Genomic DNA, 112,001 nt, shown 5'->3' on the forward strand with positions numbered 1-112,001 from the left:
TGATGATGGGCATAGAAGGCCGGCCCGAGAGCATTGACGGCAAAAACATGGAGCCCATGGAAAACTACGGCATCCAGGTCATGTCCATAGGCTTTCTGGTGGCCCAGGACGAGGCCATGATCTGGCGCGGCCCCATGGCCACCCAGGCGCTGGAGCAGCTGCTGCGCCAGACCAACTGGAAAGACCTGGACTACCTGATTGTTGACATGCCGCCGGGCACCGGCGACATCCAGCTCACATTGAGCCAGCGCGTGCCCATGACGGGTGCCGTCATTGTCACCACGCCGCAGGACATCGCGCTGCTGGACGCCAAAAAAGGCATCAAGATGTTCGAGAAGGTCGGTGTGCCGATTCTGGGCATCGTCGAAAACATGGCGGTGCATATCTGCAGCAATTGCGGCCACGCCGAGCATATTTTTGGCGAAGGCGGCGGCAAAAAAATGGCCGCCGACTACAAGATGGACTACCTGGGCGCGCTGCCGCTGGACATGCAGATCCGCCTGCAGGCCGACAACGGCCGACCCACGGTGGTGGCCGATCCCGACGGCGATGTGGCAGCCATTTACAAGGCGGTAGCACGCAAGATGGCGATCACGGTGGCGGCCAAGGCGAAAGACTTTTCGGCCAAGTTCCCGACCATCACGATTTCGAAAAACACCTGACACAGGGCCCAGCCTTTAGGCCACGCGGATGAATCTGCTGACATCACTGCGCTACCTGGTCGCCCTGAGTGAGCACAGACATTTCGCGCGGGCGGCGCAGGCCTGCCACATCACCCAGCCGGCGCTGTCCAACGCCTTGCGGGCGCTGGAAAAGGAATTCGGCACGCCCATCGTCAAGCGCGCCCGCAGCTACGCCGGCCTGACGCCCGAAGGCGAACGCGTGCTGGCCAGCGCCCGGCGCATGCTGCATGAGCATGTGCTGCTGCAGCAGGAGCTCGCCAGCAGCGCCGACCAGCCGCGCGGCCGCTTGCAACTGGGGGTGGTGCCGACGGCGGTGCCGGTGGCTGCGCGCTTTGCCGCCATGCTGCAGGCCGCGCATCCGGGCATCGCGCCGGTGGTGCGCTCCCTGAGCTCGCAGGAGATTGAAGAGGGTCTGGACAATCTTTCGCTGGATCTGGCGCTGGGGTTCACCGACCGGCTGGCCCAGGCCGGCCACTTCGCCGTGCTGCCGCAATACGCCGAGCATTATTTTCTGGTGCGCCGCCGGAAAAATGCCGCCCATGCCAAGGGTGCAAAACTGCACATTGGCGCGGCCATGCGCTGGCTGGACGCCGCGCAAAAGCCTCTGTGCCTGCTGACACCCGAGATGCACAACCGCAGCCTGGTGGACCGCGCTTTTGCCGCCGTGGGCGCCACCGTCCAGCCGGTCATGGAAACCAATTCGGTGCTGACCCTGGCCCTGAGCGTGCTGGCCAGCGATGTCTGCAGCGTGCTGCCCGGCGCGCTGGTCGGCGCGGTGCGCAGCCAGGGCGAGCTCGAAGCCTTGCCGCTGGTGGCTCCGGAAATGGTGACGCCCGTGGGCTTTATCCACCTGGCCAACTCCCGCGCTTCGCGGGCGCTGGAGGCGGCGCTGGCGCTGGCCCAAGAGGCACGCTGGCTGCAGCATGCGGCGCAGCACAGCGGCTCACTCAAGCCCTGAGTCACCCGCCTGTCACCGGTCAGGACGACAGATCGGATGAAGCAAAGAGGAGTAATTCCCCCGCTGCCCGATGAGTTGACATTTGGATGGGCATGGGCTCTGATGAATACCGATCCTGATTCCTTATCGTTTGGACGCAACTTCGCTGACTAATTGAAGGTCACCTACTCGGGATGACGTCGATGCCCAGTCTCAAGTGTCTTTTCTGCCAGCATCTCAACCCGGCCGGTGCAATTTTCTGTAACGATTGTGGCGGGCAGTTGAACCTGCAACCTTGCGAACGATGCGGAGCGATTGACAGCCGATCCGCGAGGAAGTGCTACAAGTGCGGCGCCGAATTCCCTCTGCCTGCGGCAGCGGGGCTTAACCCCTTGCTCGCGCCAACGATCCCTGAAAAAGCGTTCGCTTATTCAACATTGGACGAGGCCGGAGCCGCGGGCCAGGAGGTTGCGCACCCGCACCCTGGGCTGAGCTACTCGCCGCCTGAACCGCAGCCTGTGGATGACATGCTCGCATCCGAAACGGCTGCGACCGCGACCGTGACCAAGCCGCGACGCAGGCTACCTCTTGCCGTCATTTTGGCCTTGTTGCTCGTGTTGGCGGCAGCGCTGGTGTCCGTCTATTTATATCAAGGGAAGCCTGTGCAGCTCGCGCGCACGCAGGGCCAGAAACAGGACCAGCAACAGGGCGAAAGGCAGGCGGTCACCGACCTGTCCAGCGCGCCCAAGTTGCAAGCCCAGGGCACCGTGCAACAACCCGCGACCGCTACGCTTGAACTTGAAAAAACGCCATCGCTTGCGCCACCCAGCGCTGATGCCGCAGCGGCTGCGCGCCCATTGCCGGTGACCGATGCCGAGGTGAAGGCCCGCCACGACCGGCCTATCGATGAAAAATGTCCGCCAGCCGTCGCAACGCTCGGGCTCTGCAATCCGGATACACAACAGGAGAGGCACTAGTATGAAAAACCTCATATTGAGCACGCTGCTGATGGCGGGGATGCTCTGCCACGCCCCGGCAGCGGTCGCTGCGGTGGAATACAAAATCGTCACCGCTTCCGCGCGGGGAACCTATATCAAGATCGGGCAGGATCTTGCTCAGTTTGTGGCGCCGTCGGCGGACATCAAGCTCGACGCTCAGCCGTCGGCCGGATCGGCGGAAAATGTCAGGCGCCTGCGCTACGAGCCGGGCGTCAAACTGGCCTTGGTGCAGTCAGACGTCTACCAGTCCTTTCTCGACATCGCCGCTGGCGGCAACGCGGAGGCCAGAGCCATGATCCGGCCGCTGCGGGTGATCATGCCGCTCTATAACGAGGAGATCTACTTCATCGTGCGGGCCGATTCGGAGCGTAACTTTATCCACGAGATCAAGAATGCAAGGATCAATGCGGGCGAGTCAGGAAGCGGCACGGCGCTGACGTCGGCAACGCTTTACCGCCTGATGTTTGGCGAGCCCATGCCGGACGCCAAGGCGAGCTTTCTTTCCAACGAAGAGGCGCTGGCCAAACTGGTGACGGACAAGACGATTGACGTGGTCGCCGTCGTCGCCGGTCAACCCGCCAAACTGCTGGTTGACATGAAGCCCGAGTCGCGCAAATTGATCAAGCTGCTCAAGTTTGACCCCAACCATGCCTCCAGCGAAGCGGCGCTCAAGACCTATTTTGCAGCCACTGTGCGTGCCAGCAATTACCCCAACCTGCTGACGGCGGATCTCCCGGGGCTGGCCGTCAAGGCCTTTCTCGTCACCTACGATTTCCAGCTGAAGGACACCGAGAGCCACCTGCGGAATTTGGCGCGTTCGCTGTGCCAGAACTTCCAGTCTCTGCAGGAAAAAGGACACCCGAAGTGGCGTGAGGTTGAGCTGGCGCTGCCCGATCTCGGTCGCGGATGGTTCTACTATGCCCCGACGGCGCGTGAGATCCGCGCCTGCATCGCAGGAGAAACCAAGCCGGGAACACCGGTGAAGTCACCAGCGGTGAAGGCCTGTCCGCAGCAGGAACGGATTCTTGGTCTGTGCAAATAGGCTGGCGCAGGATTGTCGGCTGACGCCACTCGCCGGCAAGCGGGGCGGATTCAATCGGTTTATGCCCAGCCAGAATCCGACAAAGCCACAATCTACGGCCATGGTCAACCCGCAGCAAAGGAATTCAATGAACATCGAGATTCGAAAAGAGGTGGCTAATGACGTGGAAGCCATAGACGCCGTGACGACCGCAGCATTCTTGGCCGTGCCCCATACAGACCATACCGAGCAATTCATCGTCAAGGCACTGCGCAAGGCCGGAAAATTGACGATCTCTCTGGTCGCAGAGGTTGGTGAGGTGGTTGTTGGCCATGTGGCCGTATCGCCGGTCTCCATCTCGGACGGGACTTCGGGCTGGTACGGTCTCGGCCCCATTTCAGTGACGCCGGCTTATCAAGGCCAAGGGGTCGGTTCACGCCTCATGGGCGAAGCCCTGCGCGCGCTGCGCGAAAGCGGAGCCTCGGGTTGCGTCGTTCTCGGCGAGCCTGGCTATTACGGCCGTTTCGGCTTTCGGGCTGAGTCCGGCCTTGTCCTCCCGAACGTTCCACCCGAGTACTTCCAGGCCCTGTCTTTCGGCGCCGCCATGCCATGCGGCACGGTCTCCTACGACGAGTCGTTCAGCGCGCAGGCCTGACGAGGGTCAGAATATGGCGATGTGCGTGTGCGGGTACTCGTCAGCGGTGGCTTTCTGGATGTTGAATATTCATGGTTGACTCGCCAGTCAACGGTCGGTCGGGACGGCCAATAATGGTCCCGAAGTCGCCTTTGGTTCATCTCTCGAACCATCCAAGCGTTACCGTCAGTGATTCGGATTGCAAAAAATCCATCATCGGCGCGGCTTCTGAATGCACTGCGCGAGGTGCCTAAAAACTACATCGGGATGCGCGGAGATAAACACCCAAGTCTCCTCAAAATTGATTCCCTCCTCAAAGCAGAGCTTTCGAAATTCTTCTTTGTTCCAGCTTCTGCGTCTGGGGCTGTAGTCCCGCCGACGAGGTAATGGGTAACTTGGCCTACGGTATTGAGAGTTCGCCCATGGTTGCTCGCGTCCTGCGTCGATCCCGACCTGAGGAGCATCGGCGAATCCTTACAACAGCATCAGTCCCATCCCACAAACCGAGGCCCCGCGATGCGTACGATTGGAGTTGTTTGGACAATGGCGAATGCCGGGTGCTCAACTCTGTAGGAGATACGAAATGACGAGCAAGAACACAATCTGTCTGTGGTACGAGCGCGACGCCTTTGACGCCGCCAACTTTTATGCCGAAACCTTCCCCGACAGCGCTGTCGGCGCCATCCTCCGCGCACCGGGCGACTATCCCGATGGCAAGCAGGGCGATGTCCTGACGGTCGAGTTCACCGTCGCCGGCATCCCCTGCATCGGGCTGAACGGTGGCCCCCACTTCAAGCACAGCGAAGCCTTTTCTTTTCAAATCGCGACCGACGACCAGGCCGAAACCGACCGCTTGTGGAACGCCATCGTCAGCAATGGCGGGCAGGAAAGCGAGTGCGGCTGGTGCAAGGACCGGTGGGGATTGTCATGGCAGATTACCCCGCGCGTCCTCACCGCGGCGATAGCCGGCCCCGATCATGCGGCGGCCAAGCGCGCTTTCGACGCAATGATGACCATGAAAAAGATCGACATCGCCGCGATAGAGGCGGCACGCCTGGGGTGACCGGTCTGGAGCCGGCAGTTTCGCTATTCGACAGCCAAGAGTCAGTCTTAAGCGCTCCTCCTGAACCCGCCCTCCACATTCACAGCTTGAATCTGCCCATACAGCGATTCAATTTGACGCCGACCGCGCGGACGGCGACAGTGCGTTGATGATGCATCCCAGCCAGGCGCCTGAAATCAGGCCTATAGCCATTGCCACCCTCGATGAAATGCGCGAGCGTATCCGCCGCAAAAGCCGGCTCAAGGGCCGCCAGGCCGATGACGCCTCGATAACCGAAGTCCGCGCGCTGATAGGCTTGAAGCCTGAAGCCGGTCACCGGCGCGACCTGCTGATAGAGCACCTGCACAAGCTCAACGACGCTTACCGCTGCCTGCACGACCGCCACCTGGTGGCGCTGGCCAAGGAGATGAACATCCCCATGGCCGAGGTCTATGAGGTCGCCACCTTCTATCACCACTTTGAAGTCGTCAAGGGTGATGAGGCCGTGCCCGGCCTGACGGTGCGCGTCTGTGACGGGCTGAGCTGTGAGCTGGCCGGTGCACAGGATTTGCTGGCGCGCTTGCCGGCCTTGCTGGGCAACGCGGATGTGCGCGTCATCGCCTCCCCCTGCATAGGCCGCTGCGAGCAGGCACCGGCGGCGCTGGTGCAGCAGCGCGCCGTGCCCTTTGCCACGCTTGAAACCCTTGTTTATGAAGCAAATAGGCCTCTAGCCCAGGTGGGTAATGCGCAGGAAGCTATTAATTTCGTAGCGTCAGAGTGGGCGGAGAAAAGCCTGCCGGACGCGGCCGGGCAGGGCGCGCCAGCCTACACCGATTACGACAGCTACCGCGCCCACGGCGGCTACGCCCTGGCGGCCGCCGTCGTCAATGGCGAGGAAGAGGCCGAGACCATCCTCAAGGCCATGGAAGATTCCGGCCTGCGCGGACTCGGTGGTGCAGGATTTCCCGCCGGGCGCAAATGGCGCATCGTGCGCGATCAGCCTGCGCCGCGCCTGATGGCGGTGAACATCGACGAGGGCGAGCCCGGCACCTTCAAGGACCGCGTTTACCTGGAGCGCGATCCGCACCGCTTTCTGGAGGGCCTGCTGGTGGCCGCGCAGGTGGTGGGCGTGCAGGCCTGCTACATCTATCTGCGCGATGAATACCACGACTGCCGCGCCATGCTGCAAGCCGAAATCGCCAAGCTGCAGGCCAACCCGCCCTGTCATTTGCCGCTGATAGAGCTGCGCCGCGGCGCCGGCGCCTACATTTGCGGCGAAGAGTCCGCCATGATTGAAAGCATTGAGGGAAAACGCGGCGAGCCGCGCATGCGCCCGCCCTACATCGCCCAGGTGGGGCTGTTTGGCCGTCCTACGCTGGAGCACAATTTCGAGACCCTGTACTGGGTGCGCGACATCGTCGAAAAAGGCCCGCAGTGGTTTAGCGGCTTTGGCCGCAACGGCCGCAAGGGGCTGCGCAGTTTTAGCGTCAGCGGCCGCGTGAAAAACCCGGGCGTGAAACTGGCGCCGGCCGGTATCACCCTGCTGGAACTGGTCGACGAATACTGCGGCGGCATGCAGGACGGCCACACGCTGTATGCCTACCTGCCTGGCGGCGCATCGGGCGGCATCTTTCCTGCGAGCCACGCCAACGTGCCCTTGGACTTCGACACCTTGCAGCCGCATGGCGGCTTCATAGGCTCGGCCGCTGTGATCGTGCTGGGCCAGCAGGACAAGGCGCGCGACGCGGCCTTGAACATGATGCGCTTCTTCGCGCACGAAAGCTGCGGCCAGTGCACGCCCTGCCGCGTCGGCACGGCCAAGGCCGCCGGCCTCATGGAAACCGCTGTGTGGGACAACGACACGCTGGAAGACCTCAACATCGTAATGACAGACGCCTCCATCTGCGGCCTGGGACAGGCCGCGCCGAATCCGGTGCGTTGCGTCCAAAAATATTTCGCGCATGAGATTGGAGCTGCCGCATGAACGCGCCCGCCAAACTGATTGAGGTCTTGCCCCAAACCATTGAGTTCACGCTCGACGGCAAAACCATTGACGCCTACGAAGGCGAAACCATTTTCAAGGCCGCCCAGCGCCACGGCGTGGACATTCCCCACCTTTGCTACAAGGACGGCTTGCGCCCCGACGGTAATTGCCGCGCCTGCGTGGTGGAGATCAAGGGTGAGCGCACGCTGGCGCCCAGCTGCTGCCGCAGCGTCAGCGCCGGCATGGAGGTGCAGGCCGGCAGCGAGCGCGCTCTCAAGAGCCAGAAGATGGTGCTGGAGCTATTGCTCTCCGACATGCCCGACACCGGCTACAAGTGGAACGAGCAAGACGAATCGTTGCAGCATGGCGAATTGAGCGAATGGGCGGACCGCATGGACGTGGCCGTGCGGCCCGAACTCAAGGCCTTGCGGCGCGAGCAGCCGAAAGCCGATGTCTCGCATCCGGCCATGGCCGTCAACCTGGACGCCTGCATACAGTGCAATCGCTGCGTGCGCGCTTGTCGCGAGGAACAGGTCAACGATGTGATCGGTTTCGCCCTGCGCGGCGCGCACAGCGAGATCGTGTTTGACCTGAACGACCCCATGGGCGACAGCACTTGCGTGGCCTGCGGCGAATGCGTGCAGGCCTGCCCCACCGGCGCGCTGATGCCCAAAACGCAAATTGGCTCGCAGGTTGTCGACAAGAAGGTTGATTCGGTCTGCCCCTTCTGCGGCGTCGGTTGCCTGCTCACTTACAACGTGAAGGACAACAAAATAGTCAGCGTCGATGGTCGCGATGGCCCGGCCAACCACAGCCGCCTATGCGTCAAGGGCCGCTTCGGTTTTGACTACGCCCACAGCCCGCAGCGTCTGACCAAGCCTTTGATACGCAGGGCCGGCGTGGCCAAAGACCCCGAGGCCTTGCAGCATCTCAATCGTGACACGGCCGACTGGTCGGACGTGTTCCGCGAAGCGACCTGGGAAGAGGCGCTGGCGTTGAGCGGCGATACGCTCAAAGGCCTGCGCGACACGCACGGCAAAAAAACGCTGGCCGGCTTTGGTTCGGCCAAGGGCAGCAACGAAGAGGCTTATTTGTTCCAGAAGCTGGTGCGCACCGGCTTTGGCAGCAACAACGTCGACCATTGCACCCGGCTGTGTCACGCCTCCAGCGTGGCGGCCTTGCTGGAGGGCGTGGGCTCGGGCGCGGTCAGCAACCAGGTCAACGACGTGGCGCATGCGGGATTGATTTTTGTCATAGGTTCGAACCCGACGGCCAACCATCCGGTAGCCGCCACCTGGATGAAAAACGCCGCCAAGAACGGCGCCAAGATCGTGCTAGCCGACCCGCGCATCACCGACATCGGCAAACATGCCTGGCGCACCTTGCAGTTCAAGGCCGACACGGATGTGGCCATGCTTAACGCGCTGATTTACACGGTGATTGACGAAGGCCTGGTGGACCAGGACTTCATCGCCAAACGCGCCAGCAACTTCGAAGCCTTGAAGGAGAACGTTAAGGGCTATAGCCCCGAGGCCATGGCGCCGATTTGCGGCATTCCGGCAGCAACGCTGCGCGAGGTGGCGCGTGAATTCGCCAAGGCCAAGGGCGCGATGATTCTGTGGGGCATGGGCGTGAGCCAGCATGTGCACGGCACCGACAATGCGCGCTGCCTGATTGCCCTGAGCACGGTGACCGGGCAGATCGGCAAGCCCGGCTCCGGCCTGCACCCGCTGCGCGGCCAGAACAATGTGCAGGGCGCCAGCGACGCTGGCCTGATCCCCATGATGTTCCCCAACTACCAGCGCGTGGACAACCAGGGCGTGCATGCCTGGTTCGAGGACTTTTGGCAAACCCCTTTGGATGATCAGCCCGGCTACACCGTGGTGGAAATCATGCACAAGATACTGGCGCCAGAAAGCGACCCGCACAAGATTCGCGGCATGTACATCATGGGCGAGAACCCGGCCATGAGCGACCCGGATCTGAACCATGCGCGCCATGCGCTGGCCAGTCTGGAGCATCTGGTGGTGCAGGACATTTTCATGACCGAAACCGCCTGGCTCGCCGATGTGGTGCTGCCGGCCACGGCCTGGCCGGAGAAGACCGGCACGGTCAGCAACACCGACCGCATGGTGCAACTAGGCCAGCAGGCCGTGACGCCGCCGGGCGACGCCAAGCCTGACTTGTGGATCATCCAGCAGCTCGCACAACGGATGGGCTTGAACTGGAACTACGCCGGCGAACACAGCGGCGTGGCGGCGGTGTATGAGGAAATGCGCCAGGCCATGCATGCCGTGATTTCGGGCATCAGCTGGGAGCGGCTGCAGCGTGAATCCAGCGTGACCTACCCCTGCCTGAGTGCCGATGATCCGGGCGCGCCAACGGTGTTCATGGAGCGCTTTGACACCGCCGACGGGCGTGTCAAGCTGGTGCCGGCCGACATCATTCCAGCTAATGAGCGGCCCGATGCCGACTTCCCCTTTGTGCTCATCACCGGGCGCCAGCTGGAGCATTGGCACACCGGCAGCATGACGCGGCGTTCCGAGGTGCTCGATGCCATCGAGCCCATGGCCACCGCCTCCATGTGTGGGGCCGATCTGCTCAGGCTGGGCCTGGCTGCGGGTGACGTGATCACGGTGCAATCGCGCCGGGGCGAGGTGGCGCTTCATATTCGGCGCGATGACGGCACGCCTCAGGGCGCGGTCTTCATTCCTTTTGCTTACTACGAGGCGGCGGCCAATCTGATGACCAATGCGGCGCTGGATCCCTTCGGCAAGATTCCGGAATTCAAGTACTGCGCGGTGGCCGTGCGGCCCGGCGGCCAGCCTGCCGTGGTGGCTGGCTATGGCGCAGGTGGGGCGAGAAGCTAGTTTTTCACTGAGGTTTCCCCAGTGGAAAACGGGGTCAAGAATGAGCCGGACTCTGAGCCTGATGCCCGGCTGCTACCATTCACGCCGTTGACAAGCCTTTCATTTCTACCAATGCACTCCCTTTACCCTCCACTTTGCACAGGCGCCAAGCGCAGCCTGGCTGTGGAGCGGCGCGTCGTTGCGGGTGAGATTTGGCCGTACAAGCCGGTCGCACATTCCTCAGCCCGGCGATAACCTTTCTTCTTTTTTGCGCAAACCATTGATCGCCGGGCACCCGCTCAGCGCGATGGCGGCCGTCTGTTGACATCAGATGGGGCCGCTCCCAATGGAGATGCGTGATGTATCCAAATAAACAGGGCGAGCGCGTGCTTGCCGGACTGGACTCGATCAGACTGTCCACACTCGACGGCGCTCAACCCGCCCAGGCCCTAGTCGCCAACTTGAACTCGGCCGACATTGCGCTGGGTTGAAGACGATGGAATTCACAACGAAATTTCTCCGGGCCAAGAGCCCTTGCACCAACGGCTTTCGCTGGTTTGTCCGCAACGTCGAAGACGGCAGCGGCTATCAGCAGGCCCTGGATACGCTGGTCGCTGCCGGGCGTGTCGATGATGCCTGCTGGCTTTTGACGCAGTTTGGTCCCACCAATGAGGTGCTCAGCCTTGACTCGGTGGATGCCGAGGCTCTTGTCTTTGCGGGCACCCTGGAGGTTCGCGGCGGCATCGATGTCGACACCGTCATACACGCCGGGCGATCGATTCGGGCCGGTGGCGGCATACGCGCCGGGCGTGCCATCGTGGCCGGCGAGGATATCCGGGTGGCAGGCAGCATCCACAGCAGCGGAACGCTCAAATCTGGCGGCGGCATCCGGGCCGATTGGGGCATAGAGATTCAGGAGGCCATTCTTTGCGGCGGCGACCTGCGCGCCGCCTGGGATGTGATCTGCCACGGCAAGCTGTCGCTGACGGGCAGCGCCTTTATCGGGCAGGACTTGATCGTCCATGGCCTGGTCGAGTGCGGCAAGGGCCTGAACGCGGGCGGCGCCATCGTCGTCGCTGACAGCCTACGGGTTGGACAGGGCATGCTGGCCGGCGGAGCCATCAGCGGTGGCATGCACCTGGAAGCGGGCTGGGGCATCCGGGCCGGCGAATCCATACACGCCAATGGTTCCATCAAGGCTGGCGAGAGTTTGTCTGCGGGCGACGATATCCGCGCAGGCGATGGCTATGGCGTGTATGCCGGTCTGAACGTGCAGGTCGACTCCTGGGAGTCCAGCGCGCCTGTGATGGCGCAGACAAAGCCGGCCGGCCTGATGAGCGGCTGCTGGGCCGGGCCACGCCTTTTGTAAGGCGGGGCTCTCGATGACTGCAAGCGCTTGGCTGGCCTCACACCGTCAATTGGGTGCTCGGCCGGCTAGCAGATTCACTGCCGGTGGATTGCCGCGAAGCTGAGCACCGCTTCCAGCATGGCGCGCAGATGCGGCTGCAGCGCGGCCGCCCGTTCGGGCAGGTAGTCAAAGGGCATTTGCTCCTGCATATAGCTGCACTGGGTAATTTCGAGCTGGATGGCGTGCACGTTTTGCGCCGGCTGACCGTAGTGGCGCGTGATGTGGCCGCCCTTGAAGCGGCCATTGAGCACGGCCTGGTAGGCCGTCGCCGCCTCGCCTATACCTAGCAGCGTTTGCGCCAGTGCCGGGTCGCAGCTCTCGCCGTTGGCGGTGCCCAGGTTGAGGTCGGGCAGCTTGCCTTCGAAGAAGCGTGGCAGCACCGAGCGTATCGAGTGCGCGTCCCACAGCATGGCGATGCCGTGTACCGATTTGAGGCGTGCCAGTTCGGCGGCCAGTTGCTGGTGGTAGGGCTGCCAGATGGCATCGCGGCGTGCGGCGATCTCCTCGTCGCCGGGCAGGTCGCCGGCGGCGTAAACCGGCCGCTTGTCGAAGGTGTCTACCGGGCACAGGCCGGTGGTGTCCTGACCGGGGTAAAGGTTCTGGTTGTCCGGCGGACGGTTCAGGTCGACCACATAGCGCGAATGCGTCGCCACCAGCACCGAAGCGCCCAGGGCATCGGCAAAGTCATAGAGGCGTTCCAGGTGCCAGTCGGTGTCGTGCACCTGCTGCGCCTCGGGCGTGAAGCGCGCCGCGAGCTCCGGCGGCACATGGGTGCCGACATGCGGCATGGAGATCAGCAAGGGCTGCGTGCCCTGGCGAAAGCGGAAGGCGGGTTCTGCGGTGTGAAATGTCATGGAAAACCTCCTGGGTTCAGGGTGTCAGCAACTGGCTGCGTGCGGCGACAAAGCCGGCCGTTGCCTTGTGGTGAAGAGAGTGGCGGCCCGCCGTGACGCGTGGCTGGCCGGCGGCCCAGACCGCGTCAATCGCGCTGGTTCTGTGGCTGGCGAAGACATGGGCCGACAGCATGTCGGGGGCGCTCAGGCCTTGCAGTGCCGGATGCTGGGCGTCTAGCGCCACCAGGTCGGCCTGCTGGCCAGGCGCCAGCCCGCCAACCGCGCGGCCGGCCGCCTGTGCGCCGCCCTGGACGGCGGCCAACGTCATGGCGCTGGCCACCTGAGGCTGCGCCGGCGTGGCGCTGACATTGCGCTGGCGCGTTGCCAGGCGCTGGCTGTATTCGAGCAGCAGCAGCTCCTCGGCGGCATTGACGCAGATATGGCTGTCTGAGCCTAGGCCCCAGGCGCCACTCGCTGCGGTCCAGACCGGCAGGTCGAAGATGCCGTCGCCCAGGTTGGCTTCGGTGGTCGGGCACAGGCCGGCCACGGCACCGCTGGCAGCGGCCCGCCGATACTCGTCGGCGTCCATGTGCGTGGCATGCACCAGGCACCAGCGCCGGTCAACCGGGGCATGGTCGAGCAGCCAGGCCACCGGGCGCTGGCCGCTCCAGGCGATGCAGCCGTCAACTTCTTGCGTCTGTTCGGCAATGTGAATGTGCACCGGTGCGCTGGCGTCTATGGCATCCAGGCCGGCGAGCGCCTCGCGCAGCGCCTCGGGCGGCACGGCACGCAGCGAATGGGGCGCCAGGCCGAGTCGTGCCGCTTGCGCATCGCACTGCGGCTTGAGGCCTTCGAGCAGCCGCAGCATGGAGTCGGTGGAGCGGATGAAACGGCGCTGGCCTGCGTTGGGCGGCAAGCCGCCAAAGCCGCTGGTCTGGTAGAGCACAGGCAGCAGGGTGATGCCTATGCCAGCGTGCTGGGCCGCGCGCAGCAGCGCCAGCGCCAGCGTGGCGTCGTCGGCATAGGGCTGACCATCGGTGTCGTGGTGGACGTAATGAAATTCGCAGACCGAGGTGTAGCCGGCTTCCAGCATTTCCACGTACAGGCCCAGGGCGATGGCTTCGAGCTGATCGGGGCTCAGTCTGGAGGCAAAGCGGTACATCAGCGTGCGCCAGCTCCAGAAGCTGTCCTGTGCCTCGCCGCGGTATTCGGTCAGGCCGGCGAGGGCGCGTTGGAAGGCATGGGAGTGCAGATTGGGTGTGCCGGGAATGAGCGGGCCTGCTGCTGTTGGCGTTCCTAGGGGCGGTGTTGCCGTGTCGGGCTGGACTTGGGTGAGCTGGCCGGCGTCGTTCCAGGTGAGCAGGACGTTTTGGGCCCAGCCGGTGGGGAGTAGGGCGTTGGGGGCGAAGAGGCTTTTTGTCATGGCTGGTGTTGGTCTGGGGGGCTTTAAAGGGAGTTGCTGGCCGGGAGTCGCCCGGCGGCGAGTAACTTTCTTTTGCTTCGCCAAAAGAAAGTCACCAAAGAAAAGGCGACCCGCAGTCTGGGTCCCTGCGCGTCGCTACGGGCAACCTGCGCTGCTCGACTCCGGCGGGGGTCCGCAGAACTCGCCTGCGGCTCAAACAACTGCGGCCCTGATCCCGCCTCCATCTGTGCTGCTCGGCCCAGCCAGGACGGGTTTGGGGAAAAGAAATCGGAATCGGGGAGCAGAACGCGCAAAGCGCGTTCTGCGTATTTGGCTGTTTGTATTCTTCCCCTAAGCCCTTCTGGTTGCGCCGAGGAGCGCAGGGCCAGGCGGATAAGGGCTGGCACTTGTTTGAGCGCAGCGAGTTTGTGCCAGACCCCGCCTGGACAGAGCACCGCAGGTTGCCCGAAGCGCAGCGTAGGGACGCGGACAGCAGGGTCGCCTTTTGGTGTTCGCATAACTTCGCTGCGCGAAGTGAGCGAACCCCCACTGCGTGAACTTTGCTTACTTTCTTTTGGCGAAGCAAAAGAAAGTGAGTAGCCGCCGGGCGACACCCGGCCCCGGAACTCAAATAAAGAACAGCCAAAAACCATCACCGAATCCACCCCTGCCGAACAACAGTCCGCACTGGCCGCCCACCAAACCAGTAAGCCAGCTCCGCCGCCTCGCGCACATTCCACAGCACAAAGTTGGCCGGCAAGCCGACGGCAATCACCCCATGCGTGTCCTGCAAGCCCAAGGCCCGCGCCGCATGCACCGTCACACCGGCCAGCGCCTCCGGCACCGTCAGGCGGAACAGGGTGCAGGCCATGTTGACCATGAGCAGCAGGCTCAAGGCCGGCGAGGTGCCCGGGTTGTGATCGGTCGAAACGGCCATGGGCACGCCGGCCGCACGCAAAGCTTCAATCGGCGGCAGATGGGTGTCGCGCAGGGTGTAATAGGCGCCTGGCAGCAACACGGCCACGGTGCCGGCGGCGCGCATGGCCTCAATGCCGGCCTGTGGCAGGTGTTCGATGTGGTCGCACGAGAGTGCGCCAAAGCGCGCCGCCAGCTCTGAGCCGCCCATGTCCGAGAGCTGCTCGGCATGCAGCTTGACCGGCAGGCCAAGCGCCTGGGCGGCCTTGAAGACGCGCTCGGTTTCTTCGAGCGAAAAGGCGATGCGCTCGCAGAACACATCGACCGCATCAATCAGCCCTTCGGCGGCCAGCGTCGGCATCATTTCGCGGCAGACCAGGTCGGTGTATTCACTACTACCGTTGGGGCGGCCGGCATATTCGGGTGGCAGCGCATGGGCGCCTAAAAAGGTGGTGCGCACCGTCACGCCATAGGCTTCGCCCAAGCGGCGCGCCACGCGCAGCTGCTTGCGCTCGTGCGCCAAGGCCAGGCCGTAGCCGGACTTGATTTCTATGGCGCAAACGCCCTCGGCCAGCAGGGCTTCCAGCCGTGGCGCGGCACTGGCGAAGAGTTCGTCCTCGCTGGCTTCACGGGTAGCGCGCACGCTGGAGACGATGCCGCCGCCGGCCTTGGTCACTTCCTCGTAGCTGGCGCCGGCCAGGCGCATGGCAAATTCGTTGGCGCGCTGGCCGCCATAGACCAGGTGGGTGTGGCAGTCGATCAGACCGGCCGTGACCAGCGCGCCGCCGCCGTCGTGGCGCGCCAGCCCGGCGTAGGCGGCGGGCAGCGCTGCGGCGTCGCCTATCCAGTGAATCCGGCCCTGCTGCACCACGATGACCGCATTGGCGTCTGCGCCTAGCGTGAACGCTGGCGCGGCACCGGGCGCCAGGCGCAAGCCGGTCCAGAGGCCGTCGGCCGAAGAAAGGGAAGTGGCATCAGAGGTCATGGAGGACTTTGGCTTGCGCGTCGATTGCTATAAATTTAATAGCTTGTCGCGCATATTGGTATTGGGCTACAGGCTTATTTCTTATAAATTCAGGGCTTGGTGAAGCGCACCAGCAGCAGTCGTGCGTCTAGCGCCTCTGGCGTCTCGGGTGCTGGCTGCCAGGCTTGCGGCGTCTCGGTCCAGTAGAGGCCCTCGCCTTCGCGCAAGGCCAGGCCTTGGCCCAGCCGCCAGTTGCCGCGCCAGGCCAGCAGCACGCCCTGAGGCGCAGCCTGGACGGCGCTGGCGGCATCCAATACCCGCAGCTCGGCCCGCCATTGGTCGCGGCGCGCCATCACGTTGAAGTCGCTGGAGGGGCCGCCCAGCAGCGTGCAGTCCACGGCGGCATCGCCGCTGAAGGCGAAGGGCTGCAGCGGCTGGGCTAGCAGGTGATCGATAGACCCGTCGGCTGAGCGCAGACGCACGCCGTCGCCGTCCAGCAGCATGATGCAGCGGTCCACGCTTTCAAAGACCGAGAAGGGGCCGGCGGCGGCAATGCTGGCGATGCTGACGCGCCAGCCGAAGTTGTCCAGCCCGCTGGCCGGCGGCCAGCAGGCGATTTCGCGGGTGCTGCCGCCACCGTTTTTCCAGGGTTGGGCCGGCAGTTCGGCAAGGCTGAAGTGTTGCAGTCTCATGGGGCTAAGGTTTGGCTCAGGCGATCAGTTGCGGGAACAGCGGGTGATCCATGGGCGCGCCGGCCGGCAGCGCCTCGGCCAGACCGGGAAAGTCGGGCGAGGTGGCCCAGCGGCGCGGCGCATGGCGAATGTCGTCGCCCAGAAAGCGCACCGAGAAGACGCGGCGCCGCATGGCGCCTTCGACACTGCCCGCCGCGTGCAGCGTGAGCATGTGAAAACAGACAAAGTCGCCGGGCTCTATGTCCCAGCCCAGGATGGGGAAACGATCGCGCGCGGCTTCGATGTCGGGCAGGTCGGCCAGGCTGCCTTCGGGAAACCATTTGGCCTGGTGGTCCATGAAGGTGCGCGGCATCAGCCAAGGGCCTTTGTGCGAGCCGGCGACGAATTCCAGCGTGGCGGCGCGCGTCACCGGATCGACCGGAATCCACATGCTGACGTTTTGGCTGCCCTCGATGTTGTAGTAGGGCTGGTCCTGGTGCCAGGGCGTGCGCTGGCGCGTGCCGGGCTCCTTGACCAGCAGATGGTCGTGGTACAGGCGCACCGTCTCCGAGGCCATCAGGCGCTGCGCCGCCAGCGCCAGCGGCGTCTCGCGAATAAAGCGTTCGAACTGGGCAATCTGCTGCCAGTTGCAGAAGTCTTCAAAAAAGCGGCCCGGGTCGTCGGGCCGGCTCGCCACCTTGGCGCGCGGGCTGGGCGCCGCCAAGTTGGCTTCTATGCCGTCCCGCAGCAGCGCCACTTCGTCGGCGTTCAAGAGCTGGCGGATGCAAATCGCACCGTCGCGCTGGAAGTCGGCCACCAGCTGATCGCTCAGACGCTCTTGCAGCCGGCGCTGCAAGGCCATGGTGAATGATGGGTTCATGAGCGCCTCCGAAGGGTGTGCCGCAGCAAGCGGCGATCAGGTGCGTGTCAGCACGGCCTGCAAAAAGGAGCGGGTGCGCTCCTGGCTGGGGTTGGTGAAGATGGTTTCGGGCGCGCCGGCTTCTATGATGCCGCCGCCGTCCATCACCACCACCACGTCGCCAACCTCGCGCGCAAAGTCCATCTCGTGGGTGACCACCATCATGGTCATGCCTTCGCTGGCCAGCATCTTCATGACCTGCAGCACCTCGCCCACCAGCTCGGGGTCCAGCGCCGAGGTCGGTTCGTCAAACAGCATGACCTTGGGTTTCATGGCCAGTGCCCGCGCAATCGCCACGCGCTGCTTCTGGCCGCCCGACAGGCTGGCCGGCATGGCATGGGCCTTGTGCGCCAGGCCGACCTTGGCGAGCAGGGCCTGGGCCTCGGTATCGGCCTCGACGCGCGACAGGCCGCGCAGCTTGCGCGGGCCCAGCGAGACGTTGTGCAGCACCGACAGGTGGGGAAACAGGTTGAAGCCCTGAAACACCATGCCGACTTCTTCGCGCAGCGCGTCAAGCTCCTGGTCCGGCAACATGCGGCCGTCCTTGACCAGCATGCGGCCGCAGATCTCGACGCTGCCGCCCTGGGGCTGCTCCAGCCCGTTGCAGCAACGCAAAAAGGTGCTCTTGCCGGAACCGCTGGGGCCTATCACCACCACCACCTGCTGAGGCTGGACATCGAAATCTATGCTCTTGAGCACCACGTGCTCGCCAAAGGCCTTGTGCAGGCCGCGAATACGCACCATGGGCGTGGCGCTGTTGTCTGCCGTTTTCATTGAACCATTCCTCCCGCGCGCAGGCGCAGCTCGATGTGACGCAGCACCAGGGTGGTGGCGCCGGTCAGTATGAAATAAATCACGGCAATCGCCAGGTAGACCTCCAGCGAGCGATAGGACACGCTGATGATTTTTTGTCCTTCGTGCATGACGTCGTGAATGGTCAGCAGTGACACCAGGGCCGAGTTCTTGATCAGTGCAATGAACTCATTGCCCAGCGGCGGAATCATGCGTACCACGGCCTGGGGCAGCACCACGCTACGCATGGCCATGCCCGGCGACATGCCGATGGAGCGCGCCGCTTCCATCTGGCCACGGTCAATCGACTGGATGGCGCCGCGCACCACTTCCGAGACATAGGCCCCGGAATAAAGGCCCAGACCGATCACGCCGCAGAGGAAAGCCGGCAGCAAAAGTCCGAACTGTGGCAGGCCAAAGAACAGAATGAACAGCTGCACCAGCAGCGGCGTGCCGCGTATGGCCGCCACATAGGCAGTGCACAGGCCATAGACCAGGCGCCGCTTGGGGTTGAGCCGGCCAATGCCGATCAGCAAGCCCATCACGCATCCCAGCGCCAGCGAGGCGGCCGTGATTTCCACGGTCACCAGGGCGCCGCGCAGCAAGTCGGGCCAACCGGCCCAGACGGGAGAAAAATCGAGTTCCATCGCTCAGCTGCTCGTCAAGTTACTTGGCAACGTTGTTGCTAAACCATTTTTTGACAATGGCCGCGTAGGTGCCGTCGGCCTTGAGCTTCTCGATGGCGCCGTTGACGGCCTTGGTCAGCTCGGGCGAGTCCTTGCGGATTGCCATGCCGTACTCCTCGGTCGTGATCTGCTCGGGCAGCACCTTCAGGCCGGGGCGGGTGCGCACATACTGGTAGGCGGCGGGCTTGCCGGTGACGGCGGCGTCGGCACGGCCGATGTCGACGAGGTTGAACATTTCCTGGTTCTTCTCGACTTCCATCAGCTGCACCTGCGGGAATTTTTCCTTGGTGTAGGAAACCGACTTGGTGCCGACCTGCACGCTGACCTTCTTGCCGTTGATGTCGGCCGGCGTCTTGATCGCCGTATTGCCGTCCTTCACCATGACGACCAGGCCGCCAGCGTAATAGGGGATGGTGAAGTCGACCACCTTCTTGCGCTCATCGGTGATGTAGATGCCAGACACGGCCATGTCGAAGCGCTTGGAGATCAGGCCCGGCACCAGGCCCTTGAAATCGATGTCCACCCATTCGACCTTGCGGCCCAGCGTCTTGCCTATGGCTTCGACCAGCTCAATGTCAAAACCCGTGCGTTTGCCGTTGTCGACATATTCCATGGGCGGGAAGGTGGCATCGGTGCCTACGCGCAGCACATTGTCTTGTGCGTGCACGCCGGTGCTGCCTAGCGTCAGAGCGGCCAGGCTGGCCAGCAGAAGGTTGCGACGAAAGTTCATGGAATTGTCTCCAGTGGGTTGTGGTTGGGTGAGGGAAATCAGTGAATGCCTAAGCCGCGTGAGATGCGCGCGGCGGTAACGATGGTCATGCGTATCAGCGCCTGGTCCTGGCCTTGAGCCCGTGAGATCGGCGCCATCAGCGTGATCGCGCCCACGGCTTGCCGTGCCGTTCCGAACAAGGGGACGCTGACGCCCCAGACGCCGGCATCGACCTCGCCGGTGCTGGCGGCATAGCCGGCCTGGCGGATGTGCTCCAGCTCGGACTGGGCGGCTTGCCGATCGGCGCTGTCGGGGCCGTATTGCTGGTCCAGCACGGCGGCCTGCGCTGCCGGCGGCAAGTGGGCCAGCAGGCATTTGGCCGAGGCACCTGCACGCAGGGGAACGCTGCGCCCTTTTTCGAAAGAGCAGCGCAGCGATTGCTGGCTTTCAACCATGTCCAGGCAGATTGCCTGGTCGTTGACCGCCACGATCAGGCCTACGCTCTCATGGGACTGCTGGGCCAGCGCCTGCAGGTCGGGCCGCGCCTGGCACACCAGATGCGAGGCCAGATCGAAACCGAGCGCCATTTGCAGGCTCAGCGGTCCGGGGGCGTAGTGGCCGTCGCTCTCCAGCACAAAGCCCCAGCGCTTGAGCCGCACCAGTTGTCGGTACAGCGTGCTACGGGCCAGGCCGGTGCGTTCCATGAGCTCCGCCGCCGACAAGGCCTGGCCTTGCTGGGCCAGCACGGCCAGCACTTGCAGGACGCGGTCGGCCGTGGTGACGGAGGGGGATGCGCTGGTTGGCATGAAGGCAGTATCAAAGGATTTACTCACCATTTAAACCCCTCATTCCCAATTTATGGGAATGAACTTCCCTTTTTTAGCGTGGTTTTACCCAAGCATGGGCAGTTTGAGGCCTTGCTTTTTGGCCGTCGCGATGGCGATGTCATAGCCCGCATCGGCATGGCGCATCACGCCCGAGCCGCTGTCGTTGACCAGCACGCGCGCCAGGCGCTCGGCGGCGGCATCGCTGCCATCGGCCACGATCACCATGCCCGAGTGCTGTGAATAGCCCATGCCGACGCCGCCGCCATGGTGCAGGCTGACCCAGGTGGCGCCGCCAGCGGTGTTGAGCAGAGCATTGAGCAGCGGCCAGTCGGATACGGCATCGGTGCCGTCCTTCATGGCTTCGGTTTCGCGGTTGGGGCTGGCGACCGAGCCGGTGTCCAGGTGATCGCGGCCTATGACGATAGGGGCTTTGAGTTCACCCGTGCGCACCATCTCGTTGAAGGCCAGGCCGGCGATGTGACGCTCGCCCAGGCCCAGCCAGCAGATGCGTGCCGGCAGGCCCTGGAAGGCGATGCGCTCGCGCGCCATGTCCAGCCAGCGGTGAGTATGGTGGTTGTCGGGAAACAGTTCCTTGATCTTGGCGTCGGTCTTGTAGATGTCTTCCGGATCGCCGGACAGGGCGACCCAGCGGAACGGACCCTTGCCCTCGCAGAACATGGGGCGGATGTAGGCCGGCACGAAGCCGGGAAAGTCGAAAGCGTTTTTCACGCCTTCGTCAAAGGCCACCTGGCGGATGTTGTTGCCGTAGTCCACGGTGGGAATGCCCATGGACTGGAAGTCCAGCATGGCCTGAACGTGCACGGCGCAGCTCTTGGCGGCGGCCTGCGTCAGGCGGGCGTGCTCGGCTGGGTCTTTCTGCGCATCCTTCCACTGGGCCACGTTCCAGCCCGAGGGCAGATAGCCGTTGATCAGGTCGTGGGCCGAGGTCTGGTCGGTCACCAGGTCAGGCTTGATGGCGCCGGCCTTGGCGCGGCGCACCAGTTCGGGCAGGATGTCCGCCGCATTGCCCAACAGGGCGATGGACACGGCTTCCTTTGCATCACAGTGCTGCTGAATGAGTTCCAGCGCATGGTCGATGTCGCGCGCCTGCTTGTCGACATAGCGGGTGCGCAGGCGGAAATCTATGCTGCTCTGCTGGCACTCAATGTTGAGTGACACGGCGCCGGCCAGCGTGGCGGCCAGCGGCTGCGCGCCGCCCATGCCGCCCAGGCCTGCGGTGAGGATCCACTTACCGGCCAGGCTGTTGTCGTAGTGCTGACGACCGGCCTCGACAAAGGTCTCGAAGGTGCCTTGCACAATGCCCTGGCTGCCGATGTAAATCCAGCTGCCGGCGGTCATCTGGCCATACATGAACAGGCCCTTGCGGTCGAGCTCGTTGAAGTGCTCCCAGTTGGCCCACTTGGGCACCAGGTTGGAGTTGGCGATCAGCACGCGTGGCGCGTTCTCATGTGTCTTGAAGACGCCGACCGGTTTGCCCGATTGCACCAGCAGCGTTTCGTCGTTGTTCAGTTCCTTCAGCGAGGCGAGGATCTGGTCGAAGCATTCCCAGTTGCGCGCGGCACGGCCTATGCCGCCGTAGACCACCAGGTTCTTCGGGTCTTCGGCCACCTCGGCGTCCAGGTTGTTCTGGATCATGCGGTAGGCCGCTTCGGTGAGCCAACTCTTGCAGTTAAGTGTGGTGCCGCGCGGCGCGCGAATGACGCGGCTGGCGTCGTAGCGTGGATCGGTTGAGGCGGCGGTGAATTGGTCGGGAGCGTTCATGGCGGGGTCTCCGGTGAATCAGGGTTTAGGAATGGCTGGGCAGTATGTTCAGCAAGGCGGCGGGCAGCTCCGCGCGCAAGGCCCACTGGCGCATGGCTTCGATATCGGGCGCGAGGTAGCGGTCGCGTTCGAGAAATGCCACTTTTTGGCGGATGGTGGCGAACTCGGCTTCTACCAGGGGGGAGCTTTTGAGCTTTCTTTTGAGTTCAATGCCCTGGGCGGCCGCCATGGCCTCGATGCCGACCACGACCGCCGTGTTGTTGACCATGTCGCCGAGGCGGCGCGCCGCGAAGGTGGCCATGGATACATGGTCTTCCTGGTTGGCCGAGGTCGGCAGGCTGTCGACGCTGGCCGGATGCGCCAGCGATTTGTTCTCCGAAGCCAGCGCCGCGGCCGTGACCTGGGCAATCATGAAGCCGGAGTTGAGACCGCCGTCACGCACCAGGAAGGGCGGTAGGCCAGACAGTCCGGTGTCCAGCAGCAAGGCGATGCGGCGCTCGGCAATGGCGCCGATTTCGCTTACTGCCAGGGCGATGATGTCGGCCGCGAAGGCGACCGGCTCGGCGTGGAAGTTGCCGCCCGAGATGACTTCGCCGGTGTCGGTGAAGACCAGCGGGTTGTCTGACGCGGCGTTGGCTTCTATGCGTAGCACCCGGGCCGCATGCGTGAGGTTGTCCAGGCAGGCGCCCATGACCTGGGGCACGCAGCGAATCGAATAGGGGTCTTGCACGCGGCCGCAGTCGGCATGCGAGGGAACGATCTCGCTGCCTTCCAGCAGTGTGCGCACCGCGCCGGCCACGGCGATCTGGCCGGGCTGGCCGCGTGCAATGTGGATACGCTCGTCAAAAGGCTTGATGGAGCCCTGGATGGCTTCCAGCGAGAGTGCGCCCGACATCAGCGCAGCCGCGAAGACGTCTTCGGCACCGAACAGGCCGCTAAGTGCCAGCGCGGTCGATACCTGCGTGCCGTTGAGCAGGGCTAGGCCTTCCTTGGGGCCGAGCACAAAGGGCTCCAGGCCGATACGGCGCATGGCTTCGGCACCGCTCACCACCTCGCCTTCGGCCGTGGTGGCCTGGCCCTCGCCGATCAGCACGCAAGCCATGTGGGCCAGCGGCGCCAAGTCGCCCGAGGCGCCAACCGAGCCCTTGGCCGGAATGCTGGGCATCATGCCGGCGTTGAAGAGCGCCAGCAGCGCATCGACCAATGCGGGCCGCACGCCCGAGTGGCCGCGCGCCAGGCTCACGGCCTTGGTCGCCAGCACCAGCCGAACCACGGGTGCGGCCAGCGCCTCGCCGGTGCCCACGCTGTGCGACAGCACCAGGTTGCGCTGCAGTTCGGCCAGTTGATGGCCGGGGATGCGGGTGCTGGCCAGTTTGCCAAAGCCGGTGTTGATGCCGTAGACCACTTCGTCGTTGTCGACGATGTGTTGCACTGCGGCCTGCGACTGGATCATGCCGCGCTGCACCGAAGGGTCTAGCGACAAGCGCACGCCGTCGGCGTGGATGCGGCGCAACATGGCCAGGTCAACCTGGCCAGGCGTGAGGACGAGTGAGGTGTATGAGGGCATGGTGTGGGTGGTCATATGGTCCTGTATATACAAGTTAAGGTGTTGAAAAGGAAAGGTGGGAAGGCTTGTTTTTCTAGCTGGAAATTGGGTTGCCGTCGGTCTGGAAGCGGCTGCCCAGCCGGTAGCGGGTGGCGGGATGCAGGCAGCGCACCAGCGTGACGGGAACGTTGCGCGTCCAGGTTCGGCGTGTCAGCAGCAGGCAGGGCTCGGCGCCGGGCATGGCCAGGCGCTGGGCCTGTTCGGCCGTGGGCAGCACCGCATCGACCAGATGCTCGATCTGGTCGAAAGGCACATGGCGCACCAGATAGGCGCTGGGCGGCGTGACGGTGAGGTCCTGGTCCAGAAATGCCGGCACCACGCGCGGGTTCACATAGCGGTCTTCGAGTTGCACCGGCGTGCCGTCTTCCAGGTGCAGACAGACACTGTGAAAGACCGACTCGCCGGCGCGCAGATCCAGCCAGGCCGCCACGTCGGACGAGGCGGCGATGCGCTCTGCCGTCAGCAGCTGGTAGCTGTAGTCGTGGCCGCGCGCACGAATGTCGCTTTCGATATTGGCGATCTGCAGCAGGGTGGACTGGGGCTTGTCTTCGGCCACAAAGCTGCCGACACCGGCCTGGCGCACGATGCGTCCCAGTTCCATCAGCTCGCGCAATGCGCGGTTGGCCGTCATGCGCGAGATGCCGAACTGGGCCACCAGCTCATGCTCCGAAGGTAGGCGATGGCCGGCCGGCCAGGAGCCATCCTGGATTTTGCGGGTGATGAATTCCTTCACTTGCTCGTAAAGGGCAAGCGTGGGGGCCGGTGCGCCGCTGGCCGTTCGAGCGGCCTGTGCTTTGCGCTGAAGAAGGGCTGATGTCATGAAGGAGTGTGGCGGTAAACCATTAATGCTCGGCCGTTGCCATGGACTCGGCGCGGATTTCTTCGGTCAGGCGCGCCTTGAGCGCCATGAACTCGGGCGAGGTCTTGATTGTGTAGTGGCGAGGGTGCGGGAAGTCGACCGCAATTTCGGTCTTGATGCGGCCGGGCCGGGCGCTGAACACCGCCACGCGGTTGGCCATGAAGATGGCCTCGTCGATGTCGTGTGTGACGAACAGCACGGTCTTGCGCGCCGACTCCCAGATGCCCAGCAGCAGCTCCTGCATCAGCACGCGGGTCTGGTTGTCCAGCGCGCCAAAGGGCTCGTCGAGCAGCAGCATCTTGGGGTCATTGGCCAGTGCGCGGGCAATCGCCGTGCGCTGCTGCATGCCGCCCGACAGTTGCTTGGGAAAATGGTTTTCAAAGCCGCGCAGGCCGACCTTGGCGATGAAGAACTCGCTGCGTTCCTTTTGCTCGGCCTCGCTCATGCCGCGTTCACGCAGGCCGAAGCGGATGTTTTGCGCGATGGTCAGCCAGGGGAACAGCGTGTAGCTCTGGAATACCACGCCACGGTCGGCGCCGGGGCCGTCAATGGTTTGGCCGTCGAGCAAAACCTGGCCGCTGGTGGGGAAGTCCAGGCCAGCCACGATGCGCAGCAAGGTGGACTTGCCGCAGCCCGAGGGGCCGAGGATGGTGACGAAGTCGTTTTCGCGCACTTCGAAATCCACCGGCAGCAAGGCCTGTGTTGTTTGACCGCGGGTGCCGGTGAAGGTGCGGGATACGCCGCGAATGGACAGCTGGTTCCTGAGCGCAGACAGGCCGCCCTTAGGCGCGAACGCCCCCTCGGGGGGCAGCGAGGACATGGAGTGCCGAGCGTTGGGGGTCATATTCACAGGGCGCTCCAGGCAAAAAGGCGGCGGTTGATCGCCTTGAAAACGAAGTCGGAGATCAGTCCGATGATGCCGATGACGATGATGCCGAAGATGATCTGGCCGGTGTTGAGCAGCGCCTGGCTGTCGGTGATCATGTGGCCTATGCCGGAGGAGGAGCCGATCAGCTCGGCGACGATGACGTAGGTCCAGGCCCAGCCCAGCACCAGGCGTAGCGTCTCGGCGATGCCAGGCGCAGCGCCCGGAATCAGCACGCGTTTGACGATGCCGCTGCTGTTGGCGCCCAGTGTGTAGGCGGCCTCCACCAGGTCGCGCCGCGCTCCGCCAACAATGACGGCGACCATCAGGATGATCTGGAAGACCGAGCCGATAAAGATCACCAGCAGTTTTTGCGTTTCACCCAGGCCGGCCCAGAGAATCAGCAGCGGAATAAAGGCCGAAGCCGGCAGGTAGCGGCAAAACGAGACGAAGGGCTCCAGAAAGGCCTCAATGGGCTTGTAAGCCCCCATGGCGATGCCCAGCGGCACGGCGACGATGGCAGCCATGATGAAGCCGCCCAGCACGCGCCACACGGTCATGCCGATGTCGTGGATGAAGTTGTACTCGGTAAACAGCAGCCAGCCTTCCTTGACCATGGTGACGGGGCTGGCCAGGAAGGTGGGCGAAACGAAGCCGCCCAGCGTGAAGGCTGCCCACACCAGCACGAACAGCACGAAGAAGGCGACGCCCAGCATCCAGCGCGCACGGGGGCTCACGGGTTCGAGCGGCGCGAAGGCCTGGCGTCGCCGCCGCGGCGGCACGCTGGCCGCAGCGCTCAGCGACGCAGGTGCGCGAACAATGGAAGTCGACTCCATGATGGCTGGCTTGTTACTTGATGAAGCTTGCATCGAAGGTTGCCGCGAGGTCTTGCGGTGCCTTGCGGATCACGCCGGCCTCAAGCAGTATGGGCACCGAGTCCTTCATGAACTGGGTCAATTCAGCGGCGAAAAATTTCTGGTTGGCGGCCTTGTCCTGCCAGCGCAGATAGGCCGAGGACTTGGCAAACTGCTCGCCACTTTGCTTGACGGCCGAGCCCATGATTTCGTTGGACTTGACCGGATCGTTTTTGATCATCTCGAGCGCCTCGAAGTAAGAGGTGGTCAGGGCTTGCGCCGCCTTGGCGTTGTTCTTGAGCCAGGTCGGTGCGCATCCTACGGTGTCCATCACCATGGGGTAGTCGAGTGTGGTTGCCAGGATTTTTCCGGCCGCTGGATTGCTGCGCACCGTCGAGAGATAGGGCTCGTAGGTCATCGCGGCGTCATTCTGGCCCGCGACGAAAGCCTGGGCGGCGGGTTGCGGTTCCAGCGAGATCGTCTTGACGTCTTTGAGGCTCATGCCGTTCTTGTTGAGCATCCAGGCCAGGCCAAAGTAGGGTGCGGTGCCGGGTGCGCTGACACCAATGGTCTTGCCTTTCAGGTCGGCAAAGTTTTTGACGTCGTTGCGAACGGCCAGGCCGTCGGCACCGTAAGACTTGTCCATCTGGAAAATTTGCACGATGGGCACGCCATTGGCATTCCAGGCGACATGGGTTTCAACCGTGGTGGCGGCGCACTGGATGGCGCCGGCGGCTAGCGCCAGGTGGCGGTCCTTCTGCGGAATCATCTTGAGTTCCACGTCCAGGCCGTTCTTTTTGAAGATGCCGGCCTTGTCGGCGAGGGTCAGCGGCGCGAAGCCGGTCCAACCCGACATGCCCAGCGTCAGCTTGGTTTCCTGCGCAGCAGCAGGCGCGCTTGCGCCTGCCACGCAAGCCCCCATGGCCAGCAGCGTTGCGGCCTTCTTGAGAGTGTTCATGTCCATCATGTCTCCAGTCTGTTAACAAATTGATTGATCCCAGGATTTCAGCGTGGCGGTGCCTGAAAAACGGATTTTGTCTGCAAGACTCAACTTGTATATACAGGCTAACCCTAGTGTAATCTCATCGTGGTGGAGGCGACAAAATTTTCGTGTCATCGGGAGGCAATTCACCATACTGGTGCAATATCACCCGGGTGAGTGGCTTCGAATTCACTGTCTATACAGGTGTGGGTTGCGACGATCAAATCGAATGCAATTTCAGTGCCAGTTTTTGTGGGAGCGCTGCACACAGCACTTCAAGCAACTCTGTCGTGCGGCGCTTGGAGGCGAGCTTGGAAGACCGTGTTTGACGGTTGCTTTCGTTGTGGGCAGGGGAGCGCCGTACACTGCTGGAATGTCTGATTTTCTGATTCAGTCTCCCGAGGCAGGCCCTGCTGTTCACCGTCCCGCCATTGCGGTGGCGGTGGTCATGCGTCGTGAGCGCATAGACAACCGTTGGCAGCCCTGGCGCTGGGTGCTGGCCGACGTCGTGCCGCACGAAGATGGCTTTGGCGACCAGCCGCGCTTGCTGCTGAAGAATGAGCATGAGGAACGCTGGCTGCATCCCGGCTTCAAGGTGGAATTGTTTACCGACGATGCCGAGGGTTATTACCTCAATGTCACCACCCAGCAACCCTGCTTCTGGGTGGTCTGGCGCATGGAAGAAGAAGCGGCGCTGGCCGACGAGCCGGTGGCCGTGCCGCAAGTGGTCACCCTGAGTTACCACGACGCCGGGCGCTGGCTGGATGCGCAGGAAACCGTCGAACAACTGCCCGTACCGCCTGCGGTGGCGCAGTGGCTGCAGGCTTTTGTGGATGCCCACTACGTGCTCGAAGCCAAACGCCGCCAGCGGCCCCAGAGTTTCAAGACGCTGCAGGACCGTTTTGGCAACCCGGCGCGGGTGAGTACCGACAAGACCTTTGGCGGGTCCGGCCATGGCTGAAGAAGAGTCCCGTGGTTTTTTAGGCCGCTGGTCGCGCCGCAAGGCCGACGCCTTGCAGGGAAAGTCGCTGGATGAGCCTGCCGTGGCTGCGCATCCCGCAGCTGTGGCGGTGGCCCCAGCGATCCCGTCGGCAACTCAGGCGCCATCCGAAGCGGCACCAAACCCAGCCGCCGAACCGCTTGAAAAAAAGCTGTCACTCGATGACGTGAGGCTGTTGACCAAGGACTCCGACTTCAAACCTTTCATGGCCAGTGATGTCGGGCCCGAGGTGCGTAATGCCGCGATGAAAAAGCTGTTCGCCGATCCGCACTTCAACGTGATGGATGGTTTGGACATCTACATTGACGACTATTCCAAGCCCGATCCGCTGCCCGAATCCATGCTCCGGCAGATGGCCAGCGCAAAATTTCTCAAGCTGTTTGACGAGGAGAAAGACGCCGACAAGCCGGAGGCCGCGGCGGCCTTACCGCGGGAAAATGCGAATGACCCCCCTGGTGAAATCGTGGCACAGTCTTATGAAAGCGCTGACATAGCTCCTCCGGGTTTTGTTGGCCCCGTCCCTACCAGCCAAGTCGAGCCCTCCCAGGGTTCCGGCGCCAGCCAAGAAGACCATGCCCACACTGATTTGCGACTGCAACCAGACCATGCCGCTAAAGCCCCAGACCCTGGGCACGGCACTTAATGAAAAACTGACGCTGCATTCGGCCCTGTGCCGGCGCGAGGTGGGGGCCTTCCAGACGGCGGTTCAATCCGGCGACGATGTGGTTGTGGCCTGTACCCAGGAAAAGCGCCTGTTTGCCGAGATCGGACAACAGACCGAGGCTGCGACTTCGGTGATCCGCTTTGTCAATATCCGCGAAACCGGTGGCTGGAGCAAGGACGCTGCCAACGCCAGCCCCAAAATCGCCGCCTTGCTGGCCGTGGCCCATTTGCCCGAGGCCGAACCGGTTGCGACCGTGAGCTATAAAAGCAGCGGTCGCCTGCTTATCGTGGGCGCGCTGGATCAGGCCGAGCAGGTGGCGGCGCTGCTGGCTGATGCGCTGGATGTGACGATTTTTTCGCAGGGCGTTTCCGCTCAGGCACAAGCCGGTTTTCCCGGTCAGGAGCGCAAATACCCGGTGATCAGCGGCGCTGGCCTGAGCATCAAGGGCTGGCTGGGCGCATTTGAAGCAAAGTGGGAAAAGAACAACCCGATCGATCTGGATCTGTGTACCCGCTGCAATGCCTGCGTAGCCGTTTGCCCTGAAGCTGCCATCGATTTAAGTTATCAAATCGATATCGATAAATGCAAGTCTCATCGGGACTGCGTGAGCGTTTGCAAGGTGGCGGGGGCGATTGATTTCAGCCGTGAGGCACAAACGGTGACCGAGGCGTTTGATCTGGTGCTGGATCTGGGCGCGCAGCCGCTGCTCACGCTACATGCGCCGCCGCAAGGCTACTTTGCTGCGGCGGCCGGCCTGGCTGCGCCGGGCTTGCTGGCCACGGTGGTCAAGCTGCGTGACATGGTGGGTGAGTTTGAAAAGCCCAAATTTTTTGCCTACAAGCAAAAACTCTGCGCTCACAGCCGCAACGAAACGGTTGGTTGCAATGCCTGCGTGGACATCTGCTCGGCGGGTGCCATCAGCAGCGAGAAAAAACGCAACCAGATCAGCGTTAATCCCAATCTGTGCATAGGCTGCGGCGCTTGCACCACGGTCTGCCCGACGGGGGCGCTGACCTATGCTTATCCCCGCGCCAGCGAGCAAGGCGTGCGCTTGAAGACCTTGCTGTCGACTTATGCCAAAGCCGGCGGCTCGCATCCGGTGTTGCTCTTGCATAGCCAGGGCAGCGGTCAGCAGGCGGTGGACGCACTGGGCCGCGCTGCCCAGTTGCAAAAAACGGTGCAGGGCGTTCCCGCCAATGTCATTGCACAAGCCCTATGGCATACCGCCAGCGTAGGCCTGGATATCTGGCTGAGCGCTATCGCCTTTGGCGCTACTCAGGTAGTGGTGCTGGTCACGGACGAGGAGGCGCCGGCTTATCTAGAGGGCCTGGCAGAGCAGATGCAGGTAGCCCAAACCATTCTTAATGGTTTGGGCTACGCGGGTGTTCATTTCCATCTGTTGCCCGCTCAAATCAATGGCGGTGCCCAGGCCGTCGCCAGCCTGGATGCGAGTCTGCAAAGCCTAGGCAGGGCCAGACCCATGGCCGCTGTCACGCCGGCCCGTTTTGCGGTGGCGCAGGAAAAGCGCAGCACGCTGGATATGGCGCTGGACCACTTGATCGTCCATGCGCCCGCTGCCTTGCCTGAAGCGATTGCCTTGCCCCGGCAAGGTTCGCCGTTTGGCAGCCTGCTTGTCAACACGGATACCTGTACGCTATGCCTGAGCTGTGTGAGCGCCTGTCCGGCCAGCGCCTTGCAAGACAACCCCGAGCGGCCCCAGCTCAGATTCATAGAGAAAAATTGTGTTCAGTGTGGCTTGTGCGTCAAGACCTGCCCCGAGCATGCGATTGAGCTGCAACCGCGTTTGCTGTTGACGTCCCAACGCAAGGAAACGCGGGTGTTGAATGAGGCTCAGCCTTACCAATGCATACGCTGCAGCAAGCCCTTCGGCACCCTCAAGGCGATTGAATCCATGCTGGGCAAGCTGGCCGGGCATGCAATGTTCCAGGGCGCGGCTGCAGATCGCCTGAAGATGTGCGGTGATTGCCGGGTTATTGACATCTATTCTGCTGACAACGAACTCAAAATCACCGACATTCGCTAAACATGACACAAGCCCAACTCGTAGCTTCCAGCCTGGACGAAGAAACCGCGCGTGCCGAGGTCTATGGACTTCTTGCGGCACTTTTTTATGCCGCGCCATCGGCCGAACTGCATGAGAGCATTCGTGTGGCCGTGACTGAGGCTCCAGCCGCTGGCGCCTTGCTTGAAAGCTCGTGGGGGGAGCTGGTCGCTGCGGCACGTCAATACAGCCAGACAGAGATCGCCGAGGAGTACAACACCCTGTTTGGTGGTGTGGGCAAGCCGGAGGTCTATCTCTTTGGCTCCCACTATCTCAGTGGCTTTCTCAATGAAAAGCCATTGGTAGCCTTGCGCAGCGATATCTCAGCATTGGGCCTGACACGCGATGAGGCCATGCCGGAAACAGAAGATCATGTGGCTTACCTGTGCGAGGTCATGCGCTACCTGATCGCTGGCGACGACGTGGAGGTGGCTAATCTGACGCGTCAGCGAGACTTTTTTTCCTGCCATGTGCAGCCGTGGTTTCCCATGATGTGCGAGGCCGTCATGCAAAACCCCAAGGCCCGCTTTTACCGCACACTCGCGGCCTTCACGCAAACCTTTATCAGTATCGAAGTGCAAGGATTTGACATGCTGGCCTGAGGACGTTTGTCTCTTGCCCTGGTCTTGAAGCTGGCTGTCGTCAGCCGAGCCGTGCTGCCATAGCGTAACTTGTGGTTTTCCCTTGGTATTCGGGTTTCCCCTCCTACTACCCATTGTGGTGCATGCTGCTCTGACGTACAGTATGCAAATCGTTACATAGCTGTAGCTTTCTTGGAGAAAAAAATGCAGGACAGCCAGTCAAAACCTTCGCGTCGAGGCTTTTTTTTCGGTGCCGCCGCTACGGGTGCGGCGGCCGCAGCCATAGTGGCCTTGCCGGGCGCGCCAGCGCCGCAGACCACGCTTCAGGCGCCTAAGCCGGCCCCTGAAAAAGGCGGTGGCTACAGCCTCTCAGAACACGTCAAGCGTTATTACACGACCACGCGTATCTAGTTTCATCCCGTTTTCTTCCTACGGAGAGCCCCATGCTGCTCACGAAAAAAAGCCCTGCCTTTCACAGCGATCCGGCGCATCGCGCGGGATCTACACGCTTTGTGCAAAGCCTGTCGCGTGGGCTGTCCAATGCCTTGCCGACCATGGACAGGAGGTCATTTCTGCGCCGTTCTGGTCTAGGCGTAGGCGTTGGATTGGCAGCGACTCAGCTGACACTGGTTAAAAAAGCCGGTGCCGCAGCACCTGCCGAAGGTGCTGCAACTGGGAAGATCGAAGTTAGGCGCACGGTCTGCACCCACTGCTCGGTTGGCTGTGCGGTAGATGCCGTGGTTGAAAACGGTGTCTGGGTGCGCCAGGAGCCGGTGTTTGACTCGCCCATCAACCTGGGTGCACATTGCGCCAAAGGTGCGGCGCTGCGTGAACACGGCCACGGGGAATACCGCCTGCGTTACCCCATGAAACTGGTCAACGGCAAATATGAACGCATCAGCTGGGACACGGCGCTCAACGAAATCAGCGCCAAGATGCTGGAGTTGCGCAAGGCCAGCGGCCCGGACTCGGTGTATTGGGTGGGCTCGTCCAAACACAACAACGAGCAGGCCTATCTGATGCGCAAGTTCGTGAGTTTCTGGGGCAGCAACAACTGTGACCACCAGGCGCGTATCTGCCATTCCACCACGGTGGCCGGTGTGGCCAATACCTGGGGTTATGGTGCGATGACCAACTCCTACAACGACATGCAAAACAGCAAGTGCGCGTTGTACATCGGCTCGAATGCCGCCGAGGCGCACCCGGTCAGCATGTTGCACATGCTGCATGCCAAGGAAACCGGCTGCAAGATGATTGTGGTGGACCCGCGCTTCACGCGCACCGCCGCCAAGGCCGATGAATACGTGCGTATTCGCTCCGGCTCCGACATTCCTTTCCTCTTCGGTTTGCTGTATCACATCTTCAACAATGGTTGGGAAGACACCAAGTACATCAACGACCGTGTTTACGGCATGGACAAGGTCAAGGCCGACGTGATGGCCAAGTGGACACCGGACAAGGTCGAAGAAGCCTGCGGCGTCAAGGAAGAACAGATGCTGCGTGTGGCCACCATGATGGCCAAGAATCGGCCCTCGACCTTGGTGTGGTGCATGGGGCAAACCCAGCACAGCATCGGCAATGCCATGGTGCGCGCCTCGTGCATTGTGCAACTGGCCCTGGGCAATGTAGGTGTGTCCGGTGGCGGCGCCAACATCTTCCGTGGCCACGACAACGTGCAGGGTGCCACGGACATCGGCCCCAACCCCGATTCATTGCCGGGTTACTACGGTTTGGCCGAAGGTTCCTGGAAACACTTTGCCAAGATCTGGGGCGTTGACTTCGACTGGATCAAGGCCCGTTATGCTTCGCCCGCGATGATGGGCAAACCCGGCATCACGGTGTCGCGCTGGATTGATGGTGTGCTGGAGAAAAACGAGGTGATCGACCAAGACTCCAATTTACGCGCCTGCGTTTTTTGGGGCCATGCGCCCAACTCCCAGACCCGCGGCCTGGAAATGAAACGCGCGATGGACAAGCTGGATCTGCTGGTGGTGGTGGACCCTTATCCGTCGGCGACCGCGGCCATGGCCGCCATGCCAGGCAAGGCCGAAGACCTCAACCCGAACCGCGCGGTCTACCTGCTGCCGGCGGCGACCCAGTTTGAAACCAGCGGCTCCGTGACGGCGTCGAACCGCTCGCTGCAGTGGCGTGAAAAAGTGATTGAGCCGCTGTGGGAAAGCCGCAGTGACCACATGATCATGCACCATCTGGCTGAAAAATTCGGCTTTGCCAAGGAGTTGTCGAAAAACTTCAAGATGCAAAAAGTCAAAGGCCTGGACGAACCCGTGCCCGAAGACATCCTGCGCGAAGTCAACAAGACCTGCTGGACCATTGGCTATACCGGGCAAAGCCCCGAGCGCCTGAAGGCCCACATGCGCAACATGCATTTGTTCGATGTGAAAACGTTGAGGGCTAAACCCGGCAAGGACAAGGAAACCGGTTACGACGTGACGGGCGATTATTTCGGCCTGCCGTGGCCGTGCTGGGGCAATCCCGAGCTCAAACACCCGGGCTCGCCCAACCTGTATGACACCTCCCGGCATGTGATGGATGGCGGCGGTAATTTCCGCGCCAACTTCGGCGTGGAGAAAGACGGCGTCAACCTGCTGGCCGAGGATGGTTCCCACTCCAAAGGTGCGGACATCACCACCGGTTATCCGGAAGTCGATCACCTGTTCATGAAAAAACTGGGCTGGTGGGATGAATTGACCGATGCCGAGAAGGTCGCCGCCGAAGGCAAAAACTGGAAAACCGATTCCTCGGGCGGCATGATTCGCGTGACCATGAAAAACCATGGTTGTTATCCCTTCGGCAATGCCAAGGCACGTGCCGTGGTCTGGAACTTCCCCGACGCGATCCCGCAACACCGCGAGCCGATTTATGGCATCCGCCCGGACCTGGTGGCCAAATACCCGACACACGACGACAAAAAAGCCTTCTGGCGCATGCCCACGCTGTACAAAACCCTGCAGCAGAAAAACGTGGCCGACAAGGTGGAACTCAAATATCCGCTGATCCTGACCTCAGGTCGGCTGGTCGAATACGAGGGCGGCGGCGAGGAAACCCGCTCCAACCCCTGGCTGGCCGAGTTGCAGCAAGAGGCTTTTGTCGAGGTCAATCCCAAAACTGCCGCCGAGCGCGGCATCAGCAACGGCGGGCGCGTGTGGTTGAGCACACCGACCGGCGCGCGCCTGAATGTGCAGGCCCTGGTGACAGAGCGTGTGGGGGCCGACACCGTGTGGATGCCTTTCCACTTCTCCGGCCACTGGCAAGGCGCCGACATGCTGGCGTATTACCCCAACGGCGCTGCGCCGGTGGTGCGCGGTGAGGCTGTCAATACGGCGACGACTTACGGTTACGACAGCGTGACGATGATGCAGGAAACCAAGACAACCATCTGCAACCTCGAGAAAGCATAAGGAATACATCATGGCAAGAATGAAATTTGTCTGTGACGCCGAGCGCTGCATCGAATGCAATGGTTGCGTCACCGCCTGTAAAAACGAAAACGAAGTCCCATGGGGCGTCAATCGCCGCCGCGTGGTCACGCTCAACGACGGTGTGCCTGGTGAAAAATCCATCTCGGTGGCCTGTATGCATTGCAGCGACGCACCCTGCATGGCGGTCTGCCCGGTCAACTGTTTTTACCGTACCGATGAAGGTGTGGTGCTGCATGACAAGGATGTCTGCATAGGCTGCGGTTACTGCTCCTACGCCTGCCCCTTTGGCGCACCACAGTTCCCCTCGCAAGGCACTTTCGGCGTGCGCGGCAAGATGGACAAATGCACCTTCTGCGCCGGTGGTCCCGAAGCCAACGGCAGCCAGGCCGAGTTTGAAAAATATGGCCGCAACCGGCTGGCCGAAGGCAAGCTGCCGGCCTGTGCCGAGATGTGTTCGACCAAGGCGCTACTGGCCGGTGATGGCGACGTGGTGGCGGATATTTTCCGCAACCGTGTGGTGCAGCGCGGCAAGGGTGCCGAGGTCTGGGGTTGGGGAACGGCCTATGGCTCCCGGCAAGCCGGTCAGCCACCTGCAGGAGCCAAATCATGAAACATCTGACCCTCTTGATTCCCGCGCTGGTCGCCGTGGCCGGCCTGTCCGCCTGCGGCGAAAAGCCGCAAACCCTGAGCGGCACCAAAAGCGATGTTCCTGCTTATAAGGGCACGGACAACGGTTTTTCAGCGCCCGGCTGGAAAGCCGGCGACAAGACCAGCTGGGAGCAGGGCCTCAAGGTGCGCATGCAAAACAGCCAGAACGAATACACCAAGCTGAATACGGATAAATAATAGCCGGAGGCCATATGCAGCATGCGCGACTAGCTATATTTTTAATAGCACTTGGGTTGACTGGATGGGCCGCTGCACAAGCGCCCGCGAATCCGCTAGCGGCGGCTGGTGTGGTGACGCAGCAGACTGCTGCTCCGGCCTCCCCGGCCGCAGGTGGCATCCAGAGCCAGAATATTTTCGAGGTCAAACCCGACGCCGACGCGGCCCCCAACTACGCCAAACAGACCAACGGCGAGCGGGCCAAGGTGCAGCCTGGCAACAATGCGCCCATGTGGCGCGACGTGGGTGCTGGCATTACCGGCTACAGCAGCTTGCCCAAAAGCGAAGCGCCTGAAGCCGGCAACCTGATCCAGCCTTTTGTGCAATACCCCGGTTCGCGCCTGACCAATGCCGGCGAGGCTTGGCGCCAGGTGCGCAACAACTGGATCATTCCCTACGGTGGCTCGCTGTTTCTGATCGTGCTGCTGGCGATTGCGATTTTTTACTTCAGCAAGGGCAGCATTAAGACCCATGGCGCGGACACCGGCCGAAAGATTGAACGCTTCACGCCGTTTGAGCGCGCGGCGCATTGGTCCAACGCGATCGCGTTTTCCATCCTGGCGATCTCCGGCCTGGTGATGGCCTTTGGCAAATTTTTCCTGCTGCCGGTCATGGGCAGCACGCTGTTTGGCTGGCTCGGCTGGGTGTTAAAAACCGCGCACAATTTTGCCGGACCGCTGTTTGCCGTGTCGCTGGTGATTGTGTTCTTCACCTTTTTGCGCGACAACTGGCCGCAAAAAGGCGATATGAACTGGCTGCTCAAGGGTGGCGGTCTGCTCGGTGGCGCCGAGCCGGCTTCCAACCGTTTCAACGCTGGTGAAAAACTGATTTTTTGGGGCGGTGTGTTCTTCCTCGGTGTGGTGGTGGTGTCGTCTGGTTTTGTGCTCGATAAGCTGTTGCCGGGATTGGTTTACGAACGCGCCACCATGCAAATCGCCCACATGGTGCATGCCGTGGCCACGGTGCTCATGATGTGCATGTTCCTGGGTCATATCTACCTGGGCACCATAGGCATGCAGGGCGCCTACAAGGCCATGAAAACAGGCTATGTTGATGAAGCCTGGGCCAAAGAGCACCACGAATACTGGTATGACGATGTCAAGGCCGGCAGGACACCTGCCCAGCGCAGTGAGCCCACACCGCCGAGCCAGACCATCCAGGTTTAAAAGTGAGAATTTCCATGAAAAAAATCCTGATCACTGTTTGCCTTGCCAGCGTGTCCCTGCTCTCGCTGGCTAAATTGCCTGCGCCTAGCGACGATGCCAAGGCCAAGGCTGCGGAGGCCGCCGCCAAGGCGACCTGGGCGGGCAAGGTGGATGCTTACCAGCTGTGCCAATCGCAGGACAAGGTGGCCGCTAGCTATTACAAAGCCGCCAAGGCTGCGGGCAAGGACGTCAAACCACCGCTGGCCACGCCGGCCTGTGCTGATCCGGGTGCCTTTGCTTACACGCCGCCTGAGGCCGCCAAACCCATAGAAGCCGCGGGCGCACATTCGCCGGCCGCCACGGCTGTCAGCCCGCCAAGCGGCAAGCAGCCAGATGCCGTGGTCAATCCGGCCAACAAATCCTGAAATTCCCCTTACTCATTCAGGGCCGGCTCCGCAAGGTGCCGGCCTTTTTGCGCTAGGCTTGGGCCATGTCCCTGCCATTTTTGACCCAAGCCCGTGCCCCGCTCACCTGTGAGATAGCCGCCGTCAATGAATACGGTGAGTCGCTCCAGATATCCATCCCGGCCGAACGCGCGCTCACGGTCTATGTCGACAAGCGTGAGCTGGTCACGCTGATGACCCTGGGCGCACACCCCGAGCTGCTGGTGCTGGGTTATCTGCGCAACCAGCGCCTGGTCAAAGAGGTGGGCGACATCGAATCCATCACGGTGGACTGGGAGGTAGGCGCTGCCGCCGTCAAGACCCGTCACGGCATTGAAGACATCGAGGAAAAAACCGCCAAACGCGTGGTCACCACCGGCTGCGGGCAGGGCAGTGTGTTTGGCGGCCTGATGGACGAGGTGGACCAGATTGTTCTGCCGGCAGATGCCCACATCACGCAGGGCCAGCTCTATGGGCTGGTCAACACCATACGGCTCAAGGAAACCACCTACAAGTCTGCCGGCTCGGTACACGCCTGTGCGCTGTTTGTCATGACAGCTGAAGAGCCTGAGATGCTGTTGTTTGTGGAAGACGTGGGACGCCACAACGCCATTGACACCATCGCTGGCTGGATGTGGATGAATATGGCCCCCACGCTCGGCACTGACGTGTCCTCGCTGCCCCCCGAGGGGGCGCTGCGCCTGCGGCCCGGCAAAGCCGGCTCCGCGGCCCCGGCTGGTGAAGGGGAGCCCTCGTTGGGCGCCTCCTCCACCGACCTCGGCCTGGACGGCCTGGTGTTTTATACGACCGGCCGGCTGACCAGCGAGATGGTCATCAAGTCCGCCCAGATGGGCGTGCCCATTGTGGTGTCGCGCAGCGGCATCACGCAGATGGGGCATCAGGTTGCGCAAGCGGTGGGGCTGTGCGCCATTGGCCGGGCGACCAACAAGCGCTTTGTTTGCTATACCCGGGCCGATCGCCTGCGGTTGCAGCCTGGCCTGGTGGTCAAACCTGACGTCGAGCGCAAGGCCGATCAGAGCGCCTGATCTTCTGGGCCAAAGGCCTGGTATTCCCGTGGCGATTCCCGCTTATTTTTTCTGCGTTATGGTCATGCCATGAAACCCCTTTTTCTGAAGCTAGGCTGGAAAACCCTGTGGCGCGACTTGCGTGCCGGCGAATTGCGTTTGCTGATCGTCGCAGTCACATTGGCGGTCGCATCGCTCACCGCCGTCGGTTTTTTTGCCGATCGACTCAAGGCCGGGCTGCAGCGCGATGCCTTGCAACTGCTGGGCGGTGATGCCGTGGTGCGCAGCGACGGCCTGACCCCGCCTATCTTTATTAGCAAGGCCAAGGAGCTGGGTTTGCAGACCGCCTCCACCGTGACCTTTCCCACTATGGGCCGGGCTCGCGACGAAGACGGTGGCCAGGCCAGGCTGGTCGCCTTCAAGGGCGTGCCAGAGGGCTACCCGCTGCGCGGCAGCATGAAAGTTGCCGACAACGCGCAGAGCGCCGGCCAGGATACCCGTGACATTCCTGCGCCTGGCACCGCCTGGGTTGATGCTTCGCTGCTCGATGCGCTAGGCCTTAGCCTGGGTCAGACCCTGTTGATGGGCGAGGCCAGCTTCAAACTGACCCGCATCATCGTGCAGGAGCCCGATCGGGGCGCTGGCTTCATCAGTTTTTCGCCACGCGTGATGGTCAACCAGGCCGACGTCGCCGCCACCGGCCTGATTCAGCCTGCCAGCCGTACCAACTACCGTTTGGCTGTGGCGGGTGAAGGCAAGGCGGTCAAAGCCTTTGTTCAGTGGGCGACAGATGAGTTGAAAAAGCCGGGCGCCGAGTCCGGGCTGCGCGGCGTGCGGCTGGAGTCGCTGGAAAGCGGTAGCCCCGAGATGCGCCAGACCTTGGATAGGGCCGAAAAATTCCTCAATCTGGTGGCGCTGCTGGCCGCTTTGCTTAGCGCCGTGGCGGTCGCCATTGTGGCGCGCAGTTTTGCCGCCAAGCATCTGGATGACTGCGCCATGCTGCGCGTGCTGGGACAACCCCAGCGCACGATTGCCTTGGCCTACACCTTCGAGTTTGTGCTGGCCGGGTTGATAGCCAGCGCCTTGGGCGTGGCCCTGGGCTTTGCGGTGCATTACGGCTTTGTGCTGCTGCTGGCCGGACTGGTGGAAACCGTGCTGCCCGCCGCCACCTTCTGGCCGGTCGCTTTCGGCATGGGCATGGGCCTGACCCTATTGCTGGCCTTTGGCCTGCCGCCGGTGCTGCAACTGGCCCAGGTGCCGCCGCTGCGCGTGATTCGTCGCGATGTCGGCAACCTCAGGCCGGCTTCGCTGCTGGTGCTGGGCTTGGGCGTGCTGGGCTTTGCGGCCTTGCTGCTGGCCGCCAGCAGTGACTGGAAGCTGGGACTGATTGCCGTTGGTGGATTCCTGGGCGCCGTGCTGGTGTTTGCCGCCGCCAGCTATATCGCTGTCAAGGTGCTACGCGCCAGCGTCAACGAGGGTAGCGCGCCGCGCTGGCTGATGCTGGCCACGCGCCAGTTGTCGGCGCGCCCGGTTTATGCCGTGGTGCAGACCAGCGCGCTGGCCGTCGGGCTGTTAGCGCTGATGCTGCTGGTGCTGTTACGCACCGATCTCATCAGCAGCTGGCGCCAGGCCACGCCGCCAGACGCGCCCAACCGTTTTGTCATCAATGTGCAGCCCGATCAGGGCGATGCCTTTCAGCAGGCGCTGCGCGACGCTGGCGTGAAAAAGTTCGACTGGTATCCTATGATTCGCGGCCGTCTGGTGGCGATTAACGGCAAACCCGTCACGCCCGATGACTTCGAGGAAGACCGTGCCAAGCGCCTGGTCGATAGAGAGTTCAACCTCTCCAACAGCGCGCAGCAACCCAGCCATAACCAGGTGGTGGCTGGGCGTTGGACAGCCGGTGAAAAGGATGCCGTGAGCGTGGAAGAGGGGCTGGCCAAGACCTTGGGTCTCAAGCTTGGTGATCAACTGCGTTTTGACATGGCCGGTCAGCTTAGCGAGGCCAAAATCACCAGCTTGCGCAAGGTTGACTGGGGTTCCATGCACGTCAACTTTTTTGTCATGTATCCGGTGGCGCAATTGGCCGCCGAGGTGCCGGTGTCCTTCATCAGCGCCTTTCGCGCACCCGAAGCTGCGCCTGTGATCGCAGGCCAGGCCAAATCGCCAAGCTTTGACAACGCCCTCGTCAAGACCTTTCCCAACATCACCAATGTGGATATGAGCAGCACGCTGGCGCAGGTACAGCGCGTGCTTGATCAGGTGATTCGCGCGGTCGAATTCTTGTTCGGCTTCACGCTGGCGGCCGGACTGGTCGTGCTGTTTGCGGCCATCACCGCCACGCGTGAAGAGCGCGCTCGTGAATTTGCGATCATGCGAGCCGTGGGTGCCAGAGCCTCACTGCTGCGCCAGGTGCAGCGCGCCGAACTGGCCGGTGTTGGGCTGTTGGCCGGTTTTCTGGCTTCCATAGTGGCGCTGGCTGTGGGCTGGGCTTTGGCGCGTTATGTGTTTGATTTCAGCTGGACTGGTTCCTGGAGCGTGCCCATTTTTGGCAGCCTGGCCGGTGCGCTGCTGGCACTGGCTGCAGGCTGGTGGGGCTTGCGATCGGTATTGAATACACCTGTGGTGGAAACACTGCGCCGCGCCGCTCAATGAGCAGCCGTCCCGGCCAAGTGTGAGCGTGCAAGCAGGCGTTTAACGATGGCCGCCGCCATGGCCACCACCACCGTGGCCGCCACCGCCATGACCATGACCGCCGCCCCGGCCACCGCGACCGCCACCCCAAAAGCCGAAGTTGAAAAAGACCGGCGGCCCAATGTAGGCGGGGGCTGCATAAACGGGGGGCGCCGCGTAAACGACTTGGCCATTGGCGTCCGTCCCATAGGCGTAAGGCACGGGGGCTGGTCCATAAACCGCGCATCCGCTCAAGGCAGATAGCACCACCAGCGAAAAGGTAAGGCGTTTCGCTGCGCCTTTCAGATATTGAGTCATGAGGGTTGGAGCGGTAGTTCTCCTCACAGTTCAGCGTCATTGAACTTGTTACACCTGCAACGCAAATGGTGGTGCGGCTAAACAATAGGCACAACATCACAGCCCACGGGTGGGCAAAAGGCCTGGAAAATTGATCTATTGACCGTAATAGGCTTTTATGTGTCTGGTCCTGATCCGGATAATTGAAATTCTGCAAGCTCTTTTGAATAGCGACTCTTATGCAAATCGAAGAAAAACCACCCGGTAATCCGCCGTTTGAAACCCCATTCGCCTGGATTGGCGGCGAGGAACGCGTCAAGGCATTGGTCGAGCACTTCTACGACCTGATGGACCTGGAGCCGGGCTACCAGGCCCTGCGCGCCGCGCACGGCAGCACGCTGGATAACGCCCGTCAGCGGCTGTTCTGGTTTTTGTGCGGTTGGTTAGGTGGGCCGCAACACTACACCGATCGCTTCGGCCACCCGCGCCTGCGTATGCGCCACATGCCGCAATCCACCGGAGGCGGCTCCATCGGCATTGCCGAGCGTGACCAGTGGCTTGCCTGCATGGACCAGGCCATGCGGGAGACCGGGGTCGACGAAGGCCTGCGTACGCGGCTTAATGCGTCCTTCTTTCAGACGGCCGACTGGATGCGCAACCGCGGTGAATAGCCGTTCAGATTCCCGCGGGTAGCGTCGTTGACGCTATTCCCTTGAAGGTCGGCCTCCAGCTGCGGATTCAAGCGGTCTATGCAACACACTAAAACCTGCATGAGCGGACGGGGAGTTGCAGATGAAGTCCGGACACGGACCTACTACACGGACAGCCAGAAGGCGCTCATGTGGGAGCGCTGAAAGCGAGGTGCTGCGCGTCCTGGGCCTGGGGGCCAAGAAGCGCGGTCACTCAGAAAAATCCGGCTTACTTAAATCTCGAAGCGAATGCCCTGGGCCAGCGGCAGGCTGTTGCCGTAGTTGACGGTGTTGGTGGCGCGGCGCATATAGGCCTTCCACGCGTCCGAGCCCGACTCCCGGCCGCCGCCGGTTTCCTTCTCGCCGCCGAAAGCGCCGCCGATTTCCGCGCCGCTGGTGCCTATGTTGACGTTGGCAATGCCGCAGTCCGAGCCGCGCGCCGAGGTGAACTGCTCGGCTTCGCGCAAGTCCTGGGTAAAGACCGCCGACGACAGGCCGTGCGCCGCGGCATTGTTCAGGGCAATGGCCTCATCGAACTCGTCATAGGGCACGACGTAGAGAATGGGCGCGAAGGTTTCCTGCAGCATGGGGCCGGCCTGCTCGCTCAGCTCGACGATGGCGGGGCGCACATAGTGGCCAGTGCCGTCGCTTGCCTCGCGTTGGCCGAAATGCACCTTGGCCTGGAGCGCTTGCGCGCTCGCCAGCGCGGCTTGCATGGCCTCGAAAGCGCGGCCGTCTATGAGTGGGCCGACCAGCGTGCCCTCGGCCAGCGGGTTGCCCACCGGCAGGCGGGCAAAGACGGCGACCAGGCGCTCCACCAGCGCCGGATAGATGGAGCGGTGCACGATCAGCCGGCGCAAGCTGGTGCAGCGCTGACCAGCGGTGCCGGCGGCGGCAAAGGCCGCGCCGCGCACCACCATTTCCAGATTGGCCGAGGGGCAGACGATGGCCGCGTTATTGCCGCCCAACTCCAGCAGCGAGCGCTTGAACAGACCCGCGCAGGCCAAACCGACGTTCTTGCCCATGGCGGTGGAGCCGGTGGCGCTGACCAGCTTGACCTGCGGGTGATTGACCAGCGCCTCGCCGACAGCACGCTCACCGATCAGCAGCTCGCTCAGGCCCTCGGTCTCCAGCCCCAGCTCCCTGGCCGTGCGCAGCAGCAGGCCATTGAGCGCGATGGCCGACAGCGGCGTTTTCTCCGAGGGTTTCCAGGCCAGGGTGTTGCCGCAGACCAGGGCCAGCGCCGCATTCCAGGCGAACACCGCCATCGGGAAATTGAAGGCCGAAATAATGCCGACCACGCCTAGCGGATGCCAGGTTTCCAGCAGCTTGTGGTCGGGCCGCTCGCTGGCAATCGTCAGGCCGTAGAGCTGGCGCGACAGGCCCACCGCGAATTCGCAGATGTCTATGACTTCCTGCACCTCGCCCAGGCCTTCTTGCAGGATCTTGCCGGTCTCCAGCGAGATCAGCCGCGCCAGTTCGGGCTTGTGGCGCCGCACCGTGTCGCCAAAGGCGCGCACCAGCTCGCCGCGCTTGGGCGCGGGCACATTGCGCCAGTGCAAAAAGCGCTGCTGCGCGCGCCCTAGCGCCGCATCGACGTCGGCCGGGCTGCTGACCGCGATGCGCGCCAACTGGCTGCCGTCAATCGGCGTGTGCACCGCTATGGCCTGCGCGGCCTGGCTGTCGAGGTCGGCGCTGAGGCCCAGGGCATGCAGTAGGGATGAGACATCGTTGGCGTGCGTCATGGGGGAGTCCTTTGGGGTGATTGTGAAGGGGGCGGCCAGGCCAGGCCGATGGCTCGGCCTGAGCAGCAGGGTTCAGGCGGCGGCGGTCATGCGGAAAATACCGGTGGCATTGCCGGCATCAAAGGCCAGCTCCAGGCGGCCGCCTGGGTCAGTTTGGGGTGAACGTACTTTTTTTCATGCAGGGTGCGTACGGCGGCTGGCGTCAGGCAAGTCGCAGGAAGAATCTGGAACTGGGTCATTTTTTACGGGGGAATCAAGGCCTGGAATGGCGCGGGAAAACTGGATTCTGCGGACATTCGGCAGCGTGCGCAAAGGATGTATTTCAATGCGCGCATGAGTTATATTCATGCGATGCGCCGAAAAATCCCCTCCACCCAGGCCTTGTTGGCCTTCGAGGCGGCGGCGCACCGGGGCAGTTTCACGCTGGCCGCGCAGGATTTGTCGGTCAGCCAGAGTGCGGTCAGCCACCAGGTGCTGGGGCTGGAGCAGGACCTGGATGTGAGTCTGTTTTTGCGCCTGCCGCGCCAGCTTGAGTTGACAGACGCCGGCCGTTCGCTGCTGTCGCGCGTCAGCCCGGCACTGGATGCGCTGGAGGCGGCGATGCTGGACCTGGCCTCGTCCAAGGGCGAGGGCGGCACGCTGGAGCTGGGCGTGGTCCCGACCTTTGCCACCAAGTGGCTGATTCCCCGCCTGCCCGACTTTCTTAAGGCGCATCCGTACGTCACGCTGAACCTGTCCACGCGCCTGCTGCCCTTTGATTTTTCGCTGACCGGCCTGGATGCGGCCATTCACTATGGCCGGCCTGACTGGCCGGGCACAGCGTCCGAATACCTGATGGGCGAGGAGAGCGTGGTGGTGTGTAGCCCCGCGTTGCTCAGTCAGCGTCTGTTGCAGCATCCGGCCGACGTGCTGAAGTTCACGTTGATTCACCAAAGCACACGGGCACAGGCCTGGGTGGCCTGGTTGCGCCTGGCCGGCGTTGACGACACGCCAGCTGCCAGCGTCGGGCCCAAGTACGAGTTGTTTTCCATGATTGCCCAGGCTGTCAAGGCCGGGTTGGGCCTGGCCGTGCTGCCGCGTTTTCTGGTGGCGGACGACATTGCCGACGGGACGCTGGCGGTGCCGTTTGAGCTGCCCCTGAGCTCGGATTTCGCCTACTACCTGGTCTGGCCGACACAAAAAGCCCACTGGCGGCCGCTGCTGCAACTGCGCGCCTGGCTGCGCGAGCAGGCCTTGGCCGATCGGCCAGCCGACATATTCTGAGTTGGACAGGTGGGCACAATGCCTGCTGCTAATTTGATAGCTGTTTTCGCCCGACCTTATTGGGCTATAGCCACTATTTGTTAAGAAAACCGGAAAAAATCCCAAAAACGGCCCCTGGCAAGGCCGGTGAAGCCGAAAACCCGGGTTGGGCCTCTTGAATAGCTGTTTTAGGCATCTAATAGGCCTCTAGCCCAATAGGTATAGGTGCAAACAGCTCCTTATTTGATAGCAACTATCGATCCAGCCAACGGCCGGGCGACGCATCATGCGCTGTCGCTGGGCGCCAGGCTTTGCGCCGGGCGGCGCAGCGTGCTGTCAAAGGGGTTGATCTGCGCACCCAGGGCCTCCGCTTCGCGCTTGAGCAGTTGCACCACGGTCGGCAGGCGGTCGGGGCTCAGGCGCGATGACAGCGTTCCCACGCTGAGCGCGGCCACGGCACGGCCCTCGCGGTCCAGCACCGGGACGCCGACGCCGGCCATGCCGTCTAGCAGGTTGGTGTTGCGCCCGGCGTAGCCCAGCTCGCGCACGCGCGCTATCTCGGTGCGCAAATAGACCTCGTCGTAGACGCCGTATTCACGCACCCGCGGCAGGTTGTAGCGAATCACCTCCTCGCGCTCGGACTCGGGCAGGAAAGCCAGTATGGCCAGGCTGCCCTGGCCCATGCCCAGCGCCACCCGGCCGCCTATGTCGCCGGTGAAGGAGCGGATCGGGAAAGGGCCTTCGCTGCGGTCCAGGCAGACGGCGTCGAAGCCGCTGCGCACCAGCAGAAAAATGGTGTCGCCCAGGCTGGCGCACAGGCGCAGCAGCGCAGGCCGGCACAGCCCGCGCAAGTCCATGGCGTTGCCGGCTTGCGCCGCCAGCGTAAAAAAATCAAGGCTCAGGCGGTAGAGCTTGGTCGCGGCGTCCTGCTCCACGACGCGCTCGGCCACCAGGCTTTGCAGCAGCCTGTGGGTGGTGGCCTGGGTCAGCCCGGTGGCCTTCGCGATGTGGGTGATGCGCCCGCCCTTGGCCTGTGTGATGGCCAGCGCCCGCAGTATGGAAAAGGCGCGCTGCACGCTGCTGGAACTGCTGTCGTCTTCTTTCATGAATCCGCCTAGGTTGGAATTAAGTGGTGCTTAATTCTATAAAAATTCCGTTGTTCGGAATTATTTAAATTTTTATACCAATATACGGAATAACCCGTTGACGTTTTTTCCAGGCTAGTTCTAGCATGAGCCACTTCAAGGCGTCTTTACGGCAGGTTTTCCGTGCTGACTGCCTGCTCTTTGTGGGGAGGTATTGCCGATGTCTTTTCTGACGCTGGAAAACGTGAGCAAGTGCTACGGCACAGCGCAAGTGGTGTGCGACATGAACTTGTCCGTGGAAAAAGGCGAGTTCGTCTCGCTGCTGGGGCCCTCGGGCTGCGGCAAGACCACCACGCTGCAAATGATGGCGGGCTTTGCCGACGTGAGCGCCGGCCGCATCACGCTGGCCGGCCGCGACATCACGCACGCCAAACCCAATACCCGCGGCCTGGGCATCGTGTTTCAGAGCTATGCGCTGTTCCCCCACATGAGCGTGCATGACAACGTGAGTTTTGGCCTGGAAATGCGCCGGGTGCCCAAGGCCGAGCGCGCCGAGCGCGTCAAGGCCGCGCTGGCCCTGGTACATCTGGAGGCGCATGCCACGCGCTACCCGCGCGAACTCTCAGGCGGCCAGCGCCAGCGGGTCGCGCTGGCCCGCGCCCTGGTGATAGAGCCGCAGGTGCTGCTGCTTGATGAGCCGCTGTCGAATCTGGACGCCAAGCTGCGCGAGGAAATGCAGTTCGAGTTGCGGCAGATCCAGCGCAAGGTTGGCACCACCACCGTGATGGTCACGCACGACCAGACCGAGGCCATGTCCATCAGCGACCGCGTGGTGGTGATGGAGGGCGGCCGCGTGACGCAGATCGATGCGCCGCACCGCCTCTACGAGCATCCGCAAACGCGCTTCATTTCCAGCTTTGTCGGCAAGGCCAACCTGCTCGAAGGCCGGGTTAGCGCCACGGCCACGAGCGGCTGGGCCACGGTGCAACTCGGCGCGGTGTCGCTGGACGTTCAGGCGCCCGGCGTGGGTGTGGGCGACGCGGTGGTGCTGAGTTTGCGGCCCGAAAAAATCCGCCTGCTGCCCGAGCGCCGTGACCGCCTTTCGGGCACCGTACGCGAGCGTTTTTTCCTCGGCAGCCAGTGGCTTTACCGGGTGGAGACGGCGGCGGGCGAACTGGTGGTGGTTTGCCCCAACGATGAGGCGGCGCCGGTGGAAGAGGGCATGCGCACCGGGCTGGAGTGGTCGGCGCAGCAGGTGCGCTTGCTGGCCGGTGCGACGCATGCGGGCGAGGTGACCGCATGAGTGCGGCATCGCTGGCTGCGCCGCTCGTGGAGGCTGGCCGCGCCGCCAAGTCTCCTGGGTCACACAAGGCTCGCGTGCCGTGGCTGATGTCGGCACCGGCTTTTCTGCTCTTTGCCTGCCTGCTGCTGGTGCCGCTGGCGCTTACGGCCGTGCTGTCCTTCCAGGTGTTCGACCATGCCACGGGCGTCAAGAACAGCTTCACCCTGGCGCATTACGCGGCGGTGCTCACCGACGATTATTACCACGCCATTTTCTGGCGCACTTTCTGGATATCGGCGCTGGTCACCCTGATTTGCATCGTGGTGGGAACGCCCGAGGCTTATGTGCTGAGCCGCATGCGTGCGCCCTGGCGCTCCATCTTGCTGCTGGTGGTGCTGGCGCCCTTGCTGGTGTCGGTGGTGGTGCGCGCCTTCGGCTGGAGCATGTTGCTGGGCCCAGAGGGCCTGGTGAACCAGTTGATACGCGCCCTGGGCCTGCCGACCATGCGCATTCTTTACACCGAGGCGGCGGTCGTCATCGCCCTGGTCCATGTGATGCTGCCCTTCATGGTGATTCCGGTCTGGACCTCGCTGCAAAAGCTTGATCCCGGTGTGGAAGACGCCGCGCTGTCGCTGCAGGCCTCGCATTTCACCACCTTGCGCCGCATCATCTTTCCGCAGGTGCTGCCCGGCGTGCTGTCGGGCAGCCTGATCGTCTTTGGCCTCTCCGCCAGCGCCTTTGCCATTCCCGGCCTGCTGGGCGGGCGGCGGCTGAAGATGGTAGCCACCGTGGTCTATGACGAGTACCTGCACGAGCTCAACTGGCCGCTGGGCGCGGCCATTGCGCTCACGCTGCTGCTGGCCAACCTGGTGCTGATGCTCAGCTACAACCGGGTGCTGGAACGCTCCTACAAAAAATCACTCGGTTAAGCAGGGCTGCATCATGTCAAAAAACGGTCCTGTCGCGCTTTTCTTCAATGCCCTGGTCATTGTCTTCATGTTGGCGCCGCTGGTTGTCGTCTGCCTGGTGGCCTTCACGCCAGGCAACACGCTCAGCATTCCGACCACGCAGTTTTCGCTGCGCTGGTTCAGGGCGGTGTTTGCCCATCCCGACTTTGTGCAGTCCTTTAAAAACAGCCTGTGGCTGGCTTTCATCGCGGCCACGCTGGCCACGCTCATGGCCGTTCCGGCCGGGCTGGCGATTGCGCGCCACCGTTTTCCCGGGCGCGATTTCCTCAATGGGCTGTTTCTTTCGCCGCTGATCATTCCGCACCTGGTGCTGGGCGTGGCCTTGCTGCGCACGTTCTCGCTGATAGGCGCGACCGGCAGCTTCTTCTGGCTGGCACTGGCGCACGTGGTCGTCATCACGCCCTATGCGCTGCGGCTGGTGCTAGCATCGGTCGAGGGCAGTGACCGCAGCGCGGAGCAGGCGGCGCTGTCGCTGGGCGCGAGCCAGGCCACGGTGTTTCGGCGCATCACCTTGCCCATGATCCTGCCCGGCGTGACCGGCGGCTGGCTGCTGGCCTTCATCAACAGCTTTGACGAGGTGACCATGTCCATCTTCGTCACCGCGCCGTCCACCGTGACCTTGCCGGTGCGCATGTATATGTACGCCACCGAATCGATTGATCCGCTGATGGCGGCGGTCTCCGCGCTCATGGTGGCGCTGACGGCTGTGGCCATGCTGGTGCTGGACCGCGTCTACGGTCTGGACAAGATTTTGGTGGGGCACAAATGAGCCCGTCCATTAAAGAAAACCCCGTGGCACTTTTTCACCGCCTGGCCGAAACCGGCCGCGCCCCTGTGGACTTTGTGCTTGACGGCCAAGCATTGAGCGCGCTGGCCGGCGACACCGTGCTGACCGCGGTGCTGACGCACGGCGCGCAACTGCGGCGCAGCGAGTTCAGCGGCGAGCCGCGCGCCGGCTTTTGTCTGATGGGCGCCTGCCAGGACTGCTGGATCGCCACCGAGTCCGGCCAGCGCCTGCGCGCTTGCGGCACCTTCATTGAAGAAGGCATGCGTTTGCTGACGGGCACAGGGGAGTCTTCATGACAGCTGCCTTGCAAGCGGTCATTGTTGGCGCCGGGCCGGCCGGCGTGCGTGCGGCGCAAACGCTGGTGGCGCACGGTGTGCGGCCTGTGGTGGTGGATGAGGCACCGCGCTGGGGCGGGCAGATTTACCGTCAGCCGCCTGCCGGTTTCACGCGGCCCAAGCGCACGCTCTATGGTTTTGAAGCCGGGCGTGCCGAGGCGCTGCACAGCGCCATGGCCGGTATCCTGGACCGTGTCGACTACCGGCCCGACACCCTGGTCTGGAGCGCCGAGGGCGGCCGGCTTGATCTGCTTTGCCAGGGGCAGATGAGCACGCTGCCTTATCGCCAGCTCATAGTCGCCACGGGTGCGACCGATCGCGTGCTACCGTTTCCGGGCTGGACCCTGCCCGGCGTCTACACCCTGGGTGCGGCGCAGGTGGCGCTGAAGTACCAGGGCTGCGCCATTGGCGCGCGCGTGGTTTTTGCCGGCACCGGGCCCTTGCTTTACCTGGTGGCCTACCAGTATGCAAAGGCCGGTGCCCAGGTGGTGGCGGTGCTGGACACCGCCAGCTTCAAGGACAAGGCGGCGGCAGTGCCCGCCATGCTGCGCCAGCCGGCCTTGTTTGCCAAAGGCCTGTACTACCTGGGCTGGTTGCGCGCCCATGGCGTGGCTGTGCATCAGGGCGTGCGGCTGCTGCGGGCCACGGGCGGGGCGCAGGTCGCAGCCATGCACTGGCGCGACGAGCATGCCGAGCACGCGCTGGCCTGCGACGCCGTGGGCTTTGGCTATGCGCTGCGCCCGGAAACCCAGTTGGCTGATTTGCTGGGCTGCCGCTTTGCCTACGACGGCTTGCAGCGCGCGGCCTTGCCCGAGCGCGATGGGGCAGGGCGATCCAGCGTGCCTGGCGTCTACCTGGCAGGTGACGGCGCCGGCATCATGGGCGCGGACGCCGCCGAGTGGGCAGGCGAGCGCGCGGCACTGGCGCTGCTGGCCGATGCCGGCAAGCCCGTGGCTGCTGCGCGGGCCGCTGAACTGGAAGCCCGGCTGGCGCGGACCGCGGCGTTTCGCGTCGGGCTGGAGCGTGCCTTTCCCTTTCCACAAGACTGGGCCGTCAGCGCCCCCGACGAGCTGCTAGTTTGCCGCTGCGAGAACATCACGGCGGGCGAGTTGCGGCAATGCGTCAGCGACACCGGCGCGCGCGAAATGAACCGGCTCAAGGCGCAGACACGCGTGGGAATGGGCCGCTGCCAGGGCCGGACCTGCGGCGTCGCCGCGGCGGAAATTCTGGCGCAAGCCTGTGCCACGTCGCCGGATGCGGTGGGCCGCTTGCGCGGCCAGGCACCGATCAAGCCCTTGCCCTTTGCGGCGAAAGTCCAGACGCAGGAGGAGGCCGCATGAGGGAACGTCTTTCCGCCGACGTGGCCATCATTGGCGGCGGCATCATGGGCGCTTCGGCCGCCTTGTTTCTGCGCCGCATGGGTTTGTCTGTTGTCCTGCTGGAGCGCGACCTGTGCGGCTCGCGCTCCAGTGGCGTGAACTACGGCGGCGTGCGGCGCCAGGGACGGCCGCTCAGCCAGTTGCCGCTGTCTCAGCGCGCGCAAGGCCTCTGGGCCCAGCTGCCGGAACTCATAGGCCTGGACGGCGAATACCAGCGCTCCGGCCATCTGAAGATCGCGCGCAGCGAGGCTGATCTGGCCGCACTGGAAAGTTACCGGGAGCGCACACAAGACTTTGGCATGGCGCTCGAAATGCTGTCTGCCCGCGCTCTGCGAGAGCGCTGCCCCTGGCTGGGACAGGCAGCCGTGGGTGCGTCCCTGTGCCCGGAGGACGGGCAAGCCAATCCGCGCCTGGTATCGCCGGCTTTTGCGCGGGCCGCGCAACGCCAGGGCGCCGACATACGCGAGCAGACGCGTGTCGATGAGGTGACGCATGACGGCGCGGCCTTTGTCCTGCGCTCGGGCGAGGTGCTGGAAGTCCGCGCCAAGCATTTACTCAACTGCGCCGGCGCCTGGGCCGGCAGCATCGCCGCGCAGTTTGGCGAAGCCGTTCCCATGGAATCCGGCCATCCCGAGATGGCGGTGACCGAGCCGCTGCCGCTGTTCCTAAATTTCAGCCTGGGCGTGGAAGGCGGCGGCGTTTACGCGCGCCAGGTGGCGCGCGGCAACTGCGTCATTGGCGGCGGCCGCGGCTATGCGCTGGACGAGCAGCGTGCCCGGGTGCAACGCAGCGGCCTGGCTGCGCTGATGCAGCAGACGGTTGAGCTGCTGCCGGCGCTGCGCAATGCCCACATCATTCGCACCTGGAGCGGCACCGAAGGCTATTTGCCGGACCGCCAACCGGTGCTTGGCCCCAGCGCCACCACACCAGGCCTGATTCATGCATTCGGTTTTGCCGGCGGTGGGTTTCAGCTCGGTCCCGCAGTCGGTGCGGTGCTGGCCGATCTGGTGCGTGATGGCCAAACGTCCACACCGATTGAGGCATTTTCCGTTTCGCGCTTTTCCGAAAGTCCGCGTGTGGCAACCACCGGGCTTTTTCCTTCCGCAGTTGTCTAAAACCATTCCCCTACTTTCAGGAGATTTCAAATGCATCTGTCCTCACGTTTCTGGTCCGCCCGCATGACCGCGGTGTCTTTCGCCCTTGCCGTGGCCGGCATGTCCGCCAGCGTCGCCATGGCCCAAACCAAAACCCTGTATATCGGCATGAATGGCGGGGTGATGGAAAAAACTTGGACCGAACATGTTTTCCCGGCATTCGAGAAAGCCAACAACGCGAAAGTGGTGGTGGTGCCCGGCACCTCGTCCGACATTTTGGCCAAGGCCCAGGCCAACAAGGACAAGCCGCAAATGCATGTCATGTTTCTGGACGACGGCATCATGGTGCGCGCCATTGGCATGGGTTTGTGCGAAAAGATGAAACCCAGCGCTGCACTCAATGAAGTATTTCCCGCCGCCCGCTTCAAGGGCGACATGGCGACCGGCGTGACCATGGGCATGACGGGCCTGGTCTACAACAAGAAAATGTTTGCCGAAAAAGGCTGGGCCGCGCCCACCTCCTGGATGGATCTGGCCGACCCGAAATTCAAGGGCAAGGTCGTGTTCCAGTCGCTATCGTCCTCGACCTTTGGCCTGCATGGCTTCCTGATGTTCAACCGCATCAAGGGCGGTACCGATAAAAATGTCGAGCCCGGCTTCAATGCCTGGAAGACCAGCATAGGCAGCAATGTGCTCGAATACATCCCCAGTTCGGCCAAGTTGTCAGAAATGATGCAGACCGGTGAAGCCGCGATTGCGCCGCTGACCCCCACCGCCGTCGCCGGCCTTCAGGAAAAAGGCATCGCGGTCGAATACGCCCAGCCCAAGGAGGGCTCGGTGGTGCTGATGTCGGCCGAGTGTGTTCTGGCCAACAACAGCGAACCGGTGCTGGCGCAAAAGCTGGCCGAATACCTGCTCACTGCCGAGGCGCAGGCTGCCGGCTTGCAGCATGGCAACCAGATTCCATCCAACCCCAAATCGCAAGCCGTGGGCGATGATGCCAAGTTAAAACTGAAACAATTTGGCGACTACATGAAGACCGCCGTCACCGTCGATTGGGACGTGATCAACGAAAACCGCCCCGCCTGGAATGCGCGCTGGAATAAGACGATAGAGCGCTAAACGGCGCTTTAAGGACTCGCTGAATAAGTCCCTTATTTCTCGTCGGTGATCCGTGCAGGGTATTGATTTAAGACGGCTCAAATTTCGAGAAATTGACTTGTTCAGCTGAGTCCTCAGTCTGTGGAATGCAGTGCTGGCAACGATGCGAAAGCACACTTTATTTATGAGTGGAGTTAAAAAATATGAGACGAGTGCTTTCAATTTCTTTAGTCTGTTGCCTCGCTGCTAGCGCCTGCGCCGTCGCGGCCGCTGAGCTCACCAAGGTCGAGCAACAGATCGTCAGCCATGTCGACCAAAGATCAGAGGCCGCCATTGATCTTCTCGCTCGTACCGTCAACATCCCGAGTGCCACCAAAAACCACGAGGGAGTCAAGCGCCTCGCCGACCTGTATGCCACCGAACTACAGGCGCTTGGATTCGAGACGCGCTGGGTCGATCAGACCGAGGTCGGGCGAGCGGGGCACTTCATGGCAGAACGTCGCGGCACGGTGGGCAAACGCCTGCTGCTGATCGGCCACCTCGATACCGTGTTCCAGGACGAAGCTTTCCGCAGAGAAGGGCAAAAGGCTTACGGTAGCGGCACCTCCGACATGAAAGGCGGCAACGTGATCGCCATCGAGGCGCTTCGTGCCCTGCATGCGGCCGGCGCCCTGGAGGATCGCCAGATCATCGTCCTTTTCACAGGCGATGAGGAGAACATGGGAAAACCTTACGAGAAGAGCCGTGCGGCGCTTGTCGATGCAGCGAAGCGCAGTGATATCGCGCTCGCCTTCGAGGGTTACTCCCCGGGCACGGCAGTGACTGGGCGAAGGGGTTTCAGCATGTGGCGCCTGGATGTGACCGGGTCGCCTGGGCATTCGTCCACCATCTTTGGCGAGGGGCGGGGCAGTGGGGCCGTTTTCGAGGCCGCCCGCATACTCTCGGCGTTTCACGATGAGCTGCGTGAACCCTATCTCACATTCAATCCCGGAGTCATCGCTGGCGGTACAGACGTGAAATTTGACGCGCTGACCTTTACCGGCGTGGCCATGGGAAGAGCCACTGTCGTGCCTCAGTCGGTGGTCGTCATGGGCGACATGCGTTTTCTCTCAGGTGATCAGCTTGATCGTGCCCGAGAGAAGATGCGAGCTATCGTCGCGAAGTCGTTGCCGAAAACCTCAGCTGCGATCACTTTTATCGATGGCTTGCCGGGAATGGCGCCGACCGATGGCAATCGCGCCTTGCTCGCGACGCTTGATGGCGTATCCCGGGATCTTGGCACTGGGACGATCACCGCACATGATCCGTCCAAGCGAGGCGCTGGCGATGTGTCGTTTGTCGCAGCGATCGTGCCAGGGCTCGATGGCCTTGGGTCGCTTGGCGGGAATGAGCACGCGCCCGGCGAGTGGGTGAATCTCGACGAACAGCCGCCTCTCACCAAGCGTTCCGCTTTGCTGATGCACCGCCTGATGAGTGGGAAGTAAGGGTCCCACGCATCAACAAGTTAACGCAAAGCAAGGCCTGGTAATCATCGAGAAGTGGTCAAAAAAATGCTTCACAAGAATTGAAAGCTCCCTGAGCTTGTATGAATTCGTGGGACGGGGTACAGGTCCTTCAACTCACCATCTGACTGCACAAAGACTTGATGGATCTGGAGCCGGCCTACGGCGCATGACGTGCGGCGCATGGCCGCACGCTGGAAAATGCTCGCCAGCGGCAGTTCTGGTTTTTGTGCGGTTGGCATGCATGACCAAGCCATGGTCGAAACCGGCGTTGATGAGGCTTTGCGCCGCCAGCTTAAAGCCTCGTTTTTCAGACGGCAGATTGGATGCGAAATCGTGATGAATGAAGTCAGGTGTAGGGTTTGGCACGCTTGCCAAACCGTCGCCTCAGCGACCAGCCCAAATAATGAACGCACTCCTCTTGCTTCTGGAGTTTATGCATAAAATTGGCCTGTAGCCCTTGTAGGGTGGGCGCAAAATGCTACTAAATAGATAGCAAAAAGGAAGCGGTCAGCGCTGCACCAGCAGCACCGCCGCTGGCCCTGCGTTACGCAGCTTTGGCTTGTGCCGTCAGTGGCGGCGTGCCCGGCTTGAACATGGATGCCAGCTGCTTGCGCAGCTCCGGCGAGTCGCTGTGACCATGCACGGCAACCGCATGCTGCACGGCGGCTTCGAGCAACTCCTTGTCATTGTCGGCCGACAGCGCAACGCTGCAGTTCATGGTGCTGGGGTATTCGCGGCAATCAATGTATTGGCGTGACATGATGTTTCCTCTCTTTAAGGACGGGCTTCATAAACCAGGTTGAATGGCGTTTCGGTGGCGCGCCGGAAATGCGTGAAACCGCCTTGCGTGACGACTTGGCGCATGCGCGCCTCGCCGGCCTGCGCGCATCTGGAAGACACCGGGGATCAAGGCCGGGCAGCCTTTTTCGGCAAGCGCAAAGGCCTGCTCTTCGGTCATCGAGAAGCGTTCGCTGCCAGGGTCGTAACAGACGTAAGCACTGGCAGACTGGGCCGACAGCCATTCGCGCAAATAGCGTGCATCGCCGTGCATGACGGCGCCGAAATCCTGCACGAACCGGCCCATGAATTCGTTGAGCTTCGCTTCATTGATGGCCATGCTGTCCTCCTTTTCTCTCCTCGTGAGCGCACTTGCACGGACTAGTGGGGCTACCTATACTGAAATCGAAAGGAAGGCCCACCACGGCATCCTGAAGCTGCCTGGGCCAATTGCCAATACGCAGCAATGCGTATGCCTTGCCGAACTGACGCCACGCCATGAACCACCTGACCCGAAATGATTACGCCGGTGCCTTGCGGCTGCTTGCGCGGGTTGAACGGCAGACGGGCGACGAAAGTCGCTTTGCCCACGCGGTGGTGCAGGCGCTACATGACTACGTGGCCGCCGAACTGACGACGCTGTCGGTTTGCGATTTGCAAACCGGCCATCGCCAAGTGGTTGGTCTGCCTGGCATGCGTCTGGGAAGCGACGAGATAGCCTGCTTCGATCAGCATTTTTTCGAGCACCCCCTGGTGCGCCACCATGGTTTTGACGGCGGCCTGCTGACGCGCCGCATCTCTGACTTGGTGAGTCGGCACGATTTTCAGCATAGCGCCCTGTATGCCGACTATTACCGCCGCATCGGGCTGGAATACGCGATTGCCATGCCGCTGTTCAAGGACAAACGCACGCTGGCCAGCGTGGTGCTGAACCGGCGCGGACTTGATTTTGACGAACACGACCGCGAGCGGCTAGATCTGTTGCGTCCGCATCTGGCCTTTTTGTACCGCCAGGCACATCAGGCCGTCGCTCCGCCTGCCGCTGACGCGCCGTCTTCGTACTGGCCGGTGGTGCTCGACATCAGCGCCTGCCGCCTGACGCAGCGCGAAACCGAGGTGATGCACTGGCTGGCTTGCGGCAAGACCGATGCCGATATTGCTGCGCTGCTGGCCATCAGCCCCCGCACCGTGCAAAAGCACCTGGAGCATGTCTATGTGAAGTTGGGCGTGGAAACCCGCACCGCGGCGGTGATGCGCGCGCTGGCCATTCACGATCACCCGATGGTGCAGGTCTAGCTGAGCGCTGAATACCCCCACGAGGTTCTGCTCAAGTTGGGTAACGACGCAGCGCGCATCCACGCTGGCGTGACGATGGCGTTTGCAGGAGGGCTATTGCTGTCATGGGCCGGCGCTCTGAATGCTATTCTGAGTCTTGTATGAACAAAGCCTTCACCAAAGAAACCGACTCCGAGGACGATGAGCCGGCGCTAGCCCCCTTGCCTCCAGGCGGGAAGAACTACATCACGCCTCAGGGTTATGCACGCTTGCGCGCGGAATTGCTGGATCTGATCGACAACGAACGCCCCAAGATGGTGGAAGTGGTTCATTGGGCGGCCAGCAATGGTGACCGCTCCGAAAATGGCGACTACCACTACGGTAAGAAGCGCTTGCGCGAGATTGACAGGCGCATACGGTTTTTGACCAAAAGACTGGAAATTGCCGAAATCAGCAGTCCATCCGTTCATCACGGCAGCGACCAGGTCTTTTTTGGCGCCACCGTCACTTATGCCGATGACAGTGGCGAGGAGCGTACCGTCACCATTCTGGGGGTCGATGAGGCCAACAGTGCTTTGGGGCAAATCAGTTGGGTATCTCCTGTCGCCAGAGCCCTGCTCAAATCACGGGTGGGTGATGAGGTCAACCTGGTCACACCGCAGGGCGTGCAATTGCTGGAGGTTTTGGCCGTGGACTATCCTGCACCGGAGGCGGCGGACTAGTTAGCTGGCCGACTTGATGCGCTGCACCCGCAGCACGGAAGGCGTTCTCTTGACGTTGCGCAGCGCTGCTGCCAGATGAATCCGATCACGTACGGCGACGCTAAATCGCAAATCAGCGGCATCGCGTGCCGGCTCGTTCCCCATGTCCACATGGGTGATGTCGGCTTCGGCGCTGGCCAGGGCCGCCGCGACACGTGCCAATACCCCTTTCCCGTTGGACACGGTCACCAGAAGATTGGTTTCAAAGGTACGTACGGGCTCTTCAGACCAGTCGACGGCAATGAAGCGCTCGCTGTCGCGTTGCTGTAAACGCTTGGCAACGGCGCAGTCATCGATATGCACCACCAGACCTTCTCCACGGCCCAGGTAGCCAATGATGCCGTCGCCTGGAATGGGGTGGCAACAGGGCGCAAACTGCACCGATGAGCCTTCGCTGCCATCGAGTAGCAGCGCGCCTTGCGAGACCGACTCATGCGGGGTGTAGCGCTCGCGACTCATGAGCAAGACATCGGGTTTTTCACCGCTCTCGGCAAGCAGGGTGACGATGCGTTTGGCAATCATGCTGGCAATACGCTTGCCCAGCCCGATGTCTGTCAGCAGTTCGGCGCGCGATCGGTTGCCGGTGAAGCGCAGGATCTTCTCCCAGGTGGCATGGTGCGCCTCGTCATCCTCCGAAAGGCGTTGCCGGTCTATGCCTTCGGCACGTAACGCCTGAGCCAGCATTTTTTCACCCAGTTCCTGCGATTCCGTGATCGCCATGGTCTTGAGGTAGTGGCGTATTTTTGAGCGCGCCTTGCCGGTTCGCACGAAACCCAGCCAGCCGGGATTTGGGTTGGAGCCGGCGGCCGTCATGATCTCGATCACATCGCCGTTATGCAGCTCGGAGCGCAAGGGAACCTGCTCGCCATTGACTTTGGCCGCTACCGCACGGTGGCCCACATCGCTATGGATGGCGTAGGCAAAGTCGACAATGGTGGCGCCGCGAGGCATGGCCATGATCTGGCTTTTGGGCGTGAAGACGTAAACGGCTTCCGGAAACAGATCGATCTTGACGTGATCCCAGAATTCGGCGGCATCACGCGTTTCCTGCTGGATATCCAGCAGCGACTGCAGCCATTTGGTTCCCAGTCGCTGCGAGGCGTCGCTGTTGGGATCCGTGGCCTTGTAAAGCCAGTGAGCGGCCACACCGGCTTCGGCGACCACATGCATGGCGTCGGTGCGCATCTGGAACTCGATATTGGTGCCGAACGGACCGACCAGGGTGGTGTGCAAGGACTGGTAGCCATTGACCTTGGGAATCGCAATATAGTCCTTGAACTTTCCCGGCAAGGGCTTGTAGAGCTGGTGCAAGACGCCAAGAGCACTGTAGCAAGCCGTCAGATCCTGCACGATGATCCGAAAGCCGTAGAGGTCGGTGACCTGTGCGAAAGACAGGTGCTTCTCGTCCATCTTGGAGTAAATGGAGTACAGCGTCTTCTCGCGTCCGTAAATGTGAACCGGAATGTGCGCGTTGGCAAAGGCGGACTCGACTTCGGATTGCACGCGTTTGATGACATCGCGGCGCCGGCCTCGCGCACGTACCAGGGCTTTGGTCAAGGTCGCGTAACGCCATGGGTGCAAGTGCTGGAAGGACAGGTCTTGCAGTTCCCGGTAGGTGGAGTTCAGGCCCAGGCGGTGTGCAATAGGGGCATAAATATCCAGGGTTTCCCGGGAAATTCGGTGCCACTTGCTGCGTGGCGCATTGCCCAGGGTGCGCATATTGTGGGTGCGATCCGCCAGCTTGATCAGAATCACGCGCACATCGCGCGCCATCGCCAGCAGCATTTTGCGGAAGGACTCGGCCTGATTTTCCTCCCGGGTATTGAACTCCAGCTTTTCCAGCTTGGTCAGGCCGTCGACCAATTCGGCCACCGGAGCACCAAATCGCTCAATCAGATCGGGCTTGGTGACGCCGCAGTCTTCCATCGCGTCGTGCAGCAGGGCGGCCATGAGCGCCTGGGCGTCAAGCTTCCATTCAGCGCACTGTTGCGCGACCGCAATGGGATGGGTGATATAGGGCTCGCCGCTGTTTCGCAACTGGCCCAAATGGGCCTGATCGGCGTAGCGGTAAGCCTGGCGGACATTCTCGATGTCAGCGGCGTTCAGGTAGTCCAGTTTGGCCGTGAGCGCAGCAAAACTGGCTGCTGCGGCATTGGCGGCGGCCGGGGTTGACTTGCTGGAAGTGGCAGGCGAAAGCAGTGCGCTCATACCTCAAATGTATCGCGGCATGAATAAGACGTGAAAAAAATGGATTTTACGGACCTGGAAATGAAAAAAGCACCGGATCAGGGTGCTTTTCAACGGAGCGGAGAGGGTCAGCCGGGTACTTTTTTCAGCATTTCCAGGCCGACTTTGCCTTCGGCAATTTCTCGCAGGGCGGTGACGCCGGGCTTGTTCTTGCTTTCAATCTTGGCGGCATGACCTTGGCTGAGCATGCGGGCACGGTAGGTGGCGGCCAAAACCAGCTGGAAGCGGTTAGGGATTTTTTCGAGGCAATCTTCGACGGTGATGCGGGCCATGGTGATTCTTTCGCTGTGGTCGGTAACTTAAGGAATATGAAGAGCCTCGAAAGTCTCGGCTCGGGCGCGTCGCTGGGCCGAAAACTTGAGCCGCTGGGCATGAACAATAGTTTTCAAGTCGAAAACTGCCCGCTCAAACAACTCGTTAATTATAACGAAATCGAAATTTTGGGCCTGCGCCATCTCGATAGCCGCATTTTTGAGCCGTACTTCTATGACTTCGGCCGTGTCTTCGCCGCGTCGCTGCAGGCGCGAGCGCAACTCTTCCCAGCTAGGGGGAAGTATGAAAATCAGCACGGCATTGGTAAAAATGCGCTTGACGTTGATGGCACCCTGGAAATCGATCTCCAGCACCACGTCGGCGCCGTGCGCCACCCGCTCTTCAATGGTATGGCGCGAGGTGCCGTAGCGGTGTCCGTGGACATGAGCCCACTCCAGAAAAGCATCCCGCTGCACCATGCCGTCGAACTCTTCGGGGGACAGGAAGAAATACTCCCGGCCATGCTTTTCTTGTCCACGTGGCGGCCGGGTGGTGTGTGAGACGGCGGGTTGAATCGCCGAGTCCAGCTCCATCAGAGCCTTCACCAGGCTGGACTTGCCGGCCCCGCTGGGGGCTGCGACGACAAATAGATTTCCGGGGTAGTCCATGTTTAAAAGGCGTTGTTTGCTATGAATTTTGAGGTGAGCAGGGCTTTACTCGATGTTTTGGACCTGTTCGCGAATTTGCTCGATCAGGACTTTCATGTCCACAGAGATGCGCGTCAGCTCCAGCGAGGTTGATTTTGAGCCCAAGGTGTTGGCTTCGCGGTGCAGTTCCTGGATCAGGAAGTCCAGGCGTTTGCCCAATTCGCCGCCGCTGGCGAGCAGTCGATCAATTTCGTCAAGATGCGAGGACAGGCGGGTGATCTCTTCCGCCACATCAATCCTGATGGCAAAGGCGGTGGCCTCCGTGAGTGCCCTATCCTGGGCAATTTCAGGCAGCGCCGTGCTGCTTCCCAGGGCCAGGGCCTCTTTCCAGCGCTCCAGGAAACGGGTTTTTTGTTGTTCAACCAGCTTGGGGACCATGGGCACCGCCAGGGCTGCCAATGCCCGCAGCTGCGCGGTGCGGTCCAGCAACATGTCGGCCAGGCGGGCGCCTTCTCGCTCGCGGGCTGCCATCAGGTCTTTCAGGGCCTTTTTAGCCAGCTTGAGCAGCTCTTCGCTGTGATCGTGCGGCTTTTTGTCTTCATTGGTGGCGATCCGCAGGACATCGGCCACGCTGAGCGCGCTGGCCTGCGGTAGCCAGGACTTGATGCTGTCCTCCAGGGAGCCCAGGCGCTGTAGCGTTGCCGCGGAGGGCGCGCGCAGGCTGCTGGCCGATGCGCTTTCAAGCGAAACCCGCACCTCCACCTTGCCGCGCTTGAGTTTGCCGGTCAGCAGTTCGCGCAGGGCCGGTTCGGCCTGCCGTAATTCGTCCGGCAGGCGAAAGGCCAGGTCCAGAAAGCGGCTGTTCACGGAACGTATTTCGACGCCCAGCCGGGAGTTGGCCTCCTGGCGCGGTTCAGTTTCTGGGGCCGACTGCGTCGTGCTGGATTGCACGGTCGCATAACCCGTCATGCTATAAACTGACATTAGCTAATACGCCTTCATACTAGAGAGAGAAAAACGATTTGGTGACGCGGTCACCAGTTCATTCCAAATTATGTCAAAGGTCAAGCCTGCACCATTGCCGCCCGACACCGTGATTGGTGGCTATCGTGTTGTGCGCAAGCTTTCGGCTGGCGGATTCGGTGTAGTTTACTTGGCTGTTGACAATGAAGGTCAGCAGGTTGCGATCAAGGAGTATTTGCCGTCTTCCCTGGCCAGCCGGCCGCCGGGAGAGTTGCTGCCGCAGGTGCAGCCGGAAAAGCTGTCGCTGTATCGCCTGGGCCTCAAGAGTTTTTTTGAAGAAGGCCGGTCACTTGCCCAGATCTCGCATGGCTCGGTGGTGAGCGTGCTGAATTTTTTCCGCGAGAACGAAACCGTCTACATGGTGATGAACTATCTGGAGGGTGGGACCCTGCAGGACTTCATCATCACGGCGCGTGAGCTGAAAAAACAAAAAGTTTTTCGTGAATCGACCATTCGCTCGCTGTTTGACGAGATTTTGCGCGGGCTGCGCATAGTGCATCAGCACAAAATGCTGCATCTGGACATCAAGCCCGCCAACATTTTCGTCACCGACGACAACCGGGCTGTGATGATCGACTTTGGCGCGGCGCGGGAGGTCTTGAGCAAAGAGGGTAACTTCATACGGCCCATGTACACGCCCGGTTTTGCCGCACCCGAGATGTACCGGCGTGACTCTTCCATGGGCCCGTGGACCGATATTTACGCGATTGGCGCCTGTATTTACGCCACCATGCAGGGCTATCCGCCCAACGATGCGCCGCAGCGGCTGGAGAAGGATCGGCTGTCGCTGGCGCTGTCCCGGCTGCGCGGCGTTTACTCCGACAACCTGATTGAAGTCGTCGAGTGGTGCATGTCGCTGGATCCGCTGTCGCGGCCGCAATCGGTGTTTGCCTTGCAAAAGGAGTTGAGCCGGGAGAGTGAGCGGCGCTACACCAAACTTACCGTGAGTGAAAAGGTCCGCCTGCAGTTTGACAGCATCGTGTCTGACACCAAGAAAACTGCGCGCAAGGCGACGGCTTACGCAACCCGGTTCAAATGAAATTTTCAGTTTTTCAGGTGAGTAGAAAAGGCGGTCGGGAGAAGAACGAAGACCGTATGGGTTACTGCTACACGCGCGAGTCTGGCCTGTTTGTGCTGGCCGACGGCATGGGCGGGCACCCGGAAGGCGAAGTGGCGGCGCAACTGGCGCTGCAGACGGTTTCCGCGCTCTACCAGAAAGAGGCCAGGCCTCTAGTTCATAATCCGGCCGAATTTCTGCCTGCTGCGCTGCTGGCGGCGCATCACCGCATCCTTCGCTATGCCACCGAAAAAGGCATGCTGGACACGCCGCGCACCACCTTGGTGGCGGCTATTTTGCAAGACACAGGAGCGGCCTGGGTGCATTGCGGCGACTCTCGCCTGTATGTTGTCAGAGATGGCGAGCTGCTGACGCGCACCCGGGACCACTCCTATCTTGAGCAGCAGGGCAGGGGCGGCATCAAGCCCCCCGTACACATCAACCGCAACATCCTGTTTACCTGCCTGGGTTCGCCCACCAAGCCCATTTTTGATTTGACCGGTTGCCTGACGCTGCAGCAGGGCGATAAGCTGCTGCTGTGCTCGGACGGTCTGTGGGGAAGCCTCAGCGATGCTGAAATCGTCCGGCATCTGGCCAGCAAAAGTGTTTCCGAGGCGATTCCCGACATGGTCGAGCATGCGCTGCGCGTTGGTGGCGAGCGCAGTGACAATGTGACGGTGCTGGCCATGGAGTGGGAAACTCCGGATGCCTTTGAATCGACCCGAGGCGTGTCTACCGACAGCATCATGGACGGGGTATTTGCCTCCACCATTCAGTCTGGCGTGCTAGACGGGCTGGTCGATGATCTTGATGAGGCGACGATAGAGCGATCCATCGCCGAAATCAACGAAGCCATACGCCGTTCGGCCGCCAGAAAAACCTGACATCTCGCAGCCTCCCGCTTGGGTGGTTTGCGCCTGCCGGAACGTTTGTTCATTCTTCCATCTTTCCTTTTTTACTGGACCGGCAGCCTTTGCCAGAAAGCCATTCATCATGAGTCAGTTTTCCCGAGAGGGCGCGCGTGCTGCCGATGCCTTGCGCCCGGTGCGCATCACCCGTCACTACACCGTTCATGCAGAGGGTTCGGTGCTGGTGGAGTTCGGCGCTACCAAGGTGCTGTGCACCGCCTCGGTCGAAGAGAAAGTGCCGGGCCATAAAAAAGGCAGCGGGGAAGGCTGGGTCACGGCCGAATACGGCATGCTGCCGCGTGCCACGCATACGCGTAACGACCGCGAAGCCGCTCGCGGCAAGCAAAGTGGCCGTACCCAGGAAATCCAGCGTCTGATAGGCCGCTCGCTGCGCTCGGTGTTCGACTTGAAGAAGCTGGGTGAGCGCACTATTTACCTGGATTGCGATGTGATTCAGGCCGACGGCGGCACACGGACCGCCAGCATCACCGGCGCTTTTGTCGCTGCGCAGGATGCCGTCAATCAACTGCTGGCCGCGGGCAAACTCCAGGAAACGCCGATAATTGACCATGTTGCCGCCGTCTCGGTGGGCATTGTGCAGGGCACGCCTTTGCTGGACTTAGAGTACACCGAAGACTCTGCCTGTGACACCGACATGAATGTGGTCATGACAGGCGCCGGCCATTATGTTGAGGTGCAGGGGACGGCCGAAGGCGCTGCTTTTTCGCGCCAGGAAATGGATGCGCTGCTGACCTTGGCCGAAAAAGGGATTGCCGAGCTGGTGAGCCTGCAAAAACAATCACTATCAAATTAATAGCTTCGCTCGCTCATCTGGTATGGGCTGGAGCCATATTCCATTGCTAACTTTATGAAAATCGTTCTGGCCTCGAATAATCAGGGCAAACTCGCCGAATTGAAGGCCATGCTGGCCCCTCTGGGTGTGCAATTGCTGCGCCAGGCGGAGCTGGGCATTCCCGAGGCGGCAGAGCCTTTTCGCACCTTTGTGGAAAATGCGCTTGCCAAGGCCCGCCATGCCTCAGCGCTCAGCGGCCTGCCGGCATTGGCCGACGATGCCGGCTTGTGTGTCGAGGCTTTTGGCGGCTTGCCGGGCGTGGATACCGCGTTTTATGCCGTGCAGTTTGGCTATGCCAAGGGCGATGCCAACAACGTCAAGGCCTTGCTCGCCCAGATGGCGGGCATCACCGACAGGCGGGCGGCGTTGGTCAGTACCTTGGTCGCCGTGCGTTCGGCCGAAGATCCCGAACCCCTGATTGCCTGCGGCCGGGTTGCCGGTGAAGTCGCGCTGGAGCCCATGGGCAGCAACGGCTTTGGCTTCGATCCGGTGATGTTTATTCCCGAGTTCGGCCAGACCTTTGCGCAGTTGCCAGTAGAAGTAAAAAACGCCAACAGCCACCGCGGCAAAGCCACGCGCCAGATGATGGCATTGATGCGCGAGCGCTGGATAACATGATTCACCCCGTGGCTTTGCACACTTCGTGTCGTAGCCTCCCCTTCAAGGGGCGACACCTGCGGCCCGGCGAAGCCGGTTCCGCGGTGTCCGCTGGCCGGGTGTTGCGACTGAGGCAAAGCCTTGTCCCTGTTCCATGCATTCATTGACATGAGCCTATCGTGAAAGACATACAACATTACATGCGCAGCGGCACGCTGCAGTTGGCGGCGCTACCGCCGCTGTCGCTCTATGTGCACCTGCCCTGGTGTTTGAAGAAATGCCCTTATTGTGATTTCAATTCGCATGAGGTGTCGGGCGAGATGCCCGAGCAGCGCTACATAGACTCCGTGATCGCCGATCTGGAGGCCTCCTTGCCGCTGATCTGGGGCCGGCCGGTGCACAGTATCTTTATTGGAGGTGGCACGCCCAGCCTGTTTTCGCCGCAAGCTATTGACCGTCTGCTCGGCGATATACGCGCACGGCTGAAGTTGGATGCCGACTGCGAAATCACGCTGGAAGCCAACCCCGGTACTTTTGAAAAAGACCGCTTCAAGGCCTTTCGTAGCGCCGGCGTGACACGACTTTCCGTGGGCGTGCAGAGCTTTGACGATGCCCATCTCAAGGTGCTGGGCCGCGTCCATGATAGGGCCCAGGCGATTGCCGCCGTTGAAGAGGCGGCGCAGGCCTTTGATACCTTCAACCTCGACATCATGTATGCACTGCCCGGCCAGACCCTGGAGAATCAGGCGCAGGACATGCGGCAGGCGCTGGCTTTGCAGCCGCCGCACATTTCGATTTACCACCTGACGATAGAGGCCAACACCTATTTCGCCAAATTCCCGCCGGTGATTCCCGAGGAAGACATGGCCTATGCCATGCTCGACCAGATCACCGAAATGACCGAGGCCGCCGGACTGGGGCGTTATGAGGTGTCGGCTTATGCCAAACCCGGCCATCGCTGCTTTCACAACCTCAATTACTGGCAGTTTGGAGACTATCTGGGCATAGGCGCAGGCGCACACAGCAAGCTGAGCTTTGCGCACCGGGTGGTTCGCCAAGTAAGGTTTCGCGAACCCAAGCTCTATATGGGAAAGGCCCTGGCCGGCGCTGCCGTGACGCAGGAAACTGAGGTGAGCCGCGCCGATCTGCCCTTTGAATTCATGCTCAATGCATTGCGCTTGCGTGAAGGTTTCAAGCTGCAGGACTTTGCCGAGAAGACCGGATTGCCCTTTACCGCGATTCAAAAGGGCCTGGACGAGGCCGAGCGCAAGGGGCTGATTGAGCGCGACTTCGTACGTGTCAAGCCGACTGAGCGTGGTTTTGATTTTTTGAACGACTTGCAGTCACTGTTTTTGGCCGAGTAGGCCGCAACCCGACATGATGGAAACTTCGAGCATTATTCTTCTGGTGGTCAGCAGCGCGATCAGCTTCGGGCTGGGACGAATTTTTGTCCATTTTCGGGATAAAAAGCGCGCCCGAAAGGCGCAAGAGCGTGCCGCTCAAGCCTTGCGCGAGCGGCCGGTCGAGGCGGAGTCCAGAAACAAGAGCAAGCGCAAACGTCAGCTGCAGCAGCTAGAGAAAGATGGTGTGGGCCAAAAGCAGAAGCGTTAAGCCGTTTTCGGCGAATCGCAGGCTCAGCCGCAGTTAACGCGTGTCACCCGACCCGTTTGATCGACGGCGAGATTCAAGCGTTCTGTGTTGAACTCCAGGGTCATCACCTGGTTAGGGCGCAGTACCCGTACCGTCTTTGCGCCAGCCATTTCCGAGGCCGCCTCCGCAGGACGTCCTCATACACCTGCTGTCCCCTGGCCAAGCCCGTAAACTCATCGTCATTCATGTGACGCGAGTGGAAGGTGGCCCCAATAACACGAGCCTGCAACGATGGCGGGAGTCGCTTTGCTGTGTTGGCCATTCCATACCGACGCACCCAGGACGTGCTTAATACGATTTTTACGTGCGGGTACGGCTCCAGCAGCCGCTCAAGCAACTCGCTGTGCTGAAAAAGCGAGTATCTCCCGGGAGCACACAAATACGCACCCCGTTTCGGGTGCCACAAACAGTTTTCGTGATGGAGAACACCATCGAAATCGAGGTACAGCACAAGTTCGTTCGTGCCTTTCACTTCTGCCTATCCATTTCTTGATGTCAGCACCAGCATCGACGATATCCACGCTGCGGCTGGCGCGCACCAGGGCGTCCCGGGCGCATCCCAAATCTGTTCATGGAATCATTTTCCATGAGCCACTGTACTCGCCACCTTTGAATAAAACCAGAGCTTCTGGCTGTCGTTCTGCGTGGCAGTAGCTGCTGACGATGCCGTGAAAATTCGAAGGCATTCACATCCGGAATTTAGTTCACTGACCTGTTTGTTACCTCGAAATGACGATTATGGGAACTGGTCGGCCCCAGAAAAAAAAGCTAGTCTGCATGCAGGGCATTCGTCCCGTTTGATTTGAGTTGTCGACCTGTGCTCTTGCCGGTAGCTTGGCAAGGCAGGCCTATTTATGAGAGAACATAAATAGGTGACGCTACCCGATTGAAGCTGGGGAGGTTTTCAGGGAAAGCGCTTACTCTGAGGCGACGTAAAACCTGCGAATTTGGCAAAATGGTCAGCCTACTTGGCTTGGACCTGCAATTTGAGCCGGGGCCGGCGGGTAGCGGAGACCAACACAACATGTTCAACAGCCCCCCGCCCCTCAATCCAAACAACTCGGACAATCCTGATTTTTCTTCCGTCGAAGAGAGCTTGCAACTTCTTAGCGCGGCCACTGATGAGTTTCAGGGAAAGGCCGAACAGGTAAACAACCAGGACCTTGACCGCCAGGATGATGACAACCCCGAGCCCACGCCCCTGGGCGAAGAAGCTGTCCGGGCTGCAGAGCTTCAGGACAAGGTCGAGGCTTTGCAGAAAAAACTGCTCAACGCTCCCCCCACCAGCGAAGAAGCGTTGTCCGACTTGGCGGAGGATGTAAAAGAGCTATTCCGAACCGCTGGGGACATTGGAATTAACGTACTCCCAGGTGCCGAGCTTTAGCCCGAGTTGACAGAACGACTGCCCGGCCTTAAATCCGCAGGGCTAAGCGACCGCAACGACCACTTGAGATGGAAAAGGCCATCCTTTAAAGAATGGCCTTTATGGCCTAGGGGAAACCCCCGCCAGAACGCAACTGGCGGGGGTCTCCCCTCCTTGACTAGCAGTTCACGTAATACAGTGGGTTTTGCATACCGCGGTCCTTCAGAACGCTTCCCAAGTCCACCCCGACCATATCTACGTACTCAGGGGCGGGTTCCGCCGTAAAGCGCCAAGTTGGTTTGCCAGTAGTTGGGACCACCTTTTCATCCTGCTGCCACTGCGGGTTCTTGTAAATCCGAATGACGGCGCCGCCGACGCGGCAAGCCACCAGCTTAGGCATGCGGCGGTCGGGGCGACCCGTCCAGGCGCGGCCAAAACGGCGGTCGAGCTCCGCCGCGCTGATGTCCCCGGCAACGGTCGCCTCCCGGAAAGACTTGGTGCAGTCGAGTACCAACATGGAATCGTCGCTTTTAAGACCAAGCAGGCGTGCGACGGTTGAGCGCCTGATGGTGGGTGCTGCATGCATTGACATGTGTGCTCCTTAAAATTGCGGGAGGGCCGATTGGTTACGGTCTTCAACGCTGCCACTGAACGGCAGTGGCAGTGGCGCCAGTTCGGCAGAAAAACCCGCCGAACCTTTAATTTTACGTTGCAATCGTGAGTTTGTGTACTCGGTACGGCATCTGCAGATATCGGCCAAAAGGCGACAAAACTTGAGGGCGCTGACCACGCTCACCGTGACTGGCGCACCGCCGCAGGCGTTTCCAGCGCAACTGCGTCAATGGCAGGAAGAATTTGAAAACTGCCATTGAAGCGCTGACGCCGTGAATGACCTCGGGTGCCGCTGGCTACCTGCTGATGCAGAAAGCCAGCCAGGTCGCCGCGCAACTGCTCGTCGGTGAGCTGGTCACCATACGTAGCCTGGGCTTCGGCCACATGGGTGCCCGATGCCACCCGCTTGTCCAGCTCGGCAATCATTTCCAGCCGTGCCCGGAACAGCCGGGTGCTCAGTGGCACAGGCGCCTTGGGCCCAAGCCGAAGTTCGCCTCACCTCTAAGGGAACGTTCGCGAGGCTTCGACAAAGAGCCAGTAGGTATGGCGTCTACAGGAATTCGGCCTTGATGCGCACAGCTTCTTGGGCGACGAGCTCCAACGCGGTTGACCGCTGCGTCACGTACGCCTGGAGTTTCTGGGCAAAGAGCCGCTCCTCAAGCTGATAGGGGCCAGTGTCCGCCAGGCGCGCGGCATGTTTTCGAACACCGTCGGCCAGGCGCTTGGCTTCTCTGTGAAGCAGCTTGCGGTCGATTTCGCATCGGGTCGCGAAATCAGCCAAAGCAAAGCCTTTGACCTGGTGGATGTCGAACACATCGCCGAAGGCCATGGCCAACTCGTGGGAGACCTGCGGGTATTGCACCACGCTCACGAGGTCGTACCACGGTGCGCTTGAGAGGCCTTCCTCGCTGACGAAGAACGAGTAGTTTTTGCCGTGCGCGTCGCAGTTGCCAATCACCAGCTGAAACAGCGCCCAGCGCAGCATGACCAGCTTTTCGGCCGCCTTGAGGTGGACATTGGCCACCTGCGAAAACAGCGATGCGAAGCTAGTGCCGTCCCGGTACTGGGCCGCCGCGCCAGTGCTGCCCACGTTTCGCTCGTACTTGTAGCTCACGGGAACGTCACATGCCTGGCACAGGTCGATGACATGCAGCCGCTCCACCGCAGCATGGCCGCTCGCCAGGGTCCCGAGCACTTGCCGGTCAAAGCGCTTGACGGCCAGCACGGGGCGGGGCGTGCGCAGGATGGCCACCTCGGCCACGGGAAGCCCCATGGCCATGGCCAGTGACATGCAGTAATGCTCGTTGACCACCATGTGGGGGAAGCCAGTGCCCTCGGGCTGAGGCTTGAGGATGTGAGTCGAGGCCAGCGGGTAGTCAGGCAGGAACATCGGCGCGCCCCGGGCGACGTCAGCCGCATCGCCATCTATGTACACGAGCAGCTTGTCCTGGTAGCCGGCCACCGACATGCGCACTTTGCCATCCCAGATGACAAAAGGCTCCTTGTCCCGGTCCGCAATGCGAATGTCCAGCTCAGCCAGGCTCACTTGGCGAAGTTCATTGGGCGGCTGCTCGATGGTGCCGTCAACCCCGTCAGGCAAGAACCTGAAAGCGCCAGTCGTTTCCGCCCCGAGCTCATGGATGAGCCCATAGATGTTGGTCTTAGCGACCCCCTTGGCAGACGCCGCGATGTCTAGGGCCCGCCCTTCAGGCAACAAGTTCTCGATGAAGCGACGCACCGACTTAGAGTTGTAGCCACCCTCCGGGCGCTGCACGGGCAGCACCGGCGACAGTCCGAAGGCTTGCGGACTGTCACACCAGGCGGGTGAGTAGGCTAGGCTCCAGTCATCGGCCAGCGCGTCATAACTGAGGTCGGCAACATGCTGGTCTTGGCGCCACAACGCCAGGCGATGCGCCGTCACAGCACATCTCCAGGCGTCATTACCGCTTTGCCGGCCACAGGCTCTTGGGAGGGAGCCGGCGTCAGCACCCGGTCGAGAGGCAGCTTGCGCAAGTAGGCGTGTCCCTTTGGGGCCACGAGCAAGGTCAACCCCAGTCCATCAAGGACAGACATTAGCTTGTCCAGCCGGACACTGCCCGAGCCGTTTTCGAGTCGGGACATCAAGTCCACGGACACCCCGCTGAGTGCAGCAGCGTCATCAATGCGCAAACTCTGTTTATTGCGGTGCGCGCGGACTTGGTTGCCAATGACAGTGGCCGAACTCACTACCTGGACCGCTGGCACCTCGAGCAACACAGCCTGGCGCGCGGCCGCCCGATGGCGAGAAGACTTCCGGTCAGTGGCAGTTTGCTTGCGGGGAGATTGCTCCATGTTTCGGACTTTCAGAAATTACATGTAAAACCTCTGCTGAGATATTAGCATTTATTGTTTTCCGAAATTATGTTATTTTCTCGGACTAATGCCAACGCCATTTCTTAAAATCCGAAATTACTCAATCAGCCCCGTTTTGCATCGTGCAGACGCAGCGCGCCAATGCGGCTGCCGGCCTACACATTCTTCCATTGCTGACATCCAATTGCACTGCTGGCCAACTGAAAACCGCGTTTGACCGCCATTTTCCAGCGCTTTCAAACCGCCGCTAACACCAAGGGGCGATTGCTGCTGGCATCACAGGCTCGCCAGTTTGTTACCTCGAAATGATGATTCTGGGAACTTGTCGGCCCCAGAGAAAAAGGCTAGTCTGCATGCAGTGCATCTGGCCCGTTTGATTTGAGTTTTCGACTTGTGCTCTTGCCGGTAGCTGGCTGGGCAGGCCTATTTATGAGAGGACATAAATAGGTGACGCGATGCAATCAAAGGCTTTGAATCGGCAACCATCCAGTCTGGCACCGCCCTGCGTCACGGGCAACCACAGGCATTCAGTCAACACCCGTCTTCACCAACTGTCGCGCAATACTGGACGACTACTCCAATGCCTTGAGGCATGCCAAGTGGAAGGCTGCTGAGAACTTCTTGCGGTTCACCTTGCGATTGAGCCGGTCCGGCGTTTCGTGGATGGCGTGCCGGTCATAAGCCGCCAAGGCTGCGACGACCGAGTTGCTGCCCTTGTGCGGGTCGGCGCGCTTGCGCCACCCTGTTAGGGTCCCGTCGTCGGAATGACACTTCGATACGACCGTATCGACAACTTCTGGTTTGTACTGCGTCACGAGCTTGAGCATGTCCTTAGGAGCGACGGCAAGGAAGGATTGATTCTTGACGTTGGTGTTGGGGAAGATGACGGCTCTCTTCCCAGCAGCGAAGTTGTCGCGAATAAAGCAGCAGCGGAGTTCTGCACTCCACAAGCGGAACTCGCTCAGTTCATCTCTAAGTTTTCTCCGTACTTCTCAGAGGAGCGTGTCTTGGCGTTCTCCCGGAGCGTGCAAGTCCATCCAGGTTTGGTAGTCGGCCAACTCCAACGCAAACTGAACCGGCACGACTTCTTGCGCAAGTACCAAGTCAAGATTCGTCACTGTATGTTGAGTACTACTGTTACCGATGGCTGGGGCATTCAGGCTGTAGTGCAAGGAGTACGAAGTCGAGATTTCACATGATACCGGTTGAGTCCAGCGGAGGACCGCTTTAAAACCAAAGCGCAAACGACTCTCGCCGGCCCCGAGAAACCAGCGGCATTCAGAAATATCTGATGATGAACGCTACCGGGCTGAACCCCGGCGCCGAACGGCTGCACCTGGCCGTTTGGGGGCCTAGCCTACATGGTCGACAGACGCGAGGATTTGGAGGAGACCCTCAGTGCGGCGGAGGTTGTACGACTCCCGACCTTAAAAAAGCTAGGGCCTGTAGGTGGTGACGTGTTGCACTCTGCTGTTTGGCGGTCACTGGAATCCATGGATTCTGGGGCAGACATTGGTGCGGGAACGACGCATATATAGCCCTCAAGCCACTGCCCGCGCCCTAATCTCGTCCAGCACCCGCACCATCTCCGTCACCCTTGCGGGCAAAAACAATGCCTCCGGCCCCTGCTGGCTGATGTCGGTAAACGGCGACTCATACAGCCGTGCCGCGTCCATCACGCCGTTTTCAGTCAGGTACTGAACAATGAGGTCTATGAACTCCAGCTGGCTGGCCGTGGCAGTCGTGACCACCACGAACTGACTGAACGCCTGCTTGGCTGTCTCCGGGTGGAGCGTATGAAGATGCCCAAGCCGTGGCTTTGCTCAGTGGCTTGCTGGATGAAATCGACCGTCCCCCCGGCCTGCACCAGCATTCGCCCCAGCTCTTCCAGGTCGGATGGTGTCAGTGGCTGGTTGCGGCGCAAGCGTTGCAGGGACAGATGAGCATGCGTGCTGTTCCTGTCAGTAGTTGCGCGCAATGGTAACAAGCCCAAGCCCCGATGTCGCTAGGACAAAGCCCACAGTGCGTTGGGCCACATACGTGATAGGGTCGGACAAAAAAGAAGCCCAGTCGATTTTGAATCGGTGAGCTTAGATGGTTTGTTCTGAAATCAGCCTGCCGACGGCTGAGCGTCGCATTGAATTCCTAGCACAAAGTTGCAATAAAGCAAAATGTGGCCTATCGGCAGATAAAGCATAAGCTGGCCAAATGGCCACTTTATGCTTAACGGCACAGCAATATTCCCGTATAGATCAGGTTAAATTGGCGGAAGCGGTGAGATTCGAACTCACGGAGGACTCGCATCCTCGGCAGTTTTCAAGACTGCTGCATTCAACCGCTCTGCCACGCTTCCAAGCCCGCTAGTTTAACCGCAGGGTTGGCCGGCTTTTGGTTGGAGTGGCAAAAAATAGACGCTTATGGCGTCTGTAGCAAGTATTCGATTTGTTTGAAAGCCCATCTGCCATGCCTTTTGGCTTGGTGCGTCAGGCAGTGCGCAGAAGCCAGGGAGACGTGCCGTCGCAGAGGCATGGGCAGCGACCATCTTTGGGCTAAACGTTGGCGAAGAAAGTGGTATTTGGCTTGCGCGGTTATAATAGTGGGTTCGGTAACGCATCAGCGTTTTTCATTGAAGCTATCTATCTTTTGCTTCTTTCTCAAATGCGGCGCTTCTCAGAGCCCGAATTCACAGCGCTTTGGCAGTGCTTTCAGTGCCCACCCAGCCCTGAACCCTCTCAGCACTGTTCCATTTCCTGGCGAGCACTTCCCCCAACGGTGCCCACTTATGGCTCAATCCGCCCAGCGTTCAAACGCTTGACGGGTAGAAACCGAACACCCGTTGGCTTGCTCGCAAGCTGTTTACCCCTATATATAAAGCCGGGAAGAATATCCGGCACAGAATTTTATGAACATCAATGACACCAAATTAACGGTAGGCAAATACCTTGTCTCGCCGTTAGCCAAGCAGCAGGGCGAAGGTCGCTATGCTGCTTCGGTCTCGATTCGCTCTGGTCAGGGCAGTGGCACGCACGATCGTGTGTTGCGTTTTAGCGAAATTTTTGACAGCGCGGCCGCTGCCGTACATTACGCTACCGAACATGCACGGGGCTGGATTCGCGAACGCTCAATTTTGGCTTGCGTCTGAATCGTCGCTGAGCTGGCCCCTTGGGCTGGCATATACCGAATAATTTTTAATTCTCTAGGAGTTACATCATGGCCAAAGAAGAACTTATTGAAATGCACGGGCTGGTAGACGAAGTTTTGCCTGACTCGCGTTTTCGCGTCACGCTCGACAACGGCCACAAGCTCGTGGCATATACCTCGGGCAAGATGCGTAAAAACCATATCCGCATTTTGGCGGGTGATCAGGTATCGCTCGAGCTGTCGCCTTATGACCTGAGCAAGGGACGCATTACTTTCCGCCACATTGCTGGCCGTGGACCAGGCCCTGCTCCGCGACAGCCGCGCTAAGCCACGCCCTGTAAGGGGCGCATAGGCGGGCCGCTTGTCTGATGACGACCGGCGTTCCAAAACATTTGCCCATCAGGCCTGTGGCCTGCACTGCCGGAATTGCCGGCTATTCGGCGTTAAACGCCTATTGACTTGATGGTTGTTTGACGCCATTCATGGCGTTCTCAAACTCCTCGCGCGACAGCAAATCGTCCTTGTTGCTGTCGGCCCGGTCAAAGTATTTGGCCACGCCGCGAAATCCCGCAGCTTCGTTTCGGCTTATGGCACCGTCATGATTGGCGTCCATAAAGTTGAATGCCTGTTCCAGCTCCTTGGCGCTGTATTTAGGCGCTGCAGCGACTGGCGCAGAGGCCGGTGGCACCGGTTGGGCCTGTGCACTCATGGCGAGTAGGGTCGCCACCATTGCGAATACAAGCACCAGTGCGCGGCTTGATTGGGCATGAAGGCGGTAAGTGGTCGGTATTGCCGTCGTAAAAGTCATCGTTGTTTTTGAAGAAAAAATGGAGCGGGATCGGCGTTAAGTGCTTGCTCGCACTTTAACGCCAGCGTTTGCAGCTCGTTCTCGGGGCTGTTGTGACGCATTTTTGAAATCCCGTCCGCTGCGCTTATTGCCGCGGTCGGTGCTGAGAGGCATGAACTCTACGAGCATGGCCCATCTCAAACACCTGAAGACGCGCATTCGGGTAGCCGATGGCCCGGCTATGGGGCGATTTGCAGGCCTTTTTGCCGGCCACAATCATTGTTCATGAACTTTTTGAGGCTTCGCTTCGGCCGCCAGAATTGGCAAAACGGTAGCGTCCTTATTGGGATGTTGGCGATATCACGGTTTCGGCTTCGCGCAGAACTCCCCCGCCGGCGATGCTGCCTTCTATTTTTCCTTGTCCCTCAATGCGAGCCCGGCAGGCGACTTTGTCGTCGTCGGTCTTGAACACATCACAGCGCTTCAAGGCGTTGGCTGCGAACTGACCGTCACCATTTTCAAGCTTGCCGGCACGTTTGGCGGCGTTGGCGTTTTTGACCTCGGTGATGCAGGTGGCTTTGGCTTCTTGGCTGCTGCCGTTTATGCAAGCGGCCATTTCGTTTTTTGGATTCCCACTGGCGTCAATGCCGGTGCTGCTTGGCGCGACTTGTGCCGTGGCTGCCGTCATGGCCAGTAAGGCCGTTAGTCCGACGCTGCTCAGGATTTTCCCCGTCTTGCTGAGGTGAAAATGAAGGGATGGGCGCATGGTTGAACTCCTTCTTCGGTTGCAATGAAGGGAGTTTGAACCGCTGCGCTGTGCGGGTCTGCAAGACAAGGCAGCAGGCTGGCCGCACTTGACGCTGATTTAGCTGTAGGACAAGGCGCTTGGAGGTGCACGATCGGGCTGGGCCGCCCACTGACGGGCAAGCCCAGGCCGGCCAGCTTAGGAGTGCGCTTTTTCCTGGGCTTCTTTGACCCGGGCCGCGAGATGATCCAGCGCTTCCTGCACCTGGTCCACCAGGATCAGGCAAAGGTCGCCGGGTTGCAGGCGTGCCAGCGCCGTGTCGATGGCGACAAACTCGCCGCGTATCTCATCAATATGCACGGTGCGGCTGGAACCCGTCAGGCCTTCGCGCAACAGCCCCATCACCTCGCCGTCAGCACGGCCGCGCTGGGCTGCGTCTTGGTACAGCAGCACGTCGTCGAAGGCGGCACCCAGAATGATGGTCTGGTCGCGGATGTCGCTGTCGCGTCGGTCGCCGGCGCCGCTGATCACCACGCTGCGGCGCTGGCCAGGTGTGGCCGGCATGGCGTCGACGGCCGCCACCAGGGCTCGCATGGCGTCGGGGTTGTGGCCGTAGTCGGCAATCACGGTGGCACCGCGGTAGTCCATCACATTGAAGCGGCCGGGTGCGTTGTGGGCGTCGTTGACAAAGCTGGCCAGCCCGCTTTTGATGGTGTCCCAGTTCAGGCCAACGGCCCAGGTCGCAGCCACGGCGGCCATGACGTTTTCAACCTGAAAGCCTATGCTGCCGCCGCGCGTGACGGGTATGCCTTGCAATGGAATGCGTTCCATCCAGGCGCCTTCGGCGGCCACCAGCATGGGGCCTTCGACATAAACCGTGCGTTTGCCCTGTGCGCGGTGCGTGGCCATCAGTGGGTGATGCCGGTCGGCGGCAAAAAAGATCACCTTGCCGGGACAGGTATGAGCCATTTCCGCAACGATGGGGTCGGCGGCGTTGAGCACCGCGCATCCGGCGGGGGAGACGTTTTTCACAATTACTTGCTTGAGTACGGCCAGGTCCTCCACCGTGGTGATGTAGTTCAACCCGAGGTGGTCGCCGCTACCTATGTTGGTGACGACGGCGACTTCGCAGCGGTCAAAGCCCAGGCCTTCGCGCAGCACGCCGCCACGCGCGACTTCAAATACGGCGGCATCGACGTCGGGGTGCATCAGCACGTTGCGCGCGCTTTTGGGGCCGCTGCAGTCGCCGCTGTCGGTCTGCCGACCATTGATATAGACGCCGTCAGTATTGGTCATGCCGGTGCGCAGGCCGTTGGCGGCCAGCAGGTGGGCAATCAGGCGTGTGGTGGTGGTCTTGCCGTTGGTGCCGGTCACGGCAACCACTGGCACGCGGCCGTCGTCGCCGATGGGGAACAACTCATCGAGCATGGCCACTCCAACGGCGCGGCCCTTGCCGTAAGAGGGGGACAGGTGCATGCGCAGGCCGGGTGCGGCATTGACCTCGACCACGCCGCCGTTTTGCGCTTCCAGCGGGCGCAGCATGCTTTCGCAGACCATGTCGACGCCGCAGATGTGCAAACCAACCATTTGTGCGGCGGCAACGGCACGGGCGGCCACGGCCGGGTGGACGTTGTCGGTCACATCGGTGGCGGTGCCACCGGTGCTCAGGTTGGCGTTGTTGCGAAGCAGCACGCGCCGCCCCTTGGCGGGAATTGAGGCTGGTGTCAGCCCCTGTGCCTCGAGTTGGAGCACGGCAATCTCGTCAAAGCGGATCTTGGTCAGGGAGGTGGCGTGGCCTTCACCGCGCCTGGGGTCCTGGTTGACGATGTCTACCAGGTCACGCACGCTGTGCAGGCCGTCGCCCACCACCTGGGGGGGGTCGCGCCGGGCTGCGGCCACCAGCTTGTTGCCCACTACCAGCAGGCGGAAGTCGCTGCCGGGCAAAAACTTCTCTACCATGACCTCGCCGTATTCAGCGGCCGCGCGGTAAGCGATTTCAAGATGTTCGCGGGTCGTGATGTTGACGGTGACGCCCTTGCCCTGGTTGCCATCTTGCGGCTTGACCACGACAGGGAAACCTACCTGCTGGGCCGCGGCCCAAGCGTCGTCGGAGTCGTTGACCGGCCGGCCCAGTGGTACCGGCACGCCAGCGGCGCGCAGCAGTTTTTTGGTGAGATCCTTGTCCTGCGCGATGGATTCGGCCACGGCGCTGGTGACGTCAAATTCAGCCGCCTGGATGCGGCGCTGGCGCGAACCCCAGCCGAACTGCACCATGCTGCCCTTGGTCAGGCGTCGATAGGGTATCCCGCGTGCCACCGCCGCGTCGACGATAGAGCCGGTGCTGGGGCCCAGGCGCTCGTCTTCGTCGAGATCGCGCAACTGTGAGATCGCCGCTTCCAGGTCGAAGTCGGTATTGCGCAGGGCGGCGTGTATTAGTGTCTGCGCCAGTTCCAGCGCCAGTCGGCCGACGGCTTCTTCGCTGTACTCGACCACGACCTGGTAAGTGCCTGGCTCCACCGTGGCCGCTGTGTGGCTGAAGGTGACGGGGCAGCCGGCGGCGGCTTGCAGTTCAAGCGCTGCTGCTTCCAACACATGCGCCAGCGAGACCGGGCCGGCGTGGCCGGTGTCGCGCAGCGTGCCCATGTCGGGAAACAGGGCGCGCACACGCGGCTCGAAACCAGGCAGGCTGTCGATGGAGCACTCGGCTGCGCTGCAGGCCACGATGGCTTCTAGTGCCGTATCACGGCTCCATAGGTTGGGCCCACGCAGGGCCCGGATACGAGACACTTCCATCAGTCTGCCCTCCCGGCAGGTTTGTCATTTGCTTCAAAGGCCTCCATGCCCGCACCAATCAGGTTAAGCGGGATGTCGAGTGCCCAGGCCGTGGCTATGGCGGCCAGCACGGTGCTGTCGGACATATTGCGATGTGCGTGGCGTTCCTTCCAGGCCGTCAGCTTGCCCAGGCCGGGCAAAACGGTCTCGGTGGTGCCGGAGGCCAGCACCACCTGGTCCTGGCGCGTATAGACGGCGCAACCATTGGCGCTGCGATGGGCTGCGATAGTGGCCGCGTTGGGATCCGTGCCATAAAAAATCACGGCGCCATCGCACAGCGGCTTCATGTCCGCAACGCGCGCATCGTCGGCGTTCAGCACGGCGGTGCCGCTGGGCAACACCACATCGACTTGCGAGCGCATGACCTTGAACATCTGTTCGTCTTCGGTGATGTCGAATTCGGCCAGGCCGGCGGCCCCGCCCAGGTCGGTGACCACGCCGACCTGGCAGCGGTCATAGGCCAGGCCGCTGCGCAAAATGGTGTCGGCGCCGTTCTCAAACACGGCGGCCTGCACCGCCCGATTGATCAGCAGGCGCTGGCCGGCCTCCCAGTTGGTGCAGTCGGCCGGGTCTACGCAGCGTTGATCCAGAAACAGCCCGTCCCTGCAGGCCAGGCCGGTGTGGCGGCCCGACAGGTGCAGCAACCAGGCGGTCAGCATCGCGATGTGCTGGGTGCCCTCGGAGCCGGCAATGCCGACCAGGGGGATGCGACCGTTGTGTTTGTTCTCGGTGGTGTCGGGAAACAGGTGCTCGCAGATATCGCGGCCGACCGGGCGTGGCGCGCCCTGGGCCGGCTTGAGGTGCATCAGCAGGCCGGGACCGGCGTTGACTTCCACAATCGCGCCGCCCTGGGCGTGCAGCGGACGCGAGATGTCTTGCGCCACCAGGTCCACGCCGGCAATGTCCAGACCGACCACGCGGGCGGCCAGCGACACGATGTAGTCAACCTCGGGGTGGACGGCGTCGGTGCAGTCAATGGACACATTGCCGTTGCGCTGGACCAGCACCTCGCGGCCCGCCGCTGGGATCGCCTCGGGGCTCAGGCCCTGGCGCTGCAGATCCAGCACGATGGCTGCATCAACCTTGGTGTCTATGGGGCTGAGCGGGAATTCTTCGCCTGCGCCGCGCCTGGGATCGGTATTGAGCTGGGCGTCAATCAACTGGTTCACCGTTTGCCGTCCGTCGCCGGTGATCGAGGCGATCTCGCCCCGTGCCGCGGCCACGACGCGGCCGCCCACCACCAGCAGCCGGTGCTCATGACCGCGTATATAGCGCTCGACCAGAACCTCGCTGCCTTCGGGTTCTGCCACCCGGAAGGCGGCTTCAATTTCTTCTCGCGTATTCAGGTCCAGCGACACGCCTCGGCCATGGTTGCCGTCGGAAGGCTTGACGACCACCGGCAGGCCTATGTCCTGGGCCGCTTCCCAAGCCGCTTCGGCGCTATTGACGACTGCGCCTTCAGGCACCGGCACGCCGCAGGTGGCGAGCAGGCTTTTGGTCAGGTCCTTGTCGTGGGCAATGCCCTCGGCAATCGCGCTGGTCAGGTCGGTTTCGGCGGTCCAGATGCGGCGTTGGCTGGCGCCATGGCCCAGCTGCACCAGATTGCCCTCGTTCAGGCGAATGTGGGGAATGCCTCTGTCGGTGGCCGCTGCCACGATGGCCGCGGTGCTGGGGCCGAGGTAGCAGTCATCGACCTTGGCGTTGATTTTTTGGGCGGCGGCTTGCACGTCCGAGGCGCTATAGGGCAGGTCGTTGATGGCGGCCATCAGCAGCCGGTGGCCCTCTGCCAGTGCAATGCGGGCGACCTGCTCGTCTCTTGCCCGAAACACCATGCGGTAGACGCCGCGCCGCGAGGTGCTGCGGGTCTGGCCAAAGCCGGTCGGCATCCCGGCCAGGTTCAGCAGCTCTATCACCACATGCTCCAGCACATGGCCGGTCCAGGTGCCCTCTTGCAGGCGTTGCAGGAAACCACCGGGCTCGCCCACGCCGCAATGGTGTTCACGCAGGGCCGGCAGCAGCGCCACCAGTCGGTCATTGAAGCCGGGCAGCAGGTTGGAGGGGAAGTCCTCCAAGGCGCCCAGGTCCAGCCATACTTCCAGTACGGGCCGGTAGGTCCAGATGTTGGGGCCGCGCAAATAATTGATGCGCAGCAGTTTGATGTCGTCCTGTTTGCTCATGGTTCGCAAATTTTTATGGTCAACCGGTCGGGCCGGTGCAACGTTTTGATTCCGGGCCCGGAGATAGCCGGCAGCGGTTTGGGTGGAGGACGCCTGTTGAGGGGTGTTGATGTTGACAAGAGAGGGTTGCTTGTCAAAGCTATTTTTTTGTATGCAACTTTAATCGTATTTTCCGACAGAAATAGATAAACAAAAACGGGAATCGGCTGGCTTGGGCGAAAATCGTCGATCCGGCTCAAACTGCGCGCCATGCCTCACTCTTTCCCAAGCCGGACTTGCCGTTCGCAGCCAGGCCGCGCCACATACCGGACTCCAGGAATTCAGACACACAATGCAACATAAGCACCCGGTGGACACCTCTCACCCTACCCATCCTGCGTTGGCAGGACTCTCTTCGCAACTCGCCAGCGAAGAGAACGTTTTGTGTACCCTGGCGGTTGACCTGGATCGGCAACTTCGTTTTTCCCAGGGGTTGTTGGCCCTGACGGACCGCCGTCTGCTGGCCTATAGCCCGGACGCCGGCTGGACCGACTGGTCTACCGCAGACCTGGCCGGCGAGTCCTCGCCAGGCCTGCTGTTGCGGCATTTTGACCACGCCGGCGTGGGAACGCTGGAGCTTCACGAGGCGCGCGGCGCCAGCCCCAGGCGGCTGGCCAGCTGGCGTTTTACCCTGGGTGCCAATGTGCAGGCGCTGCGCTTGATGCGATTGTTCGCACAGCAACAGGCGCCGGCAGACGGCTTGGCCGACGAGATCGCCCTGTGCCCGGAATGCGACCTGCCGCTGCCGCCCGACAGCGAAGAATGCCCGGCCTGCGCGCGCGAGCTGCACACGCCGCCGTCGACCTGGGTGCTGCTGCGCCTGTGGCGCTTTGCCCGGCCCTACCGCTGGCAGCTGCTGTCGGGCTTTTTGCTGACGCTGGCCTCCACGGCGGCCACGCTGGTGCCGCCTTACCTGACGATTCCGCTGATGGACGACATCCTGATTCCGTTCCAGAACGGCCAGCAGATCGAGCCCGGCAAGGTCGGGCTGATTCTGGGCGCGCTGCTGGGTGCGGCGGTACTGGGCTGGGCGCTGAACTGGGCCCGTACCTATTTGCTGGCGCTGGTGTCCGAGCGCATAGGTGCCGATCTGCGCACCGCCACCTTTGACCATTTGCTGGAGCTGTCGCTGGACTATTTCGGCGCCAAGCGCACCGGCGACCTGATGTCGCGCATAGGCTCGGAAACCGACCGCATCTGCGTGTTCCTGTCGCTGCACGCGCTGGACTTTGCCACCGACGTGCTGATGATAGGCATGACCGCCGTCATCCTGTTCTCCATCAACCCCTGGCTGGCGCTGGTGACGCTGCTGCCCTTGCCCTTCATTGGCTGGATGATCCACGTCGTGCGCGACAAGCTGCGCACCGGCTTCGAGAAGATAGACCGGGTCTGGTCGGACGTGACCAATGTGCTGGCCGACACCATTCCCGGCATACGCGTGGTCAAGGCCTTTGCCCAGGAAAAGCGCGAGGCCCAGCGCTTTCGCGTCGTCAACCAGCACAACCTGGCGGTCAATGACAAGCTCAACAAGGTCTGGTCGCTGTTCACGCCCACGGTGTCCTTGCTGACCGAAATCGGCCTGCTGGTGGTCTGGGCCTTTGGCATCTGGCTGATGTCCAGGCAGCAGATCACGGTTGGCGTGCTGACGGCCTTCATCGCCTACATAGGCCGGTTTTACGGCCGGCTCGATTCCATGAGCCGCATCGTCTCGGTGACGCAAAAGGCGGCGGCCGGCGCCAAGCGCATTTTCGATATCCTGGACCATGTGTCCAACGTGCCGGAGCCGACGCAGCCGGTGAAAATTGGCACGCTTGCCGGCCGCATCGACATGAAAGGCCTGGGCTTTCGCTATGGCAACCGTTCTGTGATTCGCGGCCTGGATCTGCAAATCCAGCCGGGCGAGATGATAGGCCTGGTCGGCCACAGCGGCTCGGGCAAAAGCACGCTGGTCAACCTGCTGTGCCGTTTTTACGATGTCACCGACGGTTCTATTCAGGTCGACGGCACCGATATTCGGCGCTTTGCGGTGGCCGACTATCGGCGCCACATTGGTCTGGTGCTGCAGGAGCCATTTTTGTTTTTTGGCACGATTGCCGAGAACATCGCCTACGGCAAGCCAGATGCCAGCCGGGCCGAGGTCGTGGCGGCGGCACGCGCCGCCCATGCGCACGAATTCATCCTGCGCCTGCCGCAGGGCTATGACTCGCTGGTGGGCGAGCGCGGCCAGGGCCTGTCGGGCGGGGAGCGCCAGCGCATCTCGATTGCCCGGGCCTTGCTGATTGACCCGCGCATCCTGATCCTGGACGAGGCCACCTCGTCGGTCGACACCGAAACCGAAAAGGAAATCCAGCGCGCGCTCGACAACCTGGTGCAGGGCCGTACCACCATCGCCATTGCCCACCGCCTCTCAACCTTGCGCAAGGCCGACCGCCTGGTGGTGATGGACAGAGGCCAGGTGGTGGAAGTGGGGCCGCATGACGAGCTGATGGCCAAGCAGGGCGCCTACTGGCGGCTGTATGAGGCGCAGTTGCGGCAGGTCGACAGCGAAGGCGATGACGGTGAGGCCGAAGGCGGTCGCATCGCGGTGGCGACGGCGCAGCTGGCGCACACCGCCCAACACGCGGCCCAGCAAGCCGGCAATCCCTGAAATGAACGGCGCATGACAAATCTCACTGACACCCCTGACTTCCAGCTCAAGCGCACGGCCTCGGGCCGCCTGCAACTGGTGGATGCCAACGGCCAGACGCATGACGGCGTCATGCCGGTGCGCGCCTTTCCCATCGCCGCGCCCGATGAAGGCATTTCACTGGTCAGCACCGAAGGCCATGAGCTGGCCTGGATTGCGCAGTTGCAGGCCTTGCCGGGCGACATGCGCACCTTGCTGGAAGATGAGCTGGCACTGCGTGACTTCGTTCCCGAGATCAGGCAGCTCAAAAGCGTTTCCAGCTTTGGCACGCCCAGCATCTGGACGGTGGCCACAGACCGGGGTGACACCTCGTTTGTGCTCAAGGGCGAGGAAGACATACGCCGCCTCGCAGGCCGCGCGCTCCTGATTGCGGGCAGCGAAGGCGTGCAATACAGCGTGCCCGACATTGGCGCGCTGGACCGGGCGTCGCGCAAGTTGCTGGAGCGCTTTCTGTAGGCGCAGTTTTTCAAAACCCTCTGGTGCAGGGTGCTGGACTTGCGCGGCAGCGTCAAGTCTGAGAAATATTGATGAAATAGGCTGCTAGCGCTTATGGGATAAGCGCTAGCAGCTATTGTTTTTGAAGCAGCTGGTGCGATCAACAGCTGCGCCCCAGCAGCTTAGATCGGCACGGTCAGGTACACGCCTTCGCGTCCGACAACCGGTTCACGGGTAGGCATGAAGATCGTGCAGTTATCGCAAGGCGAGCGGATTTCGCGCTCCATATCGACCGCGATCAGTTCGCCCTTGCTAAAGGTCTCGAAGCCGATCACGGGCCGCGTGAAGGCGAAGCCCTCGGACTTCACCATGTGGACCTCCAACAACCGGAAGCGGCGCGCGGCCTCGGGTGCTGCAGCGTCTGGCGCCGGGTCCATCAGCCCCAGGTGCGCCAGAAAACGTAGCGACACGTCGGTGGCCAGGTCGGCGGCCGACTGGCTGAAATGCTGGCCGCACTCCACCACCACCGCGCCACCCTGGTCACCCGCCTCGCCGTGGCGGCCATAGCCGTTCAGGCCGGTGCCGGGCGCGCAGCCCACCGGCATGACGAGATGCACCAGGGGGTTGCCGACCGCCAGTGCCAAGCGGCCATTGCGCTCGAACTCGGGATAGACCCAGAAGGGCTGCACGGGGGCGCGCGTGGAATGAATATCCAGCAGGTAGTCGGCCGCGTCCAGCACGGGCCGCAGCTCGCGCGCACGGCGCAGCTCGGGGCTTTGCTCCGTGCCTTCGAGCATCTCCTTGGACCAGATGCGGTTGAGGTTGTGCACGAGCTGGCGGTTGTCGTAAGGCCGGTTGATGTCGAAGGCGTTGTAGGCCTCCACATGCGCGAAGCTCACGGTGAGCGTGCCTATCTTCGGTCGCACACCCATATCCAGCAGGTGTGTGGCTGCCACCATGCCGCAAATCTCATTGCCATGTGTCAGTGCGTTGATCAGCACATGCGGCCCGGGGCGGCCCGACTCGAAGCGATGCACATAGTCGATGCCGGTGTTGCCCTGCCGGTAGGCCGAGATGTCGCGGGGAAGCACCTCGAGCGGCGCGGTGTCGGGGGCGAAAGTTGCTTGTGTCATGCGCTCACTCACTTGCTTATTCGCCGCGTATGCCGGCGCGCTTGACCATCTCGCCGTAGACCGCCAGGCGCTCCGACATCATCGCAGTGAACTGCGCGGGTGACTGCGCCTCGGGCGCGAGCGAGCCGCGCGACAGCAAGGCCTCGACCATGGACGGCTGGTCCGCCACCGAACGCACGGCTTTGTGCAGCGTGGCAATCACCTCGGGTGGTGTTTTCGCGGGCGCGGCCAGGCCGATCCACGAGGTGGTGTTGAGTGCCGGATAACCCAGTTCCGCGAAGGTCGGCACATCGGGCAGCGCCGCGACACGGGCCGGCGCGGCCACCGCCAGCGCGCGCAGCTTGCCGGACTGGACATGTGGCAGGAAAGGCGCGAGATTGTCCAGGCCGAACTGCACCTCGTTTGCGATCAGGGCGGTCACCAGCGGACCACCTCCGCGGTAGGGCACATGGATGGCATTGAGTTGAAGCTGCGTCTTCATCAACTCCACGTTGAGCTGTCCCATACTGCCCGGTCCCGCGCTGCAGAAATTGAGCACGCCGGGACGCGCCTTCACCAGCGCGACGAATTCCTTGAAGGTTTTCGCGGGCACGGCTGGGTTCACCAGCAACACATTGATGGAACGGGAGAGCTGGCTGATCGAGAGGAAATCTTTGATCGGGTCGTAGCCTGGGTTGTCTTGCGTCAGCGGGTTGGCGAGATGCGAACTCTGTGACGACACGACAAGCGTGTAGCCGTCGGGCTTGGCGCGCGCGACCTGCGCGCTGGCGATGGAGCCACCGGCCCCGCTGCGGTTGTCTATGACCACCGCCGTGCCCAGCGCCTTGGCCAGCGGTTCGGCATAGAGCCGCGCGATCAGGTCGACCGAGCCACCGGCCGGGAAGGGCACCACCAGCGTGACCGGACGGGAAGGATAAGCCTGGGCGTGCGCGGCCAGGGGCAACAGCGCCGTCAATCCGGCACCCAGGATGGCGCGTCGACTGGGAGTTGAAACGGAGGTGATGGGGCTCATGAAAATGTCCTTGTGCATGAAGAGAGCTAGCGAAGCCGGATCGGCATAATGCAGAGATTATTGCAATAAACCATTTTCCGTGAAATTTTCCTGGCAAAAATGAGTTAGACCAGACGCCAACTGAAAAACGCCCTGTGACCATGACTCTGAACCAACGCATCTCAAGTTACGGTAAGAAACTCACCAAGAGTGAGCAGCGCCTGATCGATGAGCTGCAGGCACACTATCCGCGGGGCCTGCTCGCCTCGGCCACAAGTCTTGCCCAAAAGGTGGGTACCAGCGCGTCCACCGTGGTGCGGCTGCTCGCCAAGCTGGGCTACGAAAGTTATGCCCAGGCGCAGATGGAAGCCCGCCTGGAGGTGACCGCTCTGCTGGCCTCACCCGCCACGCGTGCGGACGCCGTGATCAACGACGACACCTCTATCCGCTCATGCCTGGCCAACGCGCTGCTGCATGATCAGCACAACCTCACCGCGACCTTCGCGTCGCTCGATGTGGCTGCCTTCGAAGCCGCAGTGCGGCTTCTCACGCTGCGCAAGGTGCGCGTGCATGTGCTAGGGCATCGGACCGGCGCCTCGATGGCCAGCCACTTGGCGCTTCACCTGAACATGTGCCTGCCCGATGTGCGGCTCATGACGTCGTCAAGCGCGCTGCCGCTCGAAGACCAGTTGCTCTGGATCGACGAACACGATGTCCTGCTCACACCCACCTTCAGGCGTCACTCGCTGGCCATCGCGCGCGCGGCAAAGTATTTCCGTGAAAAGGGTGCGAAGGTCATAGTGATCACCGACGGACCGACGGCGCCCGCAGCAGCATCGGCCAATCACCTGCTACTGGTTCGCACCTCCAGCGCATCGCCTTTCGACTCGTACACGGCCGCGCTGTCGGTCTGCAATGCACTGATCACGGCCGTCGCCCAGCGCTGCAAGAAAGAAATGGGCGCGGCGCTCGAGCGCGGCGACGCTCTCTGGGAACGGCACTGGAACGACGCGGCCAATCCGGCGCGCAAGTCCCCCTCGGTCCGCTGACTTGCGGCACCTTGACAGGCGAGGAGGGACGGCAAGGGCTAGGTAGCCTTAGTTGGCCGTCGTTATTTCACCAGTGATGCCCATGCTTCAGGGGCGCAGCAAGCGCTCAATGCAAGCGCCAAGCTGCGGCCTTGAAGGCGTGACGCTATCTCAGCGCGCAGCGCTGGCGTTGGCAACCGCCAGCGCGGTCATGTTCATGACCCGGCGCACAGTGGCGGAAGGGGTCAGGATGTGAACCGTGGCGGCCGCGCCCAGCAGGATGGGGCCGACCGTGATGCCTTCGCCACCGGTGATCTTGAGCACGTTGAACAGAATGTTCGCGGCGTCCAGATTCGGGCAGATTAGGATGTTGGCCGCGCCTGTGAGCGTGGTGTCCATCAGCGAGAGCCGGCGAATGTCCTCGGACAGCGCGGCGTCGCCGTGCATCTCGCCATCGCATTCAACATCGGGCGCCATTTTTGAAAACAGCTCCCTGGCCTGTCGCATCTTGCGTGCCGATGGCCGCTTGGACGAGCCGTAGTTGGAGTGCGACAAAAAGGCCACCTTGGGCGGCAGGCCGAAGCGACGCACTTCCTCGGCAGCCATCAGCGCGATGCTGGCCAGCTGCTCGGCGCTTGGCTCGTCGTTGACAAAGGTGTCGGCGATGAAGAGGGTGTGCTTTTCCAGCATCAGCGCATTGAGCGTGGCAAAAACTGGTGTGTCCTTCTTGCGCCCAATGACGTCGTCGACATGGGCCAGGTGCACGTCAAAGCGGCCATGCAGACCGCACAGCATGGCGTCGGCATCGCCGAGCTTGACCATCAGCGCGGCAATCGTGGTGGTGGAACGGCGCACGGCGGCCTTGGCTGCTTCGGGGCTGACGCCGTCGCGGCCCAGCAGGTGGTGGTAGGTTTCCCAGTACTGGCGAAAACGCGGATCGTCCTCGGGGTTGACGCATTCCACATCCTTGCCCAGTTGCATGCGCAGGCCGGCCTTGGTAATGCGGGCGGCGATCACGGCGGGCCGGCCTATCAGTATCGGCGTGGCGATGCCGTCATCAATCACCATCTGTGCGGCCCGCAGCACGCGCTCGTCCTCACCTTCGGCGTAGGCCACGCGCTTGGCGCTGGCGGCGCGTGCAGCGCCGAAGACCGGGCGCATCAGCATGCCGGTGGAGTAGACAAAGCGGGACAGGCTCTGGCGATAGGCTTCCATGTCCTGGATCGGGCGGGTTGCCACGCCCGAGGCTTCGGCGGCCTTGGCCACGGCGGGTGCAATGCGCAGAATCAGGCGTGAATCGAAGGGCGTGGGAATCAGGTAGTCGGGGCCAAAGGACAGTTCCTGTCCGGCATAGGCCTTGGCCACTTCTTCGCTGATGTCGGCCTTGGCCAGGTCGGCGATTTCGCGCACGCAGGCCAGCTTCATTTCCTCGGTGATCTTGCTTGCGCCGCAATCCAGCGCACCGCGGAAAATGTAGGGGAAACACAGGACGTTGTTGACCTGGTTGGGGTAGTCGGAGCGGCCGGTGGCGATGATGCAGTCTGGCCGAACGGCCTTGGCCAGCTCGGGCCGGATCTCGGGCTCGGGATTGGCCAGCGCCAGGATGATGGGGCTCTTGGCCATGGTGATGACCATATCTTGCGTCAGCACGCCGGCGGTCGAGCAGCCAAGGAAAACATCCGCGCCGTTGACGGCGTCGGCCAAGGTGCGCCAGTCGGTTTTTTGCGCGAATCTGGCCTTGGACTCGTCGTAGCCGCCGGGCCGGCCTTCGTAGATCACGCCCTTGGAGTCGCACACAAAGATGTTTTCACGCCGCACGCCCAGGCCAACCATCACGTCCAGGCAGGCGAGGGCGGCGGCACCGGCGCCAGAGACCGCCACGCGAACCTCGGCGATGGACTTGCCGACCAGTTCCAGGCCATTGAGCAGCGCAGCCGACGAGATGATGGCGGTGCCGTGCTGGTCGTCGTGGAAGACCGGAATGTTCATGCGCTCGCGCAGCTTTTTCTCGATGTAAAAGCATTCGGGCGCCTTGATGTCTTCCAGATTGACGCCGCCCAGCGTCGGCTCCATGGCTGCAATGATGTCCACCAGCTTGTCCGGGTCGTTCTCGGCCAGTTCGATGTCGAACACGTCGATGCCGGCAAATTTCTTGAACAGGCAGCCCTTGCCTTCCATCACTGGCTTGCTGGCCAGTGGGCCGATGTTGCCCAGGCCCAGGACGGCGGTGCCGTTGGTGATCACGCCGACCAGATTGGCTCGCGAGGTGAAGTCAGCCGCCAGCGACGGGTCGGCCTGAATGTCCAGGCAGGGATAGGCCACGCCGGGTGAGTAGGCCAGCGACAGGTCGCGCTGATTGGACAAGGCCTTGGTGGCATTGACGGAAATCTTGCCGCGCGTGGGCAGGCGGTGGTAATCGCGAGCGGCGTCGCGCAAGGCCTTTTCGGCGGGGGAAAGTGGATTGCTCATGGGGTCTCCTCAAAAAGTAAATGTGGCAATGAATTCGTAATGAAGGCAAGGGTACTGCAACTGCATGCAGTGTGAAGTTGGGCGTTCCCTCAGGTGGGGCTGTGGCAGGGGCTTTAAGACAAGGCCATCGCAATGTCGTTGCTGGGAAGCGGGCGGTCAAAAGTCAGGCTTTGCTCAACGTGCAGCAAATGATCGCTCATCAATTGCACGGCGAGCGCCTCGTCTTTGGCCGCCAGGGCCTTGACGATGGCCAGGTGCTCGTCGCTGGAGTGGGCGGCGGCGCTGGCGCTCTGGTACATCAGGGTGATCAGCGCGCAGCGCGAGATCAGCTCGCCCAGCAATTGCGCCAGCACCTTGTTGCCCATCAACTCGGCCATGTGCACATGAAAATCGCCCAGCAACTCGGTGCGCCCCGGTACGTCGCCCTGATGGAGGGCGGATTTTTCCAGGGCCACATGGGCCTTGAGCGACTTGATCCTGGCGGGCGTGACTTCGCGCACAAAAGCACGTGTCATCTCGGCTTCCAGCATGCGGCGCACGGAAAACACCTCCCTGGCCTCGGTCACCGACGGGGCGGCCACGCTCGCGCCGCGCGCAGGCTCCAGGCGGATCAGGCCGTTTTGCGAGAGCTGAAACAAGGCCTGTCGCACCAGCGTACGCGACACGCCGAAATGGTCGGCCAGTTTTTGCTCCGCCAGTTTGGTGCCAGGGTGCAGCTTGTGTTCGACGATGGCTTTGGTCAGGGCTTGAACGATGGCGTGGGTAGCGGATGATTCCATCGGGTCATCATACATAAAAACCAATACTGTATACAATTTTTGGCGGCAAATTTTATAACCGTACCAGTGCTTTGGCCAGCGCTGTCATGCTGCCGTCATGGACGGCGGCGACAATTGTGTATCGCCAACTCTCGATCTCACCATGCACGTCAAATCTACCGGCACCCCGAGTCGCCGCCAAGCCTTGTTGCTGTCTGCCGCTGGCGCCGCCAGCCTGATGTCGCCTGGTGTTTGGGCACAGCCCTCTGCCGCTGTCTATCCTGAGCGTGCCGTAAAAATTGTCGTGCCTTTTGCGCCTGGTGCCGGCACCGACGCCATGGCGCGCCTGGTGGCGCAAAAGCTGGGTGAAGTCATGAACGCCAGCTTTGTGGTGGACAACAAGGCCGGCGCCTCCGGGGCGATAGGCACGCAGTACGTGGCGCAAGCGCCGGCGGACGGCTATACCTTGCTGCTGGTGGCTTCGCCATTCACCACGGTGGCGGCCTCGCTTCCGAGTGCCAATTACGACCCACTGCGCCAGTTCACGCCGGTCGGCATGATTGCCAGCGGTCCGCTGGTTTGGGCCGCCAGCACCAAGCTGCCGGCCAACAATATGAAGGAACTGGTGAGCCTGGCCCGCAAGCAGCCCGGCGTCCTCAACTACGGCTCGGCCGGGGCTGGCGGCGTCAACCACCTGGTGCTGGAGTTGCTGAAGGCGCGTACCGGCACCTTCATCACACACATTCCTTACCGCGGCGTGGCGCCCGCCACCATGGACATGATAGGTGGGCAAATCCAGCTGATCACCGGCACCATTCCGGCCTTGCTACCCTTCATCAAAAACGGCAGCATCAAGCCGCTGGCGGTGACCAGCGCCAAGCGTTCCCGTGCCTTGCCCGATGTGCCCAGCATGGCCGAGGCCGGTCTGGCAGGCATAGACGTGGTGAATTATTTCGCCCTGATGGCGCCGGCCGGCACGCCTGCAGCCATCGTCAGCGCCCTGAATGAGGCCATCAACAAGGTGGTGAGCATGCCCGACGTGGTGGCCCGCTTCAAGGCCGATGCGGTGGAGGCCGCTCCCGGTTCACCCGCCTTGCTGGGCCACTTCATTGAGGCAGACTATCGTGCCTGGCGCAATGTCGTGAAGACGCAAAACCTCAAGATTGATTAATCGAGGGGCGCCTCGGCTCGAGCCCCTAGTCCTGGCCTTCGGTCAGCGTGTCGAGCTGAAACTGGCCGCTCTTGTGCCACAGCCAGGTATCGGTGTAAACCACCTTGCCCAGGCGCGTAGGCGCAGGAAACGGGGACGCCTGCCGCACGGTGCGCTCAATTTCCGCCACCACCTCGGGCGCGTGGCGCGGCGCCCGCATCCAGTCCAGGCGGGCAACGCGGCCGTTACGGTCAATTTCCACGTTGAGCACGCCAATGGCGTAGAGCTGGGGCGGCATTCTGCCTTTATAAATGCGACCGGCATTCAGGCCGTAGAGATGGGTCGCGCCGTCGGTTCGGTAGGCGCGGGGCGAAGTTGCGGTCGAATTTCTGCTCGCGTCTTTTGCCGCTGGAGCCGACCCGCTCAAGGGCGTTTCAGTGGGTCTGGCAGGGCTTGCATCGGGGGCAGTTTTGCAGGCGCTGACAATGGCTGCGACAGCGCTGGAAAGCAGGGCTAAAAGCCAGAAACGGCGGGGCGTGTGGTCGGGCATCGTGAGTGTCAATATCTTTTTTTGAGGAAAGCCTTATTCGGCCTATTTTGCCGACAATTGAATCACTTTCTTCCGTCAACTCGTCACCAATGGTTTCTTGCCACATGAAGCACCACACGGAATCCTTTCTGAGGCTGCTGGCCAGCGAGCCCGCTGTGCTGGTGCAGGTGGCGTCGACCCAGGGCTCGGTCCCGCGCGAGGCCGGCACCTGGATGGCGGTTTTTGCCCAGGCGCTGGTGGGCACCATAGGCGGTGGCCACCTGGAGCACCAGGCCATTGCCCAGGCCAGGGCGAAGCTGCAAGCGGGCGGCGGTGATGGCACCGGTGCGGAGCTTCCCGTGCGGTTTGCGCTGGGCCCGGCGCTGGGCCAGTGCTGCGGCGGCGTGGTCTATCTCTCGTTCGAGTGGGTCAGCGCCAGCGATGTGCCGGCGCTGGCCCAGCGCCTGGACTATGGCCTGGCGCCCGTGGCGCTGTTCGGTGGCGGCCATGTGGGTCATGCCTTGGCGCAGGTGCTGGCGCCCTTGCCCTTTGCGCTGACCTGGATAGACAGCCGTGACGATGTGTTTCCCGACACGCTTGCGGCGCAAGTGGTGTGTGAGTATTCCGAGCCGGTGCAGGCGGCGGTCCATGGCCTGGCGCCACAGTCGCGTGTGCTCATCATGAGCTTTAGCCACGCCGAAGACCTGGACGTGCTGATGGCTTGTTTGCAACGTCAGCGCGAAAAAGCCGACTTGCCCTATATCGGCCTGATTGGCAGCAAAACCAAATGGGCGACCTTTCGCCACCGCCTGGAGGCACGCGGCTTTACCGCCGCCGAACTGGCGCATGTCACTTGCCCGATAGGCGTGCCCGGCATCAGCGGCAAGGAGCCCGAGGTGATTGCCGTGGCGGTGGCGGCCCAGCTGTTGCAAACACTCAACGCGGCCTGATTTCGGGTTTGGCGCTTGGCGCAAACTCGATAAACTCGCGACATCAGGTCGCAGCGGAGCCGGGAAATTGGCAGCAAGATGCCGTTTCTTTTGTTCGTGGCCTCGTTTCTGCTTACAGCGCCCGCAGTGGTGAGCAGGTTTGCAAAGGTTGAGAAATCATGGAAAGCTATCTTCTCGACTGGGCCAACCTGCTGCTGCGCTGGGTCCACGTCATCACCGCCATCGCCTGGGTCGGCTCCTCGTTTTACTTCGTCTTTCTCGACAGCAGCCTGACGCCGCCGGTCGATGAGGATCTGAAAAAGCAGGGCGTCAGCGGCGAGCTCTGGGCCGTGCACGGCGGCGGTTTTTACCACCCGGTCAAGTTCGCCGTCAAGCCGCCCTTCATGCCGGCGCATCTGCACTGGTTTTACTGGGAGAGCTACAGCACCTGGCTGTCGGGCTTTGCGCTGTTCACGCTGTCCTACCTCTGGAATGCCAGCACCTACCTGGTCGACAAGTCGCTGATGAACTGGTCGCCCGGTGCGGCCGTCGCGGTGGCGCTGTCCTTCTTTGTGGTGTTCTGGATGCTTTACGACGGCATTTGCCAGTGGTTTGGCCGGGGCAAGCATGGCGATGCCATCGTCGGCGCGCTGGTGGGGGTGCTGGTCTGCGCGGCCTCCTGGCTGGCCTGCCACTGGTTTGCCGGGCGTGCGGCCTTTTTGCTGGTGGGCGCCATGCTGGCGACCAGCATGAGCGCCAATGTGTTGTTCTGGATCATCCCGGGCCAGCGAAAAATGGTCGCCGCCATCAAGGCCGGCCAAGCGGTGGACCCGGTGCACGGCCTGCGCGGCAAGCAGCGCAGCGTGCACAACACCTACTTCACCTTGCCGGTGCTGTTTGCCATGCTCGGCAACCACTACAGCTTTACCTGGAGCCATCCGCAGAACTGGCTGGTGCTGATTCTGATGATGTTTGCCGGCGCGGCGATACGGCAGTTTTTTGTGCTGCGCCATGGCTACAAGCTGGGGCGCAACCGGCACCCGCTGGCCTATGCGCTGGTGGGAGTTGCCGTGATCCTCGGTGCTATCGTCTGGATGAAGCCGGCTGCTACTGATTCGATAGCTTCTGGCGCCCGTCCTGCTTCGGCTGCAGGCCAAATTGGCTATGAAAAGGTGCAAACGGTGCTGGCCCAGCGCTGCTACCAGTGTCACGGCGCACAGGTGCAGATGAAAAATGTGCGCCTGGACTCCCCCGAGCAGCTCAAGCAGCATGCCCAGGCCGTCTATCAGCAGGCCGTGGTCAGCAAGCTCATGCCCATGAACAATGCCACCGGCATTACCGAGGCCGAGCGCCAACTGATAGCGCAGTGGTTTCTGGCCGGCGCCAAGGTGCCGTGACCGGCTAGGTGGAACGCCGGCAGGGCTACCAGTCCGCCATCAGGCCTGCCGCGCGTATGGATTTCTTTTCGAAGTGGGCGGCCAGAAAGTCCACGAAGGCCCGCACCCGCGCCGACACCTGGTGGCGTTGCGGGTAGACCGCATGAATATCGGCCGAGGGTGTGCGGTAGTTTTCCAGCACCTGCTTGAGTCGGCCGCTGCGCAGATAGCGCGCAATATCCCATTCGGCGCGCATCACAATGCCGTGGCCGGCCAGTGCCCAGTTGACGGCGATCTCCCCGTCGTTGGTGCTCAGGTTGCCGCGCACCTTGACGGTTTCCGTGCGCTTGCCAGACGACAGGCGCCAGCTGCCGTAGGCCTCGTCCCCCTGGCGTATGCCTATGCAGTCGTGGTGGGTGAGGTCGTTCGGCACCTTGGGTGTGCCGCGTCTGGCCAGGTAGGACGGCGCCGCGCAGAGCAGGCGCCGGTTGGGCGCGAGCTGCCTGGCCAGAACGCGTGCATCGGGCGGCTCGCCGAAGCGCACGCAGACATCGAAGGCATCTTCGCTCAGCGGTGGCGGGTTCACCGACAGCTGCAGCTGGACCTGGACCTCGGGATGAAGCTTGACGAAGCCCGCGATCAGCGGCGCGATGTGGCTGCGCCCGAAGCCCAGCGTGGCGTTGACGCGCAGCAGCCCCTTGGGCGCCGCCACGGCGCTGGACACCAGTTGCTCCATGTCGTCGATGTCGGCCAGGATGCGGCGCGCATGCGTGAGATAGGTCTCGCCTTCGGGCGTCAGGCCGACACGCCGGGTGGTTCGGCTGAGCAGTTGCACGCCGAGCCTGGCTTCCATCTGGGCCAGCCGCTTGCTGACGGCAGGCGTGCTGACGTCGAGCTCGCGCGCCGCGACCGAAAAGCTGCCGCAGCGCGCCAGCAGGCTGAAAAAGGCCATTTCGGCAGAGGCGGAGACGGGTGTGGACATTGTTGAATCAAAGTAAACAATGGGATAACTCTAGCGGCTTTAATTGAATCTAACAAGGCGTAGAGTCGTCCCCAGTTTTACTCAATTCACCCATTTCACCGATTTCAAGGAACGACGCATGAAAACCTACAAGATAGCCTGCATCCCCGGCGACGGCATAGGCAAGGAAGTCATTCCTGCCGGCCAGCAAGTGTTGCAGGCCCTGGCCGCCACGCAAAGCAGCTTCAAGTTCGAATTCACCTCCTTCGGCTGGGGCGGCGACTGGTTTCGCGAGCACGGCCAGATGATGCCCGAGAAGGGGCTGGACGAGCTGCGCGACAAGGACGCCATCTTGTTCGGCTCGGCCGGCGACCCGCATATTCCCGACCACATCACGCTGTGGGGACTGCGCCTGAAGATCTGTCAGGGCTTCGACCAGTACGCGAACGTCAGGCCGACCCGCATCCTGCCCGGCATAGATGGCCCGCTCAAGCGCTGCACGCCGGAGCAGCTGGACTGGGTCATAGTCCGCGAGAACTCGGAAGGTGAATACGCCGGCGTGGGCGGCCGCGTGCATCAGGGCCATCCGATAGAAGCCGCCACCGATGTCTCCATGATGACGCGCGCCGGCGTCGAGCGCATCATGCGCTACGCCTTCAAGCTGGCTCAGTCGCGCCCCCGCAAGCTGCTGACCGTGGTCACCAAATCCAATGCGCAGCGCCACGCCATGGTGATGTGGGACGAGATCGCGCTGCAGATTAGCCAAGAGTTTCCTGACGTGCGCTGGGACAAGGAGTTGGTGGACGCCTGCACCGCCCGCATGGTGAATCGTCCCGCCACGCTGGACACCATAGTTGCCACCAACCTGCATGCCGACATCCTGAGCGATCTGGCCGCGGCTCTGGCCGGCAGCCTGGGCATCGCGCCCACCGGCAACATCGATCCCGAACGCCGCTACCCATCGATGTTCGAGCCCATCCACGGCTCGGCCTTCGACATCATGGGCATGGGCCTGGCCAACCCGGTGGGTACCTTCTGGTCGGCCGTGATGATGCTGGAGCACCTGGGTGAAAACGCGGCTGCACGGCAGTTGATGCAGGCCATAGAAGCGGTGACGGCGGACGCTTCGCTGCACACGCGCGACCTGGGCGGCAGCGCCACCACGGCGCAAGTGACCCAGGCCGTCTGCGAGCGCATCGCTACCGCGGTGCAGCCCATGGCCGCGGCTGCCTGATTCCATAACAACGCCAAGGAGACAAGACATGCAAGCAAAAAAACAAAGTCGGCATTTTTCACAACTGGCCCAGGTAGCGCTGCTAGCCGGCGCCACGGCCTTGAGCCTGGCCGGCAGCGCGGCCTTGGCGCAGAGCTGGCCGGTAAAGCCCATCAGCCTGATCGTGCCTTTTCCTGCGGGCGGCACCACCGATGTGCTGGCACGTGCTGTGGGGCAGGAGCTGTCCAAGGCCCTGGGTCAGCCGGTGGTGGTGGAAAGCCGGCCGGGCGCCGGCGCCACGCTGGGCGCGGACTTCGTGGCCAAGGCCAAACCCGACGGCTACACGCTGTTGATGGGCGCGGTGCACCACACCATCGCCACCAGTGTGTATCGCAAGCTGCCCTACGACTTTCAGAAGGACTTTGCGCCCGTCACCACCGTGGCGCTGGTGCCCAATGTGCTGGTCATCAACCCGAATGTGCCGGCCAAAAACGTCAGCGAACTGTTGGCGCTGGCCAAGGTCGAGCCCGGCAAGCTGACCTATGGCTCCAACGGCAACGGCACCGGCCAGCACCTGATAGGCGCTCAATTCGAGGGCATGGGCGGCGTGCAGATGCTGCATGTGCCCTACAAAGGCAGCGGCCCGCTGACCACCGACCTGCTGGGCGGGCAGATCACCATGTCTTTTGACACCATCACGCCGGTGCTGCCCCACATCAAGGCCGGCAAGCTGCGCGCGCTGGCGGTGACCACCAGCAAGCGCTCGCCGACGCTGCCCGAGGTACCGACGCTGGACGAGGCTGGGCTCAAGGGCTTTAACCTGGGCACCTGGTTTGGCATTCTGGCGCCGGCCGCCACGCCCAAGGAACTGGTGGTGCGCCTGAACACCGAACTGGTGAAGATCATCAACGCGCCTGACTTCCGCAAGAAGATGGCCGACATCGGTGCCGAGCCTGTAGGCAACACGCCCGAGCAGATGGCGCGGCAAATCAAGGATGACACGGAGCGCTTTGCCAAACTCGTCAAGGACGCGAAGGTCAGCATCGAGTGAGGCAAGCTTGGCGCTAGCAGCGGGGTTTGGTGATTGCTACTGAATCAATAGCTTCTGGCGCCCGTCCTGCCTGGGCTGCAGGCCTGAATGGCTATGAAAATGCGGTCAACGGCAGAAACCGCCGGCTTTAAGCCATGGTGGATTTTGAAAACAGGTTCAACACCACCACGCCGGCAATGATGAGCGCCATGCCCAGCATGCCGGCCAGGTCTATCTTTTGTCCGTGAAAGAAAAAACCGGCGATGCTGATCAGCACGATGCCCAGCCCTGACCAGATCGCGTAGGCGACGCCGGTGGGAATGGACTTCATGGTCACCGTCAGGAAATACAGGGCAACGCCATAGCCCACCACCGTGATGATGGACGGCACCAGGCGGCTGAAACTGTCGCTGGATTTCAAGGCCGTGGTGGCAATGACTTCGGCAATGATGGCGATGCCCAGGGCCAGGTAGGAGTTCATGCGGTTTTCCTGCAAGTTTGTGATGGGGCATTCTAGGTAGCCGCGCTGTGGCGCCAGGCATTAATCCTTCCATCCCACCGGGTTACTGAGAAGTTTCACAGCACAATCCGGGGAGGAGACTTTTGATGACAACACGCCAGACCACCACGATTCCCGACGCCAGCGCCCAGCCTAGAGAATTTCTTGAGTATCTGTATCAGGCCGCCGTCACGCGTGCCCTGCCGCTGGAAAACACCGCCCGCTATTTGCCGAATCCGCCTACGCCCGAGAGCGGCGGCCGAACCATTGTGATTGGCGCGGGCAAGGCCGGTGGCTCCATGGCCCAGGCGGTGGAGGCGCTGTGGCCGGCCGATGCGCCGCTGGAGGGCCTGGTGGTGACGCGCTACCACCATATTCCGCCACGCCCGGCAGGCCTGAAGCAGCGCATCGAAGTCGTCGAGGCCGCGCATCCTGTGCCCGATGCGGCCGGCCTCGCCGCCGCCCAGCGCATTCTGGCCCTGGTGCAGGGCCTGACCGCCAATGACCTGGTGCTATGCCTGATCTCGGGCGGCGGCTCGGCCTTGCTGACCCTGCCCGCCGAGGGCCTGAGCCTGGAGGAAAAGCAGGGCATCAACAAGGCCCTGCTCAACAGCGGCGCCAACATTGCCGAAATGAACTGCGTGCGCAAACATCTCTCGCGCATCAAGGGCGGCCGGCTGGCGGTGGCCTGCGCACCAGCGCGCGTGGTCACGCTGACCATCAGCGACGTGCCGGGCGACGACCCGTCCATCATTGCCAGCGGCCCGACCGTGCCCGACGCGACGAGTTGCGCCGAAGCGGTGGCCATATTGCAGCGCTACGGCATAGCCGTGCCGGGCGCCATCATGAGCCTGCTGGAGCAGGGCGCGCTGGAAACGCCCAAGCCCGGCGACCCGGTGTTCGAGGGCCATGAGGTGCACATGATTGCCACGCCGCAGCAAAGTCTGGAGGCCGCTGCCGCAGCGGCCAGGGCCGCGGGGCTGGCGGCCTACATCCTGAGCGATGAAATCGAGGGCGAGTCACGCGAAGTCGGCAAGGTGCATGGAGCGCTGGCCCGTGCCGTGGCCTTGAAGGGCCAGCCCTTCCAGAAACCCTGCGTGATTCTGAGCGGCGGCGAAACCACGGTGACCATCAGGAAACAGGCGCCGGGCACAGCCAGAGGGCGTGGCGGGCGCGCTGGTGAATTCTGCATGGGGCTGGCGCTGGCGCTGCAAGCTCAGGCCGGCGTCTATGCGCTGGCGGCCGATACCGACGGCATCGATGGCGTTGAAGACAACGCCGGTGCCTACGTGGCGCCCGACACCTTGCAACGCGCCTTGGCCAGGGGCATGAAGCTGGATCAGTACCTTGACCGCAACGATGCCTATGGTTATTTTGATCCGCTGGGCGACCTGGTGGTGACCGGGCCTACGCACACCAACGTCAATGATTTCAGGGCGCTGCTGATTCTGTAGTGCCGGCTTGTTCTGCCGCCGCATCGCTGCGCATCAGGGTGCGGATCAGGGCCGCAAACCAGGCCAGCGCGATGGCCGCCGTGATCCAGATCAGCCTTTGCCCCAGCCGCTCCTGGTCGTCCAGCAGATAGGCGTTGCAGACGCGCACCGGTGAACTCTCAAGCAGATAGCCGACCACGGCGCTCATGGGCAAGACGTTTCCCAGAAAGAAACCCTGCACCAGCCAGCCCGCAGGCTGCCACGACAGGCGCAAGGCCGCGCCGCAAAAAAGCAGGGCCAGCCATTTGGCAAGCTCGACACGGCCATCAGTCAAGGCAAGGTCCAGCACACGGGGAATCATCAAGATGGCCAGCACCAGCGCGGTGGCGAACAAGCCGCTGATGCCGTAGCCGTTCCAGCGCTTGAGGCGCTCCAGCCAAGCAGACGGCAACGCGCCAGCCAGGCAAAAGCCGAGCCCGGCCAGCAACGGGAATTGCACCAGCATGTGCCGGGTCATGCTGGCCTCCAGAAAATGCCGCGCACCGGGCAGGGCCAGCAGACACAGCAAGGCCAGGGCGGCGAGTGGTTGCCAGCGGTGCAAGTGATGCCGCTTGAATAACTTGCGCCTGAGCTGCGAGTGTTTGTTCATGGCGCAACGCCGCTGGCCAGGTAGCGTGCATAGTCGAGCGCGAGTTGCTGCTCGGCGTAGTCGAAGATGCGCACCAGCCGGCCTTTCTGGTCTATCACCAGCAGGGCCGCGTTGTGCTCGAAATTGCCGCGACCATCGGGCAGCACCAGGACCTGGAAATCCATCAGTAGGCGCTGGTTTTCCTGCGCGTCGGGCACGCGGGCCAGGCGCCAGAAATGCGGGTCGGCACCCAGGCGCGCCGCGTAGGCCTGCAGTATTTTCGGCTGGTCATGCGCTGCGTCAAAGCTGATGGAGAGCAGCTTCACCCGCCTTGCCGCGGCATCGGTTTTGCTGGCCTCTTGTAGCGTGGCTTGCATCTGCTGGTAGACGCTACCCAGCGTCAGGCACACCGTCTGGCAGCGGGTATAGACGAAGTCAAGCAGCGTGACCGACTGCCCATCGGCCAGCCATTGCGACAGCGGCTGTGCCGGGATGCCTGGCCCGTCAATCTTGACGGCGGGAGCGGCGACCGGCACCAGGACCACTTCCAGGCGGCGTGCGCCTTCCGCGGTCCAGACCTGAAAGTCGTGCGTCAGCCAGGCCGCACAGCCATAGGCTGCGCCGGCCAGGCCGAGGCTTAGCAAGGCGGTGCGCAGCATCAGGCCTCCGGCACTCTCATGGTCATGTGACTGCCTCGCATATCCATATCCGGCCGTGGCGTTCAGGGCGTCTTGGCTGTCAGCGCCTTGAGCTCGGCCTCGCCGTTGAATGGGGTGCTGCGGGTGCCGGCCTTGCGTTCGGTGGCGAACAGCTCGGCCTTGAGGGCGCCGGCCTTGTTAGACCATTCGGCGCGGACGTAGCTGGCAACGGCGGCCAGTTCGGCGTCGCTGAGTTGCTGGAACGAAGGCATGGCGCCCTTGTAGCTGTTACCCATCACGCTCAGCTCGCCGCTCACGCCGTGCAGCAAGATGTTGGCCAGGGTGCGCTCCTCACCCATCACCCACTCGGAACCGTCCAGCGGCGGAAAAACACCTGGCAGGCCTTTGCCTGTGGCCTGGTGGCAGGCGACGCAATTGGCGGTGAAAACCTGCTTGCCGTCGGCGCCCGCGCCCGCTGCCCCCGCCGCCGGTGCCCGCAGATCGGCCACGGTGCGCCTGTCACCCAGATCGGCCTGGCCAAAGGGCTCGGATAACAGGATGTAGGCCACGCCGAAAATCACCACGGCCAGGGTGATGGCTGCCACTATCAGGGGAATCGGCCGCTCGCGCTCCGAGGGTTCTTCCTGTTCACGCTGCTGGGCCCGGCGCTGCGACTCTGGTTCTTCTAGCATGGGTTCACCTCGCGTCGGTTCATGGTTTGGGGGCGGGTGGCAATACCGGATAGGTGTGGTTCAAGGCCAGCAGGTACTTCACCAGGTCCAGCGCTTCGGGGGTGGGCACCACCACCTGGCCCACGTTGGGCGCATAGGCGGGCGGGAGCAACAGCGCTTGCTCGCCTTCCTTCTCGGCTTCCTTGGCGTCCTTGACGGTGAACAGAAAGGGGTAGGCCGGCATGATGGAGCCCGGCACGTAGGCGCGCGGCTGGTAAAGGTGGCCCAGCTGCCAGTCACGGCTGGGCTGGCGCGAGGCGATGTTGAACAGGTCCGGGCCGGTGCGCATGCTGCCCAGCAGGTGCGGCTTGTCATAAAAATAATCACCAGGCACCGAGGCGCGGCCCCAGCCGCGCTCGGCGTCGGGGCCGAAATTGCGGTCGCGCGGCTGCTGGCTGTGGCAGTAGACGCAGCCGTTGGCAATGTAGACCGCCCGCCCGCGCAACTCGGCGCTGGTGTAGGGCTTGAGCCCCGGCGGTGGCTTGATGTCGCGCACCTCCATGTAGGGCATGACCACCAGCGCGGCGGTGGCCACCGCCAGCGCCACCATGGCGCCTGAAACCAGCTTGATTTCATTTTCCATGAGCCAGCTCCCTTTGGTTGTTCTGCCAGAACAGGGCGGCGCCCGTGCGCGTCGGACCAAAGCGCAGCGCCATCGCCAGGAAGTGGCCGACGAAGATGATATGGCCCAGCACCATCAGGCTGCCGCCCACGCTGCGCCATTTCAGGTAAGGCAGGGTCAGCGTGACAGAGTCCATAAAGGGTTTGGCGGCATCCAGCATGGCCACGCCTTGCAGCCAGCCGCCGTAGGTCAGGCCGATGAAATAAATGGCAATGCCGATGGCCGAGAGCCAGAAATGCAGGGTGATGAGTTTCGGGTAAGGCCACTCCCAGTTCAGCACGCGCGGCATCATGAAATAAATCGCGCCGAACAGCACCATGGTGACAAAGGCGTAGGCGCCCAGGTGGGCATGGGCCACCGTGAAGTGGGTGAAGTGTGTGACCTGGTTGATGCTGCGCAGCGCCTCCAGCGAGCCTTGCACCGACGAGGCAAAGTACATCAGGCCGCCAAACATCATGAAGCGCAGCGTGGGCGAGTAGCGCGCCAGGTGCATGCGGCCCTTGAGCGTGCCGCCCATATTGATGCTGAAGGCCACCACCGGAATCACCATCATCATGCTTTGCACGATGGACAGCGTGGTCAGCCAGCCCGGCACCGGCCCGCCAATCAGGTGATGGCCGCCGACCTGGCCATAGAAAAACGCCAGCGTCCAGAAGCCCAGAATCGACAGGTTGTAGGAGCGCACCGGCCGGCCGATTATTTTGGGCAGGAAGTAGTAGATCGCCCCGACGCTGACCGGCGTGAACCATAGGCCCAGCACGTTGTGCCCGTACCACCAGTTGGTGGTGGCCTGCTGCACGCCGGTGTGCACGCCGGGCAGCTTGGCGACCAGGAACAGCAAGGCAATCCACAGCAGCGCCGCCACCATGTACCAGACGCTGACATAGAGGTGTTCGACCTTGCGGTTCACCAGCGTGAACAGCACCGGCAAAATCACCAGCGCGAAGCCGACAAAAATCAGAATGGCGATTTGCCAGGGGATCTCCAGGTATTCCATGCCATCGGTCCAGCCCGCCGAGATCGCGCCTATGGCCGCGGCGATGCCCATGTTGATCAGCGCGCCGCCCAGCATGGCCCAGATGGCGCCGTGCAGGTGGGTGCGCAGCAGGCGCGGCAGCAGCCACAGCATCATGCCCAGGGCGGCATTCGTGATCCAGCCGTAGAGCACGGCGGTCAGGTGCACGCTGCGGATGCGGCCAAAGGTCAGCCAGGCCTGCTCGGTCAGCCAGTCGGGCTGGTGCAGTTTGATCGAGGACGTCAGGCCGGCGATGGAGCCCAGCATCAGCCAGAAGCAGGCAAAGGCAATGAACATGAAGACCGGAAAAGCGCTGGACTGATCGGAAGCGATGCGGTCCTGCAGGTCCACCGCGTCGGCGGGGTGCGTCTGGTCGCCGCCCTCGATGGCGGCCCGCTGCATAGAATCCTGTGCGGCGTCGGGCAGTGCCGGGTCGTCAACCTGCCCGATCTCGCCGTGCGCGAAGATGACGGATGCGGCCTTGGGGTTCTCTACCAGCAGGCCTTTGCCCGAAGACCAGATGAAGACGAAGAGGCCAATGATGGACAGCAGGAAGGCGCCTAGCAGGCTCAGTATGGCGCTGTCCATCATGCGGCTCCTGCCAGTGTGTGGACGGCAGGCAGGGGCGCTGTGGCCGGTTTGATTTCGCTGAAGGTGTAAGGCGCAGCTTGCATCATTCCTCCGGTCTGGATAGATGAGCTGACCTTGTTTTTTTGCGGCGCCCCTGGTCAGCGTACTGGGGCGTGTGTTGCGCCGCGGCTGGACCATCATGGGGGAAAAATGCCAAACATTCAAGGTGATGAAGTCTGGCCAGGCCGGGGCAGCCGCGCTGCCATGCGAGCTACGAATCAGTCGCGTTTGGGTATTTCCAGGCCTCTGGTCACCGCCGGCCGCGCCACAAAGGCCTGCAGAGCGCGCGTGATATGCGGAAAATCCTTGATCCCGACCAGCTCACTGGCCTCGTAAAAGCCGATCAGGTTGCGCACCCACGGGAAGATGGCGATGTCGGCGATGGTGTAGTCCTCGCCCATGATCCAGTGGCGCTCTGCCAGCCGCTGGTTCAGCACCGCGAGCAGTCGTTTTGATTCGGCCACGTAGCGGTCGCGCGGGCGCTTGTCTTCGTAGTCCTTGCCGGCGAACTTGTTGAAAAAACCGAGCTGGCCAAACATCGGGCCTATGCCGCCCATCTGGAACATCAGCCACTGGATGGTTTCGTAACGGGCGGCAGCGTCCTGCGGCAAAAAGCGGCCGGTTTTCTCAGCCAGGTAAAGCAGGATGGCGCCGGACTCGAACAGTGCCAGCGGCTTGCCGCCCGGCCCCTGAGGGTCGAGGATGGCCGGAATCTTGTTGTTGGGATTGAGTGAGAGGAACTCGGGGGATAGCTGGTCATTGCTCTGGAAGCTGACCAGATGCGGCTCGTAAGCCAGACCGGTCTCTTCCAGCATGATGGACACCTTGACGCCGTTGGGCGTAGGCAGTGAATAGAGCTGGATACGGTCGGGGTGGGCGGCGGGCCATTTGCGGCTGATAGGGAAGGCGGAAAGGGCGTTTGGCATGGTCATGAAAATCCTCTGGATAGGCGCACGGCCGTGGCGCCTGCGGTGGTTGTTCAGGGAGCGGGACGCCCAATATAGACGGGCCTTGATTTTTTTGTTGGCTGGGGGGAATCAAGGCCCATCAGGAGTTTGCCGTCATCGCGCACTCAGTCCAGCGGCTTGCGCCACACGCTGGCCAGCCAGGGCTGCTGTTCCAGCGGCAGGCCAGCTGGGCGGTAGTAATGCGACAGTTCCTCGAATCCTGCCGCCAGCATGAAGTCGCGCCAGGCCGGCCAGTCATGAAAAGCGCCGTAGCGCTCGCCGCTCCAGCCCTCCTGGTTGTTGCCCCTGGGATTGGAGCTAAAAAGCACGCCGCCCGGCTTCAGCGTGGCATGCAGTTTCTTCAACACGCCAGGCAGGGCCAGGCTGGGGACGTGGAACAGCACGGCATTGGCGAACACGCCGTCGAAGCGGGCGTCGGGCAGATCAAGCCTCAGGAAGTTTTGCTGCAGCACCGTGCAGCCGCTGTAGTCGCGCGCCATCGCCGCCAGCCGCGCCGAGCCTTCCAGTCCGGTGGCGTGATGGCCGAGTTCCCTGAAAGTTTTCAGGTCGCGTCCCGGTCCGCAGCCCAGGTCGAGTAGCTCGAACGGCGGTGCGGCCTCGATGTATTGCAGGAGCGCGGCAATGTTCTGGCTCACGTCATGGTCGCGCGTGCCTTGCCAGAATTCGTCGGCGTGATGCTCGTAATGCGCCAGCGTCAGGGCGGCGATGTGGGCAAGGGTGTCGGGGGAGTGGGGCATGGCAGGACATGCTATTCGATCTGGGGGTGTGGCGGCTCAATGCCCGGAGGGGCCGAGTCCAATCGACGGCGGGCAACAACTGTTGTTTCGTGAACTGCAGTTGCAATACGGGTTTTCGCGCGACGTGATGGCGGTGGAAATGCATGCTGAACGGGCGCCGCCTTAATCTCGAGACCTACTTCAAGTTGGTGGCTTCATTGGATAGATCGAATGTTGATAACCGTCATCCTCCGATTCACCGCCTTGCACATGTCGTAAATCGTCAGCAGGGCGATGTTGACGGCCGTCAGGGTGTGTCGGCATAGGTGAGGTGGGTGCCTTTGCATTGCTCTGAAGAGTTGAGAGGCTTTGCTGGATAGCGGGTTTCGGTCAAAGGTGGACGAAGTATTCTTGGCACTGTGTGGAATAGGCCTAGGTGTTAATTGCCAATCGATCATTCTGACAAAGCATGGAACTGAGCGACTGACCCGGGATAACAGATCATAGAGAACATGTCCAAATTGACGCCTACGTTTGACAGTAAAAAGCTTGTGCACAAATTCCCGCCTGATATGCCACCAGGGGAAGCTCTAAGCGTCACGATCGGCGGAGTGAAGAAGGGGTTGCTTGACTCCGACAGCCTGATCATCAAGCCCTTCAAGCGACCTAGGCAGCAAAGAGAATTGCGCTCCACTTTGGTCGAGATGGAATTCGGGCAGAGGATCATCGCCCAGGAACTGAGGGTCGATTTCACGACGGGAGAGATTTCGGTTGTAGGGCGTCTTCATTCGGCGGTTTTTCTTTACCCCCAACTGCTCACACCTCGGAAGTCAACCCTCAAGACTTACTATGAAGCCAAGCGCGGGAGGAAGTTGCTCCATGCATATTCTCAGGGTCCTGGGCAAACGTTTATCAACATTGACCGCGTATTCGAGCTGTACGAACGTGTGTTCTGCGTGAATACCAATTCCGCGATTGCGCCAGATGGTTCGAAGGTTGCCGTGACAACGGCGATACCAGTGACTTCAAAGAAGATTGGTGACATTGGAGTGCACATCAGCTCGGACAATACGATCGAACTTGTAGCTATTGATCCACCTTCCGGGAATCCCGAGCTGCACGGCATATGGATGGTGTTTGCGCACTTGTGGAAAAACTATCCTCATCTCCTTCAGGGCAAACTCGCCATCATTACGGATACGGAGCTGGGCAAGATAAGCGCCTGGAACGATCGGACCGAGCCGTTCTATGACGGTCATATGCTTCCTGAGGGCGTGGATATTTTCTATGCCAGTTCGGACGTATGAAGCGAAGAGTTTCTCCCCAATCGGCTCATGAAAACTTGCGATTCGTTGTCTAAGCGAAAGCTTCAAGAAATGCGTTAACTCGCTGCACGATCGGTGGTGGTTGTGCTTGCTAGATTCGGGGTGCGGAGGTACTGGCGGACAACGCAACGTTTCGTTCGGAGTGGTTGCTCTGGGCCGATTGCTTCCTTTGACCATGAGTGTTCAGAATCGACCAATTTCGGACAGCGTGCCATACGTGTCCAGAACTGAGGTCCATTGATTAAAGAACATGCCGAATTAATCGGCACAGTTTTCGGACATCAGCAAGCATTCGCTTTGCGCTCACCAGCCCGGGAGCGCCACCCTCACCAACCCCCAAGCGCCCGCAGCACATTCTCAGCCGTGGCCGGCGCTGCCAGCTGCACCCGCTCACCCGGCCGCGCCGCCGCTATCGCATCGCGCAAGGCTTCCCAGACGCTGATCGCCAGCATCAGCGGCGGCTCGCCGACGGCCTTGCTGCCAAACACGTTGTCTTCGCGATTGGCCTCGGGCCACAAGTCAATCTTGAAGTGTTCGGGAATGTCGCCGGTGGTGGGGATTTTGTAGGTGCTGGGCGCGTGGGTGGCGAGGTAGCCCTTGTCGTTCCACACCAGCTGCTCGGTGGTGAGCCAGCCCATGCCTTGCACAAAGCCGCCTTCGATCTGGCCCATGTCTATGGCCGGGTTGATGCTGGTGCCGACGTCATGCAGGATGTCGACCTTGAGCACGCGGCTCTCGCCGGTCAGCGTGTCTATGGCCACTTCGCTGCAGGCCGCGCCATAGGCGAAGTAGTAAAACGGCCGTCCCGTCAGGGTGGTTTTGTCGTAGTGGATTTTGGGCGTGCGGTAAAAACCGTCGCTCCAGAGCTGGATGCGGTTGGCATGGGCCAGCTTGACGACCTCGGTAAACAGGTGTGTCGCGCCCGGCGTGATTACCTCGCCGCCCCGGAAGGAGACGGCGCCGGCGCCGCAGCCGTCCAGGCCGGCGACAAACTGCGCCAGGTTGTCCCGCACTCGGCGCGCGGCATATTGCGCGGCCCGCGCATTCAGGTCGGTGCCGGCCGAGGCGGCGGTGGCCGAGGCGTTGGGAATCTTGCTGGTGTCGCTGGCGGTGGCCAGCACTTGTTCAAACGCCACGCCGAGCTCGTCGGCCACGATTTGCGCCACCTTGGTGTTCAGGCCCTGGCCCATTTCGGTGCCGCCGTGGTTCACCTGCACGCTGCCGTCGGTGTAGACATGGACCAGCGCGCCGGCCTGGTTGAACAAGGTGGCGGTGAAGGAGATGCCGAACTTCACCGGCGTGAGGGCGATGCCGCGCTTGATCACGGCACTCCTTGCGTTCCAAGCCGAAATGGCCTCGCGCCGGCGTCGGTATTTCGCAGTCAGCTCCAGTTTTGATAGCAATGGCTGAAGGATGTTGTCTTCAACCGGCATCTGGTAATGGGTGACGTTTCTTTCCTCTATGCCGTAGAGGTTGCGCCTGCGCACGTCCAGCGGATCCAGGCCCAGCGTGCGGGCAATGTCGCCCATGATGGCTTCGGTGACGATCATGCCCTGCGGCCCGCCGAAGCCGCGAAAAGCGGTGTTGCTTTGCGTGTTGGTTTTGCAGCGGTAAGAGGCTATCTCCACGTCTTGCAGGAAGTAGGCGTTGTCGACGTGGAACACCGCGCGGTCGGCCACCGGGCCGCTCAGGTCGGCGCTGAAGCCGCAGTTCACCGCCATCTGCAGCTTCAGGCCGGTGATGCGGCCGCTGTCGTCAAAGCCCACGGTGTAGTCATAGGAAAACGGATGGCGCTTACCGGTGATCATGAAGTCGTCGTCGCGGTCCAGCCGCAGCTTGATAGGGCGTTGCAGCTTGTGGGCGGCAATGGCGGCCCACACGGCGAGGTGGCCGGCCTGGGTTTCCTTGCCGCCAAAGCCGCCGCCCATGCGCCTGCACTCCACGCGCACCGCATGGTTATCTATGCCCAGGGCATGCGCAACCCAGTGCTGGATTTCGCCCGGGTGCTGGGTGCTGGAGTAGACCAGCCACTGGTTTTGCTCCTGCGGCAGTACGTAGGCAACCTGGCCTTCGAGGTAGAAATGCTCTTGTCCGCCGACTTCCAGCGTGCCCTGCAGCGTGTGCGCTGCCGTCGTCAGTGCGGTAGCGGCGTCGCCACGCTTGACGAAGACCGGCGGCAGCACATAGCTTTGCGCCCGCAGCGCTTCGTGCACATCCAGAATCGCCGGCAGGGCTTCGATCTGGCAAACCACTTTGCGCGCGGCGCGGCGCGCCTGCATCACCGACTCGGCCACCACCAGGCCTATCACCTGGCCTATGTGCTGAACGCTGTCCTGGGCCCAGACCGGCTCGTCGTGCGAGAAGTTGCCCAGCAGCGGGTCGCCGGGAATATCGCGCGCCAGCAGCACATCGCGCACACCGGCCATGGCCAGTGCCGCCCTCGCATCGACGCCCAGCAGCCGGCCGTGCGCCACGCTGGACAAAATGGGGGCGGCGTAAAGCGTGCCCTTGAGCTCGGGAATATCGTCGACATAGGTCGCGGCTCCGGCCACCTGAGCGTTGGCGCTTTCATGCGCGATGGCGCGGCCGGCGGCCTGGGCCGTGGCGGCCTGTGGTTTGGCCGCAGCCGGCGCCGGCTCGGCGGCCACATCGGGGCTGGCCGAAAAGTCTTTGGCGGCGTTCATGGGTGTTCCTCCAGCGTGAAAGAGGCCAGGTTGATTTGCTGCAAGCCCTGGCTTTCCAGCCAGTAGCGCTGCAGCAGATTGCCTAGCACCTGCAGCCGGTAAGCGGCGGAGGCGCGCATGTCGGAGATAGGCGAGAACTCGGCGCGCAGCGTGCCCATGGCCTGCTGCACCGTGGCCTGGCTCCAGGGCTGTCCCAGCAGCGCCGCCTGGGTCTTGCGGGCGCGCACCGGCGTGGCGGCCACGCCGCCGGCGCCTATCGATGCCTGGGTGACCAGGCCCTGGTCGACTTGCAGGTTGATCGCCAGGCAGACCGCCGAAATATCGTCGTCGTAGCGCTTGGAAATCTTGTAGACCCTGAGCTGCTCTTTGGGCGTGGCCTTGGGCACCTTGATCCAGGCCAGCACCTCGTCGGTGGCCATCACGTTCTTGCGGTAGCCGGTATAGAGCTGCTCCAGCGGCATGTCACGATGGCCGCGTTCACTCATCAGCACGACGTTGGCGCCCAGCGCAATCAGCAGCGGCATGGTGTCGCCAATCGGCGAGCCGTTGGCCACGTTGCCGCCTAGGGTGCCGGCGTTGCGCACCGGCAGGCCGGCAAAGCGGGCGGCAAAGTTGTGCAGCTGGGGCCGGTCCTGTTCCAGCGCGGCAAAGGCATCGCTCAGCGGCACGGCCGCGCCTATCGCCAGGTGCTGCGGGTAATGCTCTATGCGGCGCAGCTCGCTGACCTGGGTCAGGTCCAGCACCTGCTCGAACTGCTGGTGCTGCTTGGTCACCCACAGCCCCACGTCGGTGCAGCCGGCCACCAGTTGCGCCTGGGGGTTGGCGGCACGGGCCGCCAGCAGCTGGGCCAGGGTTTGCGGCAATTTATAAGCAAAATCGGCCTCTGGGGCAGAAGGGGCGGGCGCAAGCTGCTTCAGTTTTTGTAGCAAAGCGGCTTCGTCAAGACGCACCGCCGGCAGCTGGCCCATGGTTTGTGCGGCGTCCAGAATCGGTCGGTAGCCGGTGCAGCGGCATAGATTGCCTGAGAGTTCTTCCTGCGCCAGCTCGCGCGTGATGGGCTCGCCCTTGCAGACATGGTTTTGGTACATGCCGAAGAGGCTCATGACAAAGCCGGGGGTACAGAAGCCGCATTGGCTGCCATGCTTGTCCACCATGGCCTGCTGAGCTGGGTGCAGTGTTGGTTCAAGCCCTTTTCCTTCGCCAGCCGGGGCCGCGGAGCCGGCTTCGCCGGGCCGCAGGCGCAACGCCCCCTCGGGGGGCAGCGAACCACACGCAGTGGGGAGCGTGGGGGCAACATCCTCCACCGTCCACAGCGCCATGCCGTCTATGGAATGGGCCAGTCGTATGCAGCTGTTGACGGCGCGATAACGGATCGCGCTGCCTGCGGTTTCGCCCAGCACCACGGTGCAGGCGCCGCAGTCGCCTTCGCCGCAGCCTTCCTTGCTGCCGGTACAGCCAAGGTCCTCACGCAGCAGCTCCAGCAGGGTGCGGCTGGGTGGTACATTGCCCAGAGTTACAACTTCCCCCCGCCTGATGAATCGTATGGTTTTGACCGGGCGCTGAACAGTAGATTGGATAGCCATGCGCGTCAGGTTAAAGCACACGGAAGGCTGGCGCCATACCAATGCGCATATCACCCGCATGGGTAAACAGGTATGAAGGATCAGGCGCTTTTCGACAAGATAGATCTCCATCTCATCAAGGTCTTGAACACCGTGCTCAATGAACGCAGCGTATCGCGCGCCGCCATGCGCCTGGGCATGCACCAACCCGCTGTCAGCGCGGCGCTCAAGCGTCTGCGCGGCCTGGCGGGGGATCCGATTTTGGTGCGCGCGGGCGCCGCCATGGTGCCCACCGATGCCGGCCTGCGCATGATTGAGCCCTCGGCCAGCATTCTTCGCGCCGCCGGCATGCTGTTCAGCGATGCCAGGGGCTTCGAGCCGGCCACGGCCCAGACCACTTTTCGCCTGGCGGCCAGCGACTACCTAGACCCCCTGTTCTTGCCGCAGCTGGTGGCGCAGATCAAGAGCCAGGCGCCGCTTTGCCATATCGAAATTCATCCGCTGTCGGCCGAGTCCGATTACCGCGCCCAGCTGGCGCAGGGCAAGGTCGATATTGTGATCGGCAACTGGGCGGCGCCGCCAGATGATCTGCACCTGGCGCGGCTGTTTGGCGACGAGGTGGTGTGCCTGGTGGCTAAGGACCATCCGGCGGTGCGGCGCGCCTGGGATAGCGCCAGCTGGCTGGCGGCCGAGCACATCGCCCCCATGGCCACGCACCCCGGCGCCAAGGGCGTGATTGACGAGTACCTGGCCAGCCGGGGCTGGCAGCGCAACATCACGGTGCGCAGCCCGCACTTTGGCCTGATGCCGGCCATGGTGGCATCCAGTTTGCTGGTCATGACCACCGGTCGCCAGTACTGCGAAAGATATGCCGGGCAGTTAGCGGTGAAAATACTGCCCTGTCCGATTGAATTCCCCCGCATGATGTATTACCAGCTCTGGCATGAACGCACGCACGCCTCCAATGCCGCCAAGTGGTTGCGCGAGCGGGTCAAGTCGGTTGCCGCTACGCTACAAAAATAATAGCTGTGTGCGTCCATTCAACAAGGGCTAGAGCCCTAAAATACTAGAAATATCCGGAATCTTCGCGCCCATGACCGTGCCCCCATCCCTCACCG

General features: G+C 62.1%; 106 protein-coding genes, 1 tRNA gene and 5 pseudogenes (2 of these 112 running past the window's edge). 57 read left to right on the plus strand and 55 right to left on the minus strand.

What is annotated here, in order from left to right:
• The 10 genes from apbC to BM160_RS01135 all read left to right on the plus strand — a co-directional run.
• Window positions 1–662: the 3' portion of an iron-sulfur cluster carrier protein ApbC gene (apbC, locus tag BM160_RS01095; RefSeq protein ID WP_091999044.1), read on the plus strand. Its footprint begins 430 nt before the window's first position; 662 of the gene's 1,092 nt are visible here — the last part of the coding sequence; its start codon lies off the left edge, out of view; its stop codon occupies window positions 660–662.
• 28 nt (window positions 663–690) lie between these two features.
• Complete coding sequence (locus BM160_RS01100) at window positions 691–1,641, plus strand: LysR substrate-binding domain-containing protein (RefSeq protein WP_091999047.1); 951 nt, start codon at window positions 691–693, stop codon at window positions 1,639–1,641.
• 182 nt (window positions 1,642–1,823) lie between these two features.
• Entirely contained in the window at window positions 1,824–2,597 is a 774-nt protein-coding gene (locus BM160_RS01105) for a zinc ribbon domain-containing protein (RefSeq protein WP_177218872.1), read from the plus strand.
• 1 nt (window position 2,598) lies between these two features.
• Window positions 2,599–3,660, plus strand: a complete 1,062-nt coding sequence (locus BM160_RS01110) for a TAXI family TRAP transporter solute-binding subunit (protein WP_091999053.1) — start codon at window positions 2,599–2,601, stop codon at window positions 3,658–3,660.
• Window positions 3,661–3,787: 127 nt separating this feature from the next.
• The gene (locus tag BM160_RS01115; protein WP_091999057.1) at window positions 3,788–4,294 is read left to right on the plus strand and encodes a GNAT family N-acetyltransferase; all 507 of its coding nucleotides are present in this window, start codon (window positions 3,788–3,790) and stop codon (window positions 4,292–4,294) included.
• 562 nt (window positions 4,295–4,856) lie between these two features.
• Complete coding sequence (locus BM160_RS01120) at window positions 4,857–5,336, plus strand: VOC family protein (RefSeq protein ID WP_091999060.1); 480 nt, start codon at window positions 4,857–4,859, stop codon at window positions 5,334–5,336.
• 151 nt (window positions 5,337–5,487) lie between these two features.
• On the plus strand, window positions 5,488–7,299 hold the full coding sequence (locus BM160_RS01125; protein WP_218156570.1) for an NADH-ubiquinone oxidoreductase-F iron-sulfur binding region domain-containing protein: 1,812 nt from the start codon (window positions 5,488–5,490) through the stop codon (window positions 7,297–7,299).
• Window positions 7,296–10,169, plus strand: a complete 2,874-nt coding sequence (gene fdhF / locus BM160_RS01130; protein WP_091999063.1) for a formate dehydrogenase subunit alpha — start codon at window positions 7,296–7,298, stop codon at window positions 10,167–10,169. The genes BM160_RS01125 and fdhF overlap by 4 nt, the downstream gene beginning before the upstream one ends.
• Before the next feature lie 338 nt (window positions 10,170–10,507).
• Entirely contained in the window at window positions 10,508–10,639 is a 132-nt protein-coding gene (locus tag BM160_RS22840; RefSeq protein WP_255368520.1) for a hypothetical protein, read from the plus strand.
• A gap of 5 nt (window positions 10,640–10,644) precedes the next feature.
• Window positions 10,645–11,517 (plus strand): hypothetical protein, encoded by an 873-nt coding sequence (locus BM160_RS01135; RefSeq protein WP_091999066.1) that lies wholly within the window; start codon window positions 10,645–10,647, stop codon window positions 11,515–11,517.
• 74 nt (window positions 11,518–11,591) lie between these two features.
• Here the strand turns inward: BM160_RS01135 and hutG are convergent, their stop codons facing one another.
• The 15 genes from hutG to BM160_RS01215 form a co-directional block, all read right to left on the minus strand.
• Entirely contained in the window at window positions 11,592–12,410 is an 819-nt protein-coding gene (gene hutG / locus BM160_RS01140) for an N-formylglutamate deformylase (protein WP_091999069.1), read from the minus strand.
• A 16-nt stretch (window positions 12,411–12,426) separates the two neighbouring features.
• Window positions 12,427–13,812, minus strand: a complete 1,386-nt coding sequence (locus tag BM160_RS01145) for a formimidoylglutamate deiminase (RefSeq protein WP_091999072.1) — start codon at window positions 13,810–13,812, stop codon at window positions 12,427–12,429.
• 631 nt (window positions 13,813–14,443) lie between these two features.
• On the minus strand, window positions 14,444–15,691 hold the full coding sequence (gene hutI, locus BM160_RS01155; RefSeq protein WP_091999075.1) for an imidazolonepropionase: 1,248 nt from the start codon (window positions 15,689–15,691) through the stop codon (window positions 14,444–14,446).
• Window positions 15,692–15,780: 89 nt separating this feature from the next.
• Window positions 15,781–16,362, minus strand: a complete 582-nt coding sequence (locus BM160_RS01160) for a HutD/Ves family protein (protein ID WP_091999079.1) — start codon at window positions 16,360–16,362, stop codon at window positions 15,781–15,783.
• Between the two features lie 16 nt (window positions 16,363–16,378).
• Entirely contained in the window at window positions 16,379–17,221 is an 843-nt protein-coding gene (locus BM160_RS01165) for a phytanoyl-CoA dioxygenase family protein (RefSeq protein WP_091999083.1), read from the minus strand.
• Window positions 17,222–17,257: 36 nt separating this feature from the next.
• On the minus strand, window positions 17,258–18,034 hold the full coding sequence (locus BM160_RS01170; protein WP_091999086.1) for an amino acid ABC transporter ATP-binding protein: 777 nt from the start codon (window positions 18,032–18,034) through the stop codon (window positions 17,258–17,260).
• Window positions 18,031–18,699: an amino acid ABC transporter permease gene (locus BM160_RS01175; RefSeq protein ID WP_091999088.1), complete on the minus strand. Its 669-nt coding sequence runs from the start codon at window positions 18,697–18,699 to the stop codon at window positions 18,031–18,033. The genes BM160_RS01170 and BM160_RS01175 overlap by 4 nt, the downstream gene beginning before the upstream one ends.
• Window positions 18,700–18,718: 19 nt before the next feature.
• Window positions 18,719–19,468: a transporter substrate-binding domain-containing protein gene (locus BM160_RS01180; RefSeq protein ID WP_091999092.1), complete on the minus strand. Its 750-nt coding sequence runs from the start codon at window positions 19,466–19,468 to the stop codon at window positions 18,719–18,721.
• Window positions 19,469–19,506: 38 nt separating this feature from the next.
• Window positions 19,507–20,283: an IclR family transcriptional regulator gene (locus BM160_RS01185; protein WP_091999095.1), complete on the minus strand. Its 777-nt coding sequence runs from the start codon at window positions 20,281–20,283 to the stop codon at window positions 19,507–19,509.
• A gap of 54 nt (window positions 20,284–20,337) precedes the next feature.
• Window positions 20,338–22,056 carry a urocanate hydratase gene (gene hutU, locus BM160_RS01190; RefSeq protein ID WP_091999099.1) on the minus strand — a complete coding sequence of 573 codons (1,719 nt, stop codon included), beginning with the start codon at window positions 22,054–22,056 and terminating at the stop codon, window positions 20,338–20,340.
• A gap of 25 nt (window positions 22,057–22,081) precedes the next feature.
• Entirely contained in the window at window positions 22,082–23,638 is a 1,557-nt protein-coding gene (hutH, locus tag BM160_RS01195) for a histidine ammonia-lyase (RefSeq protein WP_369821733.1), read from the minus strand.
• A gap of 58 nt (window positions 23,639–23,696) precedes the next feature.
• Complete coding sequence (gene hutC / locus BM160_RS01200) at window positions 23,697–24,482, minus strand: histidine utilization repressor (protein ID WP_091999102.1); 786 nt, start codon at window positions 24,480–24,482, stop codon at window positions 23,697–23,699.
• Between the two features lie 22 nt (window positions 24,483–24,504).
• A complete protein-coding gene (locus tag BM160_RS01205; protein ID WP_255368523.1) occupies window positions 24,505–25,341 on the minus strand; it encodes an ABC transporter ATP-binding protein in 837 nt (278 codons plus the stop codon).
• Between the two features lie 26 nt (window positions 25,342–25,367).
• Window positions 25,368–26,222 carry an ABC transporter permease gene (locus BM160_RS01210; protein ID WP_369821734.1) on the minus strand — a complete coding sequence of 285 codons (855 nt, stop codon included), beginning with the start codon at window positions 26,220–26,222 and terminating at the stop codon, window positions 25,368–25,370.
• Between the two features lie 13 nt (window positions 26,223–26,235).
• A complete protein-coding gene (locus BM160_RS01215; protein WP_091999428.1) occupies window positions 26,236–27,198 on the minus strand; it encodes an ABC transporter substrate-binding protein in 963 nt (320 codons plus the stop codon).
• A gap of 397 nt (window positions 27,199–27,595) precedes the next feature.
• Between BM160_RS01215 and BM160_RS01220 the strand changes: the two genes are divergently transcribed.
• The 12 genes from BM160_RS01220 to BM160_RS01275 all read left to right on the plus strand — a co-directional run bounded on the left by BM160_RS01220 (window position 27,596) and on the right by BM160_RS01275 (window position 41,122).
• Window positions 27,596–28,183, plus strand: coding sequence for a DUF3305 domain-containing protein (locus BM160_RS01220; protein ID WP_091999111.1), 588 nt, complete (start codon window positions 27,596–27,598; stop codon window positions 28,181–28,183).
• Window positions 28,176–28,865: a DUF3306 domain-containing protein gene (locus tag BM160_RS01225; RefSeq protein WP_091999432.1), complete on the plus strand. Its 690-nt coding sequence runs from the start codon at window positions 28,176–28,178 to the stop codon at window positions 28,863–28,865. Before BM160_RS01220 ends, BM160_RS01225 begins: the two co-directional genes overlap by 8 nt.
• Window positions 28,795–30,930 carry a 4Fe-4S dicluster domain-containing protein gene (locus BM160_RS01230; protein WP_177218874.1) on the plus strand — a complete coding sequence of 712 codons (2,136 nt, stop codon included), beginning with the start codon at window positions 28,795–28,797 and terminating at the stop codon, window positions 30,928–30,930. Before BM160_RS01225 ends, BM160_RS01230 begins: the two co-directional genes overlap by 71 nt.
• 2 nt (window positions 30,931–30,932) lie before the next feature.
• Window positions 30,933–31,550: a TorD/DmsD family molecular chaperone gene (locus tag BM160_RS01235; protein ID WP_091999118.1), complete on the plus strand. Its 618-nt coding sequence runs from the start codon at window positions 30,933–30,935 to the stop codon at window positions 31,548–31,550.
• Between the two features lie 183 nt (window positions 31,551–31,733).
• Complete coding sequence (locus BM160_RS01240; protein WP_091999435.1) at window positions 31,734–31,940, plus strand: formate dehydrogenase; 207 nt, start codon at window positions 31,734–31,736, stop codon at window positions 31,938–31,940.
• 32 nt (window positions 31,941–31,972) lie between these two features.
• Window positions 31,973–34,948, plus strand: coding sequence for a formate dehydrogenase subunit alpha (locus BM160_RS01245; RefSeq protein WP_091999122.1), 2,976 nt, complete (start codon window positions 31,973–31,975; stop codon window positions 34,946–34,948).
• Window positions 34,949–34,958: 10 nt separating this feature from the next.
• Window positions 34,959–35,579 carry a formate dehydrogenase FDH3 subunit beta gene (fdh3B, locus tag BM160_RS01250; RefSeq protein WP_091999127.1) on the plus strand — a complete coding sequence of 207 codons (621 nt, stop codon included), beginning with the start codon at window positions 34,959–34,961 and terminating at the stop codon, window positions 35,577–35,579.
• Window positions 35,576–35,815, plus strand: a complete 240-nt coding sequence (locus BM160_RS01255) for a hypothetical protein (protein WP_091999130.1) — start codon at window positions 35,576–35,578, stop codon at window positions 35,813–35,815. Before fdh3B ends, BM160_RS01255 begins: the two co-directional genes overlap by 4 nt.
• A 14-nt stretch (window positions 35,816–35,829) precedes the next feature.
• Window positions 35,830–37,020, plus strand: a complete 1,191-nt coding sequence (locus BM160_RS01260) for a formate dehydrogenase subunit gamma (protein ID WP_091999133.1) — start codon at window positions 35,830–35,832, stop codon at window positions 37,018–37,020.
• A gap of 14 nt (window positions 37,021–37,034) precedes the next feature.
• Complete coding sequence (locus BM160_RS01265) at window positions 37,035–37,424, plus strand: hypothetical protein (RefSeq protein ID WP_091999138.1); 390 nt, start codon at window positions 37,035–37,037, stop codon at window positions 37,422–37,424.
• Between the two features lie 65 nt (window positions 37,425–37,489).
• Entirely contained in the window at window positions 37,490–38,488 is a 999-nt protein-coding gene (locus BM160_RS01270; protein ID WP_177218875.1) for a formate dehydrogenase accessory sulfurtransferase FdhD, read from the plus strand.
• A 69-nt stretch (window positions 38,489–38,557) separates the two neighbouring features.
• A complete protein-coding gene (locus tag BM160_RS01275; RefSeq protein WP_091999141.1) occupies window positions 38,558–41,122 on the plus strand; it encodes an ABC transporter permease in 2,565 nt (854 codons plus the stop codon).
• Here the strand turns inward: BM160_RS01275 and BM160_RS23070 are convergent.
• Complete coding sequence (locus BM160_RS23070) at window positions 41,116–41,301, minus strand: hypothetical protein (protein WP_177218876.1); 186 nt, start codon at window positions 41,299–41,301, stop codon at window positions 41,116–41,118. The genes BM160_RS01275 and BM160_RS23070 overlap by 7 nt on opposite strands.
• Window positions 41,302–41,676: 375 nt before the next feature.
• On the opposite strand from BM160_RS23070, the gene BM160_RS01285 reads away from it, so the two are divergent.
• Entirely contained in the window at window positions 41,677–42,108 is a 432-nt protein-coding gene (locus BM160_RS01285) for a group II truncated hemoglobin (RefSeq protein ID WP_091999148.1), read from the plus strand.
• Window positions 42,109–42,359: 251 nt separating this feature from the next.
• On the opposite strand, the gene BM160_RS01290 is transcribed toward BM160_RS01285, so the two are convergent.
• Window positions 42,360–43,871 (minus strand): L-piperidine-6-carboxylate dehydrogenase, encoded by a 1,512-nt coding sequence (locus BM160_RS01290; RefSeq protein WP_091999151.1) that lies wholly within the window; start codon window positions 43,869–43,871, stop codon window positions 42,360–42,362.
• 333 nt (window positions 43,872–44,204) lie between these two features.
• Here BM160_RS01290 and BM160_RS01295 point away from each other — a divergent pair, with 333 nt between their 5' ends.
• Window positions 44,205–45,134: a LysR family transcriptional regulator gene (locus BM160_RS01295; protein WP_255368525.1), complete on the plus strand. Its 930-nt coding sequence runs from the start codon at window positions 44,205–44,207 to the stop codon at window positions 45,132–45,134.
• Window positions 45,135–45,397: 263 nt separating this feature from the next.
• Here BM160_RS01295 and BM160_RS01300 read toward each other — a convergent pair whose 3' ends face one another.
• Window positions 45,398–46,219: an IclR family transcriptional regulator gene (locus tag BM160_RS01300; protein ID WP_091999154.1), complete on the minus strand. Its 822-nt coding sequence runs from the start codon at window positions 46,217–46,219 to the stop codon at window positions 45,398–45,400.
• Between the two features lie 199 nt (window positions 46,220–46,418).
• Here BM160_RS01300 and BM160_RS01305 point away from each other — a divergent pair, with 199 nt between their 5' ends.
• The 10 genes and pseudogenes from BM160_RS01305 to BM160_RS23080 form a co-directional block, all read left to right on the plus strand.
• Window positions 46,419–47,501: an ABC transporter ATP-binding protein gene (locus BM160_RS01305; RefSeq protein WP_091999157.1), complete on the plus strand. Its 1,083-nt coding sequence runs from the start codon at window positions 46,419–46,421 to the stop codon at window positions 47,499–47,501.
• Window positions 47,498–48,409, plus strand: coding sequence for an ABC transporter permease (locus tag BM160_RS01310; protein ID WP_091999160.1), 912 nt, complete (start codon window positions 47,498–47,500; stop codon window positions 48,407–48,409). The genes BM160_RS01305 and BM160_RS01310 overlap by 4 nt, the downstream gene beginning before the upstream one ends.
• A gap of 13 nt (window positions 48,410–48,422) precedes the next feature.
• Window positions 48,423–49,217 carry an ABC transporter permease gene (locus tag BM160_RS01315; protein WP_091999163.1) on the plus strand — a complete coding sequence of 265 codons (795 nt, stop codon included), beginning with the start codon at window positions 48,423–48,425 and terminating at the stop codon, window positions 49,215–49,217.
• The gene (locus BM160_RS01320) at window positions 49,214–49,531 is read left to right on the plus strand and encodes a (2Fe-2S)-binding protein (RefSeq protein ID WP_091999166.1); all 318 of its coding nucleotides are present in this window, start codon (window positions 49,214–49,216) and stop codon (window positions 49,529–49,531) included. The genes BM160_RS01315 and BM160_RS01320 overlap by 4 nt, the downstream gene beginning before the upstream one ends.
• The gene (locus BM160_RS01325) at window positions 49,528–50,910 is read left to right on the plus strand and encodes an FAD/NAD(P)-dependent oxidoreductase (protein WP_091999168.1); all 1,383 of its coding nucleotides are present in this window, start codon (window positions 49,528–49,530) and stop codon (window positions 50,908–50,910) included. Before BM160_RS01320 ends, BM160_RS01325 begins: the two co-directional genes overlap by 4 nt.
• A complete protein-coding gene (locus BM160_RS01330; RefSeq protein WP_091999171.1) occupies window positions 50,907–52,064 on the plus strand; it encodes an NAD(P)/FAD-dependent oxidoreductase in 1,158 nt (385 codons plus the stop codon). Before BM160_RS01325 ends, BM160_RS01330 begins: the two co-directional genes overlap by 4 nt.
• A 30-nt stretch (window positions 52,065–52,094) precedes the next feature.
• Window positions 52,095–53,165 (plus strand): ABC transporter substrate-binding protein, encoded by a 1,071-nt coding sequence (locus BM160_RS01335; protein WP_091999173.1) that lies wholly within the window; start codon window positions 52,095–52,097, stop codon window positions 53,163–53,165.
• A gap of 182 nt (window positions 53,166–53,347) precedes the next feature.
• Window positions 53,348–54,628, plus strand: a complete 1,281-nt coding sequence (locus BM160_RS01340) for a M20/M25/M40 family metallo-hydrolase (protein ID WP_091999175.1) — start codon at window positions 53,348–53,350, stop codon at window positions 54,626–54,628.
• 155 nt (window positions 54,629–54,783) lie between these two features.
• Window positions 54,784–54,885: pseudogene (locus tag BM160_RS23075) on the plus strand (globin); the annotation flags it as partial.
• 4 nt (window positions 54,886–54,889) lie between these two features.
• Window positions 54,890–54,993: pseudogene (locus BM160_RS23080) on the plus strand (globin); the annotation flags it as partial.
• Window positions 54,994–55,193: 200 nt separating this feature from the next.
• Here BM160_RS23080 and BM160_RS01350 read toward each other — a convergent pair.
• From BM160_RS01350 to BM160_RS23090, 3 genes and pseudogenes are all read right to left on the minus strand, one after another.
• A complete protein-coding gene (locus tag BM160_RS01350; protein ID WP_091999177.1) occupies window positions 55,194–55,409 on the minus strand; it encodes a DUF1059 domain-containing protein in 216 nt (71 codons plus the stop codon).
• Window positions 55,410–55,423: 14 nt separating this feature from the next.
• Window positions 55,424–55,534 (minus strand): annotated as a pseudogene (locus tag BM160_RS23085) (SAM-dependent methyltransferase); the annotation flags it as partial.
• 97 nt (window positions 55,535–55,631) lie between these two features.
• A pseudogene (locus BM160_RS23090) lies at window positions 55,632–55,766 on the minus strand (SAM-dependent methyltransferase); the annotation flags it as partial.
• A gap of 158 nt (window positions 55,767–55,924) precedes the next feature.
• Between BM160_RS23090 and BM160_RS22850 the strand changes: the two are divergent.
• The gene (locus tag BM160_RS22850; protein ID WP_255368529.1) at window positions 55,925–56,722 is read left to right on the plus strand and encodes a helix-turn-helix transcriptional regulator; all 798 of its coding nucleotides are present in this window, start codon (window positions 55,925–55,927) and stop codon (window positions 56,720–56,722) included.
• A gap of 140 nt (window positions 56,723–56,862) precedes the next feature.
• A complete protein-coding gene (greB, locus tag BM160_RS01365; protein ID WP_091999179.1) occupies window positions 56,863–57,423 on the plus strand; it encodes a transcription elongation factor GreB in 561 nt (186 codons plus the stop codon).
• Here greB and BM160_RS01370 read toward each other — a convergent pair whose 3' ends face one another.
• The 4 genes from BM160_RS01370 to BM160_RS01385 form a co-directional block, all read right to left on the minus strand.
• Entirely contained in the window at window positions 57,424–59,670 is a 2,247-nt protein-coding gene (locus BM160_RS01370; protein ID WP_091999181.1) for a RelA/SpoT family protein, read from the minus strand.
• 107 nt (window positions 59,671–59,777) lie between these two features.
• A complete protein-coding gene (gene rpoZ, locus BM160_RS01375) occupies window positions 59,778–59,981 on the minus strand; it encodes a DNA-directed RNA polymerase subunit omega (RefSeq protein WP_091999183.1) in 204 nt (67 codons plus the stop codon).
• A gap of 27 nt (window positions 59,982–60,008) precedes the next feature.
• A complete protein-coding gene (gmk, locus tag BM160_RS01380; protein WP_091999185.1) occupies window positions 60,009–60,629 on the minus strand; it encodes a guanylate kinase in 621 nt (206 codons plus the stop codon).
• A gap of 45 nt (window positions 60,630–60,674) precedes the next feature.
• On the minus strand, window positions 60,675–61,592 hold the full coding sequence (locus BM160_RS01385; RefSeq protein WP_091999188.1) for a YicC/YloC family endoribonuclease: 918 nt from the start codon (window positions 61,590–61,592) through the stop codon (window positions 60,675–60,677).
• A 70-nt stretch (window positions 61,593–61,662) separates the two neighbouring features.
• Between BM160_RS01385 and BM160_RS01390 the strand changes: the two genes are divergently transcribed.
• The 6 genes from BM160_RS01390 (at window position 61,663) to BM160_RS01415 (ending at window position 66,657) form a co-directional block, all read left to right on the plus strand.
• The gene (locus BM160_RS01390) at window positions 61,663–62,670 is read left to right on the plus strand and encodes a serine/threonine protein kinase (RefSeq protein ID WP_091999191.1); all 1,008 of its coding nucleotides are present in this window, start codon (window positions 61,663–61,665) and stop codon (window positions 62,668–62,670) included.
• On the plus strand, window positions 62,667–63,572 hold the full coding sequence (locus BM160_RS01395; RefSeq protein WP_091999193.1) for a PP2C family protein-serine/threonine phosphatase: 906 nt from the start codon (window positions 62,667–62,669) through the stop codon (window positions 63,570–63,572). Before BM160_RS01390 ends, BM160_RS01395 begins: the two co-directional genes overlap by 4 nt.
• Before the next feature lie 109 nt (window positions 63,573–63,681).
• Complete coding sequence (gene rph / locus BM160_RS01400; protein WP_091999196.1) at window positions 63,682–64,410, plus strand: ribonuclease PH; 729 nt, start codon at window positions 63,682–63,684, stop codon at window positions 64,408–64,410.
• 54 nt (window positions 64,411–64,464) lie between these two features.
• On the plus strand, window positions 64,465–65,067 hold the full coding sequence (gene rdgB / locus BM160_RS01405; protein WP_091999199.1) for an RdgB/HAM1 family non-canonical purine NTP pyrophosphatase: 603 nt from the start codon (window positions 64,465–64,467) through the stop codon (window positions 65,065–65,067).
• A 179-nt stretch (window positions 65,068–65,246) separates the two neighbouring features.
• Complete coding sequence (hemW, locus tag BM160_RS01410) at window positions 65,247–66,410, plus strand: radical SAM family heme chaperone HemW (protein WP_255368549.1); 1,164 nt, start codon at window positions 65,247–65,249, stop codon at window positions 66,408–66,410.
• A 13-nt stretch (window positions 66,411–66,423) separates the two neighbouring features.
• On the plus strand, window positions 66,424–66,657 hold the full coding sequence (locus BM160_RS01415; protein WP_255368532.1) for a hypothetical protein: 234 nt from the start codon (window positions 66,424–66,426) through the stop codon (window positions 66,655–66,657).
• Window positions 66,658–66,680: 23 nt separating this feature from the next.
• On the opposite strand, the gene BM160_RS23095 is transcribed toward BM160_RS01415, so the two are convergent.
• Window positions 66,681–66,806: an I78 family peptidase inhibitor gene (locus BM160_RS23095; protein ID WP_369821735.1), complete on the minus strand. Its 126-nt coding sequence runs from the start codon at window positions 66,804–66,806 to the stop codon at window positions 66,681–66,683.
• Entirely contained in the window at window positions 66,761–67,168 is a 408-nt protein-coding gene (locus tag BM160_RS01425; RefSeq protein WP_177218878.1) for an HAD domain-containing protein, read from the minus strand. Before BM160_RS01425 ends, BM160_RS23095 begins: the two co-directional genes overlap by 46 nt.
• 483 nt (window positions 67,169–67,651) lie before the next feature.
• Between BM160_RS01425 and BM160_RS01430 the strand changes: the two genes are divergently transcribed.
• Window positions 67,652–68,080, plus strand: coding sequence for a hypothetical protein (locus BM160_RS01430; protein WP_218156567.1), 429 nt, complete (start codon window positions 67,652–67,654; stop codon window positions 68,078–68,080).
• 157 nt (window positions 68,081–68,237) lie between these two features.
• Here BM160_RS01430 and BM160_RS01435 read toward each other — a convergent pair whose 3' ends face one another.
• From BM160_RS01435 to BM160_RS01465, 7 genes and pseudogenes are all read right to left on the minus strand, one after another.
• Window positions 68,238–68,651, minus strand: a complete 414-nt coding sequence (locus BM160_RS01435) for a hypothetical protein (protein WP_143093155.1) — start codon at window positions 68,649–68,651, stop codon at window positions 68,238–68,240.
• 200 nt (window positions 68,652–68,851) lie between these two features.
• Window positions 68,852–69,136, minus strand: a complete 285-nt coding sequence (locus tag BM160_RS22490; protein ID WP_177218879.1) for a hypothetical protein — start codon at window positions 69,134–69,136, stop codon at window positions 68,852–68,854.
• 85 nt (window positions 69,137–69,221) lie between these two features.
• Window positions 69,222–70,592, minus strand: a complete 1,371-nt coding sequence (locus BM160_RS01445) for a HipA domain-containing protein (protein ID WP_091999211.1) — start codon at window positions 70,590–70,592, stop codon at window positions 69,222–69,224.
• Window positions 70,589–71,002 (minus strand): helix-turn-helix domain-containing protein, encoded by a 414-nt coding sequence (locus tag BM160_RS01450; RefSeq protein ID WP_091999213.1) that lies wholly within the window; start codon window positions 71,000–71,002, stop codon window positions 70,589–70,591. Before BM160_RS01450 ends, BM160_RS01445 begins: the two co-directional genes overlap by 4 nt.
• 593 nt (window positions 71,003–71,595) lie before the next feature.
• Window positions 71,596–71,973 carry a DUF6471 domain-containing protein gene (locus tag BM160_RS01455; RefSeq protein WP_091999215.1) on the minus strand — a complete coding sequence of 126 codons (378 nt, stop codon included), beginning with the start codon at window positions 71,971–71,973 and terminating at the stop codon, window positions 71,596–71,598.
• A 591-nt stretch (window positions 71,974–72,564) separates the two neighbouring features.
• Window positions 72,565–73,016, minus strand: a pseudogene (locus tag BM160_RS23100) (type I restriction-modification enzyme R subunit C-terminal domain-containing protein).
• 270 nt (window positions 73,017–73,286) lie between these two features.
• Window positions 73,287–73,376: transfer RNA gene (locus BM160_RS01465), tRNA-Ser, on the minus strand.
• 549 nt (window positions 73,377–73,925) lie between these two features.
• Here BM160_RS01465 and BM160_RS01470 point away from each other — a divergent pair.
• Together BM160_RS01470 and infA are read left to right on the plus strand one after the other, a co-directional pair.
• The gene (locus tag BM160_RS01470) at window positions 73,926–74,165 is read left to right on the plus strand and encodes a hypothetical protein (RefSeq protein WP_091999217.1); all 240 of its coding nucleotides are present in this window, start codon (window positions 73,926–73,928) and stop codon (window positions 74,163–74,165) included.
• A gap of 68 nt (window positions 74,166–74,233) precedes the next feature.
• Window positions 74,234–74,491 carry a translation initiation factor IF-1 gene (gene infA, locus BM160_RS01475; protein ID WP_091999219.1) on the plus strand — a complete coding sequence of 86 codons (258 nt, stop codon included), beginning with the start codon at window positions 74,234–74,236 and terminating at the stop codon, window positions 74,489–74,491.
• 124 nt (window positions 74,492–74,615) lie between these two features.
• Here infA and BM160_RS01480 read toward each other — a convergent pair whose 3' ends face one another.
• From BM160_RS01480 to cphA (BM160_RS01495), 4 genes are all read right to left on the minus strand, one after another.
• Complete coding sequence (locus BM160_RS01480) at window positions 74,616–74,972, minus strand: EF-hand domain-containing protein (RefSeq protein ID WP_091999221.1); 357 nt, start codon at window positions 74,970–74,972, stop codon at window positions 74,616–74,618.
• 319 nt (window positions 74,973–75,291) lie between these two features.
• Window positions 75,292–75,717 (minus strand): hypothetical protein, encoded by a 426-nt coding sequence (locus BM160_RS01485; RefSeq protein ID WP_091999223.1) that lies wholly within the window; start codon window positions 75,715–75,717, stop codon window positions 75,292–75,294.
• 177 nt (window positions 75,718–75,894) lie between these two features.
• The gene (cphA, locus tag BM160_RS01490) at window positions 75,895–78,489 is read right to left on the minus strand and encodes a cyanophycin synthetase (protein ID WP_091999226.1); all 2,595 of its coding nucleotides are present in this window, start codon (window positions 78,487–78,489) and stop codon (window positions 75,895–75,897) included.
• Window positions 78,489–80,705, minus strand: coding sequence for a cyanophycin synthetase (gene cphA / locus BM160_RS01495; RefSeq protein WP_091999229.1), 2,217 nt, complete (start codon window positions 80,703–80,705; stop codon window positions 78,489–78,491). The genes cphA (BM160_RS01490) and cphA (BM160_RS01495) overlap by 1 nt, the downstream gene beginning before the upstream one ends.
• Window positions 80,706–81,036: 331 nt before the next feature.
• Between cphA (BM160_RS01495) and BM160_RS01500 the strand changes: the two genes are divergently transcribed.
• Together BM160_RS01500 and BM160_RS01505 are read left to right on the plus strand one after the other, a co-directional pair.
• The gene (locus tag BM160_RS01500; RefSeq protein ID WP_091999233.1) at window positions 81,037–83,391 is read left to right on the plus strand and encodes a cyanophycin metabolism-associated ABC transporter; all 2,355 of its coding nucleotides are present in this window, start codon (window positions 81,037–81,039) and stop codon (window positions 83,389–83,391) included.
• A gap of 12 nt (window positions 83,392–83,403) precedes the next feature.
• Entirely contained in the window at window positions 83,404–83,886 is a 483-nt protein-coding gene (locus BM160_RS01505; RefSeq protein WP_091999236.1) for a cyanophycin metabolism-associated DUF1854 family protein, read from the plus strand.
• 161 nt (window positions 83,887–84,047) lie between these two features.
• On the opposite strand, the gene BM160_RS01510 is transcribed toward BM160_RS01505, so the two are convergent.
• Both BM160_RS01510 and BM160_RS01515 read right to left on the minus strand, forming a co-directional pair.
• On the minus strand, window positions 84,048–84,998 hold the full coding sequence (locus BM160_RS01510) for a M14 family metallopeptidase (protein WP_091999239.1): 951 nt from the start codon (window positions 84,996–84,998) through the stop codon (window positions 84,048–84,050).
• 16 nt (window positions 84,999–85,014) lie between these two features.
• Window positions 85,015–86,010, minus strand: a complete 996-nt coding sequence (locus tag BM160_RS01515) for a Bug family tripartite tricarboxylate transporter substrate binding protein (protein ID WP_091999449.1) — start codon at window positions 86,008–86,010, stop codon at window positions 85,015–85,017.
• A gap of 140 nt (window positions 86,011–86,150) precedes the next feature.
• On the opposite strand from BM160_RS01515, the gene BM160_RS01520 reads away from it, so the two are divergent.
• Complete coding sequence (locus BM160_RS01520; protein WP_091999242.1) at window positions 86,151–87,038, plus strand: MurR/RpiR family transcriptional regulator; 888 nt, start codon at window positions 86,151–86,153, stop codon at window positions 87,036–87,038.
• A gap of 150 nt (window positions 87,039–87,188) precedes the next feature.
• On the opposite strand, the gene BM160_RS01525 is transcribed toward BM160_RS01520, so the two are convergent.
• Window positions 87,189–89,486: an NADP-dependent malic enzyme gene (locus BM160_RS01525; protein ID WP_091999245.1), complete on the minus strand. Its 2,298-nt coding sequence runs from the start codon at window positions 89,484–89,486 to the stop codon at window positions 87,189–87,191.
• 113 nt (window positions 89,487–89,599) lie between these two features.
• Entirely contained in the window at window positions 89,600–90,265 is a 666-nt protein-coding gene (locus tag BM160_RS01530; protein WP_091999452.1) for a GntR family transcriptional regulator, read from the minus strand.
• A 142-nt stretch (window positions 90,266–90,407) separates the two neighbouring features.
• Between BM160_RS01530 and BM160_RS01535 the strand changes: the two genes are divergently transcribed.
• Window positions 90,408–91,415, plus strand: coding sequence for a tripartite tricarboxylate transporter substrate binding protein (locus BM160_RS01535; protein ID WP_091999248.1), 1,008 nt, complete (start codon window positions 90,408–90,410; stop codon window positions 91,413–91,415).
• Window positions 91,416–91,440: 25 nt separating this feature from the next.
• On the opposite strand, the gene BM160_RS01540 is transcribed toward BM160_RS01535, so the two are convergent.
• Complete coding sequence (locus BM160_RS01540; protein WP_091999251.1) at window positions 91,441–91,944, minus strand: hypothetical protein; 504 nt, start codon at window positions 91,942–91,944, stop codon at window positions 91,441–91,443.
• Between the two features lie 104 nt (window positions 91,945–92,048).
• Between BM160_RS01540 and xdhC the strand changes: the two genes are divergently transcribed.
• Both xdhC and BM160_RS01550 read left to right on the plus strand, forming a co-directional pair.
• On the plus strand, window positions 92,049–92,873 hold the full coding sequence (gene xdhC, locus BM160_RS01545; RefSeq protein WP_091999455.1) for a xanthine dehydrogenase accessory protein XdhC: 825 nt from the start codon (window positions 92,049–92,051) through the stop codon (window positions 92,871–92,873).
• A gap of 158 nt (window positions 92,874–93,031) precedes the next feature.
• On the plus strand, window positions 93,032–94,249 hold the full coding sequence (locus BM160_RS01550) for a urate hydroxylase PuuD (RefSeq protein WP_091999255.1): 1,218 nt from the start codon (window positions 93,032–93,034) through the stop codon (window positions 94,247–94,249).
• 25 nt (window positions 94,250–94,274) lie between these two features.
• Here BM160_RS01550 and BM160_RS01555 read toward each other — a convergent pair whose 3' ends face one another.
• Complete coding sequence (locus BM160_RS01555) at window positions 94,275–95,210, minus strand: LysR family transcriptional regulator (protein ID WP_091999258.1); 936 nt, start codon at window positions 95,208–95,210, stop codon at window positions 94,275–94,277.
• Window positions 95,211–95,328: 118 nt separating this feature from the next.
• Here BM160_RS01555 and BM160_RS01560 point away from each other — a divergent pair, with 118 nt between their 5' ends.
• Together BM160_RS01560 and BM160_RS01565 are read left to right on the plus strand one after the other, a co-directional pair.
• Window positions 95,329–96,423, plus strand: a complete 1,095-nt coding sequence (locus tag BM160_RS01560) for a tartrate dehydrogenase (RefSeq protein WP_091999261.1) — start codon at window positions 95,329–95,331, stop codon at window positions 96,421–96,423.
• 28 nt (window positions 96,424–96,451) lie between these two features.
• Window positions 96,452–97,453: a Bug family tripartite tricarboxylate transporter substrate binding protein gene (locus BM160_RS01565; protein ID WP_091999263.1), complete on the plus strand. Its 1,002-nt coding sequence runs from the start codon at window positions 96,452–96,454 to the stop codon at window positions 97,451–97,453.
• 127 nt (window positions 97,454–97,580) lie between these two features.
• Here the strand turns inward: BM160_RS01565 and BM160_RS01570 are convergent, their stop codons facing one another.
• Window positions 97,581–97,913, minus strand: a complete 333-nt coding sequence (locus BM160_RS01570) for a DMT family transporter (protein WP_091999266.1) — start codon at window positions 97,911–97,913, stop codon at window positions 97,581–97,583.
• 125 nt (window positions 97,914–98,038) lie between these two features.
• On the opposite strand from BM160_RS01570, the gene BM160_RS01575 reads away from it, so the two are divergent.
• On the plus strand, window positions 98,039–99,385 hold the full coding sequence (locus tag BM160_RS01575) for a glycerate kinase type-2 family protein (protein WP_091999269.1): 1,347 nt from the start codon (window positions 98,039–98,041) through the stop codon (window positions 99,383–99,385).
• Here BM160_RS01575 and BM160_RS01580 read toward each other — a convergent pair.
• The 8 genes from BM160_RS01580 to BM160_RS23105 form a co-directional block, all read right to left on the minus strand.
• The gene (locus tag BM160_RS01580; RefSeq protein ID WP_255368539.1) at window positions 99,363–100,013 is read right to left on the minus strand and encodes a hypothetical protein; all 651 of its coding nucleotides are present in this window, start codon (window positions 100,011–100,013) and stop codon (window positions 99,363–99,365) included. The genes BM160_RS01575 and BM160_RS01580 overlap by 23 nt on opposite strands.
• Window positions 100,010–100,651, minus strand: a complete 642-nt coding sequence (locus BM160_RS01585) for an SCO family protein (RefSeq protein ID WP_091999273.1) — start codon at window positions 100,649–100,651, stop codon at window positions 100,010–100,012. Before BM160_RS01585 ends, BM160_RS01580 begins: the two co-directional genes overlap by 4 nt.
• A 62-nt stretch (window positions 100,652–100,713) precedes the next feature.
• Window positions 100,714–101,322 carry a c-type cytochrome gene (locus BM160_RS01590; RefSeq protein WP_091999277.1) on the minus strand — a complete coding sequence of 203 codons (609 nt, stop codon included), beginning with the start codon at window positions 101,320–101,322 and terminating at the stop codon, window positions 100,714–100,716.
• A 19-nt stretch (window positions 101,323–101,341) separates the two neighbouring features.
• Window positions 101,342–101,944, minus strand: coding sequence for a cbb3-type cytochrome c oxidase subunit II (locus tag BM160_RS01595; protein WP_091999280.1), 603 nt, complete (start codon window positions 101,942–101,944; stop codon window positions 101,342–101,344).
• Entirely contained in the window at window positions 101,934–103,586 is a 1,653-nt protein-coding gene (locus BM160_RS01600) for a cbb3-type cytochrome c oxidase subunit I (RefSeq protein ID WP_091999464.1), read from the minus strand. The genes BM160_RS01595 and BM160_RS01600 overlap by 11 nt, the downstream gene beginning before the upstream one ends.
• A gap of 260 nt (window positions 103,587–103,846) precedes the next feature.
• Window positions 103,847–104,554 (minus strand): glutathione S-transferase N-terminal domain-containing protein, encoded by a 708-nt coding sequence (locus BM160_RS01605; RefSeq protein ID WP_091999467.1) that lies wholly within the window; start codon window positions 104,552–104,554, stop codon window positions 103,847–103,849.
• A gap of 146 nt (window positions 104,555–104,700) precedes the next feature.
• Window positions 104,701–105,333, minus strand: a complete 633-nt coding sequence (locus BM160_RS01610; protein WP_091999283.1) for a class I SAM-dependent methyltransferase — start codon at window positions 105,331–105,333, stop codon at window positions 104,701–104,703.
• Window positions 105,334–105,527: 194 nt separating this feature from the next.
• On the minus strand, window positions 105,528–105,770 hold the full coding sequence (locus BM160_RS23105; protein WP_091999287.1) for a cyclic pyranopterin monophosphate synthase MoaC: 243 nt from the start codon (window positions 105,768–105,770) through the stop codon (window positions 105,528–105,530).
• A 54-nt stretch (window positions 105,771–105,824) separates the two neighbouring features.
• On the opposite strand from BM160_RS23105, the gene BM160_RS01620 reads away from it, so the two are divergent.
• Window positions 105,825–106,619 carry a hypothetical protein gene (locus BM160_RS01620; protein WP_091999290.1) on the plus strand — a complete coding sequence of 265 codons (795 nt, stop codon included), beginning with the start codon at window positions 105,825–105,827 and terminating at the stop codon, window positions 106,617–106,619.
• Window positions 106,620–106,963: 344 nt separating this feature from the next.
• On the opposite strand, the gene xdhB is transcribed toward BM160_RS01620, so the two are convergent.
• Together xdhB and xdhA are read right to left on the minus strand one after the other, a co-directional pair.
• Window positions 106,964–109,321 carry a xanthine dehydrogenase molybdopterin binding subunit gene (gene xdhB, locus BM160_RS01625; RefSeq protein ID WP_091999293.1) on the minus strand — a complete coding sequence of 786 codons (2,358 nt, stop codon included), beginning with the start codon at window positions 109,319–109,321 and terminating at the stop codon, window positions 106,964–106,966.
• Entirely contained in the window at window positions 109,318–110,904 is a 1,587-nt protein-coding gene (gene xdhA, locus BM160_RS01630) for a xanthine dehydrogenase small subunit (RefSeq protein WP_091999296.1), read from the minus strand. Before xdhA ends, xdhB begins: the two co-directional genes overlap by 4 nt.
• Window positions 110,905–110,976: 72 nt before the next feature.
• On the opposite strand from xdhA, the gene BM160_RS01635 reads away from it, so the two are divergent.
• A complete protein-coding gene (locus BM160_RS01635) occupies window positions 110,977–111,906 on the plus strand; it encodes a LysR family transcriptional regulator (RefSeq protein WP_091999299.1) in 930 nt (309 codons plus the stop codon).
• A 70-nt stretch (window positions 111,907–111,976) separates the two neighbouring features.
• Window positions 111,977–112,001, plus strand: partial view of an ABC transporter ATP-binding protein gene (locus BM160_RS01640; RefSeq protein WP_091999302.1) — the 5' end (the start) only. The gene runs 1,565 nt beyond the window's last position; only the first 25 of its 1,590 coding nucleotides appear in the window; the start codon lies at window positions 111,977–111,979; its stop codon lies off the right edge, out of view.

Source organism: Polaromonas sp. OV174 (assembly GCF_900112285.1).
In the GTDB taxonomy this organism is placed as follows: domain Bacteria; phylum Pseudomonadota; class Gammaproteobacteria; order Burkholderiales; family Burkholderiaceae_C; genus Polaromonas.

Coding starts and splice junctions, on each gene's coding strand:
- BM160_RS01100 (WP_091999047.1), top strand. CDS start 691: ATGAATCTGCTGACATCACTGCGCTACCTGGTCGCCCTGAGTGAGCAC.
- BM160_RS01105 (WP_177218872.1), top strand. CDS start 1,824: ATGCCCAGTCTCAAGTGTCTTTTCTGCCAGCATCTCAACCCGGCCGGT.
- BM160_RS01110 (WP_091999053.1), top strand. CDS start 2,599: ATGAAAAACCTCATATTGAGCACGCTGCTGATGGCGGGGATGCTCTGC.
- BM160_RS01115 (WP_091999057.1), top strand. CDS start 3,788: ATGAACATCGAGATTCGAAAAGAGGTGGCTAATGACGTGGAAGCCATA.
- BM160_RS01120 (WP_091999060.1), top strand. CDS start 4,857: ATGACGAGCAAGAACACAATCTGTCTGTGGTACGAGCGCGACGCCTTT.
- BM160_RS01125 (WP_218156570.1), top strand. CDS start 5,488: ATGCATCCCAGCCAGGCGCCTGAAATCAGGCCTATAGCCATTGCCACC.
- fdhF (WP_091999063.1), top strand. CDS start 7,296: ATGAACGCGCCCGCCAAACTGATTGAGGTCTTGCCCCAAACCATTGAG.
- BM160_RS22840 (WP_255368520.1), top strand. CDS start 10,508: ATGTATCCAAATAAACAGGGCGAGCGCGTGCTTGCCGGACTGGACTCG.
- BM160_RS01135 (WP_091999066.1), top strand. CDS start 10,645: ATGGAATTCACAACGAAATTTCTCCGGGCCAAGAGCCCTTGCACCAAC.
- hutG (WP_091999069.1), bottom strand. CDS start 12,410: ATGACATTTCACACCGCAGAACCCGCCTTCCGCTTTCGCCAGGGCACG.
- BM160_RS01145 (WP_091999072.1), bottom strand. CDS start 13,812: ATGACAAAAAGCCTCTTCGCCCCCAACGCCCTACTCCCCACCGGCTGG.
- hutI (WP_091999075.1), bottom strand. CDS start 15,691: ATGACCTCTGATGCCACTTCCCTTTCTTCGGCCGACGGCCTCTGGACC.
- BM160_RS01160 (WP_091999079.1), bottom strand. CDS start 16,362: ATGAGACTGCAACACTTCAGCCTTGCCGAACTGCCGGCCCAACCCTGG.
- BM160_RS01165 (WP_091999083.1), bottom strand. CDS start 17,221: ATGAACCCATCATTCACCATGGCCTTGCAGCGCCGGCTGCAAGAGCGT.
- BM160_RS01170 (WP_091999086.1), bottom strand. CDS start 18,034: ATGAAAACGGCAGACAACAGCGCCACGCCCATGGTGCGTATTCGCGGC.
- BM160_RS01175 (WP_091999088.1), bottom strand. CDS start 18,699: ATGGAACTCGATTTTTCTCCCGTCTGGGCCGGTTGGCCCGACTTGCTG.
- BM160_RS01180 (WP_091999092.1), bottom strand. CDS start 19,468: ATGAACTTTCGTCGCAACCTTCTGCTGGCCAGCCTGGCCGCTCTGACG.
- BM160_RS01185 (WP_091999095.1), bottom strand. CDS start 20,283: ATGGTGAGTAAATCCTTTGATACTGCCTTCATGCCAACCAGCGCATCC.
- hutU (WP_091999099.1), bottom strand. CDS start 22,056: ATGAACGCTCCCGACCAATTCACCGCCGCCTCAACCGATCCACGCTAC.
- hutH (WP_369821733.1), bottom strand. CDS start 23,638: ATGACCACCCACACCATGCCCTCATACACCTCACTCGTCCTCACGCCT.
- hutC (WP_091999102.1), bottom strand. CDS start 24,482: ATGACATCAGCCCTTCTTCAGCGCAAAGCACAGGCCGCTCGAACGGCC.
- BM160_RS01205 (WP_255368523.1), bottom strand. CDS start 25,341: ATGTCCTCGCTGCCCCCCGAGGGGGCGTTCGCGCCTAAGGGCGGCCTG.
- BM160_RS01210 (WP_369821734.1), bottom strand. CDS start 26,222: ATGGAGTCGACTTCCATTGTTCGCGCACCTGCGTCGCTGAGCGCTGCG.
- BM160_RS01215 (WP_091999428.1), bottom strand. CDS start 27,198: ATGAACACTCTCAAGAAGGCCGCAACGCTGCTGGCCATGGGGGCTTGC.
- BM160_RS01220 (WP_091999111.1), top strand. CDS start 27,596: ATGTCTGATTTTCTGATTCAGTCTCCCGAGGCAGGCCCTGCTGTTCAC.
- BM160_RS01225 (WP_091999432.1), top strand. CDS start 28,176: ATGGCTGAAGAAGAGTCCCGTGGTTTTTTAGGCCGCTGGTCGCGCCGC.
- BM160_RS01230 (WP_177218874.1), top strand. CDS start 28,795: ATGCCCACACTGATTTGCGACTGCAACCAGACCATGCCGCTAAAGCCC.
- BM160_RS01235 (WP_091999118.1), top strand. CDS start 30,933: ATGACACAAGCCCAACTCGTAGCTTCCAGCCTGGACGAAGAAACCGCG.
- BM160_RS01240 (WP_091999435.1), top strand. CDS start 31,734: ATGCAGGACAGCCAGTCAAAACCTTCGCGTCGAGGCTTTTTTTTCGGT.
- BM160_RS01245 (WP_091999122.1), top strand. CDS start 31,973: ATGCTGCTCACGAAAAAAAGCCCTGCCTTTCACAGCGATCCGGCGCAT.
- fdh3B (WP_091999127.1), top strand. CDS start 34,959: ATGGCAAGAATGAAATTTGTCTGTGACGCCGAGCGCTGCATCGAATGC.
- BM160_RS01255 (WP_091999130.1), top strand. CDS start 35,576: ATGAAACATCTGACCCTCTTGATTCCCGCGCTGGTCGCCGTGGCCGGC.
- BM160_RS01260 (WP_091999133.1), top strand. CDS start 35,830: ATGCAGCATGCGCGACTAGCTATATTTTTAATAGCACTTGGGTTGACT.
- BM160_RS01265 (WP_091999138.1), top strand. CDS start 37,035: ATGAAAAAAATCCTGATCACTGTTTGCCTTGCCAGCGTGTCCCTGCTC.
- BM160_RS01270 (WP_177218875.1), top strand. CDS start 37,490: ATGTCCCTGCCATTTTTGACCCAAGCCCGTGCCCCGCTCACCTGTGAG.
- BM160_RS01275 (WP_091999141.1), top strand. CDS start 38,558: ATGAAACCCCTTTTTCTGAAGCTAGGCTGGAAAACCCTGTGGCGCGAC.
- BM160_RS23070 (WP_177218876.1), bottom strand. CDS start 41,301: ATGCAGCCCCCGCCTACATTGGGCCGCCGGTCTTTTTCAACTTCGGCT.
- BM160_RS01285 (WP_091999148.1), top strand. CDS start 41,677: ATGCAAATCGAAGAAAAACCACCCGGTAATCCGCCGTTTGAAACCCCA.
- BM160_RS01290 (WP_091999151.1), bottom strand. CDS start 43,871: ATGACGCACGCCAACGATGTCTCATCCCTACTGCATGCCCTGGGCCTC.
- BM160_RS01295 (WP_255368525.1), top strand. CDS start 44,205: ATGAGTTATATTCATGCGATGCGCCGAAAAATCCCCTCCACCCAGGCC.
- BM160_RS01300 (WP_091999154.1), bottom strand. CDS start 46,219: ATGAAAGAAGACGACAGCAGTTCCAGCAGCGTGCAGCGCGCCTTTTCC.
- BM160_RS01305 (WP_091999157.1), top strand. CDS start 46,419: ATGTCTTTTCTGACGCTGGAAAACGTGAGCAAGTGCTACGGCACAGCG.
- BM160_RS01310 (WP_091999160.1), top strand. CDS start 47,498: ATGAGTGCGGCATCGCTGGCTGCGCCGCTCGTGGAGGCTGGCCGCGCC.
- BM160_RS01315 (WP_091999163.1), top strand. CDS start 48,423: ATGTCAAAAAACGGTCCTGTCGCGCTTTTCTTCAATGCCCTGGTCATT.
- BM160_RS01320 (WP_091999166.1), top strand. CDS start 49,214: ATGAGCCCGTCCATTAAAGAAAACCCCGTGGCACTTTTTCACCGCCTG.
- BM160_RS01325 (WP_091999168.1), top strand. CDS start 49,528: ATGACAGCTGCCTTGCAAGCGGTCATTGTTGGCGCCGGGCCGGCCGGC.
- BM160_RS01330 (WP_091999171.1), top strand. CDS start 50,907: ATGAGGGAACGTCTTTCCGCCGACGTGGCCATCATTGGCGGCGGCATC.
- BM160_RS01335 (WP_091999173.1), top strand. CDS start 52,095: ATGCATCTGTCCTCACGTTTCTGGTCCGCCCGCATGACCGCGGTGTCT.
- BM160_RS01340 (WP_091999175.1), top strand. CDS start 53,348: ATGAGACGAGTGCTTTCAATTTCTTTAGTCTGTTGCCTCGCTGCTAGC.
- BM160_RS01350 (WP_091999177.1), bottom strand. CDS start 55,409: ATGTCACGCCAATACATTGATTGCCGCGAATACCCCAGCACCATGAAC.
- BM160_RS22850 (WP_255368529.1), top strand. CDS start 55,925: ATGAACCACCTGACCCGAAATGATTACGCCGGTGCCTTGCGGCTGCTT.
- greB (WP_091999179.1), top strand. CDS start 56,863: ATGAACAAAGCCTTCACCAAAGAAACCGACTCCGAGGACGATGAGCCG.
- BM160_RS01370 (WP_091999181.1), bottom strand. CDS start 59,670: ATGAGCGCACTGCTTTCGCCTGCCACTTCCAGCAAGTCAACCCCGGCC.
- rpoZ (WP_091999183.1), bottom strand. CDS start 59,981: ATGGCCCGCATCACCGTCGAAGATTGCCTCGAAAAAATCCCTAACCGC.
- gmk (WP_091999185.1), bottom strand. CDS start 60,629: ATGGACTACCCCGGAAATCTATTTGTCGTCGCAGCCCCCAGCGGGGCC.
- BM160_RS01385 (WP_091999188.1), bottom strand. CDS start 61,592: ATGTCAGTTTATAGCATGACGGGTTATGCGACCGTGCAATCCAGCACG.
- BM160_RS01390 (WP_091999191.1), top strand. CDS start 61,663: ATGTCAAAGGTCAAGCCTGCACCATTGCCGCCCGACACCGTGATTGGT.
- BM160_RS01395 (WP_091999193.1), top strand. CDS start 62,667: ATGAAATTTTCAGTTTTTCAGGTGAGTAGAAAAGGCGGTCGGGAGAAG.
- rph (WP_091999196.1), top strand. CDS start 63,682: ATGAGTCAGTTTTCCCGAGAGGGCGCGCGTGCTGCCGATGCCTTGCGC.
- rdgB (WP_091999199.1), top strand. CDS start 64,465: ATGAAAATCGTTCTGGCCTCGAATAATCAGGGCAAACTCGCCGAATTG.
- hemW (WP_255368549.1), top strand. CDS start 65,247: ATGCGCAGCGGCACGCTGCAGTTGGCGGCGCTACCGCCGCTGTCGCTC.
- BM160_RS01415 (WP_255368532.1), top strand. CDS start 66,424: ATGATGGAAACTTCGAGCATTATTCTTCTGGTGGTCAGCAGCGCGATC.
- BM160_RS23095 (WP_369821735.1), bottom strand. CDS start 66,806: ATGGCTGGCGCAAAGACGGTACGGGTACTGCGCCCTAACCAGGTGATG.
- BM160_RS01430 (WP_218156567.1), top strand. CDS start 67,652: ATGGTCAGCCTACTTGGCTTGGACCTGCAATTTGAGCCGGGGCCGGCG.
- BM160_RS01435 (WP_143093155.1), bottom strand. CDS start 68,651: ATGTCAATGCATGCAGCACCCACCATCAGGCGCTCAACCGTCGCACGC.
- BM160_RS01450 (WP_091999213.1), bottom strand. CDS start 71,002: ATGGAGCAATCTCCCCGCAAGCAAACTGCCACTGACCGGAAGTCTTCT.
- BM160_RS01470 (WP_091999217.1), top strand. CDS start 73,926: ATGAACATCAATGACACCAAATTAACGGTAGGCAAATACCTTGTCTCG.
- infA (WP_091999219.1), top strand. CDS start 74,234: ATGGCCAAAGAAGAACTTATTGAAATGCACGGGCTGGTAGACGAAGTT.
- BM160_RS01480 (WP_091999221.1), bottom strand. CDS start 74,972: ATGACTTTTACGACGGCAATACCGACCACTTACCGCCTTCATGCCCAA.
- BM160_RS01485 (WP_091999223.1), bottom strand. CDS start 75,717: ATGCGCCCATCCCTTCATTTTCACCTCAGCAAGACGGGGAAAATCCTG.
- cphA (WP_091999226.1), bottom strand. CDS start 78,489: ATGGAAGTGTCTCGTATCCGGGCCCTGCGTGGGCCCAACCTATGGAGC.
- cphA (WP_091999229.1), bottom strand. CDS start 80,705: ATGAGCAAACAGGACGACATCAAACTGCTGCGCATCAATTATTTGCGC.
- BM160_RS01500 (WP_091999233.1), top strand. CDS start 81,037: ATGCAACATAAGCACCCGGTGGACACCTCTCACCCTACCCATCCTGCG.
- BM160_RS01505 (WP_091999236.1), top strand. CDS start 83,404: ATGACAAATCTCACTGACACCCCTGACTTCCAGCTCAAGCGCACGGCC.
- BM160_RS01510 (WP_091999239.1), bottom strand. CDS start 84,998: ATGACACAAGCAACTTTCGCCCCCGACACCGCGCCGCTCGAGGTGCTT.
- BM160_RS01515 (WP_091999449.1), bottom strand. CDS start 86,010: ATGAGCCCCATCACCTCCGTTTCAACTCCCAGTCGACGCGCCATCCTG.
- BM160_RS01520 (WP_091999242.1), top strand. CDS start 86,151: ATGACTCTGAACCAACGCATCTCAAGTTACGGTAAGAAACTCACCAAG.
- BM160_RS01525 (WP_091999245.1), bottom strand. CDS start 89,486: ATGAGCAATCCACTTTCCCCCGCCGAAAAGGCCTTGCGCGACGCCGCT.
- BM160_RS01530 (WP_091999452.1), bottom strand. CDS start 90,265: ATGGAATCATCCGCTACCCACGCCATCGTTCAAGCCCTGACCAAAGCC.
- BM160_RS01535 (WP_091999248.1), top strand. CDS start 90,408: ATGCACGTCAAATCTACCGGCACCCCGAGTCGCCGCCAAGCCTTGTTG.
- BM160_RS01540 (WP_091999251.1), bottom strand. CDS start 91,944: ATGCCCGACCACACGCCCCGCCGTTTCTGGCTTTTAGCCCTGCTTTCC.
- xdhC (WP_091999455.1), top strand. CDS start 92,049: ATGAAGCACCACACGGAATCCTTTCTGAGGCTGCTGGCCAGCGAGCCC.
- BM160_RS01550 (WP_091999255.1), top strand. CDS start 93,032: ATGGAAAGCTATCTTCTCGACTGGGCCAACCTGCTGCTGCGCTGGGTC.
- BM160_RS01555 (WP_091999258.1), bottom strand. CDS start 95,210: ATGTCCACACCCGTCTCCGCCTCTGCCGAAATGGCCTTTTTCAGCCTG.
- BM160_RS01560 (WP_091999261.1), top strand. CDS start 95,329: ATGAAAACCTACAAGATAGCCTGCATCCCCGGCGACGGCATAGGCAAG.
- BM160_RS01565 (WP_091999263.1), top strand. CDS start 96,452: ATGCAAGCAAAAAAACAAAGTCGGCATTTTTCACAACTGGCCCAGGTA.
- BM160_RS01570 (WP_091999266.1), bottom strand. CDS start 97,913: ATGAACTCCTACCTGGCCCTGGGCATCGCCATCATTGCCGAAGTCATT.
- BM160_RS01575 (WP_091999269.1), top strand. CDS start 98,039: ATGACAACACGCCAGACCACCACGATTCCCGACGCCAGCGCCCAGCCT.
- BM160_RS01580 (WP_255368539.1), bottom strand. CDS start 100,013: ATGAACAAACACTCGCAGCTCAGGCGCAAGTTATTCAAGCGGCATCAC.
- BM160_RS01585 (WP_091999273.1), bottom strand. CDS start 100,651: ATGCTGCGCACCGCCTTGCTAAGCCTCGGCCTGGCCGGCGCAGCCTAT.
- BM160_RS01590 (WP_091999277.1), bottom strand. CDS start 101,322: ATGCTAGAAGAACCAGAGTCGCAGCGCCGGGCCCAGCAGCGTGAACAG.
- BM160_RS01595 (WP_091999280.1), bottom strand. CDS start 101,944: ATGGAAAATGAAATCAAGCTGGTTTCAGGCGCCATGGTGGCGCTGGCG.
- BM160_RS01600 (WP_091999464.1), bottom strand. CDS start 103,586: ATGGACAGCGCCATACTGAGCCTGCTAGGCGCCTTCCTGCTGTCCATC.
- BM160_RS01605 (WP_091999467.1), bottom strand. CDS start 104,554: ATGCCAAACGCCCTTTCCGCCTTCCCTATCAGCCGCAAATGGCCCGCC.
- BM160_RS01610 (WP_091999283.1), bottom strand. CDS start 105,333: ATGCCCCACTCCCCCGACACCCTTGCCCACATCGCCGCCCTGACGCTG.
- BM160_RS23105 (WP_091999287.1), bottom strand. CDS start 105,770: ATGATCGATTGGCAATTAACACCTAGGCCTATTCCACACAGTGCCAAG.
- BM160_RS01620 (WP_091999290.1), top strand. CDS start 105,825: ATGTCCAAATTGACGCCTACGTTTGACAGTAAAAAGCTTGTGCACAAA.
- xdhB (WP_091999293.1), bottom strand. CDS start 109,321: ATGAACGCCGCCAAAGACTTTTCGGCCAGCCCCGATGTGGCCGCCGAG.
- xdhA (WP_091999296.1), bottom strand. CDS start 110,904: ATGGCTATCCAATCTACTGTTCAGCGCCCGGTCAAAACCATACGATTC.
- BM160_RS01635 (WP_091999299.1), top strand. CDS start 110,977: ATGAAGGATCAGGCGCTTTTCGACAAGATAGATCTCCATCTCATCAAG.